Annotated in this window: 95 protein-coding genes and 2 tRNA genes (1 of these 97 running past the window's edge); 75 read left to right on the top strand and 22 right to left on the bottom strand. The window is 38.0% G+C overall.

The annotated features are described in order from the left end of the window. Window positions 1–210 precede the first annotated feature (210 nt). From KKF19_03720 to KKF19_03695, 6 genes are all read left to right on the top strand, one after another. On the top strand, window positions 211–1,587 hold the full coding sequence (locus tag KKF19_03720; protein MBU2580032.1) for a putative DNA binding domain-containing protein: 1,377 nt from the start codon (window positions 211–213) through the stop codon (window positions 1,585–1,587). After that, window positions 1,587–3,968 (top strand): hypothetical protein, encoded by a 2,382-nt coding sequence (locus tag KKF19_03715; protein MBU2580031.1) that lies wholly within the window; start codon window positions 1,587–1,589, stop codon window positions 3,966–3,968. The genes KKF19_03720 and KKF19_03715 overlap by 1 nt, the downstream gene beginning before the upstream one ends. Window positions 3,969–4,142: 174 nt before the next feature. Then, on the top strand, window positions 4,143–4,328 hold the full coding sequence (locus KKF19_03710; protein ID MBU2580030.1) for a ferredoxin: 186 nt from the start codon (window positions 4,143–4,145) through the stop codon (window positions 4,326–4,328). A gap of 108 nt (window positions 4,329–4,436) precedes the next feature. Further along, entirely contained in the window at window positions 4,437–4,727 is a 291-nt protein-coding gene (locus KKF19_03705) for a hypothetical protein (GenBank protein MBU2580029.1), read from the top strand. Window positions 4,728–4,782: 55 nt separating this feature from the next. Next, window positions 4,783–5,475 carry a 50S ribosomal protein L25 gene (locus KKF19_03700; protein ID MBU2580028.1) on the top strand — a complete coding sequence of 231 codons (693 nt, stop codon included), beginning with the start codon at window positions 4,783–4,785 and terminating at the stop codon, window positions 5,473–5,475. Then, the gene (locus KKF19_03695) at window positions 5,468–6,778 is read left to right on the top strand and encodes a lytic murein transglycosylase (protein MBU2580027.1); all 1,311 of its coding nucleotides are present in this window, start codon (window positions 5,468–5,470) and stop codon (window positions 6,776–6,778) included. Before KKF19_03700 ends, KKF19_03695 begins: the two co-directional genes overlap by 8 nt. A 144-nt stretch (window positions 6,779–6,922) precedes the next feature. On the opposite strand, the gene KKF19_03690 is transcribed toward KKF19_03695, so the two are convergent. From KKF19_03690 to KKF19_03680, 3 genes are all read right to left on the bottom strand, one after another. After that, a complete protein-coding gene (locus tag KKF19_03690) occupies window positions 6,923–7,522 on the bottom strand; it encodes a hypothetical protein (protein MBU2580026.1) in 600 nt (199 codons plus the stop codon). A gap of 71 nt (window positions 7,523–7,593) precedes the next feature. Further along, window positions 7,594–9,327 carry a ribonuclease J gene (locus KKF19_03685; GenBank protein MBU2580025.1) on the bottom strand — a complete coding sequence of 578 codons (1,734 nt, stop codon included), beginning with the start codon at window positions 9,325–9,327 and terminating at the stop codon, window positions 7,594–7,596. Between the two features lie 57 nt (window positions 9,328–9,384). Further along, window positions 9,385–9,468: transfer RNA gene (locus tag KKF19_03680), tRNA-Leu, on the bottom strand. 82 nt (window positions 9,469–9,550) lie between these two features. On the opposite strand from KKF19_03680, the gene KKF19_03675 reads away from it, so the two are divergent. After that, window positions 9,551–9,892 carry a hypothetical protein gene (locus tag KKF19_03675; GenBank protein ID MBU2580024.1) on the top strand — a complete coding sequence of 114 codons (342 nt, stop codon included), beginning with the start codon at window positions 9,551–9,553 and terminating at the stop codon, window positions 9,890–9,892. Window positions 9,893–10,023: 131 nt separating this feature from the next. Here the strand turns inward: KKF19_03675 and KKF19_03670 are convergent, their stop codons facing one another. The 5 genes from KKF19_03670 to KKF19_03650 are packed head-to-tail and all read right to left on the bottom strand — an operon-like array spanning window position 10,024 to window position 13,404. Further along, entirely contained in the window at window positions 10,024–10,737 is a 714-nt protein-coding gene (locus tag KKF19_03670) for a glucose-6-phosphate isomerase (GenBank protein MBU2580023.1), read from the bottom strand. A gap of 14 nt (window positions 10,738–10,751) precedes the next feature. Then, window positions 10,752–12,518 (bottom strand): hypothetical protein, encoded by a 1,767-nt coding sequence (locus KKF19_03665; GenBank protein ID MBU2580022.1) that lies wholly within the window; start codon window positions 12,516–12,518, stop codon window positions 10,752–10,754. A 26-nt stretch (window positions 12,519–12,544) separates the two neighbouring features. Next, a complete protein-coding gene (secG, locus tag KKF19_03660) occupies window positions 12,545–12,766 on the bottom strand; it encodes a preprotein translocase subunit SecG (GenBank protein ID MBU2580021.1) in 222 nt (73 codons plus the stop codon). 7 nt (window positions 12,767–12,773) lie between these two features. Next, window positions 12,774–13,121, bottom strand: a complete 348-nt coding sequence (locus KKF19_03655; GenBank protein MBU2580020.1) for a phage holin family protein — start codon at window positions 13,119–13,121, stop codon at window positions 12,774–12,776. A 46-nt stretch (window positions 13,122–13,167) separates the two neighbouring features. Beyond that, window positions 13,168–13,404, bottom strand: coding sequence for a hypothetical protein (locus KKF19_03650; GenBank protein MBU2580019.1), 237 nt, complete (start codon window positions 13,402–13,404; stop codon window positions 13,168–13,170). 102 nt (window positions 13,405–13,506) lie between these two features. On the opposite strand from KKF19_03650, the gene KKF19_03645 reads away from it, so the two are divergent. The 6 genes from KKF19_03645 to KKF19_03620 are packed head-to-tail and all read left to right on the top strand — an operon-like array spanning window position 13,507 to window position 17,928. Continuing rightward, window positions 13,507–14,448, top strand: coding sequence for a manganese-dependent inorganic pyrophosphatase (locus KKF19_03645; GenBank protein ID MBU2580018.1), 942 nt, complete (start codon window positions 13,507–13,509; stop codon window positions 14,446–14,448). Next, complete coding sequence (tig, locus tag KKF19_03640; protein ID MBU2580017.1) at window positions 14,445–15,731, top strand: trigger factor; 1,287 nt, start codon at window positions 14,445–14,447, stop codon at window positions 15,729–15,731. Before KKF19_03645 ends, tig begins: the two co-directional genes overlap by 4 nt. A gap of 48 nt (window positions 15,732–15,779) precedes the next feature. Then, entirely contained in the window at window positions 15,780–15,971 is a 192-nt protein-coding gene (locus KKF19_03635; GenBank protein MBU2580016.1) for a hypothetical protein, read from the top strand. Continuing rightward, window positions 15,950–17,419 (top strand): exodeoxyribonuclease VII large subunit, encoded by a 1,470-nt coding sequence (gene xseA / locus KKF19_03630; GenBank protein ID MBU2580015.1) that lies wholly within the window; start codon window positions 15,950–15,952, stop codon window positions 17,417–17,419. The genes KKF19_03635 and xseA overlap by 22 nt, the downstream gene beginning before the upstream one ends. A 10-nt stretch (window positions 17,420–17,429) precedes the next feature. Beyond that, window positions 17,430–17,627: an exodeoxyribonuclease VII small subunit gene (locus KKF19_03625; GenBank protein ID MBU2580014.1), complete on the top strand. Its 198-nt coding sequence runs from the start codon at window positions 17,430–17,432 to the stop codon at window positions 17,625–17,627. Window positions 17,628–17,679: 52 nt separating this feature from the next. Beyond that, on the top strand, window positions 17,680–17,928 hold the full coding sequence (locus KKF19_03620; GenBank protein MBU2580013.1) for a hypothetical protein: 249 nt from the start codon (window positions 17,680–17,682) through the stop codon (window positions 17,926–17,928). A 47-nt stretch (window positions 17,929–17,975) separates the two neighbouring features. On the opposite strand, the gene KKF19_03615 is transcribed toward KKF19_03620, so the two are convergent. Next, entirely contained in the window at window positions 17,976–18,860 is an 885-nt protein-coding gene (locus KKF19_03615; protein MBU2580012.1) for a sigma-70 family RNA polymerase sigma factor, read from the bottom strand. Window positions 18,861–18,955: 95 nt separating this feature from the next. Here KKF19_03615 and yihA point away from each other — a divergent pair, with 95 nt between their 5' ends. Continuing rightward, on the top strand, window positions 18,956–19,531 hold the full coding sequence (gene yihA / locus KKF19_03610; protein MBU2580011.1) for a ribosome biogenesis GTP-binding protein YihA/YsxC: 576 nt from the start codon (window positions 18,956–18,958) through the stop codon (window positions 19,529–19,531). A gap of 33 nt (window positions 19,532–19,564) precedes the next feature. Continuing rightward, window positions 19,565–19,771 (top strand): hypothetical protein, encoded by a 207-nt coding sequence (locus KKF19_03605; protein MBU2580010.1) that lies wholly within the window; start codon window positions 19,565–19,567, stop codon window positions 19,769–19,771. Window positions 19,772–19,826: 55 nt separating this feature from the next. Here KKF19_03605 and KKF19_03600 read toward each other — a convergent pair whose 3' ends face one another. Further along, window positions 19,827–20,426 (bottom strand): hypothetical protein, encoded by a 600-nt coding sequence (locus KKF19_03600; protein ID MBU2580009.1) that lies wholly within the window; start codon window positions 20,424–20,426, stop codon window positions 19,827–19,829. A 139-nt stretch (window positions 20,427–20,565) separates the two neighbouring features. Here KKF19_03600 and radC point away from each other — a divergent pair, with 139 nt between their 5' ends. From radC to KKF19_03485, 23 genes are all read left to right on the top strand, one after another. Continuing rightward, the gene (gene radC, locus KKF19_03595) at window positions 20,566–21,243 is read left to right on the top strand and encodes a DNA repair protein RadC (GenBank protein MBU2580008.1); all 678 of its coding nucleotides are present in this window, start codon (window positions 20,566–20,568) and stop codon (window positions 21,241–21,243) included. 138 nt (window positions 21,244–21,381) lie between these two features. Continuing rightward, on the top strand, window positions 21,382–22,443 hold the full coding sequence (locus KKF19_03590) for a virulence RhuM family protein (protein MBU2580007.1): 1,062 nt from the start codon (window positions 21,382–21,384) through the stop codon (window positions 22,441–22,443). 89 nt (window positions 22,444–22,532) lie between these two features. Then, a complete protein-coding gene (locus KKF19_03585) occupies window positions 22,533–22,742 on the top strand; it encodes a DUF3800 domain-containing protein (protein MBU2580006.1) in 210 nt (69 codons plus the stop codon). Then, window positions 22,717–23,196, top strand: a complete 480-nt coding sequence (locus KKF19_03580; GenBank protein ID MBU2580005.1) for a DUF3800 domain-containing protein — start codon at window positions 22,717–22,719, stop codon at window positions 23,194–23,196. The genes KKF19_03585 and KKF19_03580 overlap by 26 nt, the downstream gene beginning before the upstream one ends. Window positions 23,197–23,733: 537 nt before the next feature. Then, on the top strand, window positions 23,734–26,103 hold the full coding sequence (locus tag KKF19_03575) for an N-6 DNA methylase (protein MBU2580004.1): 2,370 nt from the start codon (window positions 23,734–23,736) through the stop codon (window positions 26,101–26,103). A 12-nt stretch (window positions 26,104–26,115) separates the two neighbouring features. Next, window positions 26,116–27,075 carry a hypothetical protein gene (locus KKF19_03570; protein MBU2580003.1) on the top strand — a complete coding sequence of 320 codons (960 nt, stop codon included), beginning with the start codon at window positions 26,116–26,118 and terminating at the stop codon, window positions 27,073–27,075. A 5-nt stretch (window positions 27,076–27,080) separates the two neighbouring features. Beyond that, window positions 27,081–28,460, top strand: a complete 1,380-nt coding sequence (locus KKF19_03565) for a restriction endonuclease subunit S (GenBank protein MBU2580002.1) — start codon at window positions 27,081–27,083, stop codon at window positions 28,458–28,460. A 12-nt stretch (window positions 28,461–28,472) separates the two neighbouring features. Further along, window positions 28,473–28,937: a hypothetical protein gene (locus KKF19_03560; protein ID MBU2580001.1), complete on the top strand. Its 465-nt coding sequence runs from the start codon at window positions 28,473–28,475 to the stop codon at window positions 28,935–28,937. A gap of 142 nt (window positions 28,938–29,079) precedes the next feature. Then, window positions 29,080–30,042 (top strand): DUF4238 domain-containing protein, encoded by a 963-nt coding sequence (locus tag KKF19_03555; GenBank protein ID MBU2580000.1) that lies wholly within the window; start codon window positions 29,080–29,082, stop codon window positions 30,040–30,042. 123 nt (window positions 30,043–30,165) lie between these two features. Continuing rightward, window positions 30,166–30,723, top strand: a complete 558-nt coding sequence (locus tag KKF19_03550; protein ID MBU2579999.1) for a hypothetical protein — start codon at window positions 30,166–30,168, stop codon at window positions 30,721–30,723. A 234-nt stretch (window positions 30,724–30,957) separates the two neighbouring features. Next, the gene (locus KKF19_03545) at window positions 30,958–31,503 is read left to right on the top strand and encodes a ParB N-terminal domain-containing protein (GenBank protein ID MBU2579998.1); all 546 of its coding nucleotides are present in this window, start codon (window positions 30,958–30,960) and stop codon (window positions 31,501–31,503) included. 22 nt (window positions 31,504–31,525) lie between these two features. Further along, window positions 31,526–31,966, top strand: a complete 441-nt coding sequence (locus KKF19_03540; GenBank protein MBU2579997.1) for a YbaK/EbsC family protein — start codon at window positions 31,526–31,528, stop codon at window positions 31,964–31,966. A 490-nt stretch (window positions 31,967–32,456) separates the two neighbouring features. Beyond that, window positions 32,457–32,756, top strand: a complete 300-nt coding sequence (locus KKF19_03535) for an antA/AntB antirepressor family protein (GenBank protein MBU2579996.1) — start codon at window positions 32,457–32,459, stop codon at window positions 32,754–32,756. A 302-nt stretch (window positions 32,757–33,058) separates the two neighbouring features. Continuing rightward, window positions 33,059–33,490, top strand: coding sequence for a hypothetical protein (locus tag KKF19_03530; protein ID MBU2579995.1), 432 nt, complete (start codon window positions 33,059–33,061; stop codon window positions 33,488–33,490). Window positions 33,491–34,124: 634 nt separating this feature from the next. Next, window positions 34,125–35,834: a hypothetical protein gene (locus KKF19_03525; GenBank protein ID MBU2579994.1), complete on the top strand. Its 1,710-nt coding sequence runs from the start codon at window positions 34,125–34,127 to the stop codon at window positions 35,832–35,834. 86 nt (window positions 35,835–35,920) lie between these two features. Further along, window positions 35,921–36,205 (top strand): hypothetical protein, encoded by a 285-nt coding sequence (locus KKF19_03520; protein ID MBU2579993.1) that lies wholly within the window; start codon window positions 35,921–35,923, stop codon window positions 36,203–36,205. Continuing rightward, complete coding sequence (locus tag KKF19_03515) at window positions 36,168–36,374, top strand: hypothetical protein (GenBank protein ID MBU2579992.1); 207 nt, start codon at window positions 36,168–36,170, stop codon at window positions 36,372–36,374. Before KKF19_03520 ends, KKF19_03515 begins: the two co-directional genes overlap by 38 nt. A gap of 20 nt (window positions 36,375–36,394) precedes the next feature. Next, entirely contained in the window at window positions 36,395–36,970 is a 576-nt protein-coding gene (locus KKF19_03510; protein ID MBU2579991.1) for a uracil-DNA glycosylase family protein, read from the top strand. Window positions 36,971–37,007: 37 nt separating this feature from the next. After that, on the top strand, window positions 37,008–37,490 hold the full coding sequence (locus KKF19_03505) for a hypothetical protein (protein MBU2579990.1): 483 nt from the start codon (window positions 37,008–37,010) through the stop codon (window positions 37,488–37,490). Window positions 37,491–37,578: 88 nt separating this feature from the next. Next, window positions 37,579–38,130 (top strand): hypothetical protein, encoded by a 552-nt coding sequence (locus KKF19_03500; protein ID MBU2579989.1) that lies wholly within the window; start codon window positions 37,579–37,581, stop codon window positions 38,128–38,130. A gap of 76 nt (window positions 38,131–38,206) precedes the next feature. Further along, complete coding sequence (locus tag KKF19_03495; GenBank protein ID MBU2579988.1) at window positions 38,207–38,440, top strand: hypothetical protein; 234 nt, start codon at window positions 38,207–38,209, stop codon at window positions 38,438–38,440. Between the two features lie 105 nt (window positions 38,441–38,545). Then, window positions 38,546–39,511 carry a type I restriction enzyme HsdR N-terminal domain-containing protein gene (locus KKF19_03490; protein ID MBU2579987.1) on the top strand — a complete coding sequence of 322 codons (966 nt, stop codon included), beginning with the start codon at window positions 38,546–38,548 and terminating at the stop codon, window positions 39,509–39,511. Between the two features lie 62 nt (window positions 39,512–39,573). Further along, entirely contained in the window at window positions 39,574–40,272 is a 699-nt protein-coding gene (locus KKF19_03485) for a hypothetical protein (protein ID MBU2579986.1), read from the top strand. A gap of 181 nt (window positions 40,273–40,453) precedes the next feature. Here the strand turns inward: KKF19_03485 and KKF19_03480 are convergent, their stop codons facing one another. Together KKF19_03480 and KKF19_03475 are read right to left on the bottom strand one after the other, a co-directional pair. After that, the gene (locus tag KKF19_03480; protein MBU2579985.1) at window positions 40,454–41,794 is read right to left on the bottom strand and encodes a radical SAM protein; all 1,341 of its coding nucleotides are present in this window, start codon (window positions 41,792–41,794) and stop codon (window positions 40,454–40,456) included. 617 nt (window positions 41,795–42,411) lie between these two features. After that, window positions 42,412–42,666 carry a hypothetical protein gene (locus KKF19_03475; protein ID MBU2579984.1) on the bottom strand — a complete coding sequence of 85 codons (255 nt, stop codon included), beginning with the start codon at window positions 42,664–42,666 and terminating at the stop codon, window positions 42,412–42,414. Window positions 42,667–43,008: 342 nt separating this feature from the next. Here KKF19_03475 and KKF19_03470 point away from each other — a divergent pair, with 342 nt between their 5' ends. From KKF19_03470 to KKF19_03420, 11 genes are all read left to right on the top strand, one after another. Then, window positions 43,009–43,911: a thermonuclease family protein gene (locus KKF19_03470; GenBank protein ID MBU2579983.1), complete on the top strand. Its 903-nt coding sequence runs from the start codon at window positions 43,009–43,011 to the stop codon at window positions 43,909–43,911. Between the two features lie 13 nt (window positions 43,912–43,924). Continuing rightward, entirely contained in the window at window positions 43,925–44,533 is a 609-nt protein-coding gene (locus KKF19_03465) for an alpha/beta fold hydrolase (protein MBU2579982.1), read from the top strand. Window positions 44,534–44,835: 302 nt separating this feature from the next. Further along, entirely contained in the window at window positions 44,836–45,198 is a 363-nt protein-coding gene (locus KKF19_03460) for a hypothetical protein (GenBank protein ID MBU2579981.1), read from the top strand. 37 nt (window positions 45,199–45,235) lie between these two features. Beyond that, window positions 45,236–46,108: a tryptophan-rich sensory protein gene (locus KKF19_03455; GenBank protein MBU2579980.1), complete on the top strand. Its 873-nt coding sequence runs from the start codon at window positions 45,236–45,238 to the stop codon at window positions 46,106–46,108. Window positions 46,109–46,209: 101 nt separating this feature from the next. Then, window positions 46,210–47,076 (top strand): hypothetical protein, encoded by an 867-nt coding sequence (locus KKF19_03450; GenBank protein ID MBU2579979.1) that lies wholly within the window; start codon window positions 46,210–46,212, stop codon window positions 47,074–47,076. A 71-nt stretch (window positions 47,077–47,147) separates the two neighbouring features. After that, a complete protein-coding gene (locus tag KKF19_03445; protein MBU2579978.1) occupies window positions 47,148–47,576 on the top strand; it encodes an adenylyltransferase/cytidyltransferase family protein in 429 nt (142 codons plus the stop codon). A gap of 23 nt (window positions 47,577–47,599) precedes the next feature. Then, complete coding sequence (locus KKF19_03440) at window positions 47,600–48,340, top strand: C39 family peptidase (protein MBU2579977.1); 741 nt, start codon at window positions 47,600–47,602, stop codon at window positions 48,338–48,340. A 42-nt stretch (window positions 48,341–48,382) separates the two neighbouring features. Further along, window positions 48,383–48,700, top strand: a complete 318-nt coding sequence (locus KKF19_03435; protein MBU2579976.1) for an HNH endonuclease — start codon at window positions 48,383–48,385, stop codon at window positions 48,698–48,700. Window positions 48,701–49,053: 353 nt separating this feature from the next. Then, window positions 49,054–49,296, top strand: a complete 243-nt coding sequence (locus KKF19_03430) for a YbaB/EbfC family nucleoid-associated protein (GenBank protein ID MBU2579975.1) — start codon at window positions 49,054–49,056, stop codon at window positions 49,294–49,296. A gap of 2 nt (window positions 49,297–49,298) precedes the next feature. Then, the gene (locus KKF19_03425; GenBank protein ID MBU2579974.1) at window positions 49,299–50,057 is read left to right on the top strand and encodes a PD-(D/E)XK nuclease family protein; all 759 of its coding nucleotides are present in this window, start codon (window positions 49,299–49,301) and stop codon (window positions 50,055–50,057) included. A gap of 4 nt (window positions 50,058–50,061) precedes the next feature. Continuing rightward, on the top strand, window positions 50,062–50,388 hold the full coding sequence (locus KKF19_03420) for a hypothetical protein (GenBank protein MBU2579973.1): 327 nt from the start codon (window positions 50,062–50,064) through the stop codon (window positions 50,386–50,388). 33 nt (window positions 50,389–50,421) lie between these two features. Here the strand turns inward: KKF19_03420 and KKF19_03415 are convergent, their stop codons facing one another. After that, entirely contained in the window at window positions 50,422–51,459 is a 1,038-nt protein-coding gene (locus tag KKF19_03415; GenBank protein ID MBU2579972.1) for a transglutaminase-like domain-containing protein, read from the bottom strand. Between the two features lie 126 nt (window positions 51,460–51,585). Between KKF19_03415 and KKF19_03410 the strand changes: the two genes are divergently transcribed. From KKF19_03410 to KKF19_03290, 25 genes are all read left to right on the top strand, one after another. Next, window positions 51,586–51,807, top strand: a complete 222-nt coding sequence (locus KKF19_03410; GenBank protein ID MBU2579971.1) for a DUF167 domain-containing protein — start codon at window positions 51,586–51,588, stop codon at window positions 51,805–51,807. 17 nt (window positions 51,808–51,824) lie between these two features. Further along, window positions 51,825–52,205, top strand: a complete 381-nt coding sequence (locus tag KKF19_03405; protein MBU2579970.1) for a metallopeptidase family protein — start codon at window positions 51,825–51,827, stop codon at window positions 52,203–52,205. Continuing rightward, window positions 52,202–52,471 (top strand): hypothetical protein, encoded by a 270-nt coding sequence (locus KKF19_03400; protein ID MBU2579969.1) that lies wholly within the window; start codon window positions 52,202–52,204, stop codon window positions 52,469–52,471. Before KKF19_03405 ends, KKF19_03400 begins: the two co-directional genes overlap by 4 nt. A gap of 51 nt (window positions 52,472–52,522) precedes the next feature. Further along, window positions 52,523–53,380 carry a hypothetical protein gene (locus tag KKF19_03395; GenBank protein MBU2579968.1) on the top strand — a complete coding sequence of 286 codons (858 nt, stop codon included), beginning with the start codon at window positions 52,523–52,525 and terminating at the stop codon, window positions 53,378–53,380. A 4-nt stretch (window positions 53,381–53,384) separates the two neighbouring features. Next, entirely contained in the window at window positions 53,385–54,050 is a 666-nt protein-coding gene (locus KKF19_03390; protein ID MBU2579967.1) for a hypothetical protein, read from the top strand. Between the two features lie 157 nt (window positions 54,051–54,207). Further along, the gene (gene pyrF / locus KKF19_03385) at window positions 54,208–55,092 is read left to right on the top strand and encodes an orotidine-5'-phosphate decarboxylase (GenBank protein ID MBU2579966.1); all 885 of its coding nucleotides are present in this window, start codon (window positions 54,208–54,210) and stop codon (window positions 55,090–55,092) included. A gap of 19 nt (window positions 55,093–55,111) precedes the next feature. Next, window positions 55,112–55,828 carry a hypothetical protein gene (locus tag KKF19_03380; protein MBU2579965.1) on the top strand — a complete coding sequence of 239 codons (717 nt, stop codon included), beginning with the start codon at window positions 55,112–55,114 and terminating at the stop codon, window positions 55,826–55,828. A 67-nt stretch (window positions 55,829–55,895) separates the two neighbouring features. Then, window positions 55,896–56,897 (top strand): hypothetical protein, encoded by a 1,002-nt coding sequence (locus tag KKF19_03375; GenBank protein ID MBU2579964.1) that lies wholly within the window; start codon window positions 55,896–55,898, stop codon window positions 56,895–56,897. 80 nt (window positions 56,898–56,977) lie between these two features. Continuing rightward, on the top strand, window positions 56,978–57,256 hold the full coding sequence (locus KKF19_03370) for a co-chaperone GroES (protein MBU2579963.1): 279 nt from the start codon (window positions 56,978–56,980) through the stop codon (window positions 57,254–57,256). Between the two features lie 15 nt (window positions 57,257–57,271). After that, window positions 57,272–58,909, top strand: a complete 1,638-nt coding sequence (gene groL / locus KKF19_03365; protein MBU2579962.1) for a chaperonin GroEL — start codon at window positions 57,272–57,274, stop codon at window positions 58,907–58,909. A gap of 177 nt (window positions 58,910–59,086) precedes the next feature. Beyond that, on the top strand, window positions 59,087–59,644 hold the full coding sequence (locus KKF19_03360) for a LemA family protein (protein ID MBU2579961.1): 558 nt from the start codon (window positions 59,087–59,089) through the stop codon (window positions 59,642–59,644). A gap of 3 nt (window positions 59,645–59,647) precedes the next feature. After that, window positions 59,648–60,541: a M48 family metallopeptidase gene (locus tag KKF19_03355; protein ID MBU2579960.1), complete on the top strand. Its 894-nt coding sequence runs from the start codon at window positions 59,648–59,650 to the stop codon at window positions 60,539–60,541. Between the two features lie 4 nt (window positions 60,542–60,545). Next, entirely contained in the window at window positions 60,546–60,794 is a 249-nt protein-coding gene (locus KKF19_03350; GenBank protein ID MBU2579959.1) for a hypothetical protein, read from the top strand. An 18-nt stretch (window positions 60,795–60,812) separates the two neighbouring features. After that, a tRNA-Ser gene (locus tag KKF19_03345) sits at window positions 60,813–60,897 on the top strand. Between the two features lie 9 nt (window positions 60,898–60,906). Further along, window positions 60,907–61,602: a DNA alkylation repair protein gene (locus KKF19_03340; protein ID MBU2579958.1), complete on the top strand. Its 696-nt coding sequence runs from the start codon at window positions 60,907–60,909 to the stop codon at window positions 61,600–61,602. 3 nt (window positions 61,603–61,605) lie between these two features. Continuing rightward, window positions 61,606–63,345: a DNA primase gene (dnaG, locus tag KKF19_03335; GenBank protein MBU2579957.1), complete on the top strand. Its 1,740-nt coding sequence runs from the start codon at window positions 61,606–61,608 to the stop codon at window positions 63,343–63,345. After that, window positions 63,342–64,481 carry a sigma-70 family RNA polymerase sigma factor gene (locus KKF19_03330; protein MBU2579956.1) on the top strand — a complete coding sequence of 380 codons (1,140 nt, stop codon included), beginning with the start codon at window positions 63,342–63,344 and terminating at the stop codon, window positions 64,479–64,481. Before dnaG ends, KKF19_03330 begins: the two co-directional genes overlap by 4 nt. Window positions 64,482–64,487: 6 nt before the next feature. Continuing rightward, a complete protein-coding gene (locus KKF19_03325; GenBank protein MBU2579955.1) occupies window positions 64,488–66,122 on the top strand; it encodes an O-antigen ligase family protein in 1,635 nt (544 codons plus the stop codon). Beyond that, window positions 66,070–67,074, top strand: coding sequence for a glycosyltransferase family 2 protein (locus KKF19_03320; GenBank protein MBU2579954.1), 1,005 nt, complete (start codon window positions 66,070–66,072; stop codon window positions 67,072–67,074). The genes KKF19_03325 and KKF19_03320 overlap by 53 nt, the downstream gene beginning before the upstream one ends. A gap of 92 nt (window positions 67,075–67,166) precedes the next feature. After that, window positions 67,167–68,186: an LCP family protein gene (locus KKF19_03315; protein MBU2579953.1), complete on the top strand. Its 1,020-nt coding sequence runs from the start codon at window positions 67,167–67,169 to the stop codon at window positions 68,184–68,186. A gap of 1 nt (window position 68,187) precedes the next feature. Continuing rightward, window positions 68,188–68,991, top strand: a complete 804-nt coding sequence (locus tag KKF19_03310) for a glycosyltransferase family 2 protein (GenBank protein ID MBU2579952.1) — start codon at window positions 68,188–68,190, stop codon at window positions 68,989–68,991. A 14-nt stretch (window positions 68,992–69,005) separates the two neighbouring features. Then, window positions 69,006–70,211 (top strand): S41 family peptidase, encoded by a 1,206-nt coding sequence (locus KKF19_03305; protein MBU2579951.1) that lies wholly within the window; start codon window positions 69,006–69,008, stop codon window positions 70,209–70,211. Window positions 70,212–70,219: 8 nt separating this feature from the next. Further along, window positions 70,220–70,495 (top strand): acylphosphatase, encoded by a 276-nt coding sequence (locus KKF19_03300; GenBank protein ID MBU2579950.1) that lies wholly within the window; start codon window positions 70,220–70,222, stop codon window positions 70,493–70,495. 25 nt (window positions 70,496–70,520) lie between these two features. After that, on the top strand, window positions 70,521–70,970 hold the full coding sequence (gene rplI, locus KKF19_03295; protein ID MBU2579949.1) for a 50S ribosomal protein L9: 450 nt from the start codon (window positions 70,521–70,523) through the stop codon (window positions 70,968–70,970). Window positions 70,971–70,994: 24 nt separating this feature from the next. Continuing rightward, window positions 70,995–72,623 (top strand): CTP synthase, encoded by a 1,629-nt coding sequence (locus tag KKF19_03290; GenBank protein MBU2579948.1) that lies wholly within the window; start codon window positions 70,995–70,997, stop codon window positions 72,621–72,623. Here the strand turns inward: KKF19_03290 and rpmA are convergent. Next, window positions 72,610–72,882: a 50S ribosomal protein L27 gene (gene rpmA / locus KKF19_03285; GenBank protein MBU2579947.1), complete on the bottom strand. Its 273-nt coding sequence runs from the start codon at window positions 72,880–72,882 to the stop codon at window positions 72,610–72,612. The two genes, KKF19_03290 and rpmA, sit on opposite strands and share 14 nt — an antisense overlap. A 6-nt stretch (window positions 72,883–72,888) precedes the next feature. Here rpmA and KKF19_03280 point away from each other — a divergent pair, with 6 nt between their 5' ends. Continuing rightward, window positions 72,889–73,269: a hypothetical protein gene (locus KKF19_03280; GenBank protein MBU2579946.1), complete on the top strand. Its 381-nt coding sequence runs from the start codon at window positions 72,889–72,891 to the stop codon at window positions 73,267–73,269. Window position 73,270: 1 nt separating this feature from the next. On the opposite strand, the gene KKF19_03275 is transcribed toward KKF19_03280, so the two are convergent. The 8 genes from KKF19_03275 to mraY form a co-directional block, all read right to left on the bottom strand. Then, entirely contained in the window at window positions 73,271–74,407 is a 1,137-nt protein-coding gene (locus KKF19_03275; protein MBU2579945.1) for a PD-(D/E)XK nuclease family protein, read from the bottom strand. Window positions 74,408–74,418: 11 nt separating this feature from the next. After that, window positions 74,419–75,363, bottom strand: coding sequence for a tyrosine-type recombinase/integrase (locus KKF19_03270; GenBank protein MBU2579944.1), 945 nt, complete (start codon window positions 75,361–75,363; stop codon window positions 74,419–74,421). A gap of 138 nt (window positions 75,364–75,501) precedes the next feature. Beyond that, window positions 75,502–75,897 carry a hypothetical protein gene (locus KKF19_03265; GenBank protein MBU2579943.1) on the bottom strand — a complete coding sequence of 132 codons (396 nt, stop codon included), beginning with the start codon at window positions 75,895–75,897 and terminating at the stop codon, window positions 75,502–75,504. A 15-nt stretch (window positions 75,898–75,912) separates the two neighbouring features. Next, window positions 75,913–77,223, bottom strand: a complete 1,311-nt coding sequence (locus tag KKF19_03260) for a hypothetical protein (GenBank protein ID MBU2579942.1) — start codon at window positions 77,221–77,223, stop codon at window positions 75,913–75,915. Next, window positions 77,216–78,637 carry a glutamate--tRNA ligase gene (locus tag KKF19_03255; GenBank protein ID MBU2579941.1) on the bottom strand — a complete coding sequence of 474 codons (1,422 nt, stop codon included), beginning with the start codon at window positions 78,635–78,637 and terminating at the stop codon, window positions 77,216–77,218. The genes KKF19_03260 and KKF19_03255 overlap by 8 nt, the downstream gene beginning before the upstream one ends. Before the next feature lie 9 nt (window positions 78,638–78,646). Then, on the bottom strand, window positions 78,647–79,789 hold the full coding sequence (gene murG, locus KKF19_03250; GenBank protein MBU2579940.1) for an undecaprenyldiphospho-muramoylpentapeptide beta-N-acetylglucosaminyltransferase: 1,143 nt from the start codon (window positions 79,787–79,789) through the stop codon (window positions 78,647–78,649). Between the two features lie 14 nt (window positions 79,790–79,803). Beyond that, a complete protein-coding gene (ftsW, locus tag KKF19_03245) occupies window positions 79,804–80,901 on the bottom strand; it encodes a putative lipid II flippase FtsW (GenBank protein MBU2579939.1) in 1,098 nt (365 codons plus the stop codon). A gap of 6 nt (window positions 80,902–80,907) precedes the next feature. Then, window positions 80,908–81,208, bottom strand: partial view of a phospho-N-acetylmuramoyl-pentapeptide-transferase gene (gene mraY / locus KKF19_03240; protein MBU2579938.1) — the end only. Its footprint extends 746 nt past the window's final position; the window shows 301 of its 1,047 coding nt (coding positions 747–1,047); its start codon lies off the right edge, out of view; its stop codon occupies window positions 80,908–80,910.

Raw genomic sequence — 81,208 nt, 5'->3', positions numbered from 1 at the left:
CTCTCTCTCTCTCTCTCTCTCTCTCTCTCTCTCTCTCTCTCTCTCTCTCTCTCTCTCTCTCTCTCTCTCTCTCTCTCTCTCTCTCTCTCTCTCTCTCTCTCTCGTATTGCGCGGATTTTTGGGTGTTATTTGATTTTGTGGTATAATTTGGCATAGAGAAGATTATTAAGATATAGTTTTATAATACCATAATATTTGATTAGCAAAACAATGAAAAAAGAAATTTTGAAAATTATCAAAGATGGAGAAAACGAGAATATTGAATTTAAAAGGGATTTTGCAGATGAAGTTATTATAAGTTTGGTTGCGTTTGCTAATTTTAAAGGCGGAAAAGTTTTACTTGGCGTTGGTGATAATGGCAAAATTGCGGGAGTTAAAATTAACAAAGAAAGTATTCAAAAATGGGCTAATGAAATTAAAAATAAAACTCAGCCCTATTTGAATGTTAATGCTTATCAAGTTAATTTTAAAAATAAAATAATAATTATTTTTGAAGTTTTAGAATTTCCTTTAAAGCCCGTGTCTTTTAAAAATCGTTATTATATTAGAAAGAATAATAGTAATCATATTCTGTCCTTGCAAGATGTGGCTGAAATGTATTTAAGGACTAAGAATTCCAGCTGGGATTTTTACGCGGATAAAGATGCTGACTTAGATAAACTAAACCAAGACAAAATTTCTCAAGTTAAAGCAATAATTGAAGAAAATTTAAGCATTAGTTTAGGAGATAATCTAAGTTTTTTAAGAAAATATTCTTTGATTGTTGAAGAGGATGGAAATGAATATCCTAGTTTTGCCAGTATGTTATTATTTTCCAAAAAGCCATTGAGGCAGACAGATATTCAAATAGGGCTTTTTCAAACCGACACTATAATTAAAAAGAGTAAAATTATTAGAAACGATTTGATTGCTGAGGTTGAGGAAGTAATGGATTTTATTGAAAGTTATATTTTAAAAGAATATGTTTTTACAGGTAAGCCCAGAAGAGAAGAAAAATGGCAGTATCCAATTACCGCTTTAAGAGAGATTGTAATTAATGCTATTGTCCATAGAGATTATAGGGAAGGCGCGCATTCACAATTTAGAGTTTATCCAGATAAATTAATTTTTTGGAATATTGGCAAGTTGCCTTATGATTTAAGTTTAGAAAACATTAAAAGAGGCACTGAAAGATCTTGCCCAAGAAATAAATTAGTTGCGGAGATTTTCAGGGATTGTGGTTTGATTGAGAGATATGGTAGCGGAATTAAAAAGGCAATTGATCAGTTTAGAGAACACGGCTTAAAGGGGTTGGACTTTAAAGAAGTTAGCGGGGGATTTGAGGTAGCAGCTTTTAGCAAAGAATTTACTAAAAAAGATGTCGGTAAAGATGTCGGTAAAGATGTCGGTAAAGATGTCGGTAAAGACAAAAGAAAACAAATTATTATTAATAAGATTAAAAGTAAGAAAAAGTTTACTTATATTTCTTTAGCTAAAGAAATAGGAGTTACCGAAAAAACAATAGAAAGAGATTTAAAAGATTTAAAAAAAGACGGAAAAATTAAGTTTGTGGGAACTAAAAGAGCAGGGCATTGGGAATTACTTTAATGAAAAACGCGCAAGTAGTTGTAAAACCAGCGAAATCTGTAGTAATCTGCGGTATCTTATCGTTGTTTTTTATAGTTTTTCCATTAACTGTTTTAGCTTCTGGTACCACAGAAATGATAGATTCTGCTGATAAATACGCTTGGTCGGAAAATTTGGGTTGGGTGAATTTTGGGGATAGCGATGGCAATGTTCAGGTGACGGATTCTGGATTGACTGGATACGCTTGGTTTGAAAACGGGGGCTGGCTTAATTTGAATCCAAGCGAGGGAGGAGTTAGCAATACTACGGGCGGTATTTTGTCAGGATACGCCTGGGGCGAAAATACGGGCTGGGTCAATTTTAATCCGACTGGCGGGGGAGTGAGCATTGACACAAACGGCTATTTTTCGGGTTACGCCTGGGGCGAAAATACGGGCTGGATTAGTTTTAATTGTTCGGATGGCGATTCTTGCTTGACCGTTGATTATAAAGTGAAAACTGATTGGGTGACGATTCGATGCGGCAACGGAGTGATTGAAGGGAGCGAAGGATGCGACGACGGAAATACCGTATCGGGCGACTTATGCAGCGCCGCCTGTGTTGTTGAGATAAACGCGGCTGGTCCTCCACTGCCGACTAATCCGCCCCCGACTGCTTCTCTATTAATCAATGACGGGGATGTCTACGCGTCTTCGGTTAGGGTCAATCTTTCTTTGTTCGCCAAAAACGCCATTCAAATGGCAATTTCAAACTCGGATGATTTTTCTGGAATTAGTTGGGAGGATTATCAAACTTCCAAGATTTGGTTTTTACCCGAAGGCGATGGCGCGAAAACTGTTTATGTTATCTTTCGTTCAGCCCAAGGCGGAGTTTCAAAAGCGATTTCCGACAGCATTATTCTTGATATAAGCGCGCCAGAAAAGGCCGCGGTGATTGAGCCGAAAGATGGACAGACGATAGATAATAATACACCATTGATTAGGGGGACAGCCGAGCCGAACGCTAAAATTACTATTACCCTTGATGATTTTATTGTTTATCAGACGATGGCGGATGTAAATGGCGGCTGGTTGTATCAAATTGATACTCCATTAAGAGATGGAAAACATTGGATTAAAATTAAAGTTCAAGACGCGGCTGGTTTAATGAGCGAAGAAATAAGAATTGATTTTGTTATTATTACCAAGTTCGCCGAAGCAGTTGAGCCGTCTGAAAAGGAGGAAAAATGGCCGTTTAAGCCGGAAGTCCCGGAAATTCCAGAGGTTGAGAAGGTTGAAGAAGAAATTCCCGCGGAGCCGTACGACCTTATCCCAGAAGAACATCGTTCAAAAATTCCAGACATTCTCAAACGAGTTTCCGAACAGGTCAGAAAAATTCCTCAACTGCCGAAATTTACTTTTTTTGAGGAAATAGCGAAATCATTGACTGATGAATTTGTTAAACCGGTTGTTTTTGGCTTTGTCGGGCAAACTAAAAAAGTCGTTCAAGCAATTTTTATTCAGGCGCCCAAATTAATAGTTAAAAAAATAGCCAGTTTTTATCAAATGGCAAAATATCAAGTTAAAAAAATAGCGATTTTGTTTAATCCGCCATCCATGAAAGAAATTGTTGATTTATTGCCGCCAATTAAAAAGCAAATTTCTCAAGTGGAAAAAGTTGAAAAAGTTGAAGAAAAAGAATTAATTAAACAAGAAGAAATATTTTTTAGTTCAACTCACGGGAGCATTAAATTAAGTCAAACCAAAGAGGATAAAATTAATTTAATCGCGGGTGTCAATGTTAAGGCGTTTATTAAACCGAAGCCGGGCGAAACAATTAAGCAAATCCAGGGGCAACTACTCTTTACCGGCGGGCTGCATGGTGAGGCGCCTAATGGATTGTTTCCTTTTAAGGTAGCTGAAGCGGCGGTGATTCAAAAAGCCCAAGCCAAAGATTGGCTGGTCGGGCAATATGTTTTTGCCGATGATAATCAAGACGGGATTTATGAGGCGGTTATTCAGATTCCTCCAATATCCGGAAATTATTTTTTTAAGACAATTATTGAATATCAAGAAGCGCCAATTAAGGAAATTGGAACGGAAATGTTGATTGACCCGGAAGGATATGTTTATGCAATGGCGAAGGTCGCGGGTGAATTTATTGAAGCGCGTTTGCCACGGGCGAAAGTTACTCTATTTTGGCTTAATCCAGCGACTTACGATTGGCAGATTTGGTCGGCTCATTCTTACGACCAAAGTAATCCTCAAGATACCGATAAAACAGGACAGTATTCTTTCTTGGTTCCAGAAGGAACTTATTATCTGAAAGCGGAAAGAGCGGGCTACGCGAATTATGTTTCGGCATATTTTGAGGCGAGCGAAGGAACGCCAATTCATCAAAATATTGAATTGAAACCATTGTAAAAGCTATAAGAAGGTCTGACATTTAAAACTGCGAAAAATTAAGGTCAGACCTTTCCATCAGTTTGTCACTAAATAATAAGCAGTCGCGATAATGTCGTTTTGAAAGGTCTGACCTTTAATTTCTTCAGAAACCCGACCTTTAATTTCTCTTTGTTTAACCTTTTTGAAATAATTATGAAAATAAAAATAGATAAAGATAAGTGCATCGGGTGCGGCAGTTGCGTCGCTGTTTGTTCGGACTGTTTTGAGATGGACAGCGACAATAAAGCGGTCCTTAAGGATGGCGGCGATTTGAAATGCGCCCAGGAGGCGGTTGATGTCTGTCCGGTCCAAGCGATTGAGGTTGAAAAATCAGCATAGAGGGGACAGTCCCCATTCTGAATGGGGACTGTCCCCGAATTTTATCCACAATCTTGTTTTGTTGTTTTTGGCTCTTTATGATAGAATGTCTAAGAAAGGAAAATAAAAATGTTAGGAAAAAATAAAGATAATCAATTCGTTACTAAAAAAGATTTAGAAGAAACTTTAGAAAAAACTTTAGATAAAGCGCTGGCGAGCCAAAGCAAGGTTATTTTAGAGGCGGTTGATTATGGGTTTAATAAAGTAAAAAACGATTTGGTTAAAGTAAAGAATGATTTAAGTGAATTGAAAGATGGGCATGAAGCGATTGAGTTAAGATTGGGAAATTTGGCTCCGCAGTTTGAGGTAAATGATTTGAAGGAACGCGTGGGAAAATTAGAACTCGCGCGAGAATTGTAAAGTTTACTACTTATTTCTTCTTGACCAGAGGGTCTTTTTTTGTTAGGATTAGCTTATGTTAGAACTCTTAGTAAAAATGCGCGAAGGGACGGGGCGCAAAAACGAGAAAATCAGGGAACAAGGTTTTGTTCCCGCTGTTTTGTATGGCCGCGAAGTTGAGAACCTTTTGCTTGCCGTTGATGAACAAGATTTAAAAAAAATATATGAAAAAGCCGGCGCAAGCGCGTTGGTTAAATTGAAAATAAACAATGGAGGAAAAGAAGACGAAAGAGTGGTTTTAATTCAAGATGCGGCGAAAGATGTCGTGAGCGGAAAAATTATCCATGTTGATTTTAATCAAATTAAAATGGACGAAGAAACAGAAGTTGAAGTTCCTTTGGTTTTTGTCGGCGAGTCAATGGCGGTTAAGAGCGAAGGCGGCGTTTTGGTTAAGAACATTCAGTCAATTGAAGTAAGGGCTTTGCCGCAGAATTTGCCTAAAGAGATTGAAGTGGACATATCTATTATCAAGACATTTAATGACAACATTCGCCTTAAGGATTTAAAAATTCCGGAGAATGTTAAAGTAACTGCTAACTTAGAAGAAATAATCGCTTCTGTGGTTCCTCCGCGAACGAGCGCGGAATTAGAGGGATTGGAACAGACGCCGACTGAGTCAGTTGAAGAAGTTGAGGTTGAAAAGAAGGGCAAAGAGAAGAAAGAAGAGGGCCAAGAAGGCGGCGATGTTTCTGGTGGAGGAAATGAGTAATTTGTCAGCAAAATATTTATTTTTATCGGCGTTGTTTATACTTTTTTTAACGACGCCTTTTTTGCTTCGCGCAGCAAGTTCAGAAGATCTTAAGCGCGATTTAGAGGATCAAATTAGGCAAAAACAGGAAGAAATTGACCAGTACGAACAAAACATTCAGACAAACCAGCAAAAATCCAAAACGCTTAATAATGAAATTCAGATTTTAGAAAATGAAGTTGGCAAAATTCAGGCGGAAGTAAAACAGCTGGACTTGATTATTCAAGAAAGCGCGCTTAATATTCAGGAAATAGACAGTCAGATTAGCGCTCTTGAAGACAATATAGAAGAGAAAAAAGGGCTTTTGGCGGAATATATTAGAACGGTCGCGCGCGGAGACCAAGAAACGCTCCTTGAGGTGATTTTGAAAAACGAAAAGTTTTCCGATTTTTTTGATGAAATTAATGCTTTAGAAAGCGCGCAGGAAAAAATCCAAAGCGTTTTAAGCGCCGTCCGGGCGGTAAGAGAGGAACTAAACGCGGAAAAACAGGATTTAGAAGAAGAAAGGATGACGCAAAATCAATTAAAAGCGCTGCAGTTGGCGCAAAAAAGAACTGTTGAGAATAAGCAAGGGCAGAAAGAGGACTTATTAGACAAGACCAAAGGAGAGGAACGGCTTTATCAGCAAATGATTCAGGGCGCGCAGAAAGAAATAGTTTTTATAAAAGGGCAGATTTCGTTATTAGAGAAATATAATTTAACAGAAGAAGAAATGGTTCGCAGCGCTATTTTTGCCGGAGCGAAAACGGGCATCAGACCGGCTTATCTTTTAGGTGTTTTGGAAAACGAATCCCGTTTGGGTCTCAATGTTGGAACGGGTGATTGGCGGACTGATATGTATAATTGTAATCTAAATCGGGGATATATTACTATGGGGACGAATCTCAAGAATGCCTTTTTGCAGATTTGCAAGGAGTTAGGTCTAAATCCCGACACACAGCCCGTCTCGGCTAAGCCAAGCGCTTACCAGGGGTGCGGAGGAGCGATGGGGATAGCCCAATTTATGCCGACCACTTGGCTGGCGTATAAAGACAGAGTTGCCGCTATGACGGGAAATAATCCGCCTAATCCGTGGGTTCCTATGGACGCTTTTACTGCTTCTGCTATTAAATTGGCCGACGCGGGGGCGACAGCGCAAACTTACGAGGCAGAAAGAAAGGCGTACGCTATTTACATCGGCGGCAAATATTGGCAAGGTCTTTTAAGTATTGCCGGCCGAGCGTTAATATACGCGGACGGTTTCCAAAAGCAGTATTTTGATTAAATAATTTGGGGGGCTGCCCCCGCAACGGGGGCAGCCCCCCCCACAGGGAATCATAAAAGCCCCTATTTTAGGGGCTTTTATGATTGTAGATTTTAATTTCAAAGAAAGAACTATGTCGTTTCGTCCGTTGTTAATCTTATCTTTCTACCAAGAAACAACTAAAGCGCTGTATTTTTCAAGATTCTTTAACTGTTCTGGTGATAATTCTAAAGAGGCGTCAATTGCTTCTTTAATCAAATCTTCGGAAAAGGTAATTTCCTCTCCAACTTCTAACGGTCTTGACCCAACTTGGTCTTTAAGATAATCCTCAATGTAAATTTTATGCTCGTTAGTCAGATTTTCTGAGTTGTTTTCGGTATAACTTTTTAGAGCGCGGCGAGATAATCGTGTGACGCTGTCGCCTCTGACCGCTTTTTCAATAACCGAACCACTTTCTTTTCTTGATTCGGGAATAATGACTTCAATTTCTTTAGAGGTGAATTCTTCTTCTAAATCAACCACTTCTTCTTGATTTACTTCTTCTTGACTTATCGCTGGATTATCTCCCAATGAAAGCGTTACATCTTCAGATTTTTGATTAGCGTATAAGTAGATGCCGCCGGCTAAAATTAAAAGCGCGACAACTGGAAGAATCACGGAACTGCCATATCTATTAAGCCATTCTCTGAAGCGCTTGCCCCAGCCACCCTGATTTTCCATGCCAAATTGAGGACCGCTGCTTGAATCTTCTATCTTATTTTCCATAATAATAAATCTCCTTGTATTAGTAAGTTTCGACCTTTCCCTCCATATTTCCATATTCAATTTTTAAAGAATTATATCTTAATCACTACCGGTAAAACCATTGGCCGCCTTTGCGTTTTAGTGTATAGGAATTTTCCGATTTTGTCACGAACATTGTCTTTAATGTAGGTCCAGTTTGCCGCGCCTGCGTCTGAAGAAGCGCTGTTAATAATTTCTTTAGTTTTCTTTCTTGTCTGGTTAAGCAGTTCCTTTGATTCCCGCAAGTAAACAAATCCGCGCGAAATAATATCTGGTTCGCCGCGAACTTTGCCCGTTTTGCCGTCAACCACAGCAATAATCACGAACATTCCGTCGGCCGCCATTGCTTGTCGGTCTCGCAAAACGACTTGCCCGACATCGCCGACTCCCAGTCCGTCAACCATAACATAATTTGTCGGAGCGGTCTCTTTAGTTAACTCAATCAGGTCTTTGTCCGCCAGAATGACGAGTCCATTTTCGCCCACAATAACATTTTGCGGAGGTATGCCAACGCTTTCAGCGATTTCTCCGTGCAGTTTAAGCATATAATAATTTCCATGAATTGGAATAAAAAACTTAGGCCGCATCAGGTTAATCATTATCTTTAACTCTTCTTCTTGCGCGTGTCCTCCTGCGTGAATGCCCATCATCTTATAATGATAAACGCGGGCGCCTTGTCTCCAAAAAGTGTCTTTCAAATTTTGGACAGATCTTTCATTGCCAGGAACGACGGATGATGAAAAAATAATAGCGTCGCCTCTTTGAACTCTAATATATTTATGCTCTTTATTGACAATCCGCATCAAAACAGCGTTTCCCTCGCCTTGCGCTCCAGTGCAAAGGATAATTATTTTTTGAGGGGGATAATCAGCCGCTTTTTTAGCAGGGATGATCGTCCCTTTCTCTATTTTTAGATAACCAAGTTGTTGAGCGATTTCCACATTGGCCTTCATGCTATATCCTTCAATAACGATTTTACGGTCTGATTTTTCAGCTAAAGTGACGACTTCTTGAATACGACTAATTAAAGACGCGAATGTCGCTATAATAATTCGTCCAGGCGCCTCATTGAAAATTAATTCTAAATTGTCCTGAATTTCTTTTTCCGAAATAGAATGACCTGGTTTTTCCGCGCAGGTGCTGTCCGACATCAAAGCCAAAACACCCTTGCTGGCGATTTCAGTAATTCGTGAAATATTGGCTGGCTCATCGCCAATAGGGCTATGGTCAAACTTAAAGTCGCCCGTGTGAACAATTCGTCCGACGGGCGTGTCAATCACCAATCCAACTCCATCGGGAATAGTGTGATTAACATGAAAAAATTCAATATTAAAACAACCAAGTTTAATTTTATCGGTTTTTTTAATGAGGTGAATATCCAATTTCGGCGCGTCTGGAAAATCCTCCTGCCTCTTCATAATAATCCCTCGCGTTAAAGCGGCGGTGTAAATGGGCGGGTTGCCTAATCGCGCCATAGAATGGGGGATTGCCCCAATATGGTCGTAGTGGCCATGGGTGATAATAATGCCACGGATTTTTTTTATTTTATCCTTAAGATACGCCGTGTTTGGGATGATATAATCAATCCCGTGCATATCTTCCTCTGGGAATTGAAGTCCCAAATCAACGATAATAATATCGCCGCCGTCAGGCAAAGTAGGGTCGTTATACTCAAAGACCATCATATTCCGCCCGACCTCGCCTAATCCGCCCAAAGGGATAATGCGAAGTTTTCCTTCTGTTTTTAGAGAAGGTTTTGTGTTATTGTTATTGTTATTGTTATTCATAGTTATTTTGGGGGCTGCCCCCGTTGCGGGGGCAGCCCCCGAGTTAGTTATTTCGCGTGGGCGAGGCGGGAGTTGAACCCGCAAGGCATTGCTGCCACATGGCCCTGAACCATGCGTGTCTGCCAATTCCACCACTCGCCCTTGACTATTTTTATTTTATGCTGTATTATGTGAAAAGTACACTGAAAATTAAATATTAATTCTTACATAAGGAGGGGGTGTTATGGGAGAGGAAAATCAAGAGAAACCAAGAAAAATGCCACTGGCTAGTTTTTTTGCTGGTATTTTTATGGGTATGTTATTGACGGCTTCTTCGGTGTCTTTTTTGGGTGGTGGCTATAGCGAAAGAGGAACTCCACTCAATTTTTTTGATTTAAAAGACGGAGAGATATATTATAAAATTGACGATTGGCCAATTGTTTTATTAAAAGGAGGTGATGATAAGGATGAATATAGGGCTTATTATGTAGAATCAAATCCGTCAGATATTCCAGAAATCTTTATTGTTAAAAAAACAGAAACAAACTATAAAATAATTCCTGTCTCGGAGAATGCGCTACCTTAACTGAAACCCGATTGGTTACAAAAACCAGTCGGGTTTTTTTATTTGGGGGCTGCCCCCGCAACGGGGGCAGCCCCCAACTTAGCATTATTGGGGACAGTCCCTCGCCGCGAGGGACTGTCCCCAAACCTTATCTATTTCCACTCATAATTCTGCGGGGTTTTTAGGAAACCGAGTTTTTCGGGGGTTTTAATTAGGTCGTATAACTTTTCTTTTTTGCTTATGCCGAATTTTTCTAGACCGATATTTGCCCCCAAAAATTTTATAGGCGGGACGACAGCGTAGTTTTCGTTTTTAATCCATTCAATTTTTCCCAAGTCATCCTTGACGGCGTAATAACAAAAACCATGTTTTTCTTTAACTCCTATGTAAATATTTGATGTAAATCCGCGGCAAATCCAATTTGCTGTTTTTAATTCTTTGCCGCCGATATTAAACATTAAATGTTCGTAATTTGGCGGAATAATTACTTTGTCGTTTTCTCCCGCCTCAATTGCGTAAACATCATCTATTTCATTTCCGCTAATTTTCTGAAGAAGGAAAATAACTTTTCCACTTAAGACCTCGTATATTTCTGGATAGGTTAGTCCTGTTTCTAAAACGAGCGGATGACCATGTCCAGCTGTTTTATTATATTCCTTCCCCAGCATCATATTTGGCATCACAGTAATGTCGTATCTTAAATTTTCTTTAACTGCTTTTTCGCGGTCTTCATCGTTTTCCGCTAAATCGCGATACATGAAATACAAACCCAAATCTCCCGCGCTTTCAAGCCACTCGCGGTCGTAAATTATATTGTCCATCTCCGCCAAATAACGGATGCCAGGTTTAATATTTTCTAAGTTCATAACTTTAATTTCTTTTATTTTTCCACTCTCTTTGTTCTAATATACCAATCTTCAACTTGGGAAAATCTTTGAGAATGGTCGGTGATTCGTTCAATAGAAATTCCCTTTATTTTCTCAACCACTGGATAAAGATAAGTCGCGCTGTATAGGAAAATAGCGGGGATGTTTTCAGTTAGTGTTTTCTGGAATTCAACATATTTTTGCGTCCTAATTTCTTGGTCCATCACTTGCCGCGCGTCTTCCAAAAGTTTATCGGCGTCGTCGTTTTGATAAAGCGCTAAATTAAGACCCGGGTCTTTCTTTTGCGATGAATGCCAGAAAGCGAAGGGGTCGGGGTCGGCGCCGAGAACTTCGCCGAAAAGTAAAGCGTCATACTCGCGCGGGCGGATGTAGTCCTGCTGGACAGACGCCGCGTCAACGATGCTCAAATTCACTTTAACTCCGATTTCTTCCCAGTATCCTTTAATCATTTCCGCGGTTTGTCTTAATTCTGGCCAATTAGTCGTCAAAAGCCCTATTTCCAATTTAACTTCTTCATCATCAATTGTTTTTTCCCTAAATCCGTCTTCGTCCGTGTCCTTCCAGCCCTCCGCTTCTAAAATATTTCGCGCGTGTTCTGGCGAAAAGTCATATACTTTTGTTTCAGAAGTCCAACTTGGCCATCCCTCTAAAAGAGGCGAGTTAACAGAAACGCCTTGCCCGTTCAAAACCTGGTTGATGATTTCTCCCTTATCAATGCTATGCGCCAAAGCCAAACGAACGGTTTTGTCGGCGAGGGGTTTGCTTTTGGTTTGATTAAAAAAGAGCGCGTAATATGAAGGCAAACTTATCTGATGGATATTCAAATTATTTTCCAAATCCGTTTGGTTGTTTGCCGAGAGAAAACTTAATCCGTCAATTTGTCCTTTTTGTTTCGCTTCAATTAAGGCAGTTTGGCTGTTGTAAAATTTTAAGGCAATTTTTTCAATAAATGGCTTAATTTCGCCGTTACTGTCTGATTGTAAATAAAATTGTTCGTTGCGAATTAATTCAATTGACACAACCTTGCCATCCTTGTCTTTGATTAATTTTTCAAATTGGTAGGGCCCGGAGCCAATCGGCTTAAGGTTGTATTCCGCCAAAGCGAAATTCTGCGCCGAGATACCAGACCAAAGATGTTTTGGCAGAATCGCAACAGTTAAATTATGTAAAAAAGGCGCGTAAACATTATTTAATTTAAAACGAATCGTCAGATCGTCAACTTTTTCAATAACGACCCCTTGCCAATTAACCTTAAGCGGACTTCTGTATTCAGGGTTTTGAATGGTTTTAATAGTGAAAATGACATCGTCGGCTTTGAGTGGTTCGCCATTGTGCCAAAAAACATTTTCTTTAAGAAAAACATTGTATGTTAGTCCGTCGGTTTCAACCGTATAGTCGCGCGCGAGGTCGGGGATAAGATTGCCTTGCCCGTCGTATTTAAATAGGCCTGAAAAAACAAGACGAACCAAATCGCGGTCCGCGTCGTTGGTTTGCGCCAAGACAGGATTGATATATCGGGGCTGGCCCAAAATACCTTCCGTGTATTTTCCGCCCGACTTTGGGACGCTTTGGGTTTGGAACCAATAGGCGCTGAAAAACAAGGCGGCGATGGAAGCGATAATAACAAAAGAAAAACCGCGAGCAAGCCACCGCTCCCTGCGAGGCAAAACTTTAAGCCAACACGATAACTGGCGCCAACTCGGCCACCGTCCGCCAGGCGCTTTAATAGTTCTCTTAAAAAGAGATATTAATTTGTTCAATTGAGTACGAATAGAAATAATGACCGCTAAATCAACAAGTTAACAAACGCAGTCACGATAAATAAACAAGATAAAATAATAGAAGATGTAAAAAGGATTTTTTCAAAACCCCTTTTAGCATAATATCCGCCTCCGCCTCCGCTTCCGCCAAAAATCCCCGCGCCACCCGCGCCTCTCTGTTGGAGAAGAATGGTTGTAATTAAAGACAAAGCGATCACAATTTGAATAATTGATAAAGTAAGTTCCATAAGATTTTTAATCCTCTTTTTTCTTTCCTGGTCCAAAAACCATATTAAGCGCGCTGATAATCAAGATGCCCCAGAAATATGCCCAAAATCCAACAATCGTTAATTCGGGCAAAAAATATTCAGCGAGCCAAAGTAAAATAATGTTAATAATTAAAATAAAGAGTCCTAAACTTAAAACAATTAAAGGGGTTGAAATAAAGCGGAGAATGGGGCGGACAAAAATATTAATTAATCCCAAAACTAACCCAGCAATTAAAAACGCTAAAATATCGCCTTCAAAATTAAATCCAGGCACTAAATAGTCGGCTAAGAAAATAGCCAAAGCATTAATTAAAATTTGAACAATAAACTTCATTTCAACTATATGTAATTTATCACAGAACAAAAAACAGGTCAAGGAGTTAAGGGAATTTGGGGGCTGCCCCCGCGGCGGGGGCAGCCCCCTGATGCTTGCGCATAATCTTCTGCAACCCAAAGACGCTCTTTCCCGAGACCTTCATCTTCGGTTTCTTCTTCCTCTCCCGAACAGCCGCCTTCTTTCTCGCCCTCTCCTCCTCCAATTCAATTATCCCTCCATCATTCTTTTTCATAATTTCCCATTCGGCTTTACGAAAGCCGAATTTATTTTTATCCACCATGATTGTATTATACCACAAAAAAAACAAGGGGACAGTCCCTGCCGCGGGGACTGTCCCCGGATGTCCGTTGACCGAAAGACCAGAATTATGTAATATAGGTTTATGAAAAATAAGACAATTGTTTTGGGGCATTTGTGTCCTGATACGGATTCGGTTGTCGCGGCGGCGGTTGCCGCTTTTTATGGCGAGAAGATTTTTGGCGTTGAGGCGGAAGCGAAAAGAGCGGGGGATTTGAATAACGAAACGAAATTCATTTTAGACCTTTTGCCTAAAACGACGAAAATCGCTTTGCCGTCAAAAATTAATGAAGTCAAAACGGAAAAAGTGATTTTAGTTGACACGACCGAGCCGAGCCAAATCATTCAGGGAGTGGATGAAAATAATTTAATCGCGGTCATTGACCATCACAATTTAGGCGGTCTAAAATCGGCGAAACCGATTTACAGCCGAGTGGAGCCGTTGGGGTCCTCTTGTTCCGTTCTCTATAAAATCCTTTTAGAAAAGAGAATAAAGATAACCGCAGATGTATCCTTTTTAATGATTGCCGCGATTGTTTCCGATACTTTGTTTTTTAATTCGCCGACGACAACAGAGGAGGATAAAAAAATCGTCAAAGAATTAAATAAAATAGCGAAGATAAATATTAAAAAACTGGCGGAGGATATGTTTAAGGCGAAATCATCTTTGAAGGGCGTTAAAACAGAGGAAATTATTGAGAAGGACTATAAATTCTATCAGATGGGCAAAAGCAAAGTCGGCATCGGCGTTTGGGAGACCGTGGACGCCGCGAGCGTCAACGAAAAGAAAGCGGTGATGATGGACGCGCTGAAAAAGAAGAAAAAGAAAGACGGGCTGGACTATCTTTTTTTCGGCGTCGTTGATATTCTCAAAGAAGAAACCCATCTTTATCTTTTAGGAGACAGAGAAGAAAAATTAGCAAAAGCCGTCTTTGGCGGCAAAATCAGCGGGGGAACGATGCTTTTGGAAAAAGTCGTTTCCAGAAAAAAGCAAATCGCCCCGCTTTTGAATAAGAAACTATTATGAAAACACAAATTAAAGATTTACCTAAGTCGCAAAAAGAAATTGAAGTGGAAATTTCAGCCGAAAAAATGGAGGGATACACCCAAAAAGCGTTATCGGAAATTTCAAAACAAATAAAAGTTGATGGATTTCGCCCGGGGAAAACTCCGGCTGATATTGTTAAGCAACATATCGGCGAAATGGGAGTATGCCAAGAAGCGGGCGAAATTGCGATTAGAGAAACATATCCGCAAGTGCTCAAAGAAAACAATTTGGAAGTTATCGGCTCGCCCGAAATCGCGATTACTAAAATCGCGCCAGGCAACCCCTTGGAATACAAGGCGGTTGTGACGGTTTTGCCCGAAGTTAAACTTTCGGATTACAAAAAAATAAAATTTAAATTAGAGAAAGTTAAAATTAAAGATAAGCAGGTAGACGGAGAATTGGAAAAATTGCGGAAACAAAAAGCGAAATTTATCACAACCAAAGAAGCGTCCCAAAAAGGCGACCGGTTGGAAATAGATTTTGATGCCTCTCTCAACGGAGAAAAAGTGGAAAACGGAGGAGGTAAAAAACACCCTCTCATTATCGGCGAGTCGCGATTTGTTCCCGGGTTTGAAGATAATTTAATCGGATTAAAAGAAGGCGAGGAAAAAGAATTTAGCGTCGTTTTTCCGGAAAAATATCAAAGCGAAAAATTGGAAGGCAAAAAAGTTGATTTCAGGGTTAAGGTCTGCTTAGTCCAAAAAGTGGAATTGCCAAAGATTGACGATGAATTCGCCAAATCGTTCGGCGAGTTTAAAGATTTGGAAAGTTTAAAGAAAGATATTAAAAAATGGCTTGAAAGAGAGGCAGAAACGAAGGCGCGCGGGGAATTGAGAGAAAAAATTATTGGGCAAGTTATTAAAGAAAGCGAAATGGATGTTCCTGAATTATTGCTGGAAGAGGAATTAAATTTAATGATGAAAGAACTTCAAAACAGCGTTGAAAGGACGGGCATTAAATTTGACGATTATCTGAAAAAGACAAAAGCGAACAAAGATGAAATTCGCAAGGGTTGGCATCAAAACGCGGAGAATCGGGTTAAATTTAATTTAATTATTAGAGAGATTAATAAGTTAGAAAAAATTGAAGTTGATGAGAAAGAATTAGAAGAGCAGGCGGAGCAGATGCTCAAAGCATATGCCAACAATCCCGACCTTGCGGAGAAGGTCAACCCTGAAGCAGTCCGCGAATATATCCGCGAGACAATGATTAAAGAAAAAATCTTCCAAATTTTAGAAAGCGCCTCCACAAACAACGCTTAATAATTCGGCTATCCGATAGCCGAATAGTAGCTGAATAGAGGTGAGATTATGGACAAAACAAAAGCAAAGGTTTTTACAATTTTTTGGTTTGTTTCGGGAGTGGTTTGGACATTCGCGAGTGTTAAACGATTTACCGCGGGCGAGGATATAACTATCGCCGTCGTTTACGCCGTCACCGCGATTATCGCTTTCGCGCTGTCACTTGGTTTTTATAGAAAATGGATATCTTGCAAAAATTAAAAGGTTGGCGGGAGGTTGCGGCTCGGAATGAGGGAGTTCCGCTTTTTCGTGTTTTCCCTAATAGCGTTTTGGAAGAGATCGCAGAAGCGGCGCCAAAAAACAAAGAAGGGCTTTTGGCGATTAAGGGAATTAAAGAGAGGAAGTTTGAGAAATACGGGGAGGATATTTTGGTGATTGTGAATGAGGGAGAAGAGAAAGAAGAAGAGAACGATGAAAAAAAACCTTTGACCGTGAGCGGGTATTTGGATTTGCTTAATCTTAATTTACAAAAACAAGGCGCGCGCGTGAAGGGAGAAATTAGCAGTTTAGATATTCGTGGCGGCTATTTATTCTTCACTTTGAAAGACAAAAACGACGGAAGCGCTTTAAGTTGTTTTATGTGGGCGAGCGATTATCAGATGTGCGGAATTGCGTTTGAAGAGGGGATGGAGATTATTGTGGAAGGATATCCGAAGGTGTATAAGCCGCGAGGGAGTTTGTCTTTTCAGGTCTTGTCGGCGGAATTAGTTGGCGAAGGCGCGCTCAAAAAGGCCTACGAAGAGTTAAAGAAAAAACTGGAAGGTGAAGGACTTTTTGCGCCGGAAAGGAAAAAACCCATTTCTGAATTCCCGCAAAGGATTGGCTTGATCACCTCCAAAACAGGCGCGGTCATTCATGATTTTTTGAATAATTTAGGCAGGCGGGGATACAAAATCAGTTTTTTTAATTCAACGGTGGAAGGCCAGGCGGCGGTTCGCGACTTAATTTCGGCAGTTGACTATTTTAAAGACAAAAAGTTAGATGTTTTAGTCATTATCCGAGGGGGCGGGAGTTTAGAAAGTTTACAGGCCTTTAATAATGAAAACTTGGTCAGAAAAATCGCCGATTTTGGCGTTCCTGTCATTTGCGGCATCGGGCACGACAAAGATGTCCCGCTTGCCTCATTGGCGGCTGATTTAATGACATCAACGCCCACGGCCGTCGCGGTCGCCTTGAATAAATCGTGGGAAAACGCGCTTGCGAATGTCAAAATCTTTGAACGGGATTTAATCTATAAATATCAGGAAGTTTTTAATCAAGAGCAGAGATTGTTGGAAAATTTAATTAGGGGATTAAAACAGCATTCTGAATTTGTTTTCAAAAGATTTGAAACAGTCAAAAACAAATTAAAAGATAAATTATCAGAGATGGGATATTCACTCAAAAACATCAGAGGAAAATTGGATAATTATCTCAATCAATTTTTAGTTGATTTTCAGGGAGGACTGGATTATTTAAATAATCATTTAAACAACGCGAAAAAACAGCTTGAGTCCGCCGACCCAAAAAGGCAGTTAAAACTTGGGTATAGCATCGCTTCAGCGAGTGGAAAAATATTAAGAAGCGTTCGGCAGGTCGAGCCAGGACAAGGGGTTGATATTCGCGTCGCAGATGGTAAAATAAAGACAAGAGTGGAGAGTGTGGATTAAAAATATAACTATGGAAAAAAATAAATTAAAGGACTCATTAAAAAAATTAGAAGGGATTATTAGTTGGTTTGACGAACAAAAAGAAGTTGATGTGGAGGCGGGGCTTGAAAAAGTTAAAACAGGGGTCGATTTGATTAAAGCAAGCCGCGCGCGGTTGAAGGAAATTGAAAATGAGTTTGAGGAAGTTAAGAAGGGTTTAGAAGAGTAATAACTAAGACGGGGGCTGCCCCCGTTGCGGGGGCAGCCCCCTAATTAAATATATGTTTACAAATGAAAAGGCGAAAGAAGTCGGGGAGGCGTTGGGAATTGATTGGAGTAAGTTTGATCTTGAACAGTTTAGGATGGGGATGGATGTTGAATTAGAGCACGGGTTAGTTAGCCCCGCGACAAATGTGACAAACGATGACGCGATCATGACTGGTAAAATCGCTTTAGCGCATTTAAACGAGTTCCCTGACTATTACACCCGGTTGGATAAAATGGAAAAAGAAGCAGAAGGGAAGTTGTAGAATGGTGTAAATTATAAAAGGAGATTGCTTTTTGCAACCTCCTTTTCTTATAAATAATCATTTAGAACAAAATTTTGCCCTCTAAATGTTCCGACAACAAATTTTTTATTGAGTTTTCTTAACGCTTTTACTTCAATTTGCCTAATATCTTCGCGAGTTACTTCAAATAAATTTCCCACTTCTCGGAGTGTGTGATCCCATTTTTCTCCAATCCCATAACGCATCCTTAAAACTTTTTCTTCTCTTGGCGTAAGAAATAAAAGCATTTTCCTGATTTTTTCATTAAGTTGATTTATTCGGACAAATTCTTCCGGGTTGGGCGTTTCTTTGTCTGGGATAACATCATTTAATGTGTTTGTGTCCCAACGGTCGCTTACCGTTCCAAGAGGAGAATCAATAGAAATTGTGTTAGCTTCTCGAAACAATTTTAGATATTTAAGCAATGTTTGGACAGAAAGCCCTATTTTTTCGGCTATCTCTTGGTTTGTGGGTGTCCGATGTTCTTTGGCGAGTATTTCGTTTACCTCCTCGATATAACGATTTACGCCGAGAATGATGTGGGTTTGCACTCTAATAGTTCTTGATTTTTCGCAGAGCAATTTTAATATTGCCGCTTTAATCCACCACGAGGCATAAACTGAAAATTTGTATCCTTTTCGCCAGTCAAATTTTTCAACGGCTCTAAAGAGACCAGTGTTTCCCTCTTGGATTAAATCCAAGATGTCCAAAACCTCATTTCGCCAATTTCTTGTGTATCTTGACGCGATACTAAACGCCAATTTTAAATTTGATTCAATCATTTTCTTTTTCGCTTCTTTATTCCCTCTCGCGGTTTTTTTCGCCAATGCCAGTTCTTCCTTTTTGCTCAAGACGGGAATTTTTCGTATTTTTTCCGCATATTCGCTGACCGGATTTCTTTCTTTTTCTTTCATGGCTACTCTCTCCTTTTTAGTTGTTAAATAACTGTTTGTATTATATCAGAAATTTAAAATTAGCCAAAATGGTTTTTCCCTGTTAAGATAATCTTATGATTATTCAATCAGCAGAGTTCGTCAAAAGCGTTCTCGGCACGAACGAAATTTTATACAGCGAATACCCGCAAATCGCTTTTATCGGTCGTTCTAATGTCGGGAAATCAAGCGTCATTAACTCGCTCGTTGAGAGAAAGGGGCTAGTTAAGTCCGGCTCAACGCCCGGAAAAACACAGCAGATAAACTACTTTTTGATTAACAAAAACACATATTTTATTGACTTGCCCGGTTATGGATTTATGAAAATTTCTTTGAAGCAAAAAGAAAAAATCAGAAAAATGATTATTTGGTATCTGTTTAAATCAAGCATAATATTTAAAAAAGTTGTTCTCATTATTGACGCGAAAGTCGGACCAAGCGCTTTTGACATAGAAATGCTTGGTTTGTTGCGAAAGAGAGAAAACGATTTTGTCATCGTCGCGAACAAATCCGACAAATTAAAACAAAAAGAAGTCAAAAAACAATTGGAAATGATAAAGAAAAAAACAGGCGAACAAAACATCATCCTCTATTCAGCCAAAACAAACAAAGGAAGAGAAGAACTTTTGGAGCAGTTGGCGCTTAGTTCTTAACATTAACCCTAACAAAAGGGAGAGAGGTTTCTAATGGATGCAAAGTGTTCTAATTCCAGTTGCCCCAAAGAAATTATTGATTTGAAAGAGGAAATCGCGAAGGAAATTTGCGCGGCCAAATTAGATGCTTCAGTTGTAGGCGTCATAAACAAAGCCCGCGTTCAAAAAATTGTTGAGATGGAGTGTCGTCTTAATGATTTGTATCGCGATTGGGCCAAGGTAATTTATCAGAAGAGATAAAAAAATGGATAACAAAACAAAAAACCGTCTTTAACAGGCGGTTTTTTTATTTTCATTAAATCAAAGGAACACATTCCTTTGTTATACCAACCATTGTTTCGAAATTACTACTCATGTGGTAACCAATCTCTTTTTTGCTTTCAGTGTAAAACTGATGGTAAAAACTTTCTCCCATTTTCTGATAATAATCAGCGCTCATTGTTCGCCAATTCGTCCGTTCAGGAAAAATACTGCAAATCAGAAAACAAACATCTCCTCCTTTCTTAAAAACAAAAGCGTTTTTTCGCTTAATCGCCCACGAAGAATAGTCAACAGCTAGCCAACTTTCCGGAGAAGAAGATAAATATTCCACAAATATTTGCGGAATATAAATGCCGCATAAAAACAAACCCTTATCAATCATCTTCGCTTTGATGATTTTCTTCGCGATCATTCCTTCCATTCTTCTCTTTAACCCACCGATACTTCTTGTTGTAGCAATGACGCTGCTATCCTGGCGCGTGGAAATTTTACCAATCAATTTCGTCGCCCTTTTGAGAAATTCGTTTAAAGATTCAGGCGCCATTTTTTGTCTCTTCGCCCGCGCTTGAGCCAAATTCAAAACAATAGTCATTTCAGCCCTCCTTTCTGAAATTAGTAAAAAGAACAAGAACATCCAATACAATATTTATGATACAAAAAATTTGAGTAAAAATCAAGAAAAAGGGATAATATAACAAACTGGCGTGGAAAAAACCGCGCCAGTTTTTTGATTGACCCGCTTCGTTCAAAAAGATATAATTAAAAATATAATCATGAAAAAATTTAAAATCAGCGATATTCCGTCGGTTGACCGGCCGCGGGAGAAAATGAAAGATAGGGGACCGCAAAATTTGAAAGACGCCGAACTTTTGGCGATTCTTTTAGGAACCGGCTATCAAGGCAAAAATGTTCTTGAATTAGCAAAGTTGGTTTTATCCAAATACCCCCGCAAAAAATTCCTCAATTTAACATACGAGAAACTGACCGAAATCAAGGGGATTAGCCAAGCCAAAGCATGCGTCATTTTGGCGGCCGTGGAATTAACCAAACGCGCCATCGGCGTCGGAGACGAGACCGCGCCAATTATCAAAACGCCTAAAGACATTATCGCCCAAGTTTCCTATATGCGCGACAAAACAAGAGAACATCTGATGGTTATTTACCTCAACGCCCGCAACGAAATGATTTTCAAAAAGCCAATGTTTGTCGGTACACTCAACGCGAATTTAGTCCACCCCCGAGAAATTTTTCAATACGCCCTCCAAAAAAACGCTGCCGCGATTGTCTTAGTCCACAACCACCCCTCCGGTGACCCCGAACCGTCCCAAGACGACCTCACAACCACCAAACGCATCGTTGAAGCCGGCAAAATCATGGGGATAGAAGTCATTGACCACATCATCATCGCCAAAACTAAAGTTTTTAGTTTCTCGGAGAAAAAATTGCTTTAATATCTTAATTTGGGGACAGTCCCTGCTGCGGGGACTGTCCCCAAATTTTTCCGTTGAAACAGCCAGTTTTTTGATTGATTTGTCTCGGGGGTCGGGGTAATATGAGGGGGATGGGTTGAGAGGGAGAGAATAATAATTATGGTGAATAAACAAAAACAAATTGCGCCAATTAATAATAGTTTTACCGAGTTTTTACTTTATACCGCTCCGAATGGGAAAGTAAAAGTAGAGATATTTTTGCGCGATGAAAATATTTGGTTAACGCAGGATAAGATAGCTGTTTTGTTTGGGGTACAAAGACCAGCTATTACCAAGCATCTTAAAAATATTTTCCAAAGCGGAGAATTGCAAGAAAATTCGGTTAGTTCCATTTTGGAACATACCACTAAACACGGCGCCATTAAAGGAAAAACGCAAATACAATCTACAAAATTTTATAACCTTGACGCTATTATCTCTGTTGGTTATCGGGTTAATAGCGCTCAAGCAACACATTTTCGCGTCTGGGCGACCGAACGGCTCAAAGAGTATATCATCAAAGGTTTTACTATGGACGATGAACGGCTTAAAAATCCAAGCAATATTTTTGGGCAGGACTATTTTGAAGAACAGTTGGCAAGAATACGGAATATTCGTTCAAGTGAAAGAAGATTATATCAAAAAATAACTGACATATACGCGCAATGCAGCGCCGATTATTCGCCGACTAATAATATCACTAAACAATTTTTTGCCACAGTGCAAAATAAGCTTCATTTTGCCATAACCGGCAAAACAGCCGCGGAAATAATTCATAAGAGAGTGAACAGTAAAAAGTCCAATATGGGACTGACGACATGGAAATACGCGCCAAAAGGGAAAATTAGAGAAACCGATGTTATAGTTGCGAAAAATTATTTGGCGGAAAACGAGATTGATAAGTTAAATAGGATTGTTGATATGTATTTAAGTTTTGCGGAAATGCAGGCGGAAGCCGGGCGGGTAATGTATATGAAAGATTGGGTAAAAAAATTGAATGCGTTTTTAAAATTTAATGAAAAAGACATTCTTCAAAATACGGGGAATATATCGCACGAGGTGGCAATTGCCTTAGCGGAAAAAGAATTTAAAAAATTTGAAAGAATACAGGACAAAAAATATATTTCCGATTTTGACAAAGAAGTAAAAAAGATTTTAGAAAACAAGAAAAAGAAAGATTAATTATAATTAGGAAACTCGGTTAACCCCGCCCCCCAAGCGGGTTTTTTTGATTGATTTGTCTTGTTGGTTGGGGTAAAATTAGGGGGAATATGTTTATCTTTCTTGATGAATCAGGTAATTTTACAGGGAACAAAGAGCGTAATTTTGTCGTGGGCGGATTTATCACAAACAATCACAAAAGAACATCCAAGGCCTTTCGCAAATGGCAACATACAAAATTTCCAAAGAAACTTCGCTATAAAACAGAAGTTAAGTTTTCAGACACAGGATTAGATGAAAACCTCCGTAAAAACGCTTGAATATTTTACTGAACAAGACATCAGGGTATTTTACGCCTTTTTTAATAAGTCCAACATCCCCTTGGAATATCGAAAAAAGAAAAGTTTGGATAGCGGCTATTTATATGCCGAAGTTATTGTTCAAACCCTTCATCTTCTTTTGCCTACTACTGACTTAGAATTCAGAGTATTCCGAGACGAAAGGCATCTGAAAAAAATTTCTCAAACAAAATTTAATGAAATTACAAAATTAGATTTGTTGCCAAAATTGCCAGCAAAAGCGGTTATTCAAATTGAAGCGTTAAATTCTTCCGCTAGTCCTAATATACAAATAGCAGATTGGATTTGCGGGGCTCTTTTTAGATACCACAATGAAAGAAAAAACGGCGAGCATTTTTTCGCAATGCTTAGAAACAGCATCATCGCGTCTAACGAACTTTTTAAGGATTATTGGGCAAACAAAAAATCCCGATAAATTATCGGAATCTTTTGTAGAGCGGCGTCTTTTGAAACGGACTCTCGAGCTTTATGATCTCCGCATCTGCGGAGAGAACACCCGAGCGCTTCAAAAGGTATTATTGCCAGCCCTAATAATAGAATATCAAATATAGAAACCTTGTCAAGTGGCTATTGATTTTAATCTGGGGACAGTCCCTGCTGCGGGGACTGTCCCCAGATTTTTCCGTTGAAACAGCCAGTTTTTTGGTGTATAGGTTCAGATACATATCCGACAGTTAGGTTTGTAAAATGAGAGGGATAGGATGGTAAGCAAAGAGGTTTGACATTAAGAGTAGCGACATTTCTTAAGGTCGCGCTCGTAGGTCGAACCTCGTTAAGAGAAAACCGGCGATGACATTCATCATTTAGACGGAGACAACGACAAAAGAGTCTGCGAATGGTAAGAGTTATAACCCCGCCCCCAAGCGGGTTTTCGTTTGATTTGTTTTTTTGGTTGGGGTAATATGAGGGGGAGGAACTTTAAATATAATAAAAAAATATAACTAAAACTTTTATGAATAAAGAAATTCAAACGCCAATTATAGACTACCTAAAAAGCAACAAAATTCAAATTGCGAGTTTTCCTCTTTTGGATCAGTCCAAAATAAAATACGACGCACCAATTATACAGCATAGGAAAATAAACAAAATAGCTGGAGATGAAGAAATTGTTAGGGCGTATATCCTCGCAAAATTAGTCAACGAATTAGGTTATAATCCTAAAAATATTGAGATTGAAAAAGAATATGATATCGGCAGACCAAAAGTCAATAAACCGAGGATAGATATAATTGTGCGAGATAACGACGGAAACGCTTTTTTATACATAGAACTTAAAAGTCCGCAGGATTACGAAAAAGACAAAGACGAGACTATAGAAAAACAACTTTTCAATCTTGCTTCGCAGGAGCAAGGGCAGGGCAAGAAAGTTAAATATCTTGTTTTATATACAGTTGAAATAGTAGAAAACGAGATAAAGGACAAATGTATTATTATTGATTATGAAAAATTTTCTTCTTTTAGTTTATGGAAAGAAGCGAGGGATTTTGCTAATGAACTACCCGAAAGATACGGAAAAGCGCAAAAAGAACCATACATAAAAGGTGGTAAAAAAGATTTAGAAGCAAGTTTTACCCATCAGCAGCTAGATGGTCTTAGGAAAAATCTACACAATGTTTTATGGGGCGGCGGAGGAATGGATGATAATGATATTTTTTCTTCGCTGGTAAATATTATCTTGGCAAAAATTCAAGATGAGAGCGAGAAGAAGAAAGACGAGAAATATGATTTTCAAATTTTTTCCTTTAAGGACGGAGAAAGTTTTGAATCCAACGAACAACTTTTTGAAAGAATAAACGAACTATATAAAAGGGCATTAAAGCAACGGCTAAATATCACAGATAAAACAAAATTAAAAAAATCTTTTGTCATTGACGAAAATAAGTTTTCTCTTGCCAAACTTAAATATACAATAACCCAATTAGAAGGCTATTCTTTCGTAGATGGGAAAAATAGTTTTGATGGAAAAGATATTTTGGGAGATTTTTTTGAAGGGATTATCAGAGAAGGATTCAAACAGACGAAAGGTCAATTTTTTACTCACATCAACATCGTAAGATTTCTGCTTTGGGGACTACAACTTGATAAACTTGCGATAGATAGAATTAATAAAGATTTGGAAATTCCTTATTTAATAGACCCAAGCGCGGGCAGCGGAACTTTTTTGATTGAATATATGAAGTTTATTACCGAAAATGTTAAAAGAAGATTTAGAAGCAAAATTGAAACTTCCCAAAATGTAGAAAATAAAATACAAAATTGGTTTTATCCCGACAATCTTGAAAATAAATGGGCGGAGGAGTTTATTTATGGAACTGACATTAATTTTAATTTAGGTACAGCCGCCAAGGTTAATATGATTTTACACGGCGACGGTTCAGCTAATATTTATGTAAAAGACGGTCTTCTCCCTTTTTCTTTTTATTCTAATAAATTAGAAAAATCAAAGACAGATAAAACTTATTTTAACAAAGAAATTAACGAACAATTTGATGTGATTATTACGAATCCGCCCTTTAGCGTTAATTTGGATGATGATACTCAAAAGAATGTTAAGGAGGGGTTTGCTTTTGGTGAAAAAAAGAATTCAGAAAATCTTTTCATAGAAAGATGGTATCAATTGCTAAAACCGAATGGTCGCTTTGGCGCTGTTTTGCCGGAAAGCGTTTTTGACACGACAGAGAATAAATATATCCGCTTGTTTATTTACAAATATTTTAAAGTTAAAGCGGTTGTTTCTTTGCCCCAGTTGGCTTTTGAGCCGTTCACTTCAACAAAAACCAGTTTGCTTTTCGCGCAAAAGAAAACAAAATCGGAAATTGAAGAATGGAATAATCTTTGGAGTCAATACTCTAACGAATGGAATAATCTAAAAACCAGATGCGAAAATTTAACGGCAGTATATCTTGAAGGAAAAGACAGAAAAAAATTGCCCTCTATTAAAAATCTGAAAGAGACGGAAGAAAAAACAATTTTAACAAGAATGCTAAAAGATTATTTTGAACAAGACGATAAAAAACTTTCCGTTAAAGAATTGGTGGAAAAATATCAAAACGAATTAGGGGATTTGTGTAAATACAATAATGATACAAAAGATACTTTTGGATTTGTAAATTCGTGGTGGGTATTCGGCGAGGTTGCCAAAGAATTGAATTACAAAATTTTTATGGCAGAAGTAGAAAATGTAGGATACAAAAGAACAAAAAGAGGCGAAAAACCAATGCCAAACGAACTTTTCAGGACAAATAATAAGGGGGAGATCTTGGTTGATGATAATATAGAAAAAACAGCTTTGGATTATATGAGGAATATTGAGTGGGAGTAAATTTAATAATTTATGTCTAGTCAAGAAGAATTTATTGGTTATATTAAGTATTTCGGTCCATTTTTAGAGGATGGAAGTGTTGATATTGCTAAAGCGGGAAGAAGTTTGGTGGCTTTAGATAAAGTTTTTAAAAAATATCAAAAAGAAGTTTTGAAATTAGACAAGAACGATCAGTTTGTTTTAAAGATATCAAGTGTAAATAAAAATTGTTCAGAATTAATTTTTTTATTAGTTAATGCGGCTACCTCACTGCCAGTTAATATAGCCTTAATAGGGTTGGGATTAAAAGCTATAGGAGTTGGTGAATTTGGTAAAAAGTTTTTTGGAACACTTGGAGAACAATTTGCTCTCAAGATTTTTTCTAAAGGTAAAAACATAATAGAAGGAAAAAGAAAAATTAATAAAGGTAAAATATTTGTAATTTTAAAAAATCATAAAGGCGAGGAAAAAACTATACTAGAAAAATACTGGGAAAATTATAAAAAGTTAGCCCCTTATATTTCTGGTATTGTTCAGTTAGAAAAAGGAAAAGAAGAAGAAATGAAAATTGGATACAAACAGAATAATGTAGAAAATGAAGTTGCCAAAATACGATTTAGCGAAAAGAAATATTTTGATGATTATGATACTTTTTCAATTGACGAAAGAATCCGAGAACCTTTTGACGAAGAAAATGCGGAAGAGATAAAGATTATAGGTCAATTTGTCGATTTTTATGGGCTTGCACATAAATATCATTTTGCTTTTCAAGCAAGAAGGAGGCAGGATGATATTGGCAAAAGAAAAATACTTTGTATCGTAGATAAAGAAAAAATATCTGAGATATTAGATTATCTAAAGCCTGAAAATACTAAAAATGTTTGTATTTCTGGAAAAGCTACAAGAGACTGGGAAAGGAAAGTTGATAAAATTAAGATTGACTGGATAAACGAAGATGAAAATTTTAATCCAAATCAAACAAGAATTGGTTAATCTTTATGTCGCTAAAACAATTTACAATTGATTTTCAGGAATTAAGAAAAGATTCTTTCCTAAGAAATGATGAGAAATATCATATCTTTTTAAATTTTTTAAATTGGAATTTATTTGAATCAAAAAATAAAAATTTAGTTTCATTAAAAGACATTCTTGTGGACGATTATAATTTATTTAATTATGAGGAAGGCGAAGAATATAAGGGAATTCCTACGGGGCAAACATATTTGGATAAAGATGGTGAAATTAAAGGGCATCAGTCTGTAACTGCAGAAGATCATCCAAATAGATTAAAACATAAAGCTTCAAACGATAATATTTTAATTTCAAGTTTAAGATTGGCGAAATCGCCAACTTTATATTTTAAAAATAAAGATTTATCTAATTATGTTTTTTCGAATGGCTTTTATATTTACAAAATTAAAAAAGGATGGAATATAAAATTTATCTTGTATATTTTAAGAACAAAAAGATTAAGAAATATTTTAGATAAACATATTTATCGAGGAATCGGAATATCTGCATATAAGGACAGCGATTTAAAGAAAATTAAAATACCTTTAATTTCTAAACATATTCAAGACCAAATTGTTGTCAAAATTGAACCAATCGAAAGAAAAATTAAAGAGATGAAAAACCAAATTATTCCGGCTCAGAAAATTATCAACAAAGTTTTTGCGAGAGAGTTTGGATTTGATTTAGAAAAATTTGAAGAATTAGAAAAAGAAAATTTTTTTGAGGCGGGGTTTAGTGAAATTAATAATGATCCACTACTAATTTTTAAAGTTAAATACCACAAATATAATATAGATTTTTTAGAAAAAATAAAAACTATAAAATTAAAGAAAATAAGTGATTTTATAAAAGCGGGTAATGCCGAGAAATACAAAGAGGTGGCAGAAGAAGGAAATTATATTTCAGTTGAAGATTTGAATTCTGATGGTGGCATTATGTCTTATAAATTTTCGAATTCCAAGAATGCTATCCTTAAGATTAGAGATATTTTATTTAGTCGTGTTGGGTCAAAATTAGATAGCGCCGATATTCCAATTGGAATTATTAAAAACGATTTTCAAAAATTTGCTAGTGATAATATTTTAATTATTAGATTAAGCCGATTTAATAATGATTTTGTTATGTATTTTTTGAAATCTGTTTTTGGGAATAAACAAATTAGAAAAGTAGTTAAAACCAAAGGTCAACCTGTAATAAATTCAACAACATTAGGAAATATTAAAATTCCAAACATTCCCCTAAAAAATCAACAAAAAATCGTTGACGAAATAAAGACCGAACTCGATAAACAAGAAAAAATGAATCAAAAAATAGAAACAGAAAGAAATAAAATAGACGAGATTATCGAAAAAGTTGTGGCTGTTTGATTAAAATTAAATATGAAGATAAAAAATATAAATAAATTTGTTTATCCCGCTGTAATTATAGTTTCCGCAATGATAATAGGCGGAAGTTTTGTGTGGGTTCAGCATAATAAACAACAATCCATTGAAAGACAACAAAGATTAGAATTAGAGGAAAAAAGGAAGGAGCTAGAATTAGAAAGGGAAGAATCAGAGGTGAAGGCAGAACAAGAACATAAAGAGTATATAGCTAAAAGAAAAAAAGATTGTTATGAAATATATGAAAAAGAAAGAGAGGCTTATAATAATGTATTACACCAAAACTATATTGAGAAAGATGATGTTTGTAGAATTACCTACAAAGCGTCAAAGGGCGAATGGAAGGATACTGATTGTGAAGAGCTAAAACCTGAATATAACAAAGATTTTCCAGGATTATACTCTTATTTTTATAGAGAGTATACTAATTGTAAGGAAAATCAATTTGACAAAGAATTTTAGCAAATTTTTTTAGAGCGACATATATAATAGGTAAAAAGCCGTCAGGAACTTTTTTAAAAATAAAAGAGGATTACAAAAAATTAATCTGTCTTTGGTGCCTTTTTACACACAAATAAAAAATTAAAATCATAATAAGTCGTATATGCCAGACAGACAACAGATTACAAAAAAACAGCACTATGTTCCTCGTTTTTATTTAAAACAGTTTGCAGACAATAATGGCAAATTGTCTGTTTTAGATATTAGAAATAAAAAGATAGGCAGAAAAAGAGCATATAGTGGCGTTTGTTATGAGAAATTTTTTTATGGAGTTAAAACAGGAGAGCAAGATGATGTGAGTCAGGCAGTAGAGGATTATTTGCAAAACATTGAAGACAAAGCAGTAAATGCTATTGCTTATTTTTGTAAACAAGTAAAAGACAATAAGTATATTAGTAATAATATACGTTATGATATCTCTTATTTAATGAGTATTATGTGGATTCGTACCGATTATTTTAGACAGCAAATGAATAGAATGAGTGAAGATATGACCAAGAAATTATACGGTTTAAATGCTGGGCATAAGGATATTTACATTAAAAAGGCAAAAGAATTAGCTAAAAAACAAAATATTAATTTAAGCGATAAAGAGATTAAGAAGATGAGAAAAATGATAATTGATGGAAAATATAGTTTAACCTTTAATAATGCTCAACATCTACATTTTTTTGAAGATGTTGAGGGATTTGCTAATTTAATTTATGCCAAAAATTGGCGAGTTTACATCGTTACAGGAAAATACAGGTTCATAACTTCTGACACTCCAGTAATTGAGTGGTTTCCAGAAAAAAAGAGTTTTTATGGAGTAAGTTTTTTAGAGAGAAAACATTATTTTCCAATAACACCCGAAGTATTAATTGAAGCAGTTTATCCTATTTCTGGTAAAAATCTAAGGAGAAAAAGATTAAACGACAAAGAAGTTCTTGAATATAATTTTATTAGACCAGAATATTCTTTAAATTATTGCTACTCGGATGAAGAAGAGCAGTTTGGTAAAATACTAGAAATAGTCAATGTTCTTAATCGGCAAGGACGAAAGGAAAGGTATCAAGAATCTTTTTAGGGAATAAATAAAAACCCATTCGGCTATCCGAAAGCCGACCAGAACTATGACGGGGACAGTCCCCGCCGCAGGGACTGTCCCCTTGGGGATAAAAAAAGATTTGAAAGGAATTTTAAATAATTTATGAAAAATAAATACGGAATACCAGATGCAGAATTAGATAAAATTAAATCAAGAGACAAAACTTGTGTTTATTGTCATAAAAGAATGGTTAAACCCAGTAATGATAGTTGTCGAAAGGATTGGGCAACAATAGAACATTTAAACTATTTACCTCCTTGGAATAATTCTTCTACTGTAGTTATTTGTTGTGGAAGTTGTAATTCAAGTCGCGGTAATAAAAAATTATTAGATTGGTTTAAAATGTCATATTGTAAAGAAAGGAACATAAACGAAAAGACGGTGGCAAAATCAGTTAAAGAATATATCAGATATATTGAAAACTTTATAGATCGATGCGCTTGGACATTTGCAAAAACAATGCCGCAAGTGCCACATTATTATATTATAAGAGATAATTTATCTAATGATGATAAAAAAACATTTGATGATTTTGGTAAATATATAAAAAAGAATGGTTATTCTGATTTATTTAATTCGGAAAAATATGATTATTTGAATATTGGTTGTTTTAAGTATTGGATGATCGGTAATATATTGAATAAAGCCAAAAATATATAAAAAATAGAAATAAAATCTTTGAAATTAGAGAAGGAATATCTTAAGAATAGGTTTAAGGAGGATAAGGGGGAATAAAAAAAAATTGAAAAAATCGGTTCCGAAAAAGGCGTTTGAGGGGGAGTTATAAATAATAATATAATATGCTATATTATCTTTTAATCTTGTAAATAATAATATAAATAGTCAGGAATCTTTTAAGAAAATAAATAAAAGATTTGGAGGGGGATTGGAGATATGGAAAAAATACCAAAAATTATAGAAGAAGTTGGTTTTGATTTTGATTGGGATGAAAGAAGGGTTTGGGCGCTTGATGTGCCTATTGCTCGAATGGATATTAAAGAGTTGGAATGGCATTTTGATATTCCATTTTGGAATGAGAATAATATTTGGTATATATTAAAGCCAAAAGATGTAATTAATCATCCTGAAAAATATAAAATAGAATACAAAAGAACAATGAAAGCTGATTTATCTCATCCTATTGATATTATGAAGAATAAAGGAAGATGGTTGATTCTTGATGGTCTTCACCGTTTAGTAAAATCTGTAATTTTAGGAGAACAAAAAGTTCAAGTGCGAATAATTTCGAGAGAAAAGATTGCTGAAATTATCAAGGGTTCATCTATTTTCCAGAATGTACGAAATATTCGGGATATGATAAAAGGGCAATGTAAAATATGCAAACATAGCCAAATATGCTATGGTTGTAGAGGGACAGCATTGCATCACACAGGCGATTATCTTAACAGCGATCCGACTTGTTGGTATAATCAGAAGTAAATTAACGCGACAGGGGCGTATTATGAACAATATAGAAAAATTCAAATCTAAATGTAAAATATTAAGACATAAAAAAAGCGGCGCTCAAACCGAAAATGCCGCTTTGGCGCTTTCCGAAAAGTCATCCTCTATAATTAAAAGTATTTTATTAAAATCTGGAAATCAATTTTTGGCAGCAATAATTAGCGGTGATAAAAAAATTGATACTAAAAAGATAAAGAAATATTTTGATGTCTCAAAAATTTCTTTCGCGAAACCAGAAGAAGTGGAAAAACTAACGGGTTTTAAAATTGGAGGACTTCCGCCATACGCGTTTTTTGACAAGTGCAAGGTTGTGATTGATGCTAATTTAATGGAAAAACCTTATGTTATAGGAGCAGGTGGCGATGAATTTACTGGGATGAAATTCAATCCAAAAGATTTGTTATTGCTTTACGGCGATGTGACTGATATTACGATTTGAACAAATTCAATCATTTAAGGACAGAAAATAAACTTCTGTCCTTATTTTTGTGGAGAAATATCAGAGAAAGTCGTCAGGAGCCTTTTTAGGAAATAAATAAAAGATTTGGAGGGGATTTGAAAATAAAATTATAAAATGCAAAATATTTTTACTCTCGAAGCCCACTCCCGAAGCCAGGCTTCGGGCGCGCGCATTAGAGAAGGAATATCTTAAGAATAGGTTTAGGGAGGATAAGGGGGAATAAAAGATTTAGAGGGGGTTTGGGGAGAAATACAGGGGGTGAAAAAAGGTCAGACCTTCTGAGCGAGACCTTAAGAAATGTCTCTACTCGAAAGGCCTGACCTTTTTTAGGAAATATAAAAATCGCCTTTTGGGCGGTTTTTTGATATAATGTAAAAAAATAATTCAAAACAATGAACGACCTTATAAATATCAAAGTAATTCAAAAAGATTTTAATGGCGAGAAAAAAAATTTGTTAACGCCAGAGAATTGTATCAATGGCTCGGCGTTGGCAGGGATTTTTCAAATTGGATAAAAGACAGGATTGATAAATATGATTTTACAGAAAATCTCGATTTTTTTATAGCCTTCGCCAAATTTGGCGATGGATTTGATGGCTTAAATAAGTTTGATGAATTTGCCTCGCAGAGGAACTGGATGGTTTACCAAAAAAGAGCAAGGAGCATCATGGCAACCTACGACGCGGAATTGCGAAGCATTAGTCATCCCAAATTAATTGATTACAAAAAAGAGTTTAGCCAAGAAGACATTCAGAAACTTATTGGATAATTTCCGCTTTAACGATAAAAAAGTTCCTGATGACCTTTTTCAAATTAATTTAATCTTTTCGCATGCTTCCAAAAATTTCTGATTTATGCTAATCTACAAATAACAATTTGATTGCCTAACCCTTATAGTTTGGTCTATAAGGTATGGTAAAAAATCCACTGCGATATAAAGACGGGCATCCGTCTTATCATCATGTCGCAGTGGTTGCTGCCGAAAGGCAGTAGACAGTTCCGAAAGGGCTGTCGGTAAGCGGGTGCCCTTTTTTGTTTGTCCGCTTGCCAGTAAAAAACCACTGCGACACAATGATCCGCCTAATTAATATTTTAGTCACTTTTTTTGCGGGCATAATCGGCTTCGGATTGTTGTTTTTAATTCTTGTTTTAATTACAATTAAACTTAACAGCATAGAAAATAATTTTTTTATTTTGGCGCTTCCTGTCATTTTTTCTCCTCTCTATGAAGAATTAGGCAGATATTTTTCAATTTTAATTTGGAAAATAAAAGTTTCTTATAGTTTTTTCTTTGGTCTTGGCTGGGGAGTGTTAGAAGCCATTGTCCGATATATCAACAAAGGAATTTCTGTTTCGGTTTATCCAATACTAATCCATGTAATAGCGGCTATAATTCTTTGTTATTTCATTAACAAAAAGAAACCTGTTTTAGGACTTCTAACGGCTATCGCTATCCATTCGGGATATAATTATCTTCTTTATTTTCTTTTGGGAATTAAATAATCAACAAACTAAATTTAATTGAAGATGTCGGGAATTTTTTTTAAACTAAAATAATATTTCAAAGAAAGAGATGACGGGGGCAGCCCCCGCGGACGGGGGACTGTTCCCTTGGAAAAAAGCCGTCAGGAATCTTTTTCGCTTTGACAAAGATTATTGTTTTTGTTAGCATTAAATTGTAAAAAGTAAATTATAACTTTATGAAAAAATTATTATCATTTGCGTTAGCGGTAGCCTTTTTTATGATCTTGGGATTTTTATTTTCTACACCTGCTCATGCCGGGTGGGTTAGCGGATATTATAAGAGCAACGGGACATATGTCAGCAGTTATTATCGGAGTTCGCCTTCATACTCAAGTTATAACAGTTATACTCCCTCTTATAGCAATTCTTACTCTACAAGAAGTTACCCTTCATACAACAGCGGGCTAAAATGGCAAAGTAGTTACTATAAACCAAGCACGGGGACATATGTTCAGGGTCATTTTAAGACTTATTCGGACGGATATACTTGGAACAATAGAAAAAGCTTATATGGTTGGTAAAATTGAAAATATTTTTTTGCCCGCTTTCAAAGCGGGCTTTATTTTTTAGAGCAAGAATAGCCAAATGTAAAATAGAGTTGATATCAATTATCATGAAAAAATATCTCGAAAAACAGAAAAAAGTTTTAGAGGGGATAGTGTTTAATTGGAAGCGCAGTTTAACTGCGTCTTTTTTATTATTTAAAAAGAATATTCCCAAAGAAATAGTTATTTGGTCTATTGTCGGGGTTGTTGCTTTAAATTTTATTTTCTATGATTACGCTCTTGGCAAAGAATTCGCTGGTTATTTATCCGATAAGCCCGTTTTCAATAATATTTCTAATTTAATTTATAAAATTTCTTGGGAGAAGAATTTTAAGATGGAAGAATTGAGCCAAGAAGCCGATTTAAGTAAGATTAAAGAAGGGAGAGCGAATAAAGTGGCTCAAGAAGAAACTACTAAAAGAGATGAAGCAGAAGTGGCAAAAAGAGAAGCTGAAGTAGCAAAAGATGAGGCAGAAGAAAAAACTCGGCAGGAAGCAATTAAAAGGAGTCGAGCCGAAGTAAAAGCAAAACAGGAAGAGTTTGAGAGAAAATTAAAAGAACAAGAATTATCAGAAAACGAAGCTGAAGAAGAAAGAATGAATGCCGACATAGATGGCGACAGTTTAACATACAGAGAAGAGTTAAAATTAGGAACCTCTGATTTAAATTCGGATTCTGATGGTGATGGGATAGTTGACAATAAAGACACCCATCCTGCGGGCGGAGGGCGGAATATGCCTCAAACATTCACTTGGAACTATGGTGGTTATGATTGGAATTGGATAGAGTCAATTCAAGAAGATTGGTATGATTATTATAAAGCAAAGCCAAGAAGCTCTCCTGAAAGTTTAGAATATATTACCAGTGATGATCCCTTTATCAAAAAGATAAGTGAGAAAATTTCAAAAGGCGCTAATGATAAGAGCAATATCAGTGAGGTTTGGTTGGCCGTATCTTTTGTGCAAAACTTGCCGTATGTAAAAGATATTTTTACCGGTTATGATGAATATCCTAAATATCCCATTGAGACATTTTTTGAAAAAAATGGAGATTGCGAAGATACCAGTTATTTAACAGCTTCTATTATTGACGCAATGGGATATGGTTCTGTTCTTATTTTGTTGCCAGGGCATATGGCGGTGGGTGTCTATATGAATTGTGATGTTTCGGGGACATATTATGAAGTTGATGGTAGATGTTATTATTATATTGAAACCACGAACAAAGATTTTGTTGGAGGCGAAATTCCTGACAGTTATCGCAATACTCGCGCAACTATAATAAGAATTCCTTCTGGCAAAACTATTGATGTTTATCCCCAATATGAAAAACCTTGCGAATATTCTTCTGATTTTTCTGCCTATTCTGATGGTGTCAATTTTTATACGGATAGTCAATGCAATAATCAGATTTACTGTTTATCTTTTCAACAATACTATGTTAAACCCCCAGGAACAGATTTTTATTGGGATAGTAGTTGTTCTCAATTGATGGTAAGGGGATGTTCTAAATCTACAAGCCCTTCGGGATATTTTATTAGCGGGGGTGAATATTATTATGATTCTCAATGTTCTCAAACGGCAAAAGTGTGCAGATTTTCCACATATTATTCGGACAGATATTGGGATGGTTATGATAATTATTGGGATAGTAGTTGTACTCAAAAAGTGGTGTCTTGGTGTGTTAAGGCGACTTATTATCCCGGGTATTTTTTTAGCGGTTTGGATTATGAATATTATTATGATAATCAATGCACCCAAAAAGTGACAGTTTATTAATTAAAAAACAAAACTATGGCAGGGACTGTCCCTAAGAGAGGAACCTTTTTGGTAGAATAAATAAAAGATTTAAAAGAAATTTGAATATGAAAGACTTTAAAAAATTTATTGAAAGTTTATTTGTGGTTTGGGGAATTATTTTTGGTTTATTTACTTTTTCTCGCTTAAATCTGATCGGAAACTTCCATTATACGGACAATATAAGTTTAAATTTTTTAATAGATTTATCTGGGATAATTGGGATTATTTTGTTTGTGTATAAAATATTTGAACTTAAAGTAAATCTTGATTATGAAGATAAAGATGAATTTGAAAAAGAAATTAGAAAAGAATATGAAAGAAAAAATCAAACAAACATTGGGAGCGATTAGAAGAATAGCCGCCTTGTCTTTGTTGGTTGTGTTTTGCTCGGTTTTGATTCTATTTTGGGGTTCGTTCCTATTGTCGGGAGAAAGTTTTGATAAGTTTTTGGAAGAATTGGATGAAGAAATAATATTTCCGATAGAGGGATGCATAGAAGGTTGTTGGTTTGTGGGGTAGGGGATTTGGGGATAAAATTTATGTTAGACAAAAAATTACAAGAGATTTTTGATAGATATAACAAAAAAAATGGCGGCAATTGGCTGGCGGGAAATTTTATTCCACCGGAAGAGAAGGAGAAATATAAGATAATGTTTATTGGGCAAAAGCCGTCAGATTATTTTTTAAAACCACAATCAAAACATTTGAGATATTTAGGGAATTACAACGCAACATTTATTGATGTTGGTTTTCAGTGTTTTTTGAAGAAACATAATTTGGGAAAAGTTTATGTAACCGATATGGTCAAAAGAGAAGGGAAAGCAAAGGTTAAACCTAAAAAATTTAAAGAAGAATGGTATTCTAACGACAATTTTAGAAAATGTTTAAAAGAAGAAATAGAATGTTATAATCCACAGATTGTTGTTTTAATGGGTGGTAATGTTGAAACGCTTTTCAGAAAAAATCTTAAGGAATTAAATGTTGAATTGTCTAAAATATATTATTCTTCGCTTCGTGATATTTCATTTTATCATCCTTCTTATTTGGGTAGAAGTCCCCACGCGACCGTAAAATGGGATGAGCAATTTGAGGGGATAGTAAAAAGATTGAAATAATTTAAAACATATGCCGCCAGAAGGTATTTTATAAAACATGACTCTCCATATTAAAAAACCTAATTTTAAGTGTTCTCAATGCGGGGCTATCTTTGTTCCCTATAAAAAAGGGATAAAATGTCCTAAGTGTGGTATAGAGATTAAAGAAGACATTAGCGAACATCTTAATTTTATAGATATGCTTGCAGGGTCAATGAAAGTGCATAAAATGCAATTTGGGAGATATTTTCCGGGCGCTTGGTATGTGGGCTCAATGAGCGATCATATTCAATCCCTTATTTTTCAAACATTTGATTCTATGGAGTGTGATTCAGAGCATGGCAAGGAGAAAGAATATTTATCAAATCTTATTAACAAAATGAAATGCGAGAATGACAGAGAATATTTTAAGAACTATTTAAAAAAAATTGCTTTTAAGGTTTTTGACATTTACGAAAAAGAAAATTTCGCGTCTATTGAGAAAATAATTCCGTCTAGGAGCGAAAGAATCAGGAAATGGTTTCGCGACTTTATGCCTTAGTTAAGAAAAAGGAGGAAAGGCGCTAAAATCTATACGGAGGCGGCGGTTGGGATAAATATATTAAAAGTTTAATTTTTGATGAGTAATTATGAAATTTGTAAAATTTATTAAAAACTTTTTTAAGGCGGGCGAGCGGGAAATTGCCGAGGATGGACAATCGGGGATTTTTAGCGCTGAATGGCCTTTTGCTAAAGAAGAAATTTACAGAGAGTTTGATATTGTCCTGAAAGAAAATCTTGGCAGGATGGATAAGGAATGCCTAAAGCGAGTTGAGGGCGTGGAAATTACAGATATGAGCGTGAATGCGGATAAATGGGTCAAAATAAATTATAAATTAAAATACAATAACGATGTTTATAAAAACAGCGTAAGGGCGTCTGATTTTAAAACAGCCAAAGAATGGGCAGAGCATTTTTATATGGAAATTTTACAGAGTTATAACCCTCAAGAAAATGACCCAGAAATAAAAATTATTATTAAAAAGGCGGCTAAAGAAGCAGAAAGAAATCTTATTTTCACGCGAAAGACATTAGGATATTGTCATCTGTTTTGGGATGAACAAAAACGAATCTTAAAAGATAAATATGGGATAGATTGGAAAACGCCGGCAGAAAGAAATCCTGGTGTTTGTTATGATTAAATATTTTTTTGACAGAAGACCATAAAAGGGGATAAGCAATTTGAAGAATTAAAGAAATTGATTAATAAACAAAACCATGACAAAAAATAAAAAAACAAATAAAAAAGAAGTTCAAAAGAGGGTTAAGAGAATGAGACCGAGGGGGATAAGGCCTATGAAGCAGGATGAGTTTTTAGAAACTATGGGTAGATTGAGTTTAATAGATGATGAGATTAAGAAGGAAAAAGAGTTATTTGAGATTAAAATCAAATCTTTGAAATTAGAAAAGGAATATCTTAGGAATAGGTTTAGGGAGGATAAGGGGGAGTAAAAGATTTGGAGGGGATTTACTATGACGGGGACAGTCCCTGCCGCGGGGACTGTCCCCTTAGGGGAGGAATCGCCAAGAGGGTGGTTTTTTGGTATAATACAAAAAATGAAAAAATCTGAATTTCTTAAAATCATAAAATCAATTGAGCCGAGTAGGGATATTGTTGCCGGGAGGAGGGGGTCGGAGGAGAATGTAAAGATTAAGATAGTATTGCCCTTGCTTCAATTTTTGGGATATGACATTGTTCGGCATTTAGATTTTGAGCGGCTTAGCGCTGATATAGTGGTCATTGATGAGAAATTCAAACCAATCTTGATCGTGGAAACTAAAGCGTGGGAAGAACAAATCAAAAGACATCTAAACCAATGCTTGGAGTATACTTTTAAGATTAAAACGCCCTTTATAATAATCACATCAGGACAGCATACGGCTTTGTATTCTTCTTTGGGGAATTTAGATAATCTGAATGAAGTTGAGCCGATAATGGAATTTAATTTGAATGATTTGTTGGGCAAAAACGGCAAAAATATTTTATCTAAATTATATTTATTAGTCAGCAAGGATAGTTTATCGAGCGGCGCTGGAGAATTGAATAAGGCCGTTATGGCGTTATTGTCTAAGAATAAGAATATAAAAGAAGCGCGAAAGGAGTTTTTAAAGAAATGCGAAGATTTTAAGACAAGTATTAAAACGGTTAAAATCACGGATGATGATTTTACGGAATTGGCAAATAATTATCCGGAGGAAGTTTATAACGCTTTGATGTTGGCTAAAGATGAATTTTATAAAATATCGCAGGGGAATAATAATGTCAGGATTAGGTATAGAAGCAAGTCAATCGGGTTGGAATATTTACATTCAACTGGTCCAAGACCAAAGTTAATAGGATTAGTAGAGATTAACCCGTCGGGTGGTTGGATCGCTTTCGGAATGGAAGGTTGGGCCAAATTGTTATCGTCAACAGAGATTATTAAGCGATTGAAAGATTTTCCTAAAACTGTAAAAAACGAGAAGCAAATTCGTAAACTTGTTAAATTAATCAAAGACGGGCTTGAGGATATTGTTTTGTGATATAAAAATCAAATTTAAGAATCGCCTTTTTGGCGATTTTTTGGTATAATGGGTGTATGATTATGACGATTAAAAATAATGTAAAATTAAAATTTATCAAATCCTTTGAAAAGGAGTTTTGGTTTGTTGATAATAACTATAGCGGGGCAAGGAAGGTGATAGGCAAAGACCGCTTTCTTTACATTGTGAATCATAATATCCCAAATTGTTCGGACGAAAGTTTTTCCGGCTTGCGCGATAAAGTTAAAGAGCATATTAAATCAAACAAAGACGAGATTGTTCGTTTAATCGATGAAAAGGGGAATGAATTAGAAAAAAAGTGGCGGAAAATTGAAGATGCTTTTTTTCGGCAGATGGAGGAAGCGACAGAAATAAAGTGGAAATATAAAGAATATAATATTTATCTTTTATTCTCTTGCTTGTGGGGCGGCGATTATGATATTGGCGCGCCTAATATCTATATCAATCCCTTGCTTGAATACGGAGACCCTCTATATGTGGTTTTTCACGAATTGAGCCATTTGATGTATTGGGAATTTGTTTCAGAATCTTATCCTCAAAGTTTTATACAAAAGAATAAAGATTTCTTATGGCGGTTGTCTGAAGTAATGGTTAATTATCCGTTGTTAAAATTAAAAACCAAAATTCCCTTGGTTATTCCAGAAAATTTGGCGGAGGAAAGCAAGGGTTTGGTAAAAAGATTTTCCAAGGAATCTTTTAAAGAAATTATCAAGCGTGAAATAGAAAAAGGGATCAAATAATTTTTGACCCCTTTTTTGTTCCTGCTTTTATTTGCAGGGGGGATAGGCGGGTCCGTAGCAATAACAATTGGTGTAATTGCTATCTGAACCGCTTTCCGTGGGCTGAAGCGCGGAATTAAACATCTGGATTTCATTACTGCCAGTGTTTGCGTCAGCCCCTTTTTTTTCCGCGAGCAACTTGTTAACCATCTTTGCCACCTCCTTTCGGCTTGGTTGCGGGTTCTAACAAGAATCCTTTTTGAAAAAGTTCTGCGAAAAACTTCCTGTCTTTCTCTACGTCTAAATTCAGCGCGCTAATTATTTCAGAGGGTGTAAAAGAACTTAAGGTATTTAAATGTTTTACTACTTCCAACCCTTTATCATTTACTATAACAAAATGCATGGAATTTGCCACCAATACGAATTTGTTTTCTTTTTCTTCTCTAAAGAGAATATTTTTAGATAGTGATAACTTTTTGTTCAGTTGAATCTCGGATGTTTCTTTGAAGAATTTTTCCTGTTTTTCCTTCAGCGCGCCTTTATAGAAATTGCTAAGTTCGCAATATCCGTCTTGTTTTACTTTGGCGTTTACTCGGCATCCTCCTCCGCAACTATCTGCTATAATACACTCATTGCATTCGGGCGGCAGCAAAGAATTATTCCGCCAAATTTCCATTCTTTTCCAGATGTTATTGAAGCTTTCGTTTAATATATTGCCATAAGATTTTTGGTCGTATGAACACGCTCTGATATTGCCTTCGGATCCGATGGTTATTGTAGTATTTCCGGCAGTACACATTCTTTTTGAGAATGTTTCTACAATTTCATTTTCAAGATTTTCAAAAAGGCAGGTTGGAAAAACTTCCAAAATATCCACATTAAGCCCGAAATCTTTCTTTAATTGGAGGAGTTGACCAAGCGTGTCTATTGTTTCTTTTTCGTTTAATTCAAGAACTTGATGCTCCTGGACTGATGGGCAAATTGGCGTGGCGCTGAAATTTTTAATACCTAAATTTTCATAAACCCATTTGCCTGTTGTGTAGACATTTTGGTAATTAATTTTACTCGCAACCATATTGATTGCTAAATTGATCTTTGCCTTTTGCAGATTTTTAATGCCTTGAACAGTTTTTTGAAAAGCGAGATTTGAATTAGCAATTTCATTGTGTTGCCGCGGGTTAGACGAAATTAGGGATACGAGAAATATTTCTATTGGATATGTTGATAGTTTTTCCGCTTCGTTTTGATTAATTAAGGTAGCATTGGAATTTATCATTATACGGATGTTTTGTTCGCGCAAGAAATTCATAAGATTATATGTTTTTTCTTTTGCGACAAATGGTTCGCCTCCAGTGATAGTAGCGTAGAAAATATCATTTTCTCCCAAAATTTTAGCCACCTTTTTCCATTCAGAGATAGACAATTCTTTCCTTTCATTTGTTTGGTCATAACGCCAAAAGTTGTAGCAGTGCAGGCATTTGTTGTTGCAATTAGAAGTTATTTCTATTTGAACATATATAGGGCTTCTAAGATTAGATATCATCAGGGACCTCCTTTTTTATCTTCGGTATTATTCAACGGTTAAAGAACATATCTCATACTTTCTTTATTGTGGCTTTTTATTTTATCTTTGTCAATCCCAAAAGAAATAAAAAGAGATTAAGATAAAATCTTTGAAATTAGAAAAGGAATATCTTAGGAATAGGTTTAGGGAGGATAAGGGGGAGTAAAAGATTTAGAGGGGGTTTGGGGAGAAATACAGGGGGTGAAAAAAGGTCAGACCTTCTGAGCGAGACCTTAAGAAATGTCTCTACTCGAAAGGTCTAACCTTTTTTATCATGTTAAAAAATCGCCAAGAGGGCGGTTTTTTGGTATAGAAAAAGGAGTTCGTTGTTTTTGAGCTCCTTGTCCTGTTGGACTCCTTGTTTAGGAATTATTTCGGGTTCCATGGCATATGAATCTTTTTTCCACCGGGGATTCGGACAGTGGTATGTCCTTCAGAAATGTTGCCGTCGCTGTCGCTTTTGAAAGTATCGTGCATGTCGCCATCGCCTAATGGGGATGGTCCCATAGGTTGGATCCCAAAGCCATTTTTTAGCGGTACGAAAGGTTTGTTATCTCCCACTTTTTGCCTCCTTTTGTTTGCGGTTAATAAAAATGTCAAAACATTTGGGGATTCTTTAGATATTTTTTCCTAATTATATTATGGCACTTCTTGCACCAGCAGTTTTCTCCATAATATCTTTCCAATTTTTCGTCATGCCGCTTTTTCTCTTCCTTGGAAGCTGTCCCAAAAATTATATTTGCGCTCGCCAACGAGGGCAAATCAGGAAGAAATCCAATCGGTGACACCTTACTTTCGCTTATAGAAACCTCTTTCCCACATCTTGGACAAGGATATTTTTTCTTTGTCATAATTACCACCTCCTTTTAAAGAACTTTACTTGTTATAATATGATTTATTTTTTAAAAAGTATAACTCATAAAGCGCTATACTGTCAATAACAATTTTTGCTCCGTATTCTGAAAAAAGAGGGAGAGAAAGAGGGTCTGGATTGCGGGTCCCTCCAGAGGCGGGCGCGGCAAGCCCGCAATGACGGGGAGGGGAGGCGACAGGAAACTTTTTGGGAAAAAATGAGAAATAAGAGGACACCCCTCGCGGCGAGGGGTGTCCTCTTTACTTAACGCGCTTGAAGAACTATAAAAAAAATCGCCTAAACAGCGGTTTTTTGGTATAATGGGGGTATGGGTCAAGATATGAAAAAGTTTTTAATAAAATATAAAATAGTTTTGTCGGCAATGGTTGGGGTTTTGGTTGTGGGCGGGGTTGTTTGGTTTTTTTATTCTGAAAGATTGATTGATGATGATTTAGCGCAAGAGAGCGGTGGTTGTTCTGATACGCCGAAATTGGAGGATGGAGCGGTTCGGATGGTGACGAAAGTGATTGACGGGGACACGGTTTTGATTGAGGGTGGTTATTCAGTCCGTCTTTTGTGGTTTGACGCGGATGAAAGGGGCAAGCCGTGCTATGGGGCGGCTCAAGAGCGATTGGAGGAACTGGTTTTGGGCAAGGAGGCGGTTTTGGAGATGGGCGGGGATGATTTGGACCAGTGGTGCCGATATTTGCGATATGTTTTCGTGGATGATGTTAATATTGGGTTGAAAATGGTTCAGGAGGGGCTGGTTGTGGCTCGCGCTTCTTATGAGGGGAGCAAATATCAATCAGAAATTGCTTTGGCGGAAGGAGTCGCTATTGAAAATAAGGTTGGTTGCAAGTGGAGCGGACAAGGAGCGGAGTCGATTAACAGGGATGGAAATTATAACTGGTCAAAATTAACTTCTGAATTAACTGGTTTGAAAGTAATTGACGCTTGTTCGTCTGCTCAATATTATGGGCAAGAGGTGATTGTTGAGGGGTGGGTGGCTGATGGTTATCGCTCCCAAACCAATACGGTTTTTTTGAATTTTGAAGACGCTTATCCTGAACAATGTTTTGTCGGGGTGATTTTCAGTTCTGATTTGGATGAATTTGTTCAAAATCCGGAAAAATATTATTCAAGTCAGATGGTTAGGATAAGAGGCGAAGTTGAGGAATATGGAGGCAAGCCGGAGATTATTTTAAAGTCAGCCGAGCAAATTGAGAGAGGGAACGGGTTATAAAAAATAATATAATATGACAAAGCAAATTGTTGTGATTCATGGTGGTTCTGCTTTTGAAACAGATAAGGATTATCTGTCGTTTTTGAAATTTTTGAAAGTTGACTTAGATAGGTATAGAAAAATAGGATGGAAAGATACTTTGCGAGAGGAACTTGGAAATAGATTTGATGTTTTATTGCTGAAAATGCCAAATCCGATGAATTCTAAATATGCCGAATGGAAAATGTTGTTTAGGAAAATCGCTCGTTTATTAGATGATAATGTTGTTTTAATTGGTCATTCTTTAGGCGGGGTATTTTTGGCGAAATATCTTTCGGAAAACAAATTTCCAAAGAAAATTCGCGCTTCAATTTTGATTGCTCCACCGTATGATGAAAAAGATATTGAAGAGCCGTTGGGAGATTTCGTTATATTAAATAATTTAAAAAAGTTTAAGGGGCAAGGCGGCAAGATATTTATTTATCATAGCGAAGACGACCCGGTTGTTCCTTATCTTGACCTCGGGAAATATCAAAAAGATTTACCCGACGCGACTGTGAGAATATTTAAGGATAGAGGTCATTTTAATCAGCCGGAATTTCCTGAATTAGCGCGGGAGATAAAGGGGATTTGCGGGAAATGAAAAAAGGAGCTCGTTATTTTGAGCTCCTTTTAAGTTAACGCCGGCCTATTTTGGGGTCCAGGGCATGTGGGCTGTTTTCCCGCCAGGAATTCTGACGGTAGTATGTCCTTTAGAAATATTGCCTTCTCGGTCGCTTTTAAAAGTGTCGTGCATATCGCCGTTACCTAATGGGGATGGACCCATAGGCTGAATCCCAAAGCCGTCTTTAAGTGGTACGAAAGGTTTGTTATCTCCCATTTTTTCCTCCTTTTGTTAGGGTTAATTAAAAAAGTACTGTCGTGATTCTATCATATTAATATTTTTTGTCAACTATAAAAATCGCCAAGGGGGCGGTTTTTTGGTATAATAAAAACATGCACATAGATTCTTACAATTTTGGCGAGATAATGATTGATGGGAAAAGATATGATGCTGATATTATTATTTATCCTAACAAAGTAAAGAAATGGTGGCGGAAGCAAGGGCATGAGGTTTGTATTGATGATATAAAAGAAGCGGTTGATGAAGGACCGGATGTTTTGATTATTGGCGCTGGGACTCCTGGATTGATGAAAGTTTTAAAAGAAACAGAAGAATATTTAGAAAAACAGGGGATTGAGTTGATTGCTGAGCCAACAGAAAAAGCTGTTCAAATTTTTAATCGGCTTTGTTTAGAAAAAAAGTAATATTTGGCTTACATTTGACTTGTTAAATTTTAGTATTATGAAGTTAAATAATGTTTTAAAATTGATTATTGCTGTTGGAGTTTGCGAAATTGCCGGGATTATCGGCTCGGTATTTACCGTTTCGGCGATACCTGTTTGGTATGCTGGGCTCGCGAAACCGGCATTCAATCCTCCAAGTTGGGTTTTTGGTCCCGCGTGGACGACATTGTATTTTCTCATGGGCGTCGCCGCGTTTTTGGTATGGAAGAAAGGGTTTGAGCGAAAAGATGTAAAAATGGCGCTTGGCGTGTTTGGTGTTCAGCTTTTTTTGAACGCGATTTGGTCAATTATCTTTTTTGGATTAAAAAATCCCGGCTGGGCGTTTATTGACATCGTCCTTCTCTGGTTCGCGATTATTGGGACAATCATTGTTTTTTACAAAATCTCATGGAAGGCGGCGCTTCTTCTTTTGCCGTATCTTCTTTGGGTCAGTTTTGCCGGTTATCTTAATTATTCTATCTGGCAATTACAGACTCCGCCTATAAAATTATATTATTACAATCAAGAACTAGATAGAGATGAATCGGGCAATATCGCTTGTAGTAGGGAAGGGTTGGCGCCAGTTGAAAGAGAAATTCCCATAACCCAAACGCCGATTCAAGATGCGATTAAACTTTTGCTTTCGGGCGAATTAACCGACGAAGAGCGGGCTCAAGGAATTGACAGTGAATATCCGTTGGAGGGGCTTTCTTTAAAAGGAGCTTTGTTGAGGGACGGGGTTTTAACTCTTGAATTTGACGACGCTAAAAACAAAACAGTTGGCGGTTCCTGTCGCGTGGGCATTCTTTGGTTTCAGATTGAAGCGACAGCCAAGCAATTTCCAGAAGTCCAGCAAGTCCGTTTTCTGCCAGAGGAAATTTTCCAGCCGTAGGGACAAAAAAGGCGTCAGGAACCTTTTTTAGGAATCGCCAAGGGGGCGGTTTTTTGGTATAATGAGGGTATGAAGGATTTTTTAGGGAAATATAAAATTTTATGAGAACAATTAAAAGCATAAACAATAAACAAATTACAATTTTTGAAGGTCAAAAAATCCGCCGTCTTTGGGACGAGAAAAAAGAAAAATGGTATTTTTCGGTAGTAGATATTATTCAAGCGTTAATTCAACAAGCCGATTATCAAACTGCCAGAAAGTATTGGAATAAACTTAAAGAAAGACTTAAAAAAGAGGGAAACGAGTCGGTGTCAAATTGTCACCAACTGAAATTTGAGGCAGCAGATGGAAAATTTTATTTGACTGATACATCTGATGTAGAAACATTGTTGCGTCTCATCCAGTCCGTTCCGTCGCCAAAAGCTGAGCCAGTAAAACTGTGGCTGGCAAAAGTCGGTTATGAAAGAATAGAGGAAATGAATGATCCGGGAAAAGCGTTAAATCGCAGTCGGGATTATTGGCAAAGAATGGGACGAAGCAAGAAGTGGATACAGCAAAGAATGATGGGGCAAGAAATCAGAAATAAACTGACTGATTATTGGAAAGACAACAAAGTCAAAGAAAAAGACGAATACGCTATTTTAACAAATATTATCCACAAAGAATGGAGCGATTTGTCGGTCAAAGAGCATAAAAATTTGAAAAAATTAAAAACGCAAAACTTGCGCGACCATATGTCGGACGCAGAGTTGGTTTTTACAGCGTTGGCAGAACTTTCTACTCGGCAAATAGCCGAAACGATGGAAGCAAGGGGTTTGGAAGAAAGCAAAACGCCAGCCAGAAAAGGAGGTCGTATCGCTAAAAACGCGAGAAAAGAATTAGAGAGTAAAACAGGCAAAAAAGTCGTCTGTGGGAAAAATTATTTACAACCTCCAAAAAGTAGTAAAAGATTGAAAGAGAAAAATTAATATGAAAGATCTTTTTGGGAAATATAAAATTTTATTGGGTGAGGAATTATAAAATGGGCAAAAATATTTATATGAAAAAAAAGATTATAGTAGCTGTAAGCGGATACTTTAATCCGCTTCATATTGGTCATTTAGATTTACTTAAAACAGCTAAATTGCTTGGTGATTGTTTGGTAGTAATAGTAAATAATGACAAGCAAGTAAAATTAAAGGGCAGTATTCCTTTTATGAATAAAAAAGACCGAGCCGAAATACTAAAAGCGATTAGATGGGTTGATGAGGTTTTTATTTCTATTGACAACGATCAAACAGTTTGTAAGTCTTTACAAAAGATAAAGCCAGATATTTTTGCCAATGGCGGAGACAGGAAAAATTTAAACGATATCCCCGAAGCAGAAATTTGCAAAAAATTAAATATAAAGTTAATAGATGGTTGCGGCAGAAAGATTAGGTCAAGTTCAACATTAATAAAGCGCGCGGCCAAAAAATATGATAGTTAGTAAAATTATTGGCGGTAAGCAAGATGGAGAATTTTTTAAAGAGATATAAGATAGTTTGGATTGTTGTTTTAGCCGTTGTTTTGATGGCATTTTTTTTCTTTTTTCCGAAAAAATCTTTGGAGGAGAAGAAAGAAGAAGCAGTAGTAGCAACAACAAAAGAAGAAATATTATTGGAAAACAGTTATGAGATATTTGACGTCCCTTTTATCCCTCAAGCGCCATTTGCTGAATGGAATAATCCAATATTTCAAGACGGTTGCGAAGAAGCGACCTCTCTGATGGCCGTTTCTTGGGCAAGAGGAAAGGGGCTGAACGAAGAAGAGGCAAAAGAAGAAATTATCGCTATGTCTGATTATCAAAAAAAAGAGTTTGGCGAATACAGAGATACATCCAGTTATGACACGATGGAAAGAATTATTAAAGGATATTTTGGATATAATGCCGCGGAAGTGAAAAGAGAGATTGTTCTTCAAGATATTATTAACGAAATAGAGAAAGGTAGTGTGGTAATTATACCGGCTAATGGTCAATTATTGGGAAATCCATATTTTACCCCGCCCGGACCAGAAAGGCATATGATCGTGATTTGGGGATATGACGCGAACAGTGGGGAATTTATTGTCAATGACCCAGGAACAATAAGAGGAGAAAAATATCGTTATCAGGAAGAAATTTTATTTAATGCCATCAGAGATTATCCAACCGGTTATCACGAGCCGATTGAGGAAATAGAAAAGGTGATGATTGTGATAGGGAGAGAATAAGAAAATAGTAACTTAAAAATATAAAAGATAAAGGAGGATATTTTGGCTAGAAAAAATGGTAGAAACGGAAAAAATGAACCATCTAAGCATCATATCATTCCAGAGAGTAGGGGCGGGGGAAATGAGTCAGATAATGTAAAAATTTTCCCGAGAAGATTTCACAGCAGGTGGCATGATATTTTCGGAAATTTGACGCCGCATGAAGCAATTCAGTTTATCAAAGAGGTTTTTCTTGATGAAAGCAAGATAACCGGGGTAATGAAGAAAAGGCGAAAGAGAAGTTGGAGATGGGACGAACTTTATGAGCTTCAGCTTTCTATTCAAAGAGAGACAATTAGAAACAAAAGGAGGAAAAAATAAAATAATCCCTTTGGCAGAATTTTGCTAAAGGGATTTTTTGCGGGAAAAATCGCCAAGAGAATGTTTTTTTGGTATAATGGGGATATGAGAAAGAAAAAAGTTGAAAACAATTTGGCATTTATAGATGGACAGAATTTATATATGGGGACAAAATCCAGCAGGCCGGCATGGATTGTTAATTTAGTAAAATTTCGCAGATATTTAAAAGAAAAATTAAACAATAAAAAAAGAAAGAGTCTCCTTAGGCAGCAAGCCGTTTGGATTCCCTTTCGTCTTAATATTCTAAGTATATAGTAAACATACAATAAGTCAAGGTTGAATATGTGGATAAGAAGTGATATAATATAAATACTATGTTTGAAAAATTAAAAGAGTTAAAAAAATTAAAGGAGTTGCAGGGCGAACTTGGGAAAGAAAAAGCCGAAGCGGAGAAGAATGGCGTCAAGGTGGTTGTGAATGGCAAGATGGAAATAGAGGAAGTTGTTTTGAATGGGGAATTAAACAAGGAATCACAAGAGGAGGCGGTCAAAAATTGCGCCAATGAGGCGATGAAGAAAATTCAAATGCTCGCCGCGCGGAAAATGTTTAAGATGTAATTATGTCGCAATACTATAACCCAAAGAGAAAATATAATCTTTTTGACCCGGAATCAAAGGATATTTTCAAATTAAGCCGTTCAAAGATTGACTTGTTTTTGTCTTGTCCGCGCTGTTTTTATCTTGACCGGCGATTGGGCGTCGGCAGGCCGCCCGGTTATCCTTTTAGTTTAAACTCGGCGGTGGACTTTTTGCTTAAAAAAGAATTTGATATTCATCGGGCGGAGAATAAAGCGCATCCTTTTATGGAGGAATATTGTTTGAATTTAATTCCTTTTAGTCATCCAAAATTGAATGAATGGAGAGAAAATTTTAAGGGCGTTCAATATTTTCATGAACCGACCAATTTAATTATTACCGGAGCGGTTGATGATTTATGGGTTGATAAAGAAAAAATTGTTTATGTTGTGGACTATAAGGCGACGAGTAAGGATGGCGATGTTAATTTAGACGCGGAATGGCAGGACGGATATAAGAGGCAGATGGAAATTTATCAATGGCTTTTACGGCGAAACGATTTGAAAATTTCAGACACGGGATATTTTGTTTATTGTAATGGTAAAAAAGATGTAAAAGCGTTTGATGGGAAATTAGAATTTGATGTGAAAATTATTCCGTATAAGGGTGATGATTTTTGGGTGGAAAAAGCGATTGTTGACGCCCATAAGTGTATGATGAATAATAAAATTCCTTTGGCAAACAGCGAATGCGATTATTGCGCCTATCGAGAGGAAGCGGCGAAAGAAGAATTATCAAAATAAAAATATGTTGCCTGAAAAATGGGAAAATTTAGTGGGTGATATTAAGGATAAGTTTGAGGTGGAAGATTTTGGGAACGAGCATTTGGACGAACGCGGGGGAGTGGATGTTGAACATATTACCTTTAAAAGCCCGATCGGCAGGGTTAAGTTAGAGTTTACGACAAAACCAGTTGTGCTTGATAAAAAAACATTTTTTTCTCGCCGCATCGGTTCAGGTTCAGGGGAAGAATATGTTTATAGTAAGGACGAAAAAACAAGCAGGATGACGGCCTTCAAATGGGATATGAATGCGCGCGATTGGATTGAAATTGACGCGGATAATTTTAAATGAAAAAGAGAGCTGGTTAAGCTCTCTTTGTTTTTGTTAATAGAACTCCAACGGTTCGCCGGTTTTTACATCAAGGATTTTAGAATCCTTTCCCGGCTTTTGGATATACTTAATATAAGATAGGCGTATTTTATGACCAAATACGGTCGCTGGTATACTTCTGCCGATTTTAAATTCTTCAATGGTGGTTTCGGCGACACTATATTTCTTTGTTCCTAATTCAAACTCAAGGTTGTTTGAATTAGGATAACTGCCTTCAACAGCCACAGATATGTGATCAACCGACGAGTCGCCTATGTAGAGCAATCGATAATCAATATCCGCTTGCTCTAATAATGAAGCGTATAGAATAACCTTGCCGCTACAATCAGACCGTTTAGTCATCAGAGTTTCATTCGGTCTTTTAAGCGTTTCCGCGCTAGACAATGCCTCCGCGTAATCGTATTCAATTTCCGCAGTGACAAAATCAAGCAGTTTTTGGGCCTTGGCTTCTTTGCTGGTTGCGCCAGCTGTAATGCGGGAAGCCAGTTTTTCCAATGACACTTCTCCTTTTTTAGCGACAAAAGCGCCATGATTAAAAAAGATAGCAATAGTGTTATTTTCAATACTTCTTAAAACATTCAGGTATCCGCCATAAACGCTTCTGTTGGAAATGAAGGCGTAAAGTTCAGGGATAGAAATATCATAAGTGATTTTGCCAAATTGATATCTTACCTTTTTTGATAAATCTATTTTAAGATTATCAATCGGCAAACGGAAAAAATATCTGTCGGCCTGTTCTGTTTTGCCGAATTCAATCTGTTTAGGGTTTATACAGATTAAATCAAGTATTTTTTTGCTGTAATCATTAGTGTCAATTGAAAGATAAATATTTCCTTCAGAAAAATCTATCATTTCAATCTCTGTTTTAGTGTTGCTTAGTTTTTGCCAAAACTCCTTTCCAGCAAAATCTGGTTGGTCAAGATAAGATAAGACCGCGTTTTGCAGGTTATTAGGTTGAATTGCTTGCGCCGTTTGAGCGATAAACAACAAAACCACAACCATCATTGCCGCGATACCGATTGATTTTTTCATTTCTTCCTCCTCCTTTTGTTTAATATTTTAAAGTGCTAATGGTATGATAGTATATATTATATAAATTGTCAAGATTGCGCGCTCATTAAGTATCGGTGTATAATACACAAAAAATAGAAAATTTATATGCTTATTAAAGTTAAGGTTTTTCCTTCGGCGGGGAAGAAGGAAATTATTAAAAAATCTGAAGATAGTTTTGAGATTTGGGTTAAGGAGAAACCGATTAAGGGGATGGCAAATCGGGCGGTCGCGAACGCTTTAGCGGAGTATTTTGGTGTTTCGCGCGATGATGTTAAAATGATAAGCGGTTTTCAGCGAAGGAATAAGGTTTTTAAGATCAAAGTTTAAGATTTTTTCCTAATAGTATGCGAACAGATGATTTTAATAAATTAGTCGAAAAAGCGATTTTGGAAATACCAGAGCATATCCGTCAAAAAATGGATAATGTGGAGATTGTTGTGGAGCCAAGCGCGTCTCCAGAGCAAATGCGAGATCTTGGACTTAAATCCGCAAACTCTCTTTTTGGATTATATCACGGAGTGCCGCAGACAGCATGGGGCAGGGGTTTTGGCAATATTTTGCCAGATAAAATCAGTATTTTTCAGAAACCAATAGAAAAATCGGCCAAGTCCGAAAAAGAAATAATTGATTTAGTAAAAAATACTGTCTGGCACGAAATCGCTCATCATTTTGGCTTTAGCGAAAATGGTATTAGGGAATTAGAAAAAAAAAGAAAAGAGAAATGACTTTAATTATTGATTTGTCAGGAGAAAAACTTTGCTTGGTTCTTAAACTGGGTAAAAAGCAAATCGCCGTCCATAAATGGGACGGCCTTTATCAATTAAGCGAAACGCTTTTGGTTGAATTGGATAAATTTTTGAAGAAAAATAAAATCAACTTGTCTGATATTAAAAAATTTAAAGTCATCCCAAGCGAAAAATCAATTATCAGCGATAGAATCGCCCAAGCGGTTGTTTTGGGATTGACTAATTCGTCAATGTTGGTAGAATAATCGCAAATAAATAGTTCCTTAACTTTTGAATATTGAAAAGGAGGTGAAGAAATGATACAACTTTCCAATGGTCATCGGTTTGAGTATGTCGCGGCGAGCGGGGCATTAGGTTTTGATGGGGCCGGATGGCCATGGGAATGGTCTTTGAAATGGGTTGAGTTGTTTGATCCGTCTCTTTTCACGGTTGTTATCAAAACTCTTACTTATAAACCTAAAAAAGGAAATTTACGCTGGCATAATCCGTTTAGGTGTATTCGTTTTTTGCCGGGCGGCGTTGTGAATGCCGCAGGACTGACTAATCCAGGGATTAAATGGTGGCGTCAAAAAATTGGTCCAAAAGTTGATAGGAAGAAAATTCCTATAGTTGGCTCTATTCTTTCGGATAACATTCAAGAGCTTGCCGAAATGGCCATTATATTAAATGATTTTGACTTGGTTGGTTTGGAAATTAACGCTTCTTGCCCCAACACCGAAAGTGATTGGTTGAAAAATACTAGAAAAATTATTAAAGGATGCCAAGCAGTAAAAGAAGTAAGCCGATTTCCAATTTTTCTTAAACTTTCAGTTGTTCATAATATTAAAGCAATTCTTCCTCGGATAAAAGGATTAGTTGAAGCTATTGATATTAACAGCGTTCCTTGGAAAACTGCTTTTCCTAACCAAAAAAGTCCGTTATTTCGTTTGAGCGATGGCGGCGTTTCAGGGAGAGTAGCTCAACCGTTTACGTGGAAATTTCTTAGGGAAATTATTGAACTAACTTCAATTCCGGTAATTGGACCGAGTGTATGGGAATTTCAGGACATTGAAAGATTAAGGCAAATTGGCGCGAAGGCAATTAGTTTTGGCTCTGTTTTTATTCAATATCCATGGCGACCAACAATGTTTGTAAGAAGAGATATGGGGAGGTAGAATTATGGATGAAGGCACTATGGATCCAGAGATGATCCTTGGTTGGTTTGATAAATGCAACGCAGTATGGATTCACGATGGCAATTCCAAAAAACCGCATGCGGAATTAACTTCGGGTCTATGTAGTAATGGATATTTTAATTGCTCTGAAGTTCTAAAATATCCATATCTAAACGAAAATTTAGCTCAGGAACTTGTTCGGAAACTAAAACAGAACGGAGTAAATAAGGTGGACTGGACTATTGGTTCCCCTTATTCGGCTATTACTTTTTCTTATGAAGTAGCCAAGGCCATTGGCGCTGTCCATGCCTTTACTGAAAAAGATCCGACTGACCAGAAGGGCAAAAGAATGATTTGGCGGCGAATGACTATTCCAGCTGGAGCAACTATTCTTCAAATAGAAGAACTTGTTACCACTAGTGGAACATTTAAGGAAGTGCGGCGAGCAGTAGAGGAAGGCAATACTGAACCGGTGAATTTTTTGCCAGAAATTGGTATCCTAATTCACAGACCATCAAAACTGCCAGTTGATTATGGAGAACAGAAAGCGATAGCTTTGATTGAAAAAGAAGTTTGGACAGTTAGTCCAGAAAATTGCCCGTTATGTAAAGCAGGATCTCTAAGATATCGGCCCAAAAGTCACTGGAGGGAACTAACTGGAAAAAATTAATTTCAGCGCAGGCGTTCGGTTTTAAAAAATAAAACTGGACGCCTTTTTGTTTTAGGATTAAAGGCAAAAATAAGGTAAAACATTGACTAATTCATCAATATTGGTAGAATAATCGCAAATAAATAGTTCCTTAACTTTTAAATAAAGGAGGAGTGTTATGCGAAATTTCAGAGAAATGTTGGCAGAACGCCAAGAAAAAATTAGTTCTTTGGTTTGCGTGGGACTTGACCCGTTAGTAGAGAAACTTCCTAATCTTTATGCTAAAAGGATTGATAGAAGGTATCTGAATAGCGCCGTTGAGTTGTGGTTAAGAGATATAGTTGATGCTACTGCTCCATTTGCTTCAATGTTCAAACCGCAAAAGGCGCACTACGAAGCATTACCAGATGGTCATAATATTTTGCGATTTATAGTGGATTATATTCATCACAAATATCCCGACATTCCTGTTTTTTTGGACTGCAAACGAGGCGATATTGGTCGGACGCAACAGCGATACAAGATTGCTCATTTTGAGATTGATGGTGTTGATGGGATGAATTTTTCTCCGTATATGGGGAAAGATTGTATGGAGTATCTTGTTGATAAAGAACATCTTGGAAGGGCGATTGTGGGCCTGTGTTATACCAGTAATCCTTCCGCGAGAGAAGTTCAGGATATAATGACTGAACAAGAGTGGCCGTATTGGCTTTTTATGGCCCGTCGTATATTAGAATGGGCTGAAGGTTTGGGGATTGTGGAAAACGCAGGATTAGTTATGGCGGCAGCTCACGAATATCCGAAGGGCTCTGGAAAGATTTTTTCAGAGCATTTATCCCGCGCCAGGGTAGTTGTCGGCAATAGATTATGGTTCCTAATTCCGGGAATTGGAACCCAGGGCGGATTTATTGAAGAAACCGTTAGAGCTGCTTATATGGGTCCCGGCTCTATTGCTATTAATTCTTCATCAGGCATTACTTTTGCCAGCCAAGGAGACGACTTCGCCGCCGCGGCCGCGCAAAAAGCCAAAGAATTGAGAGATCAGATTAATGAGTTTTTGTAGAAAGGGGAAGTGAGAAATTATGACTGGAACAGGTGAGTTTATTAAAGAGACGGGTGTGGTTGCTGAAGGGCATTTTGTTTATGAGGAGGGTTATGCCCATGGTAATCTTTATATCAACAAAGAGCAATTTCCGAAAATGGGAGCGAAAAAACTGATAAGTCTTATTGATCGGGTCGGGGCTAATGCCTTAACTTTAGGTCTAGGATTTAACGGGGTAAAAAAAGTTGGGATTATCGGTCCGGCCTACGGGGCAATTCCGTTTAGTTTGTCATTGGCCGCGTTCTTTGAATCGGTCATCCGCATTCCATTTTTCCCTGCCCGAACCCAACTGGTTAGGGATAATGAAGGTCAAGATTATCATATAATTCCAGATAAACTATTGGGATATTATCAAAACACCGCTTTTATCATCCATGACAATATTGTTGACAACGGCGCGACAATAAAGGAAGTCGCTAAACTTTTCCGAAACGCGGTTAATGGAAATATTATAGCGGCGACTTGTTTTGTTGACAGGGGCGGACAGACGGCTGAATCGTTAGGAGTAGAACAATACTATCCATATTTCGCTAAAAAGTTGGAGCAATATGATTTAAGAGAAGCGCCATGTCCACTGTGTCGGGCGGGGGTTCCTATTACTACCGATCTTGGGAAGGGCAGAGAATGGGTGGCGATATTTGGACAGCCGCCGTATCCTTATCCTGAAGATATGGATTTTTCGGGATTTTGGGAATAAAACTGGGCGCTTGGTAAAAAACCGAGCGCCTTTTTTGTTTGGTCAGGATAAGGTATAATATAATTATATGACCCATTTAGAAAAGTCAGTTTTGGCGACTCTTGTTTATTATGATGTTTTAGACAGACCGCTTAATGGTTGGGAGATTTTTAGATATGGGATAAATTGTCAGAAGATGGGGGCAGCCCCCGAAGACGGGGGACTGTCCCCATCTTTTTTGTCCCCGTTTTGTAATGCGTTGGAAAATAGCCGAGAATTAAAAAAAGCGATTGGCGAGAAAAACGGGCTTTATTTTCTCCGCGGGCGAGAGGGGATTGTTGAGGAAAGAATTGAAAGGCAGAAAATAGCGGATAAGAAGTGGAAGAAGGCGCGACGCGTTATCTATTTCTTGCAATTAATTCCTTTTATTAAATTAATTATGGTAAGTGGCTCTTTGGCGATGAACAATACGAAAGACAAATCAGATATAGACCTTTTGATTGTTTCCAAGTTTGGCAGAATCTGGACTTGTCGAGGGCTGACGACTTTGTTTATCCATTTAATCGGGCAGAGGCGGCATAATAATTTGACCAAAAATCGGTTTTGCCTCAATCATTACTTAACCGATAAATCGCTCAAAATTCCTTTTCAAAGTTTGTATAATGCCCAGACCTACGCGCGCTTGACGCCTATCTGGGAGGAAAAACCGCCTTTCTTGTATCGCAAGTTTCAGGAAGAAAATTCTTGGGTCGGGGACTATTTACTTTTTTATCCGCTTGCCAAGAAGGGATATTTAAGAAGCGTAAAAACGAGTTATTTATTGGGTTTTTTTAGAAAAGCGATTGAATCAATTCTTGACAATAAGGTAGGTGATAAGTTAGAATTACTCTTGAAGAGATTTCAAGAAGGGCGGATTAAAAAAGATCCCCTGACTAATCAAAAAGGAGGCAGGGTGTTTTTTAATGATGAGCAGTTGGAATTTCATCCGGTCTCGCCCGAAAAATTAATTTTAGAAAAGTATAATCAAAAAATACGTCAATTAAGATTGAGCGAATTAGGCGAGGAAAAGGATTCAGGATTGGCAGTGTAAAAATATTAAAGAAGCGGAGAATGACGGGCGGCAAATAATTGTGTTTTATTTATCGTTTGTTGTTTTTCGCTTATTAGTTTATGAAAATCAAACCATTATCTGATAGAGTTCTCATTGAACCAATTTCGGTTGAGGACAAAACGGCTTCGGGTATTATTTTGCCTGACACAGCCGATAAAGAAAAATCGGAGCAAGGCAAGGTGGTCGCGGTTGGACCAGGCAAACCCAAAAAGCCAATGAGCGTTAAGAAAGGCGACATCGTTCTTTTTGCCAAATATGGCCCGAGCGAAATTAAAATAGATAAAAAAGAATATTTAATAGCCAGAGAAGAAGATATTTTGGCGATTTTAGAGAAATAAATAAATAAAAAAATTATGGCAAAACAAATTAAATTTGACGAACAAGCCAGACACCTGCTTAAAAAGGGTGTTGATAAATTAGCTAATGCCGTTAAAGTGACCTTAGGTCCCAAGGGACGCAATGTCGTTTTAGACAGGGGTTTTGGTTCTCCGGAAATTACCAACGATGGCGTGACGATTGCCAAGGAAATTGAATTGGAGAATAAATTTGAAAATATTGGCGCGGAGATTATTAAAGAAGTTGCCAGCAAAACCAATGATATGGCGGGCGATGGAACAACCACGGCGACTATTTTAACGCAAGCGATTGTGACGCAGGGTTTGAGAAATGTGACGGCGGGCGCTAATCCTTTGGCGTTAAAGAAGGGAATTGAAAAAGGCGTTAAGGCGGTGGTGAGCGAATTAAAAAAGATGTCAAAAAAAATTGCCGGGAAAGCGGAAATCGCGCAGGTTGCGACTATTTCAGCCGAGGATTCTGAAATCGGCAATATGATCGCCGAAGTTATCCAGCAAATCGGCAAAGACGGCGTTGTGACAGTTGAAGAGTCGCAAACACTTGGCATGTCCCAAGAGATCGTCAAAGGAATGAGAATTGACAAAGGATATATTTCCGCCTATATGGTCACAAATACCGAAAAAATGCAAGCGGAATACGACGACCCGTATATTTTAATCACGGATAAGAAAATTTCAAGCATTCAAGAAATTTTGCCCCTTTTGGAAAAAATTACTCAAAGCGGCAAAAAGGATGTCGTCATTATCGCCGAGGATGTTGACGGAGACGCTTTGGCGACTTTGGTTGTGAACCGATTGAGAGGGACTTTTAACGCTTTGGCAGTTAAAGCGCCTGGGTTTGGCGATCGCCGCAAAGAGATGTTGGAGGATATCGCCGTTTTGACGGGCGGGCAAGTTATTTCCGAAGAAGTCGGACTTAAACTGGAAAGCGCCGAATTAAAAATGCTTGGACGCGCGCGCAAAGTCATTACTGATAAAGAAACCACGACGATTGTTGAAGGGCAGGGAGGCAAGTCGGAAATTGAGGCGAGAATTAATCAAATTAAAATGGAATTAAGCAAAAGCGATTCTGATTTTGATAAAGAAAAATTACAGGAACGGCTGGCAAAATTGTCAGGCGGTGTGGCAGTGATTAAAGTTGGCGCTGCGACCGAAACAGAACAAAAATATAAAAAAGCCAAAACAGACGACGCATTGGCGGCGACGAAAGCGGCAGTCGCGGAAGGAATTGTTCCAGGCGGAGGCGTCGCGCTGATCAGAGCATTGTCGGCGCTGGATGAAGTTAAAGCGAAAGGAGAGGAAAAAATCGGGCTGGCTATTTTGAAGAAAGCGCTTGAAGAGCCGTTGAGGCAAATCGCCAATAACGCCGGACAAGACGGTTCGGTTGTTGTTGACGCGATTAAGAAGAACAAGGGCGCTTATGGATATAACGCGGCGACTAATAAATACGAAGACCTTTTCGCAGCGGGCGTAATTGACCCGACGAAAGTTGTTCGCGCGGCGCTTGAGAACGCCGCTTCAGCCGCGGCAATGCTTTTGACGACAGAATGCGTCATTACTGACTTGCCCGCGCCAAAACACACCTGTGGCTCGCCCATGGGCGGAGGAATGGGTGGCGGAATGCCAGGAATGATGTAATTTTCTTTAATTGAGGTCAAACCTAAAAGTGTTCAACGTTCAACGTTGAACACTTTTTAGTTGCGAAAATATGTTTTTGGAAGTATAATGGCGGTAAAAGAAGCGATAAAAACACCTCTTAAATTGGCTTTAATTTTTTGAAAAAAGTTAGATTTGGTTTTTGGGGAATAAAAAAATATGCCAACAATTTTGTGGGTTATAATTATTTTAGCGGTTGTTGTTGTTCTGTGGTTAATCGCCATCTATAACGGCTTGATTAAGATGAGAAACAGAACAGACGAAGCGTGGTCCGATATAGATGTTCAATTAAAAAGGAGATATGATTTAATTCCTAATTTGATTGAAACGGTTAAGGGATACGCCGCGCATGAAAAAACGCTTTTTGAGAAAGTAACACAAGCCCGAACGGCGGCGATGGGCGCGGAAAATCCAAACGAAAAAGCGGAAAAAGAAAACATTTTGTCGGGAACTTTGAAATCATTATTCGCCGTGTCAGAAAATTATCCCGATTTGAAAGCGAACGAAAATTTTTTGGAACTGCAAAGAGAATTGACCGACACCGAAGACAAAATCCAAGCGTCGCGCCGATTTTACAACGGCAATGTCCGCGACATCAATATTAAAATTCAACAATTCCCCAACAACTTAATCGCTGGGGCGCTCGGCTTTAAGAAAAGAGATTTCTTTGAGACAGAAAACGAAGCGGAAAGGGAGCCGGTCAAAGTCAGTTTCTAATAAATGGCTACTCTTTACACTCAAAAAGACAGCAATATCCGGAAGACCTGGGTTTTGATTTCGCTTTTTTTGATTTTTATCATCGGGCTCGGCTGGATTTTTAGTTATCAGTTTGAGAGTCCGGTTATTTTGGTCGCTGCGGTTATTTTCAGTTCAGCGATGAGTTTTTCGTCTTATTGGTATTCGGACAAAATTGTTTTGAAAATCAGCAAAGCGAGGGAAATTAAAAAGAGCGACAGCCCGGAATTGTATCGCTTGGTTGAAAATCTCGCTATTACGGCGGGATTGCCTTTGCCCAAAATTTACATTATTGATGAGGCGTCGCCGAACGCTTTCGCGACGGGACGCGATCCGGAGCATGCCGTTGTCGCTGTGACGAGAGGGCTTTTGGAAAAATTGGAAAAATCAGAATTGGAAGGGGTTTTGGCGCATGAAATGAGCCACATCGGAAATAGGGACATTCTTTTGCAAACGGTTGTCGTTGTTTTGGTCGGATTGGTCGCTTTACTTTCTAATTGGTTTCTGCGCTGGAGTATTTTTGGCGGCAGACGGAGGAGCAATGATGGCGGCGGACGACTTGGCGCGATTATGGCGGTCGTTGGAATTATTCTCGCGATTTTATCGCCGCTCATCGCTCTCTTAATCCAAATGACCATTTCCCGAAAAAGAGAATTTTTGGCCGACGCCAATGGCGCTTTGTTGACGCGCTATCCCGAAGGGCTGGCAAAAGCGCTCGAAAAAATATCCAAAGACGCGACCCCTCTAAAAGTAGCCAACAAAGCAACTGCTCATATGTATATTGCCAATCCCTTCAAAGGCAAAAAAGTAAGCAAACTATTCATGACCCACCCCCCGATAGAAGAAAGAGTTAAAATTTTAAGGGGAATGGAGGTGTAATAATATGGGATTATTTTTTTCTGACGGTAAAAAAATATATCGGGACGAATTTAAGAAGATATTGCGAAGCGTTCCTGAATTGTCTGAATCTGAGCGAGCCTACACCGAAGGCGCTTTCCAAAGAGCTTTAGAGGACGGCTTGACGAAGGGTGAATTAGAAAAAGAAATTAGCCGCCTGAAGCGCGTTTCAGGCGATCCTTTGGACTCTTCGGAATTAGAAAAATTAAAAAAGAAACTGGTTGAACATTTGTAACGGCTATTGTTTATATAAGGAGAGGTCGCATAGTGGCCGATTGCGCGCGCTTGGAAAGCGCGTATACCGAAAGGTATCGCGGGTTCGACTCCCGCTCTCTCCGCTCTAAAAAATGCTGAATCAATTAAAAAACGAATTGCGAAAAGCGGGGGATAAAAGACGGGCGGAGGTTTCGGCGAGGTTTTTTAAGACAGGAAAGGGGGAGTATGGGGAGGGCGATGTTTTTTTGGGGGTTGGCGCGCCGAAACAACGATTATGCGCGAAAAAATACGCTGATTTAGGGATGGGGGATTTGCGGAAATTGCTTTTGAGCAAGATTCACGACCATCGGTCAGTCGCTTTATATATTTTAATTCTCCAATACAAAAAATCGGACGCGAAGGGTCAAAAAAAGATTTTTGACTTTTACTTAAAAAACATAGAGAATGTCAATAACTGGGATTTAGTGGATTCGTCCGCGCCGCAGATTGTAGGGGACTATTTACTAAACAAAAACAGAAGAATTTTATATAAATTAGCCAAGTCGCCTAATTTGTGGAAAAGAAGAATTTCTATTTTATCTACTTACCATTTTATTAAAAACAACGACTTTGAAGACACGCTCAAAATTTCGGAAGCGCTTTTGGAGGATAAGCATGATTTAATTCACAAAGCGGTTGGTTGGATGTTGAGGGAAGTTGGAAACAGGGACCAAAAAACAGAAGAACGGTTTTTAAAAAAACATTACAGAAAAATGCCGAGAACAATGCTGCGATACGCGATTGAAAAGTTTGAGGAGAAGAAAAGAAAGTTTTATTTGAAAAAATAACCTATGATTGATTCTCCAATAGATGAAATTAAAAACCGATTGGATATTGTGGATGTGATTCAGGGATATATCCGCCTGCAGAAGACGGGGCGGAATTATCGCGCGAATTGCCCTTTTCACGCGGAGAAAACGCCTTCTTTTATGGTTTCTCCCGAAAAGCAGATGTGGCACTGTTTCGGATGCGGCAAAGGGGGGAGTATTTTTGATTTTGTCATGGAGATGGAGGGGTTGGAATTTGGCGACGCTTTGCGGACTTTAGCTCAAAAAGCGGGAGTGGAATTAAAAAAAACAGATACCAAATTTGCCGAAAAATTTAGAACTGAAAAGACACTCCTTTATGAAATTTGCGATTTAGCCAACCGTTTTTTTGTGAAGCAGTTGGAAGAAAGCAAGACAGGAAAGGAAATGAGGGATTATCTTGTTGAGAGAGGTCTCCATTTAGACACAATTAAAGAATGGCAAATCGGATACGCGCCCAGGGGCTGGCAATCACTCTTTGATTTTTTAAGCGGTCGCGGCTACGCTGATGATAGTATTTTGAAAACTGGCTTAGCCGTCCAAGGTAAAAATTATTACGATCGTTTTCGCGATAGAATTATTTTCCCTATTAACGATCTTAATGGTGCGGTTGTCGGATTTACGGGGCGAGAAAATCCTAAAAATCCTGACGCGCGCATGGGAAAATATATTAATACTCCCAATACGCTTATTTACGATAAGAGTTGTATTTTATATGGATTAGACAAGGCGAAAGTTGACATTCGGCAAAAAGATGTTTGTATTTTAGTGGAAGGACAAACAGATGTAATTATGTCGCATCAAGCGGGAGTTAAGAACGCGGTCGCTAGTTCTGGAACCGCCCTCACGGAACAACAATTGAGAATTATTAAGCGATATACAGAAAATTTAACAACGGCTTTTGATATGGACACAGCTGGAGAGATGGCGACAAAAAGAGGAGTTGACTTGGCTCTTCAATTTGGTTTTAACGCCAAAGTCATTGTTTTGCCCGATAATCAAGACCCAGCGGATTGCATCAGAAAAGACGCTCATGTCTGGGAAAAAGCGATTGGCGAAGCGGAGGAATTGGTCGCGTTTTATTTTGACGGCGCTTTTTCAAAAAACGACAAAGAAACAGTGAACGGTAAAAAAGAAATTAGCGGAATTATTTTGCCGGTTCTCAAAAAGATTTCTAATAAAGTTGAACAGGCGCATTGGCTTCAGGAATTGGCGGCGCGGTTGAAAATTCAAGAAGCGGCTTTAATTGAAGAAATGGATAAGGTTAAAACAGAAAAAAAGTTTTCTCAAGAAGAAACCAACCTGAACCCGACATTATTTGATTCTGAAGAATACACAATCGGCCTTGTTTTGTCTCACCCCGAACATTTTGAAAAGTACAAAGACGAAGCGAACGGTTTATTCGCGCGTTTGGAGTTGAAACAAATATTTGAAGCGCTAAAAACAGACGCTGGTTGGAAAAAGGACTTAAAAAATCTTAAAAACAATTTGCCGCTGGATTTGTTTGAAAAAACAAATTATTTAACTTTTATGATAGAAGCGCGAAAAGATATGCGGGAGGACTTTAATCCAGAGAAAGAAATGGAGTTTTGTTTTGATCAATTAAAAGATCGATATTTAAGGAAAAAAAGAAATAAGTTATCGCTGGATATTAAAGAAGCGGAGAATAGGGGAGACCAGTCATTATTAAAACAATTAACTGAAAAATTTAATAAAATACAATGACCAAAACAAAAAAGACAGCTCAAAAAAAAGCTATTAGAAAAAAACCAAGAAAACCTCGGGCGAAAAAAGAGCTCATCACCGAAAAGCAAATTGAAGAATTAATTCAGAAAGGCAAGGAAAAGGGGTTTGTCACAAACTCTGAATTGTTGCGAATAATCCCCAAAGTAGAGGACGATATTGATGGACTGGAAAGGGTTTATGATCGCTTGAAGGATGTAAGTATAAAAGTCGTTGAATCAGTTGATTTTTTGGACGCGTCCAATGAAGTCAAAAAGGTGGACAAAGATAAAATCCCTCTTCGGATGGAATCGTTTGACAATGTTCAAATGTATTTGCGAGAAATTGGGCGGATTCCGCTGTTGACCGCGCAAGAAGAAGTCAAACTCGCTAAAGGGATTGAACGAGGAGATGAAGAATCAAGACAAAACTTAACTCAAGCGAATTTGCGACTGGTCGTGAGTATCGCCAAAAGATACGCTGGACGAAGCCGAAGTTTAAGTTTGCTTGATTTAATCCAAGAGGGCAATATTGGTCTTTTTAAGGCAGTTGAAAAATTTGATTATCATAAGGGGTATAAGTTTTCCACTTACGCCACCTGGTGGATTCGCCAAGCGGTGACGCGCGCGCTTGCCGACCAATCGCGAACAATTAGAATTCCAGTTCATATGGTTGAGACGATTAGCAAATATACTCAAATCAGAAGACGACTTCTTCAAGATTTAGGGAGAGAACCCCTGCCTGACGAAGTCGCCGTTGAAATGGAAGAGACCATCGAAAAAGTTAGGCAAATTATGAAAATTTCCCAAGAGACAATTTCTTTAGAAGCGCCCGTAGGCGACGACGAAGAAGACAGTAATTTGGGGGCGTTTGTTGAAGATAAAAAAACAATTTCTCCCGCCAAAGTCGCGGCGAGAAAAATGCTTAAAAAACGATTAAAAGAAATTTTAGTTGACTTGTCTTTGCGAGAACAGAAAATTTTAGAAATGCGTTTTGGGCTAAAAGATAATATTACCCACACATTAGAAGAAGTCGGACATGAATTTGGCGTGACAAGAGAGCGAATCAGGCAAATAGAAGCGAAAGCGTTAGAAAGAATTCGCCAACACGAAAACGCGGTTAAGTTGAAGGGATACTAAACTTACATGAATTCATCAAAGGCAAAAAACATAACTATTCTTTTAGCCGAATTGGCGGTTATTTTTTTAATGGTATTTGGCGTCGTCCCTCGAGAAGCAAGTTTGTTTTTGACCGGCTTGATGATTTTTTATTTCATTTTCGCTCCCTTAAAGGATTCTTTTTGGGTTTTTATCGCTTCTATCCCTTTGTTTGTCGCCTTGCCATTAACCGAAAATTTTGATTATATGGCAAACTGGCGGATTTTGTTAGTTGTTTTATTTCTTGTTTTGTTTTTTAGACAAGGCGTATCAATTAATTTGGTTAAAAACAGTTTAGGAAAGTGGCGTCTAAAAGAGAATCTAAAGCATGGTTTGATTGAATATTTAGTGGGCGTCTTTTTAATCATTGGCGCTCTCTCTCTTTTTGTCGCGGATGATCTTTGGATCGGCGCCAAAAAATTTATTTTTCTAATTAATGTTTTTCTTTTGTTTTTAATTATTCGCAATTTGATTAATAAAAACAAAGAAGCTGTTTCCGAAATATTAAGCGCGCTCAAGGTCGCAGTTGGCTTGACTCTGGCCATCGGTTTTACCCAATTAATCGTTGTTTTTTTTATTCCCCTGCATTCATTTTGGCATTTTTGGGACAGGCAGGTTATTTCCGTTTTTTACGGACAAAATTTAAGCGAACTTTTGTCTTACAGCAATACATGGTTTTCTTATTACGCTTACCAGTCGCCAACCTTGCGAATGTTTTCTATCTTTCCCGACTCTCATTCTTTCGCTCTTTTTTGCGTTCTTTCTTTACCTTTTTTATTAGCAATGATTTTCACGAAACACGCTAAAAAAAAATTATATCTCGGTTATTTTCTTTTAATCGTATGTTTAATGGCTATTATTTTTTCTGGCTCAAGAGGCGCCTGGGTGAGCGCTTTAGGCGCGCTTCTGATTTTTTTATTTAGCATTCTGCTTTTTTATTCACCAACAATTCGTTCAAAAACGGATTTCTTTATTCCTAAAATTATTGGAAATTGGAAAAAAAAGATACAACTTATTTTTGGGTGTTTGATTATCTTTTTTCTTTTGTTTCCGATTGCTTCAGGCATCCTTTTGCTTTCTGAAAGAACGCGAACGGGAATGGCGCCAAAAATGGAAACAATTTCTTTTTTTGAAAGAGCGAGGAGTATCGCTGATTTCGCGGAAACATCAGTTAGAGGTCGTTTAGAAATTTGGCAAAGAACGATTGATTCAATCGCGGCGCGCCCTGTTTTAGGGGTGGGAATAGGGAACTATCCCTTAGTCCTTAACGAAGAGATGTCGTCGGTTAAAAGAGGAGCCTCGGCGCATAATCTTTATCTTGATGTCGCTGCGGAAATGGGAATTTTTGCTCTTCTTGTTTTACTGGCGATTTTTTGGCAGATAATTAAAAAATTGTGGCTCATTTTTCAGGACAAAAAAGAAATAAAAGACGCTTATTTGCAATCTTGGGCAAGTTTTTTCTTTCTTGCTCTGATCTGGGTTTTAGGATATAGTTTATTTGATGTAGTTCTCCTTAACGATAAAGTCCTTTTGTTTTTTATGGCTAATCTTGGTCTTTTATACGCGGCTTATGCAAAAAAATCTTCCGGTGGTCTCAATCAATCTTCTAACTTACAACGCTGAAAAATATATTAAGAGTTGTTTGAATTCTGTTTTTAGCCAGGCCTACCCGGAACTGGAAATTTTGATTATTGATAACGCTTCAACGGACGGAACGGTTGAATATTTAAAGAAATTACCAAAAAGGCAAAACCTCAAAATTGTTTTTAATAAAAAAAATGTTGGTTTCGCGGCTGGACATAATCAAGGTATAAGAAAGAGCGGAGGAGAATTTGTTTTATGCCTCAACCAAGATGTTATTTTAGAGAACGGATTCGTTCGAGAGGCTGTGGAAATTTTTAAGAAAGACCGCAAAATAGCGTCCGTTCAGGGAAAACTTTTGCGCTGGAATTTAGGTCTGTCGACTATTATTGATACGACTGGTTTGGTCATTTTTAAAAACAGGCGAATTATTAACAGAGAACAAGGACAGATTGACCAGGGGCAATTTGAGAATCGTGAAGAAATATTCGGCGCGGACGGAGCGGCGCCTGTTTACAGAAGAGAGGCGCTGGAGGATGTTAAAATCAAAGAAGAATATTTTGACGAAGATTTTTTTTGTTATAAAGAGGATGTTGATCTCGCCTGGCGGCTGCGATTGCGCGGATGGAAAGCAATTTATCAGCCCAAGTCAGTCGCTTGGCACGCGCGAACAGCGGGCGATAGCGCGGCGAAAGGTTATTTATCAATCGTGAGAGAACGGCTGAAAATCAACAAGTTTGGCAAATTCCACGCTTTTAAAAATCAACGATTAATGCAATTAAAAAACGAACAGCCGTTATTGCTCATTAAACATCTGCCCTGGTTTTTGCCAAAAGAAATTATTTCCTGGGTCTATGTCCTGCTTTTTGAAAAATATACATGGAAAGCGATGAAAGAACTATTTAAACTAACCCCCAACGCCTGGCGAAAAAGAAAAATTATTATGAAGAAGAAAAAAACAAGCGCGAAGGAAATGGAGAAGTGGTTTGAATGAGAAATTAGGGGACAAAATTAGGGGACAGTCCCCATTCTGAATGGGGACTGTCCCCGGTGTTAACTGTCTCTGGTGTTGGTATTAATTAAATTATGGAAATTCAGGAGAAGAAGAAAAAATTAATTTGGATTGTTGGTCCTCTTTTTGTTTTGGCGGGGTTTTTGGCGCTTTTCTTTTTTAAAGCGGGATTTACCGTGAGCCAAGTGATTGATTGGACGGGAGCTGTTTTGCCTTCTTCGGCTGACTTACCTCAATTACCGGAAGATGACCCGAATCGTCTTAATATTTTGCTTTTAGGAATGAGAGGAGCGGAAGATAATGATAACGATGGCAGATTTCTTTCTGATACGATTATTTTGGCGAGCATTGAAAAGGATACTGGCAAGACGGCTTTGATTTCATTGCCGCGCGACCTTTATGTTAGAATTTGGTGCGTTCCTGAAACAAAAAAAATCAACTTCGCCTATGCTTACGGCGGGCTGGATTGCGCTAAAAAAACTGTCTCTTTAGTGACGGGTCTTTTTGTTGACTACGCCATAAGCGTTGATTTTAGAGCGCTTCAAGAAACAGTTGAAGCCTTGGGCGGAATTACGATTTACAGAGAGACGCCGTTTGAAGAAAGTTTCCAGTGGGCGAAAGAGGGTTGGGAAGAAGACAAGCATTGGTTTATTAAAGAAATTGACGGCGAAGAAAAGTGGGTTTTTTATGTGCCCGAAGGCGAAAGCGAATTGGACAGCCAAACGGCTCTTTATTACGCCCGTTCCCGCTATTCAACGAATGACTTTGACCGAATGCGCCGCCAACAGCAAATAATTTTGGCGATTAAAGAAAAAGCCCTTACTCTGGGCGTTTTAGCAAACCCCGTCAAGGTCTATAATCTAATGGATGTTCTTGGCAATAATGTTAAAACAGATATGAACTTATCCGCCATTAAACAAACAATCGGTTTAGCGGCGGGTTTGGACTTAGATAATATTAAAAAAGAAGTAATTGACATCAGCCCGAATGGACTGCTTTATCAAACATTTATTGAAGAAGAATATGTCCTTTTGCCAATCGGAGATAATTTTGATAGAATCAAAGAAGTTTGCCAAAATATTTTTAACGATTAATATGATTTCCATTATTATCACACACCACCAAACGCTGGCTTTGTTAAAACTTTGCTTGAAGTCAATTAAGGAAAATATTGGCGCTCTTGATTATGAAGTCATTATCGTTGATAGCCAATCAGAAGAAAAGACGCGCGACTTAATTGAAGAAGAATTTCCCTCAGTTAAATTAATTCATTTTCTAAAAAATGTCGGATATGCTAAAATTGTTAACGCCGGCATTAAAGCGGCAAAGGGGGATTATATTTTAATCCTTAACGCCGATATTTTAATTTTGAAAGATTCCGTTTCAAAAATGCTTAAATTTATTGAAATCCATCCTCAGGTCGGCGCGGTTGGTCCGCGGTTGCTGACTTTTAGCAATCAACCACAAAGTTCTTGTTTTAGATTTCATAGCATTGGAGCGATTTTGGCGAGACGAACATTCTTCGGTCGGCTCAAATGGGGGAAAGAAAAATTAAATCGTTTCTTAATGGCGAACGAAAATTTATCCGTTCCAAGAATGGTTGATTGGGTTCAGGGTTCAGCAATCTTGGTCAGCCGCGTTGCTCTTGAAAAAGTCGGCCTGCTGGATGAGAGATTTTTTATGTATTTTGAAGATACCGACTGGTGCCGCCGGTTTTGGCAAAACGGATATCAGGTCGTTTATCTGCCAACCGCCCAAATGTCCCATTATTATTATCGCGTCAGTAAAAAATGGGGTGGTCTCTTAGACATTTTTTTTAACAAATACACTCGCCTCCACTTAATCAGCGCCACCAAATATTTTTGGAAATGGCGAGACAACAATTCGGCTATCGGATAGCCGAACGATAAATTATGAAAAAATATATTTCTATTCCAGTTTGGGTTTTGCTTTTGGCTCTTGTTTTTGGAGGCGGGTTTTGGGTTGGGCAGGATAGCATTCCTTCGGTTAATAAAATTGAAGGATTGGCGAATAAAGACATTGGGCAGCCGATGGATATGAGTGTTGATTTTAATTTGTTTTGGGACGCTTGGCGCGTGGTTGAAACAAAATATGTTGACCGCTCTGATTTAGACAAGCAAAATATGGTCTATGGGGCGATTTCCGGCCTCTTGGGTTCATTAGACGACCCATATTCCGTCTTCATGCCGCCTCAAGAAAGCAAGAAGTTTATGGACGACATTAAAGGTAGTTTCGAGGGCATTGGCGCGGAGATAGGCATTCGCAAAGGCATTTTGACGGTTATTTCCCCATTAGAAGGCAATCCGGCGAAAAAGGCGGGGCTGATGGCGGGAGATAAAATTCTTAAGGTGGACGAAACAATCACTTCCGATTTAACGCTTGACGAAGCAGTCAATTTAATCAGAGGAGAAGGAGGAACAGAAGTGGTTTTGCTCATCGCCAGGGACGGGCTGGACGAAACGAAGGAAATAAAAATTATCCGAGATGTAATTCAAATCCCCATTATTAAATGGGAGATCAAGGACGGCGACATCGCCTATATCCAACTCTATCACTTTACCGAAAATTCAGCGCGCGAGTTTGAAAAAACAATTAGAGAAGTTCTTAAATTAAATCCCGAAGGTCTCGTTTTAGATGTTCGCAATAACCCGGGCGGTTATTTAGAAGTCTCCGTTGATATCGCGAGTTGGTTTTTGCCAAAAGGAGAAACAGTCGTAATTGAGGATTTTGGCGATAATGGGGAAGAAAACATCAGATACCGCAGCCGAGGATATGGCGCTTTGGAGAATCTTCCAACAATTGTTTTAATCAATGAAGGTTCCGCTTCCGCTTCAGAAATTTTAGCAGGCGCTTTGCGCGATATTAAAGGAATTAAACTTGTCGGAGAAAAAAGTTTCGGCAAGGGTTCGGTTCAGCAAATGGAAAAACTTGATGGCGGTTCTAGCATTAAAATCACAATCGCCAAATGGCTCACGCCGCTTGGAACAAACATCAACAAAGAAGGCATCGCGCCCGATGTGGAAGTAGAACTAACACTGGAAGATATGGAAGAAATGCGCGACCCGCAATTAGAAAAAGCGTTGGAGATGTTGAGGTAATAGTTAAGATGATCAAACAAATTAAAATTAAAGTTTATGGGCAGGTGCAGATGGTTATGTTTCGCGATTCAGTCCGGCGGCAGGCGAAAAAATTGGGTTTGACGGGCTGGGTTAAAAATGAACCAGACGACACAGTTCAAATATTTGCCGAAGGAGACGAAGAGGGGTTGAAAGAATTGGTTAAGTGGTGTTATAATGGACCTGTCTTGGCGAGGGTTGATAAAATAGATGTTGGGTGGGGAGAGGCCACTGGCAAATTTGATAAATTTGAGATAGAATACTAAAAGATAAAATACTAATGACAAAAATATGAAAATAATATTACTACAAGATGTGGAAAAGTTAGGCAAGAAAAACGAGATCAAAGAAGTGGCCGATGGTTATGCCCGCAATTTTTTAATTCCAAATAAAATGGCTGTTTTAGCCACCAAATCAGAAGTCGCTAAAGTAGAGGAGCAAAACAGAATTAAAGCCCAAAAAGCCGAAGAAGAATTGGCGCGCTTTCAGGAAGTGGCAAGCCAATTAGACGGGGTGGAATTAGAAATCGTCTCCAAGGCGGATGATGAAGGCAAACTTTTTGGAGCGGTAGGCGCCGCTGATATCGCCGAAAAATTAAAAGAACAAGGGCTTGAAATTGACAAGAGTCAAATTAAGACAAAGAAGCCACTTAAAGAAGTAGGGGAATACGAAATTACAATTGAATTGCCCCATAATTTGGAAGTTAAAATTAAAGCAATTGTTGTCGCGGAAAAAAAATAACGCCTGTCCGCGCCGAAGAATCTTATGCTAAAGACAAGATATATTTTTGTGATTGGGGGAGTGATGTCTGGAGTTGGCAAAGGAATCGCGACCGCTTCTATCGGAAAGATTCTTCAGAGCAAGGGATATAAGGTCTCGGCGATAAAGATTGACCCTTATATCAATGTTGACGCGGGAACAATGAACCCGATTGAACATGGCGAGGTTTTTGTCACAGACGACGGGTTAGAGTCCGATCAAGATCTCGGAAACTATGAAAGGTTTTTAAACCAGGACTTGCACAGCGACAATTACATGACTACTGGGCGGGTCTACCAAACCGTCATCCAAAAAGAAAGAAACCTCGGTTATCACGGAAAATGCGTGGAGGTCGTCCCTCATATTCCAGAAGAAGTTATTCGCAGAATTAAAAAAGTCGCCAAAAAAGACAGCGCGGATTTTGTTCTAATAGAAGTGGGCGGCACAGTGGGGGAGTATCAAAATATTTTATTTTTGGAAGCGGCGCGAATGCTGCATTTAAAACATCCTAAGGATGTTCTTTTTGTTTTGGTGAGTTATCTGCCCGTGCCGAAAAAAATCGGCGAAATGAAAACAAAGCCGACTCAATCGGCCGTTAAAGCCATCAATTCTGTCGGCATCCAGCCGGACTTTATTATTGCTCGCTCTGAATATCCATTAGACGAACCGAGAAAAAAGAAAATTTCCATCTTTTGCAATGTTCAAAAAGAAGATGTTATTTCCGCGCCTGATATTCAAAACATTTATGAAGTTCCATTAAATTTTCAAAAAGAAAAATTAGGACAAAGAATTTTAAAAAAATTCAAATTAAGAGCCAAAAAGAAAAATTTAGAGGACTGGCAAAATTTAGTTAAGACAATTAAAAGTTCTAAAAAAAGAGTTAATATTGGCATCGTCGGAAAATATTTTAGTACAGGAAATTTTGTTTTATCCGATTCATATATTTCGGTCATTGAAGCGGTCAAGCATAGCGCTTGGCATCATAAAAGAGGAGTGAAAATCCATTGGCTTAATTCGGAAGAATACGAAAAATCGCCGCAAAAAATTAAGGAATTAAAAAATCTTGACGGCGTGATTGTTCCGGGCGGATATGGCGATAGGGGAACCGAGGGAAAAATTAAAACAATTGAGTTTTGCCGAAAAAATAAAATTCCTTATTTAGGCCTCTGCTATGGCATGCAATTGGCCGTCGTTGAATTCGCCAGAAATGTTTGCGGATTAAAAGACGCCAACACGATAGAAATCAATCCTAAAACCAAGTATCCAGTGATTGATATTATGCCGGAGCAGAAAGTTAAAATAAAGGAAAAGAATTACGGAGGCTCAATGCGGTTAGGCGCTTACAAATGCGAATTGGCGAAGGGAACGCGATCTCGGCAAGCGTATAAACGCAAGGAAATTTTCGAAAGGCATCGCCACCGCTATGAGTTTAATAATGATTTTAGGGCTCTTTTAGAAAAGAAAGGATTAATTATCGCCGGGGTTAATCCGGAGAAAAATTTAGTTGAAATTATTGAATTAAAAAATCACCCGTTTTTCGTGGCGACTCAATTCCATCCTGAATTCAAATCCCGCCCATTAAGCCCTCATCCATTGTTTCTGGAGTTTATTAAGGCAGGTCTTATTTCACGCTAACTACTTTAGCGACTCTCCGAGAACCGTCAAATCTTTTTATTTTTTTAGTGGCAAACTCAACAATTCCTTTCGCGAGGGAATAAATAGTATCATCTCTCCCAAGACGAACATTCTTGCCGGGAACAAATTTAGTTCCTCTTTGACGGATAATAATACTGCCCGGCTTGGCTTTTTGGCCACCAGATAATTTAACTCCTAAATATTGTGGTTGCGAATCGCGGCCTAACTTTGTAGACCCCGCCGCTTTTGTTTTAGACATACCCCTATGTTATCTCAAATTAAAAAATTCGTCAAGAAACTTGAGCCCGAAATTATCTTAACCACGGGAATTGTCCTAACCGCCTTAATTAGTTTTGGATTTGGCCGATTGTCCGTTTCGTCAGTTGAAGACAAGCCAATTGTGATTGAAACGCCATCTTTAACGGCCTCCATTCAGCAATCCGTAAACGAAACAACAGAACCGCGAGAAATGGCTGAAGGAAAAATTATAGGAAGCGTCAACAGCGATAAATACCATTGGCCCAATTGCCCGCACGCCCAAAAAATATCCCCTGAAAACCAAATCTGGTTCTCATCCGAAAAAGAAGCCCAAGCAGCCGGCTACAAACCCTGTGGCAATTTTGAGAAATACAAACCAAACCAATAATTTATTTTTTCTTCACCGCTGAAATCACCTTAAATTCTCTTTCTAATGTTTTTGTTTGGTCTATTTCTTTTTTCAAATGGTAGGGGAGGGTCTCAATTAATTTTCTGAATTTGGGCATGTCAATTGTTAAAATCTCGTTCCATTTTTTCATTGGTTCAAGAATTTCTCGGACTTTGCTAAAACTATAACTAAATCTTTTTTGCGTTGAGCGGGTAATTTGCCCGTCCTCGCCAAAAACGCGGTCTATTTTATTAGCGTCGCAGTATTGGTTAATCGCCAATTTAAGTTCGCCCAATCTTCTATTACTTTGGTTTTGTTTGAATTTAATGTCAAAATATTCGGCGATCACTTCTTTAATTTTCGCGTTATCTATCGTCTCCTCTTCTTTAATGAATTTATGCCTAAAGAGCGGACAGTATCGTTGAAAAGCGCACCAATCGCAAAGAGGATTTGAGATCGGCTCAAAGGCGCTTTCTCTGATTTGACTGATTAAAGAAAGAATTTTTTCTTTGCTCTCGCCAACTTGTTTATCGCTTCTTTGCGTTGAAAGTTTTTCATTATGCCTCAAAAAATGAAGCGATAATTTAATCGGCTGATTCTCTTTTTGAAAAGAAGGCCAGCGGCTAATGACTCCGAGATGATAAACTGAAAGTTGAAGATTGCCGTCTACATATTCTTGGGATGGCATTTTTTTTGTCGTCTTGTAATCAATCACCTCAAACGAGCCATCGGCCAATTTATCAACGCGGTCAATTCGTCCTGTGATATAGTGTGTTTCTTCGCCATCCAAAAGAGGCGCCGCGAAAAGCGTTTCTAAACTGACGATAATGGAGTCGGTTTTTCTATTTTGAGAGCAATAATTTTTTAAAATTTCAACACCTTGATGAAACGCGAATGCCTCTTCTTGTTCGTCCTGGTAAATTTCGCTATCCCATTTTTCCGTAAAGTATTTTAAAATATCTTCCTCAAGCGGGGGAGTGGGCTGGCTGGGATTGTGAAACACATTCAAACATTCGTGAATCAAGGTGCCAAAAAACGCGTCCTTTGATTTAGGAGTTCTAATTCTCTCAATATATTGAAATTTGTATTTAGCCGGACACAACGAAAATGTTTCCAGCCCAGAGTAGGAAATGCGCATATTGTTTTTTATTATTCATCTAACCCGCCGCCGCTGTGAAATTGACGGTGAACATCGCGCAGCCGCTTATTCGTCACATGAGTATAAATTTGAGTAGTGGCGATATTGCGATGCCCCAAGAATTCCTGAATCAGTCGCAAATCAGCGCCTTTGCTTAACAAGTCTGTGGCAAAAGAATGTCTTATTGTGTGTGGAGTCGTATTAACAGGCAATCCCGCCAATAACGCGTATCTTTTTAAGATTCTTTCTATATAGCAAGCAGTAAGACGCCTTGAAGCGTCTTTTCTTCCTTGATAGTTAATAAATAGCGCCTTTTCTTTGTCTTGCCTTGTTTTAAGATATTTTTTTAACCACTTAACTGATCTTTCGGAAAAATAAACTGTTCTCGGATAATTACCTTTGCCGATAATACCAACTTCTAAATCCTTTGTTATTGCTTTTAATCTAATTTGCTCTTTGTTAAGCGAGACCAATTCAGCTATTCTTAAACCAGTTGAAAACAATGATTCAAGGATTGCTCGGTCGCGCAATCCAGCGCGTTTTGATGTATTAGGCGCCGCGAGTAGTTTTTTTATCTGTTCCAAATTTAAAAAATGAACTGTTTTTTCACCTTTATTTTTCCCTAATTTAATTTTTTCAGCAGGCAGAGTAATTATATCGCGGTCAGCGAAAAAATTTAAAAAAGACCTTAAAGCGATTAGATAATAATTTTGGGTTGATTTTTTAAGGGGCGTTTTTGACTGACGCGACAAATATACTTTATAATCCCAAATATGAGCGGGGGAGATCTGGTGAGGTTTTAAGTCGTCTAATTTGTTTTCTTTTAACCAAACCAAAAACTTTTTTAAAAACTTGGAATAATTTTCTTGGGATTTATTAGATAGACCTCTTTCAATGTCCAACCAATCCAAAAAGTCCGTTAAGTGGTCAGGAATGGGTTTTTCACTTTCTTGCATATTTATAATATGTTAATGTATGGTTAAGATATATTATCCATACATATATCTATTATAATATACAGTTCTAAAGCCGTCAAATTCGTTTTGTGGATAACCTCCCCTACCCCTACTATTACTTTTAGACCGAATATATTTTTATTTCTCAAGCCAATTAAATAAATAATCTTTTGCTTGGCCGACTTGCTCTCTAATAAGAGCGCTCCCCTGCTGAATTTTAGTTTTCAGGGGATTAAAGGTGTTTATAATTTTGCTTTTAATTCTTTCTTTTATTTTTTCCTTTATCTCTTCTGTCGCTTGCTCCGCCTTTTTAGTTATTTTTTCTTGCGCGTCTTCCAAAACCTCCTCTGCTTTAGTGTCTATCTCGCGCGGAATGCTATCCGTTTTCTGTTTCACAAAATCAAAAATATGTTTCGCGTAATTACTTATTTTTTGGTAATTTGAATCAGCCCAACCCGACAGTTCCTTGTCCCCCGCCGAAGCGGTTCCAAAGGAAAAGATGAATATAAATAGAATAATAATAAAATAACGCATAATTTTGAATTTTAATTAATGATATATCACCATCTGACTAATGGTTGTTACGCCATATAAAACAGATAGATAGACCCTTGTTGAGTCCAAATAAATATTAGCGCCAAAGAGCGGGTCATGAACAACATATCGCCCATCATTTGTTTTATGGTGAACAACAACATAGTGTCCCGCATGCCTGTCGACAGCCCTGACAAAAATAATGACAGGATTGCCGGCGCCCAATTCTCGGTCTAAACGAAACCAATCAAAAGAACTCGTATGGGGCGGCGGACAATTAACGCAAGTAATACTCCCCCACTTTTGAGGCCAATAAATTAAATCCCAAGCAAAAATTGACTCTTTGGCTAATTGTTTCGGCGTAATAGCGGAGCCATTTTCGGTCATAACCATCGCGACTGAAGTAATAGCGCAGCCATAATCACCTAATGTGGAATTGCTAATCCCGATCGTTGTATTCGTCCATCTCGCGTCATCTTGTTTGTAATACCAATTCAACGAGGCCCAATATTGCGCGGGTGGCTTTTCTTGCAGTTCCTTCAGACGCGCCAGTTCTTCCGCCTTCTTCTGACGCAAAAGATTAATGTCGCCCAACAATGATTTCTTTTGCGCTTCAATATTAGCAAGCAGTTGCTGATATTTGCTTTCTTCGCCGCGCGTGCTTGTTAAAAGCGCTTCCCTACTTTTCTTTTGGCTGCTTAAAGACCATTTTTGGTCGGTTAATTGCTTTTTAAGCCCTTCCAGCCGCTCTTTTTTTTCTTCTTTATCTTCTTTGTCTCTATTTAAATTATATTTCAGTAATTTAAGACGGTCAACTTTTTCCTGAACGCCGCTTTGTAGATTTTCAAGATAAACAATCTGGCTGTAAAAATCGGAAAAATCATCGCTTTGCAAAATCATTTCCATCTGACTCACCTGATCCTGTTCGGCAATTGATTGGATAATTTTCCCAATATTGTCCTTCTGTGAAGCGATATCCCCCGTCGTCTGCTCAATCCCGTATTCTAGCCGCAAAATTTCCAGTTCCGTTTGGCTGATATCGTCCTCTGTTATTTCCATTTCTGTTTCCAATTTCCCTATCCGCGCGTTAAAAATATATATTTGATTTTTTAAACTATTAATTTCCCCTTGCTTCTGGTTAATCGCCGCCTGATACTCTGCCGCCTTCTTTTCTAATTCCGCCCTCTTATTCTCCTGCTCCAAAATCTGTCGATTCAACTCATCTACCACGCTCCCCCGCCCCGCCAAAGGGAAAACAAAAAAAGCCAAAAGCAAAACCAGCCAAGCATATTGACAAAACGAGTTTAACGAAGAGTTTTTAGACATATTCTTTTATCTTCTCAATCGCCTCTTTTATCCTTTCCAACACCCTCTCCTTCCCCAAAACCTCCATTACTTCATAAGGCCCTGGGGATGCTTTTCTGCCCGTAATCGCCACCCGCAGAGGCCACAGGAGGTCGCCTACGCCGTATTTTTCGGTTAAGGGAGTGATTGTATCCTGGAGCGATTTTTGGTCAAATTTGTCTGTTTTTGAAAGAACTTTTTCCAAAATTTCTAAATTATTTTTCACCTCTTTTAAAGACAATTTCTTCCAAATCAGCAATTCTGGCGCGTAATCTAATTTGTCCAAAAAGAAAAATTCCGTCAACTCCCCTATCTCCGATAACTTCTTCAGCCGCTCGCGCTCCAAAGCAATCACCTTTTTAAGATACGATGGGGGCTGCCCCCGCAACGGGGGCAGCCCCCGAATTAACCCCGCTTCTTTTAAATACGGCAAGCATTTTTTAGTCAACTCATCCAAATCCATTTGGCGGATATATTGCCCGTTGAACCAATTCAATTTTTCAATATCAAAAATGGCGTTTGATTTGTTCATTTTCTCCATTGAAAATTCTCGCGCCAATTCTTCTAAAGAAAAAATCTCTTTTTCGCTTCCCGGATGCCAGCCAAGAAAAGCCATAAAATTCGTGAGCGCTTTCGGCAAATATCCCATTTTTTTGTAATCCTCAATTGCGGTCGCGCCATGCCTCTTGCTCAACTTGGCTTTGTCCGGTCCCATCGTCAAAGGAATATGGGCGTATCGCGGAGGAATAGCCCCGAACGCTTCAAGAAGGAGCATCTGTTTTGGGGTATTGGAAATATGGTCTTCGCCTCTGATAACATGGCTAATCTTCATTTCAATATCATCAATCACAACCGCCAAATTATACAAGGGCGTTTTCTCGTCCCGCGCGATGCCGATATCTCCCAGCAAACCGCAATCAAACTCCACCCGACCCTTAATCATATCGTCAAAAAAGATTTTCTTATCTGGACAATGAAATCTGATAATCCCCTCCCCCTCTTTTGTTTTTTTCTGGCAGGTATGCCGTGGCGATTCTTTTCTCTCCATCTGCCCTTTCTTTTCTTCCTCTAACTCCTCTTTGCTACAACCGCACCAAAACACCTGGCCCGAATCAAAAAGTTTTTTAATATATTTCTGATAAATTTCCTTCCGCTCGCTTTGCCGACAAGGTTCCTCATCCCACTTTAAGCCAAGCCATTCTAAATTTTCCAAAATATCTTTTTCGTATTTCCTGTCCGAACGCGCCAAATCAGTATCTTCAATCCGCAAAATAAAATCGCCGCCATTTTTTTTAGCGAAAAGATAATTAAAAAGCGCCGTTCGCGCCGTCCCAAGATGCAAAGTCCCCGTCGGACTAGGCGCGATTCTTACCCTAATTTTTTGTTTATGTGGCATAGTAATTATTTACCTCCCCAAATCAATCAACCCTTGCGCTATCTTATTCGCCGCTTCCGGTTGGGCAAAATTTCCAGCATTTTTAACCATTTTTCGCGACATCTCCTCATCGCTTAAAATCTTATTAACCTCCGTTAGAAAAAGATTGGGCGTTAAATTATCTTGCTCTAAGACCGAAGCCGCGCCTGCTTTAGCGTAGGCAAAAGCGTTTTCTCTTTGATGGTCCGCGGCCGATTTGGGTATGGGAATTAAAATACTCGGCCGTCCACAAGCCGCGATTTCAAAAATATTAGAAGCCCCGGCGCGCGCGATAATCAGGTCTGACAAAAGATAAGCGGCCGACAATTGTTTCTCGTCCAAAAAAGGAAAAAGATAATACCCGCCGGGCGCTTTTTCTCCAAATTTTCCCTTGATCCATTGATAATTTTTATTCCCGCATTGATGAATAACTTCATACTTTCCTAAAAGACGGGGCAAGACCTCTAAAACCAGCTCATTAATTTTTTGAGCGCCCTGGCTTCCGCCAAAAACAAAAAGCATTGGCTTCTGTCCCGCGGCCCCGAGAATTTTCCTGGCGTTTTCCTTATCTTCTTCACTCTTTGAAGAACAAAGTTGAATAACATCCGCGCGAATCGGATTACCGAGCAAGACCGTCTTTTTGGAAGAGAAATAGCTTTCTGCTGAAACAAAAGAAACGCCAACTCTTTTTGAAAGTTTAGCGACAAAACGATTGGCTAACCCCGGCGTCGCGTCCGACTCGTGAACAAGAATCGGAATTCCGTAAATCCAGCCCGCCAAAGCGACTGGAACGCTGTCATATCCGCCTTTGCTGAAAATGACATCGGGCATTATTTGATAAACCAACCAAAGCGATTGAAAAAAGCCAACTGGTAATTTCAACAAATCAACCAGATTAAGCCAAGAAAAATACCGCCTCATTTTCCCAGCTAAAATCGTCTTGACCTCAATTCCTTCTCGCGAGAGATTTTCAGCAAAACCGCCCGCGCCGACAAAAAACAAATCCAAATCCGTCTCCGAACCAGGTCCAATCGGTTGAGACAATTGATTGTGAATTTTTTTTAATTCTTTGGCAACGGCGATAAGAGGAAAAATATGACCCCCACTCCCTCCTCCTGTGAATAAAATACGCATAGTTTTATCTTTGTTTAATTTTTTTTATATTTTGAAATATTAACTAAAATCCCCATGCTCGCCAAGGAAACAATCATTGCCGAACCGCCGTAACTAACAAAGGGCAAGGGGACGCCCATTAAAGGGATTAACCCGGAAATTGAAGCCATGTTAATAAACGCCTGAAGGGAGATCCATCCAACAATGCCGCCCGCCAGCAAATATCCAAATTTGTCAGGCGATTTTTTGGCCGCCTTAAGCCCTCGCCAGGCCAGACAAACAAAAAGAAGAACCAGAACCCCCGCTCCAATCAGCCCCAATTCTTCGGCCGCGATGGCGAAAACCGAGTCGCCAACTACTTCTGGTAAATATTTCCATTTTTGAATGCTTTGGCCAAGACCCAATCCAAACAATCCACCCGAACCAATCGCTAAAAGCGCTTGATCAATCTGATAACCAATTCCCTGTGGGTCTATTTCTGGATGCAAGTAAACGATAAGCCGATTCGCGTTATAGCCAGTTAGTTTAATAAAAGCCGCGAGCGTCGCCAAACCTAGCCCAGCCAAAGCCACAAGATATGATATTTTTACTTCGGCCAAAAAATAGATAATGCCCGCGATGAGGAAAAAAATTACCAAAGCGCTCATATTGGGCTGAAAAAGAACAAGCGTCACAATCGCCGCGCCGACTACTAAAAAAGGGATGAAACTTTCCCTAATGACTTGTTTGCTTTTCCCCTTTTTACTCAAAAGCGTTGATAGGTATATTATAAAGAATAATTTGACAAATTCAAATGGCTGAAAAGAAAATCCTCCAAATCCGACCCATCTTTTCGCTCCGCCGTGGCTATATCCTAATCCCGGAATAAGAACCAAGCACAATAAAATCAGTCCAAATATCATTAGAGGAAAAGCCGCTTTTTGCCAGCGTTTATAATCCAACCATTGGAAAATAAGAAAAAAAATCAGCCCGGGAATGACGCCATAGAGCAATTGATGATTAAGAAAATGGTAACCTTGCCCCGAAACATCTCGAGATAAAACCATGGAAGCGTTGAAAAGAACCACTAAACCAAAAAAGACAATCACAAAAATAATTAAAATCAAAATATAGTCAGGTTGTCGATTTTTCATAAAAAGTTAAACCATCTTCTCCACAAAGGCCAAGACCAATCCTATAACCGCCATGACGCCGTTAATCATCCAGAAACGCATGGTAATTTTTGTCTCCGGCCACCCCTTCGCTTCAAAATGATGATGAATTGGCGCGGACAAAAAGACCTTTTTCCTGCGAATTTTTTTTGAAACGACTTGGATAATAACTGAAGCCGACTCCATGACTAAAACAAATCCAATAAAAGGCAAAAGTAAAAAAGCGTTCGTCAACATCGCGATAACCCCCAAAGTAATTCCCAGCGACATCGCGCCCGTGTCGCCCATA

Source organism: Patescibacteria group bacterium (genome assembly GCA_018830295.1).
Classification (GTDB): Bacteria; Patescibacteriota; Minisyncoccia; order Portnoybacterales; family UBA2143; genus JAHJSM01.
The sequence above is the reverse complement of the archived record's forward strand: the minus strand, read 5'-3'. Positions and strand labels throughout refer to the sequence as shown.

What these genes read in the sequence shown, in the direction of transcription:
- KKF19_03600 (MBU2580009.1), bottom strand. Translation starts at nt 20,426, where the DNA reads ATGTTCTTGTTCTTTTTACTAATTTCAGAAAGGAGGGCTGAAATGACT.
- KKF19_03560 (MBU2580001.1), top strand. Translation starts at nt 28,473, where the DNA reads ATGAAGATAAAAAATATAAATAAATTTGTTTATCCCGCTGTAATTATA.
- KKF19_03400 (MBU2579969.1), top strand. Translation starts at nt 52,202, where the DNA reads ATGACTTTAATTATTGATTTGTCAGGAGAAAAACTTTGCTTGGTTCTT.
- KKF19_03540 (MBU2579997.1), top strand. Translation starts at nt 31,526, where the DNA reads ATGAACAATATAGAAAAATTCAAATCTAAATGTAAAATATTAAGACAT.
- KKF19_03670 (MBU2580023.1), bottom strand. Translation starts at nt 10,737, where the DNA reads ATGAACTTAGAAAATATTAAACCTGGCATCCGTTATTTGGCGGAGATG.
- KKF19_03430 (MBU2579975.1), top strand. Translation starts at nt 49,054, where the DNA reads ATGTTTGAAAAATTAAAAGAGTTAAAAAAATTAAAGGAGTTGCAGGGC.
- KKF19_03480 (MBU2579985.1), bottom strand. Translation starts at nt 41,794, where the DNA reads ATGATATCTAATCTTAGAAGCCCTATATATGTTCAAATAGAAATAACT.
- KKF19_03545 (MBU2579998.1), top strand. Translation starts at nt 30,958, where the DNA reads ATGGAAAAAATACCAAAAATTATAGAAGAAGTTGGTTTTGATTTTGAT.
- KKF19_03290 (MBU2579948.1), top strand. Translation starts at nt 70,995, where the DNA reads ATGCTAAAGACAAGATATATTTTTGTGATTGGGGGAGTGATGTCTGGA.
- KKF19_03395 (MBU2579968.1), top strand. Translation starts at nt 52,523, where the DNA reads ATGATACAACTTTCCAATGGTCATCGGTTTGAGTATGTCGCGGCGAGC.
- KKF19_03675 (MBU2580024.1), top strand. Translation starts at nt 9,551, where the DNA reads ATGGGAGAGGAAAATCAAGAGAAACCAAGAAAAATGCCACTGGCTAGT.
- KKF19_03550 (MBU2579999.1), top strand. Translation starts at nt 30,166, where the DNA reads ATGAAAAATAAATACGGAATACCAGATGCAGAATTAGATAAAATTAAA.
- xseA (MBU2580015.1), top strand. Translation starts at nt 15,950, where the DNA reads ATGGATATCTTGCAAAAATTAAAAGGTTGGCGGGAGGTTGCGGCTCGG.
- KKF19_03340 (MBU2579958.1), top strand. Translation starts at nt 60,907, where the DNA reads ATGCTGAATCAATTAAAAAACGAATTGCGAAAAGCGGGGGATAAAAGA.
- KKF19_03705 (MBU2580029.1), top strand. Translation starts at nt 4,437, where the DNA reads ATGTTAGGAAAAAATAAAGATAATCAATTCGTTACTAAAAAAGATTTA.
- KKF19_03405 (MBU2579970.1), top strand. Translation starts at nt 51,825, where the DNA reads ATGCGAACAGATGATTTTAATAAATTAGTCGAAAAAGCGATTTTGGAA.
- KKF19_03625 (MBU2580014.1), top strand. Translation starts at nt 17,430, where the DNA reads ATGGAAAAAAATAAATTAAAGGACTCATTAAAAAAATTAGAAGGGATT.
- KKF19_03270 (MBU2579944.1), bottom strand. Translation starts at nt 75,363, where the DNA reads ATGCAAGAAAGTGAAAAACCCATTCCTGACCACTTAACGGACTTTTTG.
- KKF19_03300 (MBU2579950.1), top strand. Translation starts at nt 70,220, where the DNA reads ATGATCAAACAAATTAAAATTAAAGTTTATGGGCAGGTGCAGATGGTT.
- groL (MBU2579962.1), top strand. Translation starts at nt 57,272, where the DNA reads ATGGCAAAACAAATTAAATTTGACGAACAAGCCAGACACCTGCTTAAA.
- KKF19_03265 (MBU2579943.1), bottom strand. Translation starts at nt 75,897, where the DNA reads ATGCGTTATTTTATTATTATTCTATTTATATTCATCTTTTCCTTTGGA.
- KKF19_03685 (MBU2580025.1), bottom strand. Translation starts at nt 9,327, where the DNA reads ATGAATAACAATAACAATAACAATAACACAAAACCTTCTCTAAAAACA.
- KKF19_03465 (MBU2579982.1), top strand. Translation starts at nt 43,925, where the DNA reads ATGACAAAGCAAATTGTTGTGATTCATGGTGGTTCTGCTTTTGAAACA.
- radC (MBU2580008.1), top strand. Translation starts at nt 20,566, where the DNA reads ATGAAAAAATTTAAAATCAGCGATATTCCGTCGGTTGACCGGCCGCGG.
- KKF19_03325 (MBU2579955.1), top strand. Translation starts at nt 64,488, where the DNA reads ATGAATTCATCAAAGGCAAAAAACATAACTATTCTTTTAGCCGAATTG.
- KKF19_03475 (MBU2579984.1), bottom strand. Translation starts at nt 42,666, where the DNA reads ATGACAAAGAAAAAATATCCTTGTCCAAGATGTGGGAAAGAGGTTTCT.
- KKF19_03310 (MBU2579952.1), top strand. Translation starts at nt 68,188, where the DNA reads ATGATTTCCATTATTATCACACACCACCAAACGCTGGCTTTGTTAAAA.
- KKF19_03380 (MBU2579965.1), top strand. Translation starts at nt 55,112, where the DNA reads ATGACTGGAACAGGTGAGTTTATTAAAGAGACGGGTGTGGTTGCTGAA.
- KKF19_03440 (MBU2579977.1), top strand. Translation starts at nt 47,600, where the DNA reads ATGGAGAATTTTTTAAAGAGATATAAGATAGTTTGGATTGTTGTTTTA.
- KKF19_03655 (MBU2580020.1), bottom strand. Translation starts at nt 13,121, where the DNA reads ATGAAGTTTATTGTTCAAATTTTAATTAATGCTTTGGCTATTTTCTTA.
- KKF19_03370 (MBU2579963.1), top strand. Translation starts at nt 56,978, where the DNA reads ATGAAAATCAAACCATTATCTGATAGAGTTCTCATTGAACCAATTTCG.
- KKF19_03530 (MBU2579995.1), top strand. Translation starts at nt 33,059, where the DNA reads ATGATCCGCCTAATTAATATTTTAGTCACTTTTTTTGCGGGCATAATC.
- KKF19_03280 (MBU2579946.1), top strand. Translation starts at nt 72,889, where the DNA reads ATGTTATCTCAAATTAAAAAATTCGTCAAGAAACTTGAGCCCGAAATT.
- KKF19_03585 (MBU2580006.1), top strand. Translation starts at nt 22,533, where the DNA reads ATGTTTATCTTTCTTGATGAATCAGGTAATTTTACAGGGAACAAAGAG.
- KKF19_03360 (MBU2579961.1), top strand. Translation starts at nt 59,087, where the DNA reads ATGCCAACAATTTTGTGGGTTATAATTATTTTAGCGGTTGTTGTTGTT.
- KKF19_03645 (MBU2580018.1), top strand. Translation starts at nt 13,507, where the DNA reads ATGAAAAATAAGACAATTGTTTTGGGGCATTTGTGTCCTGATACGGAT.
- KKF19_03485 (MBU2579986.1), top strand. Translation starts at nt 39,574, where the DNA reads ATGACGATTAAAAATAATGTAAAATTAAAATTTATCAAATCCTTTGAA.
- rplI (MBU2579949.1), top strand. Translation starts at nt 70,521, where the DNA reads ATGAAAATAATATTACTACAAGATGTGGAAAAGTTAGGCAAGAAAAAC.
- KKF19_03495 (MBU2579988.1), top strand. Translation starts at nt 38,207, where the DNA reads ATGACAAAAAATAAAAAAACAAATAAAAAAGAAGTTCAAAAGAGGGTT.
- KKF19_03420 (MBU2579973.1), top strand. Translation starts at nt 50,062, where the DNA reads ATGTTGCCTGAAAAATGGGAAAATTTAGTGGGTGATATTAAGGATAAG.
- KKF19_03515 (MBU2579992.1), top strand. Translation starts at nt 36,168, where the DNA reads ATGAAAGAAAAAATCAAACAAACATTGGGAGCGATTAGAAGAATAGCC.
- secG (MBU2580021.1), bottom strand. Translation starts at nt 12,766, where the DNA reads ATGGAACTTACTTTATCAATTATTCAAATTGTGATCGCTTTGTCTTTA.
- KKF19_03520 (MBU2579993.1), top strand. Translation starts at nt 35,921, where the DNA reads ATGAAAGACTTTAAAAAATTTATTGAAAGTTTATTTGTGGTTTGGGGA.
- KKF19_03575 (MBU2580004.1), top strand. Translation starts at nt 23,734, where the DNA reads ATGAATAAAGAAATTCAAACGCCAATTATAGACTACCTAAAAAGCAAC.
- tig (MBU2580017.1), top strand. Translation starts at nt 14,445, where the DNA reads ATGAAAACACAAATTAAAGATTTACCTAAGTCGCAAAAAGAAATTGAA.
- KKF19_03455 (MBU2579980.1), top strand. Translation starts at nt 45,236, where the DNA reads ATGAAGTTAAATAATGTTTTAAAATTGATTATTGCTGTTGGAGTTTGC.
- KKF19_03355 (MBU2579960.1), top strand. Translation starts at nt 59,648, where the DNA reads ATGGCTACTCTTTACACTCAAAAAGACAGCAATATCCGGAAGACCTGG.
- KKF19_03570 (MBU2580003.1), top strand. Translation starts at nt 26,116, where the DNA reads ATGTCTAGTCAAGAAGAATTTATTGGTTATATTAAGTATTTCGGTCCA.
- KKF19_03650 (MBU2580019.1), bottom strand. Translation starts at nt 13,404, where the DNA reads ATGGTGGATAAAAATAAATTCGGCTTTCGTAAAGCCGAATGGGAAATT.
- pyrF (MBU2579966.1), top strand. Translation starts at nt 54,208, where the DNA reads ATGCGAAATTTCAGAGAAATGTTGGCAGAACGCCAAGAAAAAATTAGT.
- KKF19_03615 (MBU2580012.1), bottom strand. Translation starts at nt 18,860, where the DNA reads ATGAAAGAAAAAGAAAGAAATCCGGTCAGCGAATATGCGGAAAAAATA.
- KKF19_03700 (MBU2580028.1), top strand. Translation starts at nt 4,783, where the DNA reads ATGTTAGAACTCTTAGTAAAAATGCGCGAAGGGACGGGGCGCAAAAAC.
- KKF19_03350 (MBU2579959.1), top strand. Translation starts at nt 60,546, where the DNA reads ATGGGATTATTTTTTTCTGACGGTAAAAAAATATATCGGGACGAATTT.
- KKF19_03445 (MBU2579978.1), top strand. Translation starts at nt 47,148, where the DNA reads ATGAAAAAAAAGATTATAGTAGCTGTAAGCGGATACTTTAATCCGCTT.
- KKF19_03715 (MBU2580031.1), top strand. Translation starts at nt 1,587, where the DNA reads ATGAAAAACGCGCAAGTAGTTGTAAAACCAGCGAAATCTGTAGTAATC.
- KKF19_03410 (MBU2579971.1), top strand. Translation starts at nt 51,586, where the DNA reads ATGCTTATTAAAGTTAAGGTTTTTCCTTCGGCGGGGAAGAAGGAAATT.
- KKF19_03490 (MBU2579987.1), top strand. Translation starts at nt 38,546, where the DNA reads ATGAAAAAATCTGAATTTCTTAAAATCATAAAATCAATTGAGCCGAGT.
- KKF19_03330 (MBU2579956.1), top strand. Translation starts at nt 63,342, where the DNA reads ATGACCAAAACAAAAAAGACAGCTCAAAAAAAAGCTATTAGAAAAAAA.
- KKF19_03720 (MBU2580032.1), top strand. Translation starts at nt 211, where the DNA reads ATGAAAAAAGAAATTTTGAAAATTATCAAAGATGGAGAAAACGAGAAT.
- KKF19_03315 (MBU2579953.1), top strand. Translation starts at nt 67,167, where the DNA reads ATGGAAATTCAGGAGAAGAAGAAAAAATTAATTTGGATTGTTGGTCCT.
- KKF19_03470 (MBU2579983.1), top strand. Translation starts at nt 43,009, where the DNA reads ATGAAAAAGTTTTTAATAAAATATAAAATAGTTTTGTCGGCAATGGTT.
- KKF19_03375 (MBU2579964.1), top strand. Translation starts at nt 55,896, where the DNA reads ATGACCCATTTAGAAAAGTCAGTTTTGGCGACTCTTGTTTATTATGAT.
- KKF19_03565 (MBU2580002.1), top strand. Translation starts at nt 27,081, where the DNA reads ATGTCGCTAAAACAATTTACAATTGATTTTCAGGAATTAAGAAAAGAT.
- KKF19_03605 (MBU2580010.1), top strand. Translation starts at nt 19,565, where the DNA reads ATGGATGCAAAGTGTTCTAATTCCAGTTGCCCCAAAGAAATTATTGAT.
- ftsW (MBU2579939.1), bottom strand. Translation starts at nt 80,901, where the DNA reads ATGAAAAATCGACAACCTGACTATATTTTGATTTTAATTATTTTTGTG.
- murG (MBU2579940.1), bottom strand. Translation starts at nt 79,789, where the DNA reads ATGCGTATTTTATTCACAGGAGGAGGGAGTGGGGGTCATATTTTTCCT.
- KKF19_03555 (MBU2580000.1), top strand. Translation starts at nt 29,080, where the DNA reads ATGCCAGACAGACAACAGATTACAAAAAAACAGCACTATGTTCCTCGT.
- KKF19_03255 (MBU2579941.1), bottom strand. Translation starts at nt 78,637, where the DNA reads ATGCCACATAAACAAAAAATTAGGGTAAGAATCGCGCCTAGTCCGACG.
- KKF19_03320 (MBU2579954.1), top strand. Translation starts at nt 66,070, where the DNA reads ATGCAAAAAAATCTTCCGGTGGTCTCAATCAATCTTCTAACTTACAAC.
- KKF19_03620 (MBU2580013.1), top strand. Translation starts at nt 17,680, where the DNA reads ATGTTTACAAATGAAAAGGCGAAAGAAGTCGGGGAGGCGTTGGGAATT.
- KKF19_03305 (MBU2579951.1), top strand. Translation starts at nt 69,006, where the DNA reads ATGAAAAAATATATTTCTATTCCAGTTTGGGTTTTGCTTTTGGCTCTT.
- KKF19_03580 (MBU2580005.1), top strand. Translation starts at nt 22,717, where the DNA reads ATGAAAACCTCCGTAAAAACGCTTGAATATTTTACTGAACAAGACATC.
- KKF19_03510 (MBU2579991.1), top strand. Translation starts at nt 36,395, where the DNA reads ATGTTAGACAAAAAATTACAAGAGATTTTTGATAGATATAACAAAAAA.
- dnaG (MBU2579957.1), top strand. Translation starts at nt 61,606, where the DNA reads ATGATTGATTCTCCAATAGATGAAATTAAAAACCGATTGGATATTGTG.
- KKF19_03275 (MBU2579945.1), bottom strand. Translation starts at nt 74,407, where the DNA reads ATGCGCATTTCCTACTCTGGGCTGGAAACATTTTCGTTGTGTCCGGCT.
- KKF19_03390 (MBU2579967.1), top strand. Translation starts at nt 53,385, where the DNA reads ATGGATGAAGGCACTATGGATCCAGAGATGATCCTTGGTTGGTTTGAT.
- KKF19_03505 (MBU2579990.1), top strand. Translation starts at nt 37,008, where the DNA reads ATGACTCTCCATATTAAAAAACCTAATTTTAAGTGTTCTCAATGCGGG.
- KKF19_03690 (MBU2580026.1), bottom strand. Translation starts at nt 7,522, where the DNA reads ATGGAAAATAAGATAGAAGATTCAAGCAGCGGTCCTCAATTTGGCATG.
- KKF19_03710 (MBU2580030.1), top strand. Translation starts at nt 4,143, where the DNA reads ATGAAAATAAAAATAGATAAAGATAAGTGCATCGGGTGCGGCAGTTGC.
- KKF19_03425 (MBU2579974.1), top strand. Translation starts at nt 49,299, where the DNA reads ATGTCGCAATACTATAACCCAAAGAGAAAATATAATCTTTTTGACCCG.
- KKF19_03415 (MBU2579972.1), bottom strand. Translation starts at nt 51,459, where the DNA reads ATGAAAAAATCAATCGGTATCGCGGCAATGATGGTTGTGGTTTTGTTG.
- KKF19_03695 (MBU2580027.1), top strand. Translation starts at nt 5,468, where the DNA reads ATGAGTAATTTGTCAGCAAAATATTTATTTTTATCGGCGTTGTTTATA.
- KKF19_03260 (MBU2579942.1), bottom strand. Translation starts at nt 77,223, where the DNA reads ATGTCTAAAAACTCTTCGTTAAACTCGTTTTGTCAATATGCTTGGCTG.
- KKF19_03525 (MBU2579994.1), top strand. Translation starts at nt 34,125, where the DNA reads ATGAAAAAATATCTCGAAAAACAGAAAAAAGTTTTAGAGGGGATAGTG.
- KKF19_03635 (MBU2580016.1), top strand. Translation starts at nt 15,780, where the DNA reads ATGGACAAAACAAAAGCAAAGGTTTTTACAATTTTTTGGTTTGTTTCG.
- KKF19_03590 (MBU2580007.1), top strand. Translation starts at nt 21,382, where the DNA reads ATGGTGAATAAACAAAAACAAATTGCGCCAATTAATAATAGTTTTACC.
- KKF19_03500 (MBU2579989.1), top strand. Translation starts at nt 37,579, where the DNA reads ATGAAATTTGTAAAATTTATTAAAAACTTTTTTAAGGCGGGCGAGCGG.
- KKF19_03450 (MBU2579979.1), top strand. Translation starts at nt 46,210, where the DNA reads ATGAGAACAATTAAAAGCATAAACAATAAACAAATTACAATTTTTGAA.
- yihA (MBU2580011.1), top strand. Translation starts at nt 18,956, where the DNA reads ATGATTATTCAATCAGCAGAGTTCGTCAAAAGCGTTCTCGGCACGAAC.
- rpmA (MBU2579947.1), bottom strand. Translation starts at nt 72,882, where the DNA reads ATGTCTAAAACAAAAGCGGCGGGGTCTACAAAGTTAGGCCGCGATTCG.